The following is a 115,343-nucleotide window of genomic DNA, read 5'->3' on the forward strand; positions in this document are numbered from 1 at the left end:
GGGGGNGNCGGNGTCTGCCGCCGACTTCTTCACCTTTTACTGTCAGATGCTCGCGATCGCGGCGCCCCGCTCCGTACCGGCCAGGGTCTTCGGAGCGGTCGACGCGATTGATCGTTTCTGTTCGTTCGCGGAGGGTTACCGAAGGCGAGGTGTGGACGATTCCGCGGCCGAGACGCCACCCCTCCCCACCCACCCGGTCCCGGCGGTCTCGACGACCTCGGTGCGGCCAGCGGGCTCGGCGGCCCCGGCGGCCCCGGCCGTTCCGGTGAACTCGGCGACGTCGCGGCGGGGACCGGGCCTGATCCGCGGNGTAGGTGCCCGTCTGGTGGCCGGAGTCGATCCCCGCGCCCGGGTGGACCTCGGTCCGCTCACCGTGCGCGCCCTGACCCGCGACGCGGGCCTCTCCATCGAGAAGATCCGGGCCCGGACGGGATGGTCGCCGGTCGTGCGGCTGCCCGAGGGCATGAACCGCACCGAGTCCTGGCTCCGGGAACGGGGTCTGCTCGGGGTCCGGGAGCCGTCCCGTCGTGGGTGAGGGCCCTACACTCACCACCTCCCGACTACTCGCACTCCCGCTCACCATTTGGAACGCGGGATACGTCGCCGAGGAGCTCGCGCCCTCGCTGGCGTTCACGGTCATCCCCCCGCGATCAGGCACGCGTGGCGCCTCCGGTGACGGATCCGGCCCCTTCGGCGGAATCGTCGGGACCGATCCTGCCGCGGGGGCGCCCGATCCCGACGATCCGGCGGGGGCGCTGCGGCGCGAACTACGCCGTCGGGCGAGCGCCGGCCACATGGTCCTGACCTGGGTGCTGCGTCGCCAGCCGGGTCGCCAGCCGGGTCGCCAGCCAGGATCGGCGGCGGTGGGCCTGCTCGCGGCGGAGACCCACGGCCGGCNGGNGGTGGTCGGGGTGTCGATCGCGCTCGGCTGCCGGCGCAGCGGCTACGCCACCGAGGCGATCCGCGCGGTCGCGGGATGGTTCGAATACCGCGGCGCTCTGGTGGAGACGCGGATCCGGCGCGGGGACAGCGTGGGGAAGCGTCTCGCGCAGGCGACCTCGTTCGTGCCAACGAGTGTGTTGGTCGCCGATTGGTGGCGGATCTGGCTGCGTCCGCCGCCAAGTTGACCATTGAGGTTTGTCACGCAACGTTATCGGGCGTCGGGCTTCGCCTGGGCCTGACGTCGCGAGTCACCGCCGACCGTTCCGGTACCGTCCGGATTCGGCCGTCATCCGGCCCGAACGGGCAAAACCCATGTCCAGCCGCCTTTCGCGGTGTGGCGGAAGGTCATTGTGACGGTACCGTTACCATGCTGTGTTGTCGGCTGGGTGACAGCTCCCGGCTCATTTTTTCGCCGTCACGAGGAGAGTGGTGAACACGCCGCGCAGACAGCCCCCTGTTCAGACTGTGATGCCCTGGGGCACCATGTAAGGCGATGTCGCGACCAATGGCCGACGGGCCGAAGCTGGGCGGGGCGTCCGTGGGGGTCCGTGGGAGGGCCGTCGCGTGCCCGGGGAGGGGAGCCCGAGCGGTCCGGCGCCACCTGCGCCTGGGAGGTCAGCACCATGAGTGTGGATACCCCTCGGGGAACACCGGCCGGAGTCCGGCCGAGCGAGGTCACGTACGATCATCTGATCATTCCGCCGGACTGGCGTCGGCCGAAGGAGTCGGCGCCGGGGACGCTCAACGCTCTGTTCCCCTCCGAGGGAGGCCCCCGCGCCGAGCCTGCCGCGGCCGGCTCGACGTCGCCGATCAACCCGACAACCGGTCCGTTGACGGGTCCGTTGACGGGCCCGCTGCTGGTCGGCACCACGGCGCGTGCCTTCGCGAAACTCGACGACCTGATCCGTCTCGGTGCCGAGGACCGTGCCGTCGTCGCGGCTCGCCGCGACGAGGCGGAGCGGGCGCTGCGCGCGATCTTCCCGCCTCGTTGCGCGCTGCCGCTGGTCGGGGTCGCCACGATCGGCTCGGCGGGNCGGGNCACCATGATCCGTCCGCTCGACGAGGTGGACATCTTCGCGGTCTTCTCGGCGGCCAACAGCGCCTGGAAGCGTTTCCGCTGGGACTCCCGCGACCTGCTGCTCTGCGTGCGCAACGCCATCGGCGGAGATCGAATCCAGACGATCGGTAGCCGCGGCCAGGCGCTGCGCATCGTCTACGACGCCCCTCCGGACGTCCATCTGGTGCCGGCCTTCGATCATCCGCGTGCCGGGTACGTCATACCCGATCGGGTCGGTGGCTGGCTGCCGACCCGGCCGGAGCGGCACACGAGCTGGACGGCGGACCTCGGCCCCCGGGTGATCTCGGCGGTCCGCCTGCTCAAGGCGTGGAACCGGGTGCGCGGCAGCCACCTGCGCTCCTTCCACATCGAGGCGCTCGCCGGGCAGGTCCTCGCCGGCCGCGGGCTCAACACCCGGCAGGGGCTCGCCGAGGTCTTCCGGCATCTGGACGATGTCGGCCTCACCGTGGCCGACCCGGCCGACGTCGGCGGGGACCTGTCGTCGTATCTACGCGCCGAGGACATCGAGGCGTTGGCCGAGAGTGTCCGGCTCGCCCGGATCTACTCGGCGAAGGCGGTGGACGCGGAACAGGCCGGCGATCACGAGGAGGCCGTGAATCTGTGGGGTTCCCTCTTCGGGCCGGAGTTCCCCACGTTCGGCTGAGGGCGGGGGCTCCGTTTACCCGGCGCCCCGGCTCATCCAGCGGTCCGTACGGCGTGGCGCCGACCGATCCGGGATCGTTCGGCCTGTGCGGCGGCGAGCGAGACCGCCTCGTCGGCGTCGCGCAGGCCGGCCCGCACCGTCACCGGGCCGCCGGTGGTATCGAGGTGCATGTCGGCCAACCGTAGCAGTCTGGCCAGCGGATTCTGCACGATCCGGATGCTCTGCACCTTACCGTGGGGGATGAGATCGGTGTGCCGCCGGACGATTCCCCGGCGTACGACGAAGACCGTGTCGTCCGCTCCGCAGGACAGCCGCCGCCAGTGGAGCGGGGCGAGCCAGGCGGCCCGGCGTGGCGGCCGGGTCATCGCCACCGCCGCGACATCCACTCCGGGCAGTAGCCGGCCGATCAGGGCCAGCGCATCCGCCCGGCGAGCCACCGGTAGCAGCACGGAGGGCCCGCCGCCGGCCACGTTCATCCGGAGCGTCACCCAGCCCGACCAGCGCCACAGCGCCGGTTCGCCGATGCTGATCGCCTGGACCCGTCCCGGCGGGACCGTGGCGTGGGTGCGGTTGAGCAGACCGCTGTTGATGCGCAGCCCGTCGGGTGACTCGGAGACGGTGTAGGGGTAGCCGGCCGCGAACCGGCGAAACGTCGTGTGCCAGAGGCTGCCGAGCATCGGAACGGCGCCGAGGGCGCCGGTGAGGGTACCGGTCAGCAGGGCGGGCGTGGCGATCGCGGCCACGCCGAACAACGCCACCCACGGCGCGGGGGACAGCGCGATCGCGGCCACCAACCGCCGTGGCGGCACCTCGGCGAGTGGGCGCTGCGGTGCCTCGCCCACGTCCGGCGCGAGTCCCGCGGCGGTGGCCAGCAGCTCGNCCCGCAGCCGCTGGGCGTGACCCACCGACAGGTACCGCAGGTCGGACCCGGAGTCGGTGTCCAGTTCGGAGCGTTCCCTACCGGCGAGATCGATCCGGAGGATGGCGAGCCCCGTGACCCGGGCGAGAAGTGGTTGAGCGATGTCCACCGACTGTAACCGATCCAGCCGGACATGGCGGGTCCGTCGGACCAANAGCCCGGNATCGAGCCGAAGATTGTCGCGTTCGACCCGGTAGCGGGTGAATCGCCAGGCGCAGTATCCGTAGGTGCCGGCGGCGGGAATCAGGAAGATCAGGGTGAGCCCGATGATGCGGGGGGTGACGTCGTCGGCGAGGTTTCTGCCGACCGTCGCCATGAACGCCACGACGATTACCCAGCCGCGCAGGAACGGGGTGAGCGGATGCAGCCGGTGAAACCCGTCCTGGCCGGGGCGTGTCGCCCGAGCCGGCGCTTCGCCGGTGGTGGACCCCCGCTCGATCGTCACAGCCCGGCCGACCGGGCTTCACCGCGTTCGGTGAGCGCGTCACGCAGCCGCGCGGCCTCGTCCGGGGCCAGGCCGGGGANGATGGCATCGCTGTCCGCGGCCGCGGTGTGCAGCTGCACCTTGGCGATGCCGAAGCGGCGCGCCAGTGGTCCGGCGGTGACGTCGACGAGCTGCATCCGGCCATACGGCACCACGATCAGGCGACGCGTCAGCACCCCGCGGCTGATCAGGAGATCGTCCTCCCGCTCGGCATAGCGCCAGGCCTGCCAGCGGAGGCCGATCGAGCGCCAGAGCCAGCCCGTCACGAGGATTGGCGCCACCGTGATCAGTATCCAGGGCCAGCCGCCGAACGCCGCCGTGATCAGCAGGGTGAGCGCCACCACCGGGACGGCTCCCACGATCAGGAGCGCCCGTCGAAGCCGCCGTAGGCCCGGTGGCAGGNCCCGCCACTGCGCGGGATCCGGCAGAAGAGCGTCGTGCATTCCGCAACGATAAGTCGCACATCCGCTACGTCCGGCCCGAATCGGTCGAGGAACCGACGGCGTGCCGTCCCCACGATGGTCCTCGCCCGGTCTGCGGCGATTCGCCGGGAGGCCCGTCAGAGGGACTTGACGGTGGCGGCCTTGACCGTCAGACCCGAGCGGTCCGGCGCGGTGTTGACGAGCACCTCGTCGCCGTCCCGGATCTGCCCGCCGAGCAGTTCCTTGGCGAGCTGGTCGCCGATCGCCGTCTGGACCAGCCGCCGCAGCGGACGGGCCCCGAACACCGGGTCGTAGCCGACGTCGGAGAGCCATCCCTTGGCGGCGTCGGTGACGTTGAGGGTGATCCTCCGGTCGAGCAGCCGGGCCCGCAGCCGATCGAGCTGGAGATCGACGATGCGGGTCAGCTCGTCCCGGCCCAGCTGGTCGAAGACGAGGACGTCGTCGAGGCGGTTGAGGAACTCCGGCTTGAAGGCGTCGCGCACGGCGACCATCACCGACTCGCGGCGCACCTGCGGGCTGAGCGTGGGGTCCGCGATGAACTGCGACCCGAGGTTCGAGGTCAGGATGAGGATCGTGTTGCGGAAGTCCACCGTGCGGCCCTGGCCGTCGGTGAGCCGCCCGTCGTCGAGAACCTGCAGCAGGACGTCAAAGACGTCCGGATGGGCCTTCTCGACCTCGTCCAACAGGATGACACTGTATGGCCGGCGGCGGATCGCCTCGGTGAGCTGACCGCCGGACTCGAACCCGACGTACCCGGGTGGGGCGCCGATCAGACGGGCCACCGAGTGCTTCTCGGCATACTCGCTCATGTCGATGCGCACGATCGCCCGCTCGTCGTCGAAGAGGAAATCGGCGAGCGCCTTCGCGAGCTCGGTCTTCCCGACCCCGGTGGGCCCGAGGAAGAGGAAGGAGCCGGTCGGCCGGTCCGGGTCGGCGATCCCGGCCCTGGCCCGGCGGACCGCGTCGGAGACGGCCCGCACCGCGTCGTCCTGGCCGATGACCCGCGCGTGCAGCGCGGACTCCATACGCAGCAGCTTCGCCGTCTCGCCTTCGAGGAGGCGACCGGCCGGGATCCCGGTCCAGGCGGCGACGACCTCGGCGACGTCGTCCGGGCCGACCTCCTCGTTGAGCATCGCCCCACCGGGGGAGTCCGCGCCGGCCAGCGCGTCGGTTGCCGCCGACAGCCGCTTCTCCAACGTCGGGATGGTGCCGTACCGCAGCTCCCCGGCCTTGGCGAGGTCGAGGTCGCGCTCGGCGAGCTCCACGGCGCGCCGCGCGTTCTCCAGCTCCTCCTTGATCTTCTGAACCTCGGAGATCGAATCCTTCTCCCGGTGCCAGCGGGCCGTCAGGCTCGACAGCTCCTCACGCCGGTCGGCGAGCTCGCGCTGCAGGCGCCCCCGCCGCTCGCGGGAGGCCTCGTCGTTCTCCTTGGACAGCGCCATGTCCTCGATCTCCAGGCGGCGCACGGCGCGTTCGAGTTCGTCGATCGCCACCGGCCGGCTGTCGATCTCCATGCGGAGCCGGGACGCGGCCTCGTCGACCAGGTCGATCGCCTTGTCCGGCAGGAAGCGCGCGGTGACGTAGCGGTCGGACAGGGTGGCCGCGGCGACCAGCGCGGTGTCGGTGATGCGCACGCCGTGGTGCACCTCGTAGCGTTCCTTGAGCCCGCGCAGGATGCCGATGGTGTCCTCGACCGTCGGCTCGCCGACGAGGACCGGCTGGAAGCGACGCTCCAGCGCCGGGTCCTTCTCGATCCGGGTGCGGTACTCCTCCAGGGTGGTGGCGCCGATCATGCGCAGCTCGCCGCGGGCGAGCATCGGCTTGAGCATGTTGCCGGCGTCCATCGCTCCTTCCGCCGCACCGGCGCCGACGACGGTGTGCAGCTCGTCGATGAAGGTGATGATCTGACCCTCGGCCTCGCGGATCTCGTTGAGGACAGAGGTCAGCCGCTCCTCGAACTCGCCGCGCAGCTTGGAGCCGNCAACCATCGAACCGAGGTCGAGCGAGACGATGCGCCGGCCGCGCAGCGACTCGGGCACGTCACCCGCGACGACCCGCAGCGCGAGCCCTTCGACGATGGCCGTCTTGCCGACCCCGGGCTCGCCGATGAGGACCGGGTTGTTCTTCGTCCGCCGCGACAGCACCTGGATGACGCGGCGGATCTCGGCGTCGCGGCCGATCACCGGGTCCAGCTTGCCCTGCTGCGCACGCTCGGTGAGGTCGATGGAGTACTTCTCCAACGCGCGGTAGGAGCCCTCCGGGTCCCGGCTGGTCACCCGCCGGGCGCCGCCGCGCACCTTCTCGAAGGCGCCGCGCAGCGCGTCGGGCGTGGCGCCGGCGGAGGTGAGGATCCGCCCGNCCTCGCCCCCCTCCTCGGCGAGTGCCACGACCAGATGCTCGACCGAAGTGTATTCGTCACCCAGCTGACCGGCCTGCCGCTCGGCGTTGTTCAGCACCGCGATGAGCTGGCGGGACAGCTGCGGCGGGGNCACGCTCAGGCCCGTCGCGCGGGGCAGCCGCGTCACCGCGGCCTCGGCTCGGGAGCGCACCGTGTCGACCGAGGTGCCCGCGGACGCCAGCAGTGCCGCGCCGACCCCGTCGGACGCTTCGAGCAGGGCGTTGAGCAGGTGGAGGGGGTCGACGAGGGGTGACCCGTCGGCGGTGGCTCGACTGATCGCTGCGGAGAGTGCCTCCTGCGACCGGGCGGTGAGGCGTTCAGCGTTCATGGCGGATCCCAGATGGTCGGATGGCGTGCACCGTCGCTTTTTCAACGCTCAGCATACCTGAGTCGTTCCCACTCAACCCTGCGGGCGCGCCGCGATGAACCTCCCGCATCCGTTCGCCGGCTCCGCCCCGGCCGGTCAGCGGCGGGGCAGCGGCCGCCAGACCACGAGCGCGCCGCGATCCACCGGGACGAGGTCACGCCGGTGACTGGCATGCGCCTCGGCCACCGCGCGGTCCGCGTCGGCGCGGGACCGGGCGAGCTCCTCGGTGAGCTGACGCACCTGCGCCTGCAGCGCCATCACCTGGGCGCTCAACCGGAGGATCTGCTTGACCCCCTCCAGGTTGACGCCTTCCTCCTGGGACAGTCGCTGCACCTCGCGCAGCAACGCCACATCCCGGGCGGAGTAACGACGCCCCCGCCCGGCCGTGCGCCCAGGCGTGACCAGCCCGAGCCGGTCGTAGGACCGCAGGGTCTGGGGATGCATCCCGGCGAGCTGCGCGGCGATCGAGATGACGTAGACCGGTGCGTCCTCGTCGTGGGCCGGACCCGGCAGCGGGCCGGCGGGGTAGTAGCCCTCCGGTCGAACCTCGGTGTCCGGCCGAACCTCGGTGTCCGGCCGAACCTCGGTGGGGGACGCCGCCGGCCCCCGCTGGAGCTGCCGTTCCCCTGTTCGCCCTGCCCCCATTGTTCGCCCTGTTCCCGTCGCTCGCCCACGCCGGGCGGGCGGCGGGTCGGATGTGCGGTTCGGCCGCCCGGTCATCCGCCTGCCTCCATCCGTTCCATCAACGGCGCCCGTGGGTCCTCGGGATGGGCCTGGGCGAACTCCAGCAACGCCGTACGTGCCCGTGGCGAGAGATCACTCGGCTTCGGTACCGTCNCCTCGAGGGTGACGATGAGGNCCCCGTNCCCGCCTCCGGCTGTGGGGACACCCCGCCCGCGGGCCCGCAGGCGTCGACCGCTGGAGGTCCCCGCCGGCACCTTCATCGTGAGCGGAGCACCGTCCAGGGTCGGCACCCGTATCGATGCGCCGAGCGCGGCCTCGGTGATCGTCACGGGGAGAGTAATCGCCAGGTTGCTCCCCTCCCGCTCGAACACCGGATGGCGCAGCACGTGCACCGTCACCTCGAGGTCGCCGGCCGGTCCGCCCCGTTCGCCGGGTATACCACGCCCCCGGACCCGCAGCCGCTGTCCGTCGCTCACCCCGGCTGGGATGCGGATGCGCTGCTCACGCTCACGCCGGCCGGTGCCCCGGCAGTCCGGGCAGGGATGGTCGATCAGGGTGCCCTTGCCCAGGCAGTCGCGGCAGGGCTCGGAGAGCGCGAAGCCACCCTGGGAGCGGGAGACCACACCTAGCCCACGGCAGGTCGGGCAGGTGCGCGGCGTCGTGCCGGGACGCGCCCCGCTGCCGGTGCAGGTGGTACAGGTCGCGGCCCCGGGAAGCCGGACCGACGCCTCCAGGCCGGTCAGCGACTTCTCGAAGGGGATCGTGACCTCGGCCTCGATGTCGGCACCCCGACGCGGACCGCGTCCGGGTGACGACCGCTGGAACAGGTTGTCGAAGATGCCGCCGAGGCCGCCGTTCGCCCCCCCGAGAAGGTCGTCGAGGTTGAGGTTCGGCCCGCTGCCGTAGCCCGTGCCGGGCGCGCCGAACCCGCCGTAACCCCCGGCTCGGCCAGGCCCGCCGAAGCCGCCGCCGGGACGACCGCCGGCCGCGAACAGCGCGCGGGCCTCGTCGTACTCCCGTCGACGGCCCTCGTCCGAGAGAACGTCGTAGGCCTCGGAGACCTCCTTGAAGCGCGCCTCGGCCTTGGCGTCCCCCGGGTTCTTGTCGGGGTGCAGCTCACGGGCCAGCCCGCGGTACGCCTTCTTGATGTCGGTCGCCGAGGCGTCCTTTGGAACGCCGAGAGCGGCGTAATAGTCCTTCTCGACCATGTCGCGAACACTCACGGCGCCCCTCCTTCCCTCATGATGTCGTCCGCGCGAGGCGGTGGCCCGCCGTGTCCGTCAGACCCCGGCTCGCGGACGGCCGGACGGNCCTGGCNCCCCTTTTCAGCCGGCGCTGACAGNGGGCCCGCCGTTGTCCGGGCCGGGCACACTGCCCGTGTCATCGGGGACCGATGTCGGCCGATCCGGCGGTCCGCCTGCCTGGCCCGGGCCGCTCCCCGGCACCTCGCCGGCCCCGGCGACGACCTCCGCCTCGACCGGCTGATCGACGATCTCGTCCACCTCGCCCGACGGTTCCGCGACCGACACCTGCGCGGGCCGCAACACCTTGCCCGCGTGCAGGTAACCCGCCCGGAAGACGTCCACGCAGGTCGGCCCGCTCACGTCCGACCGGTAGGAGTGCATCAGGGCCTCGTGGACCGACGGGTCGAACTCGTCGCCCTTCGCCCCGTAGCGCTCCAGCCCGGTCGCCTCCAGGGCCGCCTCCAGGGCCTCCGCGATCGCCTTGAACGGGCCTTCCAGATCGCCGTGGTCACGAGCCCGGCCGATGTCGTCGAGGGTCGACAGCAGACTCGCCAGCAGTTTCGCCGTCGCCTGCTCGCCGATCTGCTGACGGTCTCGCTCGACCCGCCGACGGTAGTTGTCGAACTCGGCCTTCAGGCGCTGCAGGTCCGCGGTCCGCTCGGTGACCTGCTGGCGCAGCGACGCCACGAGCTCACCGTCACCCTCACCCGCCGGGACTCCGGCGGGTGGAACCTCCGTGGCCGTCGGGCCGGGAGGCGCGGCCGCCTCCGGCCGGACCTCGCCGCTCTCCGGATCGATCCGGCGCCGGTCCCGCACCACCACCGGGGGCTCTTCGGCCTCGTCCCGGCCGTCGGGCCGAGACGAACCCCACCAGTCCGCGGCCTGGCCTGAGGTCACTTCTTGTCCTCCTCATCCACGATCTCCGCGTCGACCACGTCGTCGTCGGCTGCTCCGGCGCCGCCGGAGGCACCCGCGCCCTCCTGGGCGGCCTGCGCGTACATGGCCTGGCCCATCGCCTGGCTCGCCGCGGCCAGCGCGTCGGCCGCCTCGCGGATCGCCGCCGTGTCGGTGCCGGCGACGGCGCCCCGCAGCGTGCCGAGCTTCTCCTCCACGTCGCTCTTCACCGCGGCGTCGATCTTTTCGCCGTTCTCGGCGAGGAACCGCTCGGTCGAGTAGACGAGCGTCTCGGCCTTGTTGCGGGTCTCGGCCTCCTCCCGGCGCCTGCGGTCCTCCTCGGCGTACTGCTCGGCGTCGCGGACCATGCGGTCGATGTCGTCCTTCGGCAGCGCCGAGCCGCCGGTGATGGTCATCGACTGCTCCTTGCCGGTGCCCAGGTCCTTCGCGGACACGTGCACGATGCCGTTCGCGTCGATGTCGAAGGTGACCTCGATCTGGGGCATGCCCCGCGGGGCGGGCGGCAGGCCGGTCAGCTCGAACATGCCGAGCTTCTTGTTGTAGGCGGCCATCTCGCGCTCGCCCTGGAAGACCTGGATCTGCACGGAGGGCTGGCTGTCCTCGGCGGTGGTGAAGATCTCCGAGCGCTTGGTGGGGATCGTGGTGTTGCGCTCGATGAGCTTGGTCATGATCCCCCCCTTCGTCTCGATGCCGAGCGAGAGCGGGGTGACGTCGAGGAGCAGGACGTCCTTGACTTCGCCCTTGAGCACGCCGGCCTGCAGCGAGGCGCCGACGGCGACGACCTCGTCCGGGTTGACGCCCTTGTTCGGCTCCTTGCCCCCGGTCAGCTCGCGGACCAGCTCGACGACGGCGGGCATCCGGGTGGAACCACCGACGAGGACGACGTGGTCAATGTCGCTGACCTTGATCCCCGCGTCCTTCACCGCCTGCTGGAAGGGGTGCCTGCAGCGGTCGATGAGGTCGGAGGTCATCCGCTGGAACTCGGCGCGCGACAGCGAGACGTCGAGGTGCAGGGGACCCTCGGCCGACGCGGTGATGTAGGGCAGGTTGATCGCGGTCTGGGTGGACTGCGAAAGCTCGATCTTCGCCTTCTCGGCGGCCTCCCGCAGCCGCTGCAGGGCCATCTTGTCCTTGCCGAGGTCGACCCCGTGCTGGCCGTTGAAGGTCTTGATCAGGTGGTCGGTGATGCGCTGATCCCAGTCGTCACCACCGAGGTGGGTGTCACCGGAGGTGGACTTCACCTCGACGACACCGTCGCCGATCTCCAGCAGGGAGACGTCGAAGGTGCCGCCACCGAGGTCGAAGACCAGGATGGTCTGCTCCTTCTCGCCCTTGTCCAACCCGTAGGCGAGGGCCGCGGCGGTCGGCTCGTTGACAATCCGCAGGACGTTGAGCCCGGCGATCGTGCCCGCCTCGGTGGTGGCCTGACGCTGGGCGTCGTCGAAGTACGCCGGGACGGTGATGACCGCGTCCGTAACCGTCTCACCGAGGTAGGACTCGGCGTCCCGCTTCAGCTTCTGCAGGATGAACGCGCTGATCTCCTGGGGCGTGAGATCCTTCGCGTCGACCTTCATCTTCCAGTCGGTGCCCATGTGGCGTTTGACCGACCGGATGGTGCGCTCGACGTTCGTCACCGCCTGACGCTTGGCGACCTCGCCGACCAGGACCTCGCCGTTCTTCGCGAAAGCCACGACCGACGGGGTCGTCCGGGAGCCCTCGGCGTTGGCGATCACCGTGGGTTCGCCGCCCTCGAGCACGCTCACGACGGAGTTCGTGGTGCCGAGGTCGATACCGACCGCTCGTGCCATGTCTGTGTGCCTTTCGATCATGTCGGTGGCGCCGATCAGACGGGCGCACCGACCTCGTGGGGATGGAACCTGTCGGTGAACCGAGGCTTGAGGATCACTCCGGGACGCCTCGGTTCCGCCAACGTTAAGTCAGGTCGGTGTATTGAGTCGCTCTGACTCATGATGACGGCTCCCATCATAGCCCGACAGAGGTGAGCCTGACACGCTCAACTTTATGTGTGGCCGGGAAATTCCCGCCAGCGTCGCCGGGCGGGACCGGAAGGGGAGCCGGCGGGAGGAGCCGGCAGGGCGTGGAATGGGAGGTGGAACGGGAGAGCGTCAGCTTCCGGCGGGTGGCTGCGGGGCCGAGCCACCCGCGGCATCGTCGCCACCCGCGGCACCGTCGCCGGGCGCCTGGCCGGCGTCGGGGTCCGTCGTCTCCCGGGGCGGTCGGACGGCGGCCAGGATGCGCCCGCGGCGGGCCCCCGGGCGTGGCCGTCCGCCCGCGCGTGATCCGAGCCGGGGAACCGGCCCCATGCCGGCAGCCGACGGACCGTCCGGCCCGCCGCTCGTGGCCTCGCCGGCGCCCGCCCGGCCGGGAACCGCGAGTGGCATTCCGGTCCGGTTGATGAGGTCGGCCTGCCGGCCCAGGTCGGACTCGATCTGGGCGAGCCGGTCGAGCATCTCGGAAGCGTCCCCGTCGCGCTCACGGATCGTGCGCAGCGCATCCATCAGGGTCAGCCACTGGTCCCGACCGACGGTGATCTGTTCGGCGAGGCGGTTGGCCGAGTAGGCCGGAAACAGCCGTTCCGTGGCGGCGACGATCTGCTGGACCTCACCGGGGTTGAGTCGGCCGGGCTTGCGCCGGATGTAGTTGACGACGTCCTTGATGCTGATGATCGTCACTCCGTCGAGGGCGCCGTCGCTCCACAGGACGTTGGCCTCGACCATCACCAGGATCGGACTTATCGGGATCTTAAGCATCGGCAGTGCCGCGCGGATCTGGTTGCGGACCTCGCCACCCAACCAGGCGGTGCGGTCGATCGGGGGTTTGAGTGACTCTCCGTCACAGGTCGCCCCACCCTTCTTGTACCGCACGGTGCCCTTGTTGTTGTCGCTGCTGAGCACCATCACCCCGCCGGGCCCGACCAGGAGGTGACCGATGGTCGCCTCGGAGTAGGGGACGGCCCGGTCGTGCAGGATGACGTACCCTTGGCGGCGCAGCCGGGCGATGGCGCGCGCGGTCCTGCGCTCCGCCTCGGCCCCCTCGCGCAGCGACTCGACGTCGGGGGCGGTCCCGAACGAGGCGATCACGATCCCGGCCGGCCAGGCGATGAAGACCAGCAGGAACACGACGACCGCGACCGTGGGCAGCCCTAGGCCGAAGCCGATGACGAGGGCGAGAGCGAGTCCTACCAGGGCCGAGCGCACCGCGGTGCGGGGTACCTCGCGGCTCAGCTTGTCCCGCCGCACGAGTGCCTGGTTTTCCCTGGCCCGGAGGTACTCCGTCTGCAGGGAGTGTCCAGGGCGGCCGACTCGGGTCATCGTCGGCCGGGTGATCGTCGCCATCGTGCCCACCATGTTCGCAGGGTCGTCGTTCGCGGAGTTGTCGTTCGCGGAGTTGTCGTTCGCGGGGTCGTCAACGTCGGTAGGGCCCGTCCGCCGGAGCACGCCGGGCGTCGTCGCGGCAGCGCTGGCACCGGGCCCAGGCACAACGTGAAGGTGGCGAGCACCGCGGGACACACGATCGCCCGGTCACCGTGGGCGAAGGCTGTCCTTATGGTGCGTCGAAGCACCTGCCGGCACAAGGGTTGACCTCGTCGGCCCGGGAGGCTCCCGGCGGGGGAGCGACGTTCCGGGATGGCGGGATCCGGGGCGCCGTGGTAGTCGTGACGGTGCGAGGCGTTGCGTGTCGGTTGGGCATCTGCCGCTGAACGTAGCAGTCCCGTGCACCTCGCGCGGACGATCGGGCCTTCGGACCCCCTATATCGGGCCGCTCGGACCACGTCGTGGCAGGGTCGACGGTGAGCGGGTTCGCTGTCGGCCTCATAGTGCCCCTACGTCCGGGGTGGGGACCCGGACAGACGGGTTGGCCGGGAGGTTGGGACCGGACCCGCCCATACGGTGGCGCGGGCCACTTGTCCGGGTGGCGTGAGCCACTCGTCCCATACGTTGCTGGTCGGTACGAGCAGGCTCGCCCGCGATAGTGGGTGCCAGATGGAGGATGCTGTGAGAATTGCGATCGGTGGAGCGATCACGCTGATTGCTCTCGCGGTTGCCGGGCGTCGGGTTTTCTGGCTGTTCCGGCTGATCGGGTCCGGCCAGCCGGCCGAGGGCCGGCTCGACGACCTGCCGACCCGCGTCTGGACGGAGATCAGCGAGGTCGGGGGGCAGCGCAAGCTGCTGAAGTGGTCGGTGCCCGGGGCGGCCCACTTCTTCACCTTCTGGGGCTTCACGATCCTGCTGCTGACCGTCATCGAGGCCTACGGCGGCCTGTTCGACGACGACTTCCACATCCCGGGATTCGGGCACTGGGCGGCCATCGGCTTCCTCGAGGACTTCTTCGCCGTGGCGGTCCTCGCCGGCCTGGTCGCCTTCACGATCATCCGGTTGAAGAACGCCCCGGCGCGGCTGGAGCGCAAGTCGCGATTCTACGGCTCGCACACCGGGCCGGCCTGGGTCANCCTCGGCCTGATCACCGCCGTTATCGTGACGCTGCTGCTCTACCGTGGTGCCCAGTACAACACCGGCAACCTCCCGCAGGGCCAGACGAAGTGGGCCTTCGCGTCCTACGCTGTGAGCCGCATCTTCTCCGGTCTCTCCCACGATGTGAACGAGGGCATCGAGACGGCCTTCCTGCTGCTCAACATCGCGGTGATCATGGGCTTCTCGGTGCTGGTGGTCTACTCGAAGCACCTGCACATCGGCCTGGCCCCGATCAACGTCGTGCTCAAGCGCCAGCCGGTGGCCCTCGGCCCGCTGGCCACCACTCCCGACATCGAGAAGCTGATGGAGGAGGACGAGCCGGTCGTCGGCGTCGGCAAGGTCGAGGACTTCTCCTGGAAGGCCATGCTCGACTTCGCCACCTGCACCGAGTGCGGGCGGTGCCAGAGCCAGTGCCCGGCGTGGAACACAGGCAAGCCGCTGTCGCCGAAGTTGTTGATCATGGATCTGCGTGACCACCTCTTCGCCAAGGCGCCCTACCTGCTGTCCACCGAAGGCGCGGCGGAGGGTGAGGAGGCGCCGAAGGCGGTCACCGGGATCGCCGAGGACGCCTCCGCCTCCCACACCGTGCACCACGTGCCCGAGTCCGGCTTCGGCCGGGTGCCGCAGCCCGGTCAGCCGCAGGTCGACCGGCCGCTGGTCGGCACCGAGGAGGAGGGCGGGGTCATCGATCCCGACGTCCTGTGGTCGTGCACCAACTGCGGCGCGTGCGTCGAACAGTGTCCGGTGGACATCGAGCATGTCGACCACATCGTCGACATGCGTCGCTACCAGGTGATGATCGAGTCGGCGTTCCCGTCCGAGGCCGGCGTCATGCTGCGCAACCTTGAGAACAACGGCAACCCGTGGGGCGTCTCGCCGCGGACCCGCACCGAGTGGACCGAGGGCCTGCCCTTCGAGGTGCGTGTCCTCGGCGACGGTGAGCAGATCCCCGACGACGTCGAGTACCTGTACTGGGTCGGCTGCGCCGGGGCGATCGAGGACCGCGCCAAAAAGGTCGCGCGGGCCTTCGCGGAGCTCCTGCACACTGCCGGGGTCGAGTTCGCGATCCTCGGTACGAACGAGTCCTGCACCGGGGACCCGGCGCGCCGGCTCGGCAACGAGTACCTGTACCAGGAGATGGCCAAGGCGAACATCGAGCTGCTGAACGCCACGGGCGTCAAGAAGATCGTTGCCACCTGCCCGCACTGCTTCAACAGCCTCGCCCGGGAATACTCGGCCCTCGGCGGTCAGTACGAGGTCGTCCACCACACCCAGCTGCTCGGCAAACTGGTCGAGGAGCGCAAGCTGGTACCGGTGACCCGGGTGGAGTCGTCGGTCACCTACCACGACCCCTGCTTCCTCGGGCGGCACAACAAGGTCTACACCCCGCCGCGGGAGATCCTGGCGGCGATTCCGGGCATCCGGGGCCAGGAGATGCACCGCTGCAAGGACCGCGGCTTCTGCTGCGGTGCCGGCGGCGCGCGGATGTGGATGGAGGAGAAGATCGGTAAGCGGGTCAACGTGGACCGGATGGAGGAGGCCCTCGGCCTCGACCCGGACGTCGTGTCCACCGCCTGCCCGTTCTGCATCGTGATGCTCACCGATGCCGTCACCGAGAAGAAGCTGAGCGGCGAGGCGAAGGACGGTGTCGAGGTACTCGACGTCTCCCAGCTCCTGGCCCGTTCGCTGGCGCCGTCGGCGCCAGCGGCTCCGACCGAGGCGTCCGCCGAGCCTGTCGGCTAAATTGCGTCCCTGCCTTTCCAGAGGGATAAATCGGACATAAAACCCTCTGGAAAGGCGAGGAAGCTGAAAGACAAGGAAGTCAGCCTGGGGGGATCTCCCCGTTCGGGACCGGTGCGCGGGTGAAGTCCCGGTAGGCCCTCGACGGGGTCGGGCCGCGCTGACCCTGGTAGCGCGAACCGTAGATGGTCGAGCCGTACGAGTGCTCGGCCGGCGAGGACAGCCGGAACAGGCAGAGCTGGCCGATCTTCATGCCGGGCCAGAGTTTGATCGGCAGCGTCGCCACGTTCGACAGTTCCAGCGTGACGTGCCCGGAGAAGCCGGGGTCGATGAAGCCCGCCGTCGAGTGCGTGAGCAGCCCGAGCCGGCCGAGACTCGACTTCCCTTCCAGCCGGCCGGCGAGATCGTCGGGCAGGGTGACGATCTCCAGCGTCGAGCCGAGGACGAACTCGCCCGGATGCAGGACGAACGGCTCGTCGCCCTCCGGGGCGATGAGCTCGGTGAGATCCTCCTGCTCAAGAGAGGGATCAATGTGGCTGTACCGGTGGTTGGCGAAGACCCGGAACCAGCGGTCCAGCCGTAGATCGATGCTGGACGGCTGGATGAGGCCAGGGTCGTGGGGGTCGAGACGGATCCGGCCCGTGGCGATCTCGGTCCGGATGTCCCGGTCGGACAACAGCACGTCCCGGACGTTAGAGCATGAGCGGTCGATCTTCACCGTCCACCCGGAGGAGGATGGGGCCGCGTGGAAGAGTGAGACGGAGCGTGACCCGGGTAGGAGGCACGTGGCCGGTCGATGAATACCCGGTCGGACGGGTGCCCCCGGGGAAGGCTGGGGCGGAAGGGACAGGCGGGACGGATGCTCGGGCTACCCGATCACATCGAGGCATGTCTGTTCGACCTGGATGGCGTGCTGACGAACACCGCGACGATCCACGCGGCCGCGTGGAAAGAGACGTTCGACGATTTCCTGGAGAACTGGGCCAAGCGGTCGGGAGAGCCGTTCGTCCCCTTCGACCTCGAGCATGACTATGTCGAGTACGTTGACGGCCGGCCCAGGANCGACGGTGTGCGAGCCTTTCTCGACGCCCGTCACATCAGGCTTCCCGACGGAACACCGGACGACCCGCCGTCCGCGCTCACCGTGCATGGGCTGTCCAACCGGAAGAACTTCCTCCTGCTGGAACGGATTCGGAGGGACAGCGTGGACATCTATCCCGGCTCGGTGACGTATCTGCNGGAACTGGCCACGCGGGGGATCCCCCGCGTGGTCGTCTCCTCCAGCGCCAACTGCGCCGAGGTGTTGAAGGCGACTGGGCTTGACGCCCTCGTTGACGGAGCGGTGGACGGCCTCGTTGCCGCCCGTGACCACCTCGCCGGAAAGCCCGCGCCCGACACCTTCCTCGCCGGCGCCCGGCTGCTCGGGGTGCCGCCGCGGCGGGCGGCGGTGTTCGAGGACGCCCTGGCCGGCGTCGAGGCGGGGCGGGCCGGCGGGTTCGGCTGGGTCGTGGGGATCGACCGGGTGGGGCACGCCGCCGCGTTGCGCGCCCACGGGGCCGACATCGTGGTGAACGACCTGGCGGACCTGCTCGGCCACGGCTCCGGGCCCGGCCCCGAATGATCGACAAAGCGTCCTATCTGATCGAGTCGTGGTCCATCCAGGAGTCCGGTCTCGACATCTCCGATCTGGGCCGCTCCGAGTCATTGTTCGCCCTGTCCAACGGCCATATCGGGCTCCGGGGAAACCTCGACGAGGGCGATCCGCACGGCCTGCCGGGCACCTACCTGAACTCGGTCCACGAGCTGCGGCCCCTGCCCTATGCCGAGGCCGGCTACGGATATCCAGAGTCCGGCCAGACGGTCATCAACGTCACCAACGGCAAGGTGATCCGTCTACTTGTCGACGACGAGCCGTTTGACATCCGCTATGGCGATCTGCGGTCGCATCAGCGGGCGATCGACTTCCGGGAGGGCGTGCTCCGGCGGGACGTGGAATGGGTCTCGCCGGCGGGGCAGACTATCCGGGTGCACTCCGAGCGGCTGGTGTCGTTCTCGCAGCGTTCCATCGCGGCCGTGTACTACGAGATCGAGCCGGTGGGCGACCCGGCGCGGGTCGTCATCCAGTCGGAGCTGGTGGCCAACGAGCAGCTGCCGGCCTGGCACGGTGACCCGCGGGCCGCGTCCGCGCTGGAGTCGCCGCTGCGATCCGAGCGCCATCGGGCGAGCGGCACGATGGTTGAGCTCGTCCACATCACCCACCGCAGCGAGATCCGTGTCGCCGCGGCCATGGACCACGAGTTTGCCGGGCCGGACTCGCTGGGTGTCTCCTCGGAGAGCGAGCCGGACGCCGGCCGGGTGACGGCCACGGCGGTACTCGCCCCGGGCGAGAAGCTGCGGATGGTCAAGTTCATCGCCTACGGCTGGTCGGAGCAACGGTCCCTGCCGGCCCTCAGAGACCAAGCGGCCGCGGCGCTGGTCGCAGCGCGGCAGACCGGGTGGCCCGGTCTCGTCGCCGAGCAGCGGCAGTACCTGGATGCCTTCTGGAAGCGGGCCGACGTCGAGGTCGACGGCGATCCGGAGGTGCAGCAGGCCGTTCGCTTCGCGCTGTTCCACGTCCTGCAGGCCGGATCGCGGGCCGAGCGGCGGGCGATCCCGGCCAAGGGCCTGACCGGCCCCGGCTACGACGGGCACGCCTTCTGGGACTCCGAGTCGTACGTGCTCCCCGTCCTGACGTACACCGCGCCCGACGCGGCCGCCGACGCGCTGCGCTGGCGGTACGCGACTCTGCCGCTGGCCAGGGAACGAGCCGATCTGCTCAATCTGAAGGGCGCCGTCTTCCCCTGGCGCACCATCCACGGAGAGGAGTGCTCCGGATACTGGCCAGCCGGGACGGCCGCCTTCCACGTCAACGCCGACATCGCCGACGCGGTCGCCCGCTACGTCACCATCACCGGGGACGAGCGGTTCGAGCGCACGGTGGGGCTGGAGATCCTGATCGAGACCGCCCGGCTGTGGCGGTCGCTGGGACATCACGACCTCGACGGCCGCTTCCGGATCGACGGTGTCACGGGCCCGGACGAGTACTCGGCCATCGCCGACAACAACGTCTACACGAACCTGATGGCGCAGCGGAACCTCGTGGCCGCGGCGGACGCCGCCCGCCGCCATCCCGACCGGGCCGCCGAGCTGGGCGTGGACGCCGAGGTCACGGCGTCCTGGCGGGACGCGGCCGAGAACATGTTCATCCCCTACGACCCCCATCTCGGCGTCCATCCGCAGTCCGAGGGATTCACCGAACACCAGGTCTGGGACTTCGCGAACACCGCGCCCGAGCAGTACCCTCTGCTGCTGCACTTCCCGTACTTCGACCTCTACCGCAAGCAGGTCATCAAGCAGGCGGACCTGGTCCTGGCGATGCAGCGCCGGGGTGACGCCTTCACGATGGACGAGAAGATCCGCAACTTCGCCTACTACGAAGCTCTGACGGTTCGGGACTCGTCACTGTCGGCATGCTCCCAGGCGGTGCTGGCCGCTGAGTGTGGGCACCTGTCGCTCGCCCATGACTACCTGCGCGAAGCCGCCCTGATGGATCTGCATGACATCGAGCACAACACCGGAGATGGGCTGCACATGGCCTCCCTCGCGGGAAGCTGGATCGCCCTCGTCGAGGGCTTCGGTGGGCTGCGTGACGGCGGTGAGGTGATCTCGTTCGCGCCGCGGTTGCCCGAGGGACTGACCAGGCTGGCCTTCGGGCTCTGTGTCCGCGGGCGGCACCTGCGGGTGGAGGTCTCCGACTCGACGGCCGTCTACACCGTCCCCGCGGGGCCGGCGATGACGTTGCTGCACCACGGCAAGACCGTCCGGGTGGTTCCCGGCCAGCCGGTCAGCATGGAGGTCCCGCCGACGCCCGTCCTGGAACGGCCGAAGCAGCCCTCGGGCCGGGAGCCGCTGCGCTTCCTGCGCCTGCCCGGGACCGGCGGCCGTATCGGTCCTACCGGCCCTAGCGGTTCCGTCAACAGCATCGACGGCTGACTCCGGACGCGCCGGACGCGCCGGACAGCCCGGGGCCCCACCCGACCCGGTCCGTCCGGTACGATGCGAATGCGCTACGCGGGCGTAGTTCAGAGGCAGAACACGAGCTTCCCAAGCTTGCAACGCGGGTTCGATTCCCGTCGCCCGCTCCACTCTGGGAGACGTGTGTCAGACGGGGTCTGACCAGGTCTTTTCGCCATGTCTGCTGGGGCCGAACCCGGCGAAGAACTGCCCTGCGCCCATCGGCGTCTCGTGAACGAACATGGCGAGGACCTGCGGGAACACCACCCGAGGGCGGAATGTCGGTGGCGGTCGCTACAGTGAGCGCGGCCACGGCGTCGATCTCGGATCGCGTCCGCTGGCCGGTGTTCGCCGCCATACGGGAGGTCGACGGGATGAACGTGGCGAAGGTGGTCCGGCGGGTGATCCCGGGTGATCCGGAGACGGTGCGCGACCGGGTGATGGTGCCGGCGCGGTCGCTGTGGCGCCGGGCCTGGACCCGGCGAGGCATCGACATCACCTCGTCCATGACGACGAGGTCGTGTCTCGTCGTCGCACCACACCCCGACGACGAGACNCTGGGCTGCGCGGTGGCCATCATGCGTAAGCGGGCCGCCGGCACCCCGGTCACGGTGGTGATTGTCAGCGACGGCTCCCGCGCGGAGCCGGTGACGCTCCCGCCAGCGGAGTTGATCGAGGTGCGCAAGGCGGAGACTCGCCGGGCCTGCACCCTGCTGGACGTTGACGAGTCCGACGTGCGCTTTCTTGGTTTCCCCGACGCCGAGCTCTCCGACCGGATCGACGCCATCGCCGCGCGGCTCACCGAGCTCATCGAGACCCTCGCGCCCGAGCAGATCTTGGCGCCGACCTCGTGCGAGGGGCACCCGGACCACGACGCGACCAACGAGGCGGTGCGCCGAGCGGTCGCCACCACCGGNTATCGCGGCCAGGTGCTCGAATACACCGTCTGGTTCTGGACGCACTGGCCCTGGACCTTGGGTTACGGGACGGCGGGCTGGTCGGCTGAGCGTCTGTTCGTCCAGCCGGTCCGCCGGTTGCGGGAACGCCGCCCGCTGCTCGTGGACGCCCGCGGTTTCCGGGCGCGGCAGCGCAGGGCCCTCGCGGAGCACGCCACCCAGGTGGGGGAGGACGACGCGGCGTCCGACGCCGCCACCCCGGTGACCGGCTCCCTGCTCGCGACCCTGGGGAGTCCGTACGAGGTCTACGTCGCCGCGGGGGCGCTGCGGCACCTCGACTTCGAGCGGCCGTGGCGGGCCGGTCACCAGGTACGGGGCAGCCGGTAGTCAGCCTGCGAGCGCCACCTCAGGGCCGGGTGCCACCTCAGGGCCGGGCTGCGGGCCAGTGCCGGTGGCGGCGCCGTTCCCGGGACAGGTCGGGGTATAAATCGGCGGCCGCGTGGCTCGGCCGGGGGTGTTGCTGCCGGTTGCGGGTGTCGAAGTGGGCGATGCCGCGCTGGTACGCCTCGACCTTGCGGCGAGCGATGGCCGAGGGCTCGATCTCGACCACGCCGAGGCGACCCCGTGCCCCGAACGCGCTCGCCCGCGCGGGGTCAAGCAGGAACGGCGCCAGCGCATCCGCCAGCGCCACCGGATCGCCGGCCGGTACCGAGGATCCGGCCTCCCACCGCTCGACGAAGGGCGCGACTCCGGCCCGGGTCGTGGTCACCACCGGCCGGCCGGCCGCCATCGCCTCGACGGCCGCGATCGAGAAGCTCTCGAAGCGGCTCGGCACGGCGACGACACGGGCCCGCCGGTAGACGTCGCGGATCTGAGAACCGGACAGGTGCCCGGTGAACTCGACGTCCAGCTCAAGCTGGCGGGCCCGGCGGGCCAGCCACTCGCCCGAGGGCACCCCGTTGATCTCNCCCGCCGAGCGTCCCGCGAGCACCAGCCGGTGCGCCACCCCCGCGCCACGAAGGCGGGCCGACGCGTCGAGCAGCACGTCCACGCCCTTGTAGGCCTCGAGTCGACCCACGACGGCGACTGTCGGCGTGGTGTCGGCGACGTCGGGTATGTCGAGCCACGGCTCGGCGTCGAACGGATTGGGAATCACCTCCACCTCACGGTCACCCAACCAGCCTTGCTCCCGCAGCGTGTCGACGAGCAGCTGCGACGGTGAGGTGACCACGGCGGCCAGGCTCGCCGATGTCCGGTCCAGCCGGTCGGCGACCAGGCCCTTCAACCCGACCGGCTGGCCGGAAAGCCTGACCGTGAGCATGGTCGGGCAGTGGAGGTGGATGGCGAGCGGCGTGGAGCGACGTATGGCCTGGATCAGGCCGCGGGTTTCCCCGTCCTGGGTCTCGATCACGTCTGGTCTGAGTCCGAGTTGACGCATCCACAAGCTATAGGACAGCGGGAGGCTGGCCCGCAGCGCCAGCGAGTCACGCGGGTACAGGGGTCCCCGGAGTTGGGCGCCGAGCTTTCCCAGCCCGCGGCTGACCGGCACCCGTAGTAACGGGCGCCGGTGGACGTGCACCCCGTCCTCCACCGAGTCGACGACATGACGCCCTTGGGCGCACAGGACGTGGACGTCGTGGCCGAGCTTCGCGAGTGCCGTGGCCAGCGCCGCGGTGTAGGTGCCCGCGCCGTCCCAGACGACGGGCGGGTACTGCTCGCAGAAGAAGAGAATGCACAGCGCCTGGAAAGATCCCAATGACTCCGCCACGTGTCCCCGATTCTGCCGTGCCGTAACGGGNGAGTAAGACTAATAGCGTAAATACGTTACTCCAGGGAGGGGGAGTGACGTCTTCATGGTCCCGCGGTTCCGGGGGGATCGAGGGAAACTTAAGGTAACGAATTGGTACGGGCATCCCGGTCGGTGCCCGGGGCGGCGGTCGTACGGGTGGCCGGACACGGTTGCGGTTGTCGCCCGAGCAGGATCCGACGGTCAGGTAAGGGTTGATCATCGTGCGGTCTGACAGCCCTTCTGATCACGTGATGTGATGCAAATTTACGGAAAAAACGGGATGCAATGGTCGCTTCGATCCGGATGTGTCACCGTTAGTGGTCCCAGGCGGTTGTCGGGTGACGACTCGGAAGGTTGATCACGGCGGGGCCGGCGGGGCGCGGGGAACACCGCCTTGCCCGTCGGCACCATGCAGCGTCCCGGCGGGCACCCGGCCAGTGCCCGGACGGGGTCCGGGTGCCGTGCGACCTCTGCTCGGCAGCCCTCACGGCAGCCCTCACGGCGGGACCGATGCGCCAGCAGGCCCTTGACGGGTTGACGAAAGCGGATTCGCGTGCAGATTCGTCGGCATGTCGCGGGCGCCGGGGCGGGGGNAACGTTGCCCCTTTCGCTTCGGGGAATCGACCCGGCCACCGCTCGGTGGACCCGCGTCTGGGACGCGGGAACCAGTAGCGTCCTGGCCGGCACAGTACCGGAGCCGTTGAGATCGGCGAGGGAGGGCGTAGATGTGTCATCTGTTCGCGATGAGCAGCGGGCCGACGAGGGTGCAGGCGACTTTCTGGCTGTTGGATGCGCCGGACAGTCCCCGGGCGGCGACGTTGCGGACCCCGGAGGGGGCTGGTCTCGGCGGATTCGACGCCGATGGCACCGCGTGGGTGGTCAAACAGGCCATTCGGAACCGGGCCGACACGGCATTCGCCCAGGAGCCGCAGCACGTCACCTCCTCGACGTTCGTCGCGCATGTCCGGCACGCCTCCACCGGCCGGGCCTGCGAGGACAACACCCATCCGTTCGTTCGAAACGGGCGGATCTTCGCGCACAACGGCGTGATCGAGGGGCTGGACAAGCTGGACGCCGAGCTCGGCACGGGCGGTCTCCCGGTCCTCGGTGACACCGACTCGGAACGCTTCTTCGCCCTCGTCACCCGCGAGATCGACGCCTGTGACGGGGACGTCGGCGAGGGAATCGCATCCGCCGCTCGTNGGGCCGCCGAGAACCTGCCGCTGTACTCCATCAACATGATTCTCATCACGGAGCGGGACCTCTGGGCTCTGCGGTATCCGGACACCAATGGCCTGTACGTCCTTCGGCGTGGCCCGGGTGGGCGCAACGAACGCCACCTTGATCACGCGAGTCCGTTCAGCGAGATCCGGGTCCGCTCTCTCGACCTGCTCACCAAGCCCGCGGTCGTGGTCGAGAGCGAGCGGATGGACGAGGACCCTCGGTGGCGGTTGATGGAGAGCGGGGAGCTGCTGCATGTGGCCGCCGATCTCACCGTGACCTCTCGGATCGTGTTGGACGGGCCGCCGGTTCACCAGCTGTCCCTCGACGAGCTGCGGCCGCAGGCCGCCGTGTCGCAGACCACCGCGGTGCCCGACCTCCCTCTGTCCGCGTGATCATTCCGGTTCCTGAATCCCCTGTATCCCCTGATCCGCCCATCCACTGAACTACCGATCCACAGATTCAACGAACCGGCCGACATGCCGGGCGTGCGTACGGGGTAGCAGACGTGATGGGGTAATGGCACGGACAGTGGCAGTTCCCTGCGCGGAAGGGGCTCGTCGTGGTAGCAGAGGTCGGCAGGATCGGGTTGTGGGCAACCGAGCGGCAGTGGCCGAAGGATGTCCCGGCCCGGGCGGAGATCGCGGCCGAGGTGGAGGCCCTTGGCGTCCCGACGGTATGGATCGGCGCGGCCAGTGGCGATCTTGAGCTCGCGGCCGCGATCCTGGACAACACGGATCGGTTGGTGGTCGGTACCAGCATCCTCAACATCTGGACCGAACCGGCGGACGTCGTCGCCGATCATTACGCCATGCTGGCGAAGGCGCACCCCGACCGGATCCTGCTCGGGCTCGGTGCCGGCCACAAGGAGCTGGTGGAGAAGAGGATCGACCGTCGCTACGAGCGTCCCGTTGACGTCCTCGTCGACTATCTCGACACCCTCGACGAGCTGGGCGTCCCGCGGGCCGGCCGGGCGCTGGCCGCTCTCGGTCCCCGCGTGCTGGGGATCGCCGCGCAGCGCACCGCGGGTGCCCTGCCCTACCTCACCACCCCCGAGCACACCCGGCGCGCCCGGGAGCTGCTTGGCCCGGACGCACTACTCGCGCCCGAGCAGATGGTCATCCTCGACACCGATCCGGCTCAGGCCCGGGCGGTCGCGCACGACACCCTCGCGTTCTACCTGAAGCTGCCGAACTACGTGAACAACCTGCGCCGTCTCGGCTTCACCGAGGACGATCTGACGGGTGCCGGCTCGCAGCGCCTCGTCGATGCCGTGGTGGCCTGGGGCGATGTGGACTCCGTGCTAGCCAGGGTCGCCGAGCACCATGAGGCCGGTGCCGATCACGTGGCCATCCAGGTGCTGACCTCCACTCCCACCCGGCTCCCGCGCGAGCAGTGGGCCCGGCTGGCGCCGGTCATCGTCGGCTGATCCGGCTGATCCGGCTGATCCGGCTGATCCGCCGGCGAGCCGAGCGGGTGCCACCTCGGCTGGTAGCCGGTCCATCGCCGACGGTCCGCCCTGGGCGATCGGTTAGCATACTGAACGTCGCCTCGGGCAAGCCGCGGGCCTGGACCGACGGTGAGCGTGACGTCACCGTGCATTTCGGCGCGGTGCTGGAAAATCTGCTGCGGGTTCACGGCCTGTTTCCTGTCGGCAGGATGACACTCCGCTGGCCGATAGCGGCTGGCTCGATGGTGGGTGCTCCGCGACGATGATGCCAACCGGGGGAGGCGCGGCCGGTCGGTGCAACTACCTACCTACCTACCTACCTACCTGCCGTCGGCGGGTCCTGCCGTCGGCGGGTCCTACCGAGCGGGCAGCAGCCCGGGTCCGGTCCGTCATCCCGACATAGTGATGTTCCACGGAAAGGAGGGGAATGATCGAGGCGCAAGGGCTCACCAAGCGGTACGGACGTACGGTCGCCGTCAACGACCTGTCCTTCACGGTGCAGCCAGGCAAGGTGACCGGTTTCCTGGGGCCGAATGGTGCGGGAAAGTCCACTACAATGCGGATGATCCTGGGGCTCGACAATCCGAGCGCAGGCCAGGTCCGTATCGACGGTAAGCGATATGCCGAGCTGAAGGAACCACTCCGCCAGGTCGGAGCGCTGCTGGAAGCGAAATGGGTGCATCCCAACCGCTCCGCCCGCTCGCACCTGCGGTGGATGGCCGCGGCGAACCGAATTCCCGGGAAGCGGGTCGACGAGGTCCTGGAGATCGTCGGGCTCACCTCGGTCGCCGGCAAGCGGGCGGGTGGCTTCTCGCTCGGGATGGCACAGCGTCTCGGGATCGCGACGGCCCTGCTGGGTGACCCGCAGGTCCTTCTCTTCGACGAGCCCGTGAATGGGCTGGACCCGGAAGGAATCCTCTGGATTCGTCAGTTCATGCATCGACTTGCGGACGAGGGGCGGACGATCTTCGTCTCTAGTCATCTGCTGTCCGAGATGGCGCTGACCGCCCAGGAGCTCGTCGTCATCGGTCGCGGGCGGCTGATCGCCCAGACCAGTACCCATGCGTTCATCGACATGGCGTCCGAGTCGGCGGTCCGGGTCCGCGGGCCGGAGATGGAGCGGCTGCGTGGCGTGCTGACCGGTCAGGGCCTCGCGGTTCGAGACGTCGCCGCCGGCGACGGTGGTCCGGCGGCGTTCCTCGTGTCGAACAGCAGCACCGAGCAGGTCGGCGAGCTGGCCGGTCGGATCGGGCTCGTCCTGCACGAGCTGGCGGCGCAGCGCGGCTCGTTGGAGCAGGCGTTCATCCAACTGACCGGCGGCGAGGTGGAGTACCACGCCGGGACGCCGGGGCCTGGCGACAGCCGGTCGGCGACAGGTGCTCCGCCGGGGCCCGTGCCGGCGGGAACTGCCGCCGGTCCACTGGCCGGGACACCCCGCCAGTCGGTTGACGGTGGCGTGGATGCCGGTGGCGTGGGTGTCGGGGGCGGTTCGTCGGCCTCGGCCGAGGCGGCACGAGGAGGGACTGGACGATGACACTGCTCACCGTCGAGCGGATCAAGCTGTTCTCGACCCGCTCACCGTGGTGGTGCATGATCCTGGCGACCGCGCTCACCGTGGGGCTGACCTCGATCTTCGCGGCGGCGACCAGCGATAACGACCTCGCCGACCTCACCCCGAACGTCACCCAGTTCGCCTACAACTTCGGCCTCGTGGTGATGATGGTGATGGCCGCGCTGGCGGTCACCACCGAGTACCGCTTCAGCACGATCCGGTCCACGTTCCTCGCGGTGCCCACCCGGACGCCGGCACTGCTCGCGAAGGCCGTCGTCGTCGCCCTGCTCGCGGGGACCGTCGGCGAGCTCACCGCCTTCGCTTCCTGGGGCGTCGCCAAGCTGATCAGGCCGGATGCCCCCCTGGCCCTGGACACGGCGCAGGAGTACCGCAACGTCTTCGGTGTCGGTCTGGTCTACCTGTTCGCGGCGATCTTTGCCTTGGCTCTGGGTCTGATCATCCGGCAGTCGGCGGGCGCGATCGTGATCATGCTCGTCTACCTGTTCCTGGCGGAGAGCCTGTTGCCGGCGATCCCCCGGGTCGGTCGCCACATCCAGCACTGGCTGCCGTTTGTCAACGGCGACAACTTCATCGTCGCCGGGCAGGTGGAGCATTCCGACGGGCCGCCCGTGGTGAAGGGGATGCCCTTCGGCCCCTGGGGCTCCCTGGTGTACTTCGCCGCGATCTGCCTCGGCCTGTTCGCCATCGGGCTCGTCCTGGCCAAGCGTCGGGACGCCTGAGCCCGCCGGCGGTGCGATCTCCGTCGGCGTGAGCTCTGAAGCCGTGATCATCTGACTATCTGTGATCATCGGAATGCCTGAACTCACCGGCAGGTTGCCTTCAGGCCCGGAGCCGCGGTCCACCGGTCGTCCTGATGTGGACGCTCGGTGGACCGTAGGTCAGGCGCCCGGGCCCCACAGGTCCCGACCGGCGCGGGCCCGCTCCTGAGCCTTCATGCGAGCCTCGTGGACGTGGCGCCTCCCACCGGTGAGCCGCAGCCGGACCTGTTCGTCCACGGCAACGAAGGGGCGGTAGTAGATGTCGTCGTACTCCTCGATGATCTGGAAGGTCCACCGCCCGTCGAGGACGTTGCGTCCGTGCAGCTCCCGGCGCACATAGGCGGCCAGCTGGGGGTGGCCGGCGTCTTCCAGACCGCTAATCGCCTCCGCGAGGATCAGATCGGCCCGTCCGGAGAGTTGATGGAATTCGTAGAGCGCCCCGCGGGCCCGTTCAACCCACTCCAGCGCCTCGCTGAGCTTGCCAACCGCGTCAGCGGTCGTGTCGTCGAGGTCGGGCTGCGTGCGGTCGTCCTCTCGGCGGCCCCCGGCCGGACGATTCCCGCTCATCCGGTCAGTTCGACTGCCGTCAGCCCGACTGCCGTCAGCCCGACTGCTGTCGGTTTGACTGCTGTCGGTTCGACCCCGGCGGGTGTGTCTGCTCACCCTGACGGGATGCCCCGGCGGTGTCGGGTCACACCGACCTGCCGCCTCGCGCCGGGAACGACCACGACAGGCGTGCGCGCGCACGCCGGGAACGACCACGAGAACCACCGGGCCGCCTCCGTGACTCTGACGGGCAGGTATCCATTCAGGGGTGCTGGAACCTGTACCCTGAATGGATACATCCAGAGATCGAGCTGGTACAGGATCCACGAATTACCGGAGCTTCAAAAGCTCGACAATGTGAGTCTGATAAGCTCTTCAGAAATGTACGAAAAATCCACCAGTGTGGGCCGTCAGGGACTCGAACCCTGAACTCGCCGGTTAAAAGCCGGCTGCTCTGCCAATTGAGCTAACGGCCCTGCGAGAGTCATGATACCGAACTGTGTGTCCTCGGGGTGGTGGTCGGGGTGTCGGTGCGGTTTGTGGGGGTGTGGATGGAGCGTCGGCTGGTGGGGTGGGCGGGTTGTGGTGGCTCGTGGCTGCCCCTCCGCCCCGATGGGGCGGAGGGGCGGTGCCGGGTTAGTCGATCGTGGTGGTGTGTCGGGGGTACTCCTGGGGGCTGCGGGTGCGGGGGATGAGGCGGGCGGNGTTGCGGGCGATCTCGGCGGCGAGGTCGGGGAGGATGTGGGTGTAGGTGTCGGCGGTGATCATGATCGTGGAGTGGCCGAGGAGTTCTTGGACTGCTTTGAGGTCGGCGCCGGCGGCGAGGGCGAGGGTGGCGGCGAGGGCGAGGGTGGCGGCGCCGTGGCGGAGGCCGCGGATGGTGATGGGGGTAGGTCGGCTTCCTGGATGAGGGTGTGGAAGCGGTTGGTGAGGTGTTCGGGGTGGATGGGAGTGCCGTCGGGGTGGGTGAACGCGAGGCCGTTGTTCGGCCGGGTGGTTCCGGCGGCGAGCCGGTTGGCGTTTTGGCGGGTGCGGCAGGCTTTCAGGACGGCGAGGGNGTCGGGGTCGAGGGAGATGACACGGTCCCCGGCGTCGGATTTCGGCTTGGCGAGTTGGGTGGCGTAGCCGATCTGGACGAACTGCCAGCGGAGGGTGAGAGTTGCGTTGGTGAAGTCGATGTCGTCCAGGTGGACGGCGACGGATGCACCGCGTCGGAGCCCCTGGTAGGTCGCGCCGCTTCACTTGCGGACATGCGTCAGTCCGTCCCCCCGGGCTTCACGAGCCCGGCGTTCACAAGCTTCGCGAGATTGCCAGGCGGACGGGCCGCGCCCGGCTCTTTGGCCACCGCTGGAGCGGAGAGCCCCAAGACGCGACGCAGGACATCATTCGGGGTGTCGACGAAGGGCGCAGTCTGATCCTGCAGGCACTTGAAGACCTCGTCGTCGATCTCGATCCGCGGGACCATGCCTGACTCCAGGGGCCATGCCTGGCTCCAGCCTTCAAATACGGTACCACTTGAAGTCTGTGATATCTGGAGTGAGAAATTCAAGGGACGACTGCTCAGGCCGACCTTGCCGGCGACGAGGGTTCATCCTGGATGGTCACCAGGTCTGGTGAGCAAGCCGGTCGCCCGGCCACGCGACCCTGGCCACATCGAAGGGCGCGAGCTGGCTTCAGCGGTTGGCCGCGCGAACGACGTTCGGCGCATATTGTAGGTACGTACCTACCAGGGGGGTGGTCGTGGTGACCATGGTCTCATCGCGAGAGTTCAACCGTGACGTGAGCGCGGTCAAGCGGGCCGCCGCCAGCGGTCCGGTGATCATCACGGATCACGGTCGGCCGTCACACGTCCTGCTGTCGTTCGCCGACTACCAGCGGCTCACCGGAACCGCGGGCAGCCTGGGAGACGCGTTCGTTCTGGAGGAGGAGATCGACTTCGAGCCCCTACGGCCGCGGGACTCGCTGCGCGAGGTCGACCTGTGAGCTTCCTACTCGACACCAACGTCATCTCCGAGCTCCGTAAGCCCGCGAAACGCCGCGATGACCGCTTCAACGGCTGGGCCGCGAGCCTGTCAGCATCGGATACCTTCCTCTCCGTCATCACCCTGCTAGAGCTGCGGGCTGGCATTGAGAACAAGCGATGGCGCGATGCCCGCCAGGCGGCCGTCCTGGACTCATGGCTCGATCAGAACGTGCTCCCGGCATACGCAGGCCGGCTGCTCGACGTCGATCAGATCGTCGCCGGCTCGGCGGCGCGACTTCACGTGCCCGACCGGCGCCCAGCCCACGATGCGCTCATCGCCGCCACGGCCCAGGTGCACAGCCTCACGCTCGTCACCCGCAACGAGGCCGACTTCGCCGCCATGGACGTCCCACTCGTCAACCCTTGGACCTCCCAGCTGTAAGCAGGTCCCGAAGCTGGGCGGCACAGAACCTCTGGCGGTAGGATCGGGCACACTCATGTCTTCGGCAGCGTGATCGGTCGCAACGGCACCACCTGAGGACCCTCCAACGGACCACGACCGAGGTGCCCTCCATAACGGCCCGAATCCGCGACATGATACTTCGCACTTCTGGGATCATCGTGGTACCTGGATCTGATAGGACGTGGTTCCCCTGACCTGGAGGCGCAGAAGTGTCCGAAACTGCCAGATGCTCGCGATCCATGATCACCATCTTTGCCAGGAGACAGGCCGAGACGCGATGAATGGCGAGCAGATCCTCACAGTGCACGAAGCTGCGCGCTCCTGGCAGCCGAACGAGAACGCTGCCGAAGCCCTGGCGCACACCGTCGAATGGCTCACCCGCTTCCAGGTCTGCACGCCCCGGGCCGAGAGGTACGCCACGCTTTCGGCCTGGGTGTACCCTCTGGCCCCGCTGCCGGAGCTGGAACTCGCTTACGACATCCACGCCTTCTTCCGGATCTACGACGACTTCACCGACGACCTTGCGGCGGACATCAGCCGCATCAACGTCATCAGCGCGGAGCTCACCGGGATTCTCTACGGGAGACCCGCGAAGTCCCTCATGGGGATGATCTTCCATGACCTGTGGGCGCGGCAGATCGTCAGCTCGCCGGACCAGTGGGTGGCTCGGGTCAGCGAGCACTGGGAATGGTACTTCAACACGCAGGCCACTTACGCGGCGATGCGGGACCGGCGGATGGACACGACGGTCGAAGAGTACTTGGAACTACGCCTGGGAAACGGCGCGGTGCCGCTGTGCCTGGTGTTCGGCGAGAAGATGAATTTCACCTATCTGGCGCCGCNCATCCACCACTGTACCCAGCTGCGACTGCTGCGCAGGTTAGCCAGCGACATCATCGTGTACTGCAACGACGTCTACTCCTCGGTCCGCGACGCGAAGCGCGACGACCCGCGCAATCTGATCTCGATCATCCGAGACCAGGACGGCTGCGATTGGCAGGAGGCAAGAGCCCGTTGCGAGCAGGAGATGCGGACGCTCGACCAGTCGATACACACCACAAAGCAGCGCCTTGACACGGCCTTCGACGTGCTGCATTTCACCGACACAGAACGCGCCCAGGCCCGGATGGGTGCGAGGATCGTCGACGACTGGAACTGGGGTTACCAGGCGTGGGCGGCGGTCAACGAACTGTTGATGGACACGGATCCGCCGCGCGAGGAGATCTCTCGCATGCTGACCTCGCCGCAGGCGGTCTGACGGCGTGTCGGAAACAAAAGAGCGGCGCCCGGGAGCGATTCCCGGGCGCCACTCGGCGGTACGTCAGCCGACCGTGAACCCTTAGCGTCGACCGCGGAACATGCCGCCCAGCGAAGCCCAGAAGCCGCGGCGGGTGTCCGCTCTGGCCTGTGCGTCGGCCTCGGCCACCGCCGCCAGCGCGTCCTTCGCGGCGCTCGGCTCGACCACCGGGGCGGAGAACGCCGGGGCGGCTGGCGCAGACTGCGGGACGGGGCGGCACTGCGGGGCGAACTTGACCGGGAGCGCGTCAAGGTGCCGGGACCAGGTCGAGGCGGTCCAGGTCAGCTGCTCCTCCGGCACCGTGAGGTGCAGGTCGGGTAGCCGGTTGAGCAGCACGTCGACGCCGGTGTCGGTGATGGCGCGGGCGATCTCCTGTCCCGAGCACTCGTGCGGGCCCCGGCTGAACGCCAGGTGCGAGCGGTTGCCGTGCATCGGCGCGCCGAGATCCGGACGGATCTCCGGATCCGCGTTGCCTGCCGCGATGCCGAGCAGCAGCATGTCGCCCTCGCGGATCTCCTTGTCGGCGAAATGCATGTCGTGCGTGGCGAACCGCGCCGGGCAGACCAGTAGCGGCGGATCGTCCCACAGCATCTGCTCGACCGCGTCCGGCAGCGTCATGAGCCCGCCAGCGAGCGACGCGCGGAAGCGGGGGTCGGTCAGCACCATCCGCAGCGTGTTCGAGACCAGGTTCGCCGTGGCCTCGTAGCCCAGCACGATCACGAGGCGCAGGTGGTTGAGTACCTCCTCGTCGTTCAGCCCCGAGGGGTGCTGAACGAACCAGGACGCCAGGTCGTGCGCAGGGGCCCTGCGCCGCTCCTCGGTCAGCGACCGCAGGGTGCCGATGATGTACTGGTTGTGCGCGTATGCATCCTCGCCGCCGCTGACCATGCCGACGATGGCCTCGACCAGTTTCCGGCCGTACCCCTCGCTCAGGCCGACCAGCCGGCTCAGCACGAGCATCGGAAGGTAAACGGCGAACTGGGTCACCAGGTCCGCGCGGCCGTCCTCGACAAAGCCGTCGATCAGCTGGTTCGCGTAGCGCTGGACGTGCCGCCGGGTGCCGTGCCGGTCGAACCTGGTCAGGCACTCGTTGACCGCGGCGCGCAGCCGCGCATGTTCCTCGCCATCGTAGGACACGACGTCGGGACGCCATCCGATGAGCGGGAGCAGCGGGTCGTCCGCGGCGATCCTGCCCTCGTTCCAGTCCCGCCAGAGCCGGGCGTCCCGGGTGAACCGGCTCGGGGTGCGAGCGACCTCCATGTTCTCCCGGTAGCCGAGCACCAGCCAGGCCGGGACGCCACCCTCGAGTTCCACCGGGGCGATCCCGCCGTGTTCCGCGCGGAGCTTCTCGTAGACCGCGCCGGGATCGTGCTGCGCTTCCGGGCCGTAGAGCGCGGTCCGTACGGCATCCTGCGCGAAGGCCGCGTGCGCCGGACACCCCGGAGGCGGGATCGCAGCGCCTGATTCCGCGCCTGCTTCGGGAATGGGTGTTGACACACTTACTCCGTGGCGGCCGAGGCGGCCACCGGGGCCGCGGGTTGGGTGGACAGCCAGTACAGGTAGCGCATGAGGGCCAGCAGGGTGTCCCGGCTCGAGGCCCGGCTGCGCGCGTCGCACGCGACGATCGGCACGGCGGCCGGCAGATCCAACGCGGCACGGACCTCGTCCAGCGGGTGGTTCGGGGCGTCCGGGAAGACGTTGACGGCCACGATGAACGGCACGCCGCCGTCCTCGAGCCGCCCGATGACGTCGAAGCTGGCCTCGAGCCGCCGGGTGTCGACCAGCACGACCGCGCCAAGGGCTCCCTCGAACAGGCCTGTCCACAGAAACCAGAAGCGCTGCTGTCCGGGCGTGCCGAACAGGTAGAGCACCAGTTGCTCGTTGATGGTGATCCGGCCGAAGTCCATGGCCACGGTGGTCGCATCCTTCTGCTCGACCCCGCGGACGTCGTCTACCCCGATGCTGACCTCGGTCATCGTCTCCTCGGTCGTCAGCGGTCTGATCTCGCTGACGGAGCCGACCAGGGTCGTCTTGCCGACGCCGAACCCGCCGACCACGACAATCTTGACCGCGGTGGCGGCCGAGGCGGGCAGCGCGTCCTCGCGCGCCGGTCCGACGGCCAACTCAGAGCCTCTGGAGTCCATTCATCACCGCCTTGAGCAGTTCAGGATCGCCGATTCCTTCCATGCGCACCGAGGCGCGCACCTCGACGAGCGAGTCCCTGAGCAGGTCGGAGACCAGGATGGCGACCACGCTGAACGGCAGCTTGAGGTAGGCCGAGATCTCCGCCATGGACAGGGGCCAGTAACACATGCGCAGGATGGACGCGTGTTCCGGCTGCATCTCGGGCCGGCCCGCGGCCCGCGCCACCACGAGGGTGACCAGGTCGATGTCGGCCCGGCGGCCCGAGGCGCCGCGCCCGCCGGTGAGGACGTACAGGCGCTCGGGACCGCCCTGCTCCCAGGCGCAGGACGCGTCGTTGATCGGGGACGGGGTCACCCGGCCGTCCTCTCCTCCATCCGCGGCGGACTGGTGAGATGCTCACCGATACGTGCGACCAGGTTGCGCATCTGCTGTCCCATCAACCCCGCGTCCACCCCTTCGTCGGCCAGCACCGCGAGGTATGCGCGCGCGCCGGCCGCCATGAGGTAGAAGAATCCCCCGCCCACCTCGATCACCACGAGCCGCATCCGCTTGTCCCCCTGCGGGAACTCGGCGCCGACGGCGGCGGACAGGCTCTGCAGTCCGGCGCACGCGGCCGCGAGGCGGTCGGCGGTGTCCACATCCGTGTTGTACTGGGCCATGCGCAGGCCGTCCGCGGTCAGGACGATGATATGCCGGGTGCCTGGCACGCTCTCCGCAAGGTCCTTGAGCATCCAGTCCATGCTGGGCCGCAGGTGGTCCATCGGCTACTCGCTTTCCTTACTCGACGCATCGTCAGTCAAAGCGTGCTGGGTGCTCGTGCTTTCGCCGGAGACCGCGTTCTGGAACGCGGCAAGCCACAGCCCGGGCGGCGGGGGCGGGGCGGCGGGAGCGGATGCGTTACTCGACACGGGCGGGGGCGGGGCGGCGGGAGCGGATGCGTTACTCGACACAGGCGGGGGCGGGGCGGCGGACTGCGGCCCGCGCGGCGCGGTCAGGCTCCGCTGGCTGCCGCTCCCGTTGAGCGGGGCGGTGACGCCGCGCCTGCGCTGCGGCAGGCCGTTGTTGTTGATCTTTATGCGCTGCGGCTCCTCCGACTCCAGGGCGATGGCGGGCATCGGCGTGTTCGGGTTCGGCCGGACCGCGGCGCCCGGGCTGGCCGCGGACAGCGGCACGGCGGNGGCCAGGTCACGTGGGATGATCAGCACGGCGCGCACGCCGCCGTACGCCGAGGGCCGCAGCGAGACCTGAAAGCGGTGGGTCTGCGCGAGCCGACCGACCACGGACAGGCCGAGGCGCGGGTTCCCGCCGAGGTCAGCGAGGTCGAGGCCCGACTTGACCTCGGCGAGCACCCGCTCGGCGCGCAGCCGGGCCTCCTCGCCGAGGCCGACGCCGCCGTCTTCGATCTCGACCGCGATCCCGGACTGCACCTCGACCGCGGTCATGTGCACGCGGGTCTGCGGCGGCGAGTACCGGGTGGCGTTGTCCAGCAGCTCGGCGAGCGCGTGGATGAGCGGTTCGACGGTGGGTCCTGAGATGGCGACCTCGACCACCGAGTGCAGTTCGACGCGTTGGTAGCCGATGATCCGGGACATCGCGCCGCGCAGCACGTTGAACAGCGGCACCGGATGCTGCCACTGCCGGCCGGGGCGGGATCCGCCGAGCACGGCGAGCGAGTCGGCGAGCCGGCCGATCAGCGCGGTGCCGTGGTCGAGGCGGAGCAGGTCGTCGAAGACATCGGGGTTCCCGCCGTGCCGCTCCTCCATCTCGCGCAGATCCTGGAACTGCTGGTGCACGATGGCCTGGACGCGACGGGCGACGTTGACGAACGCGCGCTGCGAGGAGTCGCGCAGGTCCTCTTCCGCCTTGACCGCTTCGAGGACCGAGCGGACCACGTCGTCGTGCGCCTTGATGAACGCGGCGCCGAGGGCGGGCGACTGGCTCGAGCCGGACAGCGCCTCCTCGACCGAGTCGCCGCGGTGCAGCCGACTGATCGCGGCGGGCAGCACCTCGACGGCGAGGCGGCTGGTCTCGGCCTCCTGTATCTCCAGGCGGTGCATGAGTTCCTGCTCGGTGGCGGCCTGCCGACGGCGCAGATGGACGATCTCGTGCCCGCGGCGGCGGATCTCGGCGCAGGCCAGGCCGACCGTGACCGCCGCGACGAGGCCGCACACGGCAACAGCGCGCCGGGCGTGCGGGGCGACGAGAAGGATGGCGGCCACTGTACAGAGTGCGGTCAGGGCTGCCGCTACCAGAGCACTGTAGACGACGGAGAAGTCGCCTTCCGAGCCACGAGGTGACGGTCGCTTGCGCTTCATTCGCAGAACCTTGGTCTGATTGTGGGCGTGTGTCGGTGACCGACGGGGACGGGGAGAACAGTNACGGGCGCGGCCCGCGGAGAGACTCGCGCGCCGACGAGGGCCCGACGGCGATGTTCTGACTGGGCACGCGGCTACCTTGCTCAGTGTTCGCGGTTCTGATGTCTCTCCGGATAGGTCTGACGTTATATCCAGGGCTTCGGCGAGATCGCACCGCGCCGCTATCAGTGACCTTGAGTAGCCGGCCACCCTGTCTGACAGCATGAGGTAAGACAGTTCCCTGTGTCACAGCTGCATCTCGGGCTGGCTGATGGACGGGGTCAGCGTGCAGCAGGCTGCGGAGCGGGCGGGTAACAGCCCTGCCGTGATCTGGCGGACGTATGCGCGGTTGCTCGACGGAGGGGAGCAGGATGCGGTGCAGTCGGCTCGCTGCCGCACGGCGGGCGGACGGCTAGAATGGGAGGCGTGAGGGCGCCTACCGGGCGTCCTTCGGCGTTTCTGTACCGTGCCTGTATCGAGCCGGAGGAAAAATGTTACGATAAGGTTAAAGTCGCAGGCTGGGAGGGCTCGCCTAGTGGCCGATGGCGGCGGTCTTGAAAACCGCTACGGGGAGTGATCCTCGTCGTGGGTTCGAATCCCACGCCCTCCGCTTTGCCAGGCTTTTTGTCGCCGGAGACAGCTGGCGACGATCAGCCTGGAACACCTGAAGATCCTTGTGGGCACGAAATGGGCACGCTGGGACGTGACCGGGGATCACAGCCACCGTCCCCGCTGCCTTCTGCCTCGCTGAGCGCAGCAGGTGGACATATAGCGTCCCTGTAATGGCTGTCGAGCGGGCCCGGCGGATGCGGGCCCGGCGGGAAATGTGGAGGGNGAGCGACGGTGTGGAGACCGTGAACCGTGACTGACCCTCCACGCTTCAGCCGCCTCACGAAGCGCACTTTGTGGGTGGGCGTGTAGGAGCGGGAATCTCTCTCCAGGAGAAGCTCGTCGCGCGGGGGCCGCAGTCGCCCGCAGGCCGAACCCTTCTGAGCGGGACTGGGCCTGCTTCGCGGGACTGGGCCTGGTCGACTCCGATCCGATGTACGGATCCTGCACCATCGGCCTCGGCGACAGGCAGGAACTGCTCATCCGGTTCCGCACCGACGGGCACGTGGCCCGCGCAGCACCATCGGGCGACTCGGAATGGAGCGGCCGGTCTCGATGAAACTGATGCGTCAGGCGGAACTGTCGGCTCGCAACGCCAGTCCGAGCTGACTGATCCGGCGTCGCTCCCGCCACCCTCGCAGCAGTGCGCCGGCACTCACGCCCGGGATCCCCTCACCGCCGGCCCTGGCGATGGCGTCCGTCCTGCGTTCGACCATAGCCAGTCTAGTGATATTACTGTGTGTCAGTAGTTATTTTTTGCCTGTCCGGCGATGTTCCAGGTGTCGCTCGGCCCGGCACGGTTGTTTCCGGCGCGGGTTCCTGCCGGCGGTCGGCCTTCGCCGATGACGACCCGTCCGGGCGGAACGCTCTGGTTCGCGAGCTCCGGAAGCGTTGCCGCAGGACAATCACCCTGAACACTCGACAGCCGGTTGCGTGACGCTTGTGCAGGTCTGCGACAGGATGGCCGGGTGCCTCCCCGTCGGTCGACATCCCCTCGCGCGATCCCGGCCGCCATCACCCCACCTCGGCGTCCACGCGCGGTTTCCGTCACACTCCGTTCCCCAGATGAACAAGCCATCCAGCAGGCGTTGCCGATCCAGGTCTCTCGTCGCCGGCAGCCCGACAAGACAGCGCATATCCCGGTCACGGCCAGTTGTGCCGGCTGCGAAGAGCGGTGGACCGATCCGGCCACGACCCATTGCGGGTCCTGCCACCAGTCCTGGCCGACGGTGCAGGGCTTCGATGAGCATCTGGTTGATTGCCCGGCTCATCCGGTGATCGCGACTCGTCGGGTCAAGCGGGAGCGTGAGCCGTCGGGCGCCAACGTGGCCTAAGTCCGTCCTCCCCCGTGACCGCGGTCTTCCTCCGCATGCGGCCGGTTTCCGCCGGACGTCTTGGTCACGGGCGATCGGCGGCCGGTAGGCGGCCGAGGTGTTTTCGAGCCGCCGTCCCGGCCGAGCCCGGATCATGACGGTGAGGCCCGGCACCGAAGGTCGGAACCACTCGGCGATTCCGTGCAACGGACCGGTGAGGCGGGCGAGAAACTGCTACGTTCCAGCGCTGGAGTACCCGTGAACGCCGCCGCACCGTGTCGATCATCCGGCCGGGAGTCCGTCCGTGCCGTGCGTCATCGGATCGCGGATCGCGGATCGCGGATCGCGGATCGCGGGCTGAGGACGGAGGAACGGATGACGGTCTGCGGATTGGTCCGGCTGGACGGGGCGGAGGTCCGGCGGGCGTCCCTGACCGCCATGCTGGCCTCATCGTCGTTTGGGCTGCCCGCCGCACGCGGTGTCCACCTCGACAGAGCATTCGGGGCGGTGACCGCCGCGGACCTGCGGGCGGACCCGACTCCGCCGATCGCGGTCGACGACGCGGGGCTCGTGGTGATCGCGGATCGTCCACCTCGCCGTCCCGAGGGAAACGAGACGGCCCGGATGCTGGCGGCCGCCTACCGCAGCGGCGGCAAGTGGGCGTTGCTCCGGTCCACCACGCGGACGGTGACGATCGTCTGGGACCCGCGGCGCGCCCAGCTGGTCCTCGTGCGACCCGCCAGTACGGCCGACGAACTGATCACCTGGTCGGACGGGCGCCTGTTTGCCTTCGGTACCGAGGCTGACCAGGTGCTGTCCGCGGAGATACTCGCTCCGCCCTCCCGGTTGGCCCGGCTCCGGCGGCTCACCGCCGGTGAGGTCCTGACGATCGCCGTGCCCGCCCGTCTCCGCCGACCCGCACCGGCGGCGCTCCGCCTGGCCGGAGTCGACTCGGACGTGTCCTGAGGCGACGTCTCCCGGCGCTCTGCGCGTGCTGCGTGGACTGCGCGTGCTACGCGGGCTTCGCGGACTTCGTGGGCCCGGTGGCCGGGCCGACNGGAGCCGNGGNGGCGGACAGCTGGCTCNCCCGCANAAGGAACGTGACCCGCCGCTCGGCGAAGAACGACAGGAACGGGATGGTGCCGGCAAGCATGATCAGGATTGTCCGGGTCGAGGACAGCCGGCAACGGTTCGCCAGATCGAAGGAAGCGGCAAGGTACACCATGTACAGCACACCGTGGATCGGGCCGACGGCCGCGACGATCGTGTCGCTGCCGCCGATGTACTTCACCGGCATACCGATGCACACCAGCACGATTAGCCCTACGCCGACGATGTAGGCGATGGCCCGGTACCGCAGCAGGGACGCGCGAATCGCTGTCGCGGAGGCACGTCCTGTGGTGGCCGTACGGGTGGGGTCGGGCAATGCNGTCATCAGCGGGCTCCGTTGATGTGCTTGAGGGCGTCCCGAAGGGCGTCACGCTCGTACAGTGAGGCGAGATAGCGGTTGTAGGCGTCGAGTTCGTCGTCCTCGGCGGACTGCTCGGCGCCGCCGGTCGTCAGCATTTTGGGGCCCCTGTCGAGATCCGGTCGCCAGGGCGCCTCGGGGGCGATCCGGCCGTGGGCACCCCACCGCGGCCCGGTGGTGTCCTTGGGTGCCAGATCCTCCTTCATCATCTTCACCCACCAGTACACGACGAAGGCGGCGAAGACAGGCCACTCGACCCCGTAGAAGAGGTTTTGCAGCGATCCCTGCGGGGATTCGCCCTTCGTCAGCTGCCAGATGCCCATGCGGATGAAGAATGCGATCAAGAGGAGCGCGAGGAGATGACGCGCGATCCACGAGGGTGACAACAGCAGCCGACGCACGAGGTTGACGCTACCTCTCCCCGGCCGGTCGGCGTAGGGCGCGTGGCACCTTCCCGCGACCGGACTCACACTCGGACCGGACTCACACTCGGACCGGGGCGCCGGGTGGCGTGGGAGAGGTCGCGAGGGGCTGGCCGACCTTGGCCGGGCCGGCCAGCCCGCGTGCCGCCGTCGACGGCCGCTTGGCGACCCGTCCGCCGGGCTGGGGGGGTTAGCCGGGGAGCGAACGGGCCGAAACACCGCCGGACCTCCTGGCGCGGGGGGCCGGTATGGCGTTCATCTGTCAGTCGTCCGACGGAGGTTGATTGGTTGCCGTCGTTGTGAAGATTTTTCTTCCGCATGGTTGCCTGTGGTTCCGCATGGTCAAGTGCAGACCCCCGTAACCGGCGCAGACCCGCGCCGTCAGCGCAGGACTGCGGCCGCCAGCGTCCAACCCGATGTGCCCCCGCTGGAGATGGTGACCGACGTCGTGCCGATTCCGGCAGGCAGCCCGATGCTCACCACTCCATCGGCCGAGCCGTCGGCGATCGGTGAAGGCAGGGTCTGGGTGAAGGTCTGCGTGCCGCCGATGGAGGTGACGATGATCTGCACCCGCCCGGAACCGGATCCGAGGAGGACGTCCAGGGTGAGCGGAGACTGCGAGACGAAGACCGTCAGCCGGGCCGAGCCCTGCAGGGACAGCCGGTCGGTGTCATCCACACCGGTCGCGACCGGTGTGCCCTCCGTCCAGTCGAATCCCGAGGATGACGGCACGGACGTGCCCAGCAGGGTGCCGGTGTCGATCAGCGGCATCACGATGGCGGCCCGGTTCTGCACACCGTCCCACGAGCCCCCGAACAGCACCCAGTCGAGAGTGCCGGGGCCCGGAAGCCGTACCCGTGATCCACTGGGGAAGGGGGCGACGGTGCTGGTGTAGATCCCGCCGCCGAGGCCCGCGAACGTTCCGCCGGGCAGGGAGGATCTGCTGTCACCATGGTTCGCGGACGGTCCTGTGGACGGTCCCGCGGACGGTGACGGTGCGCCGCCGCCACCGCTCGCGGACCCCGGGTCCGCCGGGTCCGGGCCGGCGGACCTCCGTGCGGCGCTCGCATCGCTCGTCGCGTCCGGGACGGCGGCGCTGACCCCGGATGTTCCGGCGGGGCTCGACCTGGCCGGTTCCGGTGGAACCGCCGCAGTGGCCTGGGGCGACGTGACCGGCGTCCGTACGACCGGAGACGTCGTGACCAGCGTGGCGGACGGCCGCGGCTTTGCCGTGACGGTCGTTGTGGGCGGAGCCGGGGAGTTCGATCCCGACGGCCCCAGCAGGGCCAGGGCCGTCAGGGCCGTGATGCTCATGATGGCGAGTAGTGCCCCCGTGATCGTGCCGCGTCGGGCGACCGAGCGCCGCCGGGAACGGGGCCAGTGGTGGGACCGGGGGAGCCGGTCGGGGCTGGTGGACCGGCTGGATCGGCGCCGTCGGCTCGATGNGGTCTTCGCGACGGTACGGCCCAGGCGGTGCTGCCGGGTGATGATCCGCCCATCCCCGGTCCGGGTGCCGGAGCCGATCGAACCAAGCGGTCTGAGTGGTCCGTTAGCGCTGAGTGGACCGCTCGGGCCGACAGGTCCGATCGGGCCGAGGGGGCGGATGATCGTGCTGCTCAGGGGAGCATCGACCGCCGCCGCGACACGTCCGCGGATGCGATCGGAGTCGGGGTGGTGCCGGCCCATCTCGGCGCTCAGCATGCCGCGGAGTCGGTCGGGGAACGGAAGCTCCCCCAGGCCGCCGCCATGACCGTCGCCGCCGCGGAACTCGCCGACGCGATCGGCTGACCCTCGACCATCCGCGCTCGGGCTGCTGGTTTCGCGGTCGCCTGTTCCGTGGTCGCTGATCACGCGGTCACCCGTCTCCGGAGTGGAGGGACGGCAATCGGCCGGAGGCTCGCCGCGCCGCGCTGCCGCGCCACCCTGCGCATCATGATCGAGCTCCTGGAACCCCGGGCGCCTTCTGCGTCATCTATGCCTCGCCGACTCGCTGCTGCCACCAGGGCCATAGCTTGACGCGGCCGAGGCGGGCGAACGCCGACGGGCTCGGACCCGCCGGNTTGCCGGACTGACCACTGCCCCGCCGCCGTCCCAGGCGACCCGAGCCCGACCGGGAGCCATTCATCCGGGAACTGCCCGATCGGGATGTGGCGCCGCGTGATGTGCCCGGCCGACCGGACGATACCTGTGGCCTCGCCACCTCCGCGGCACCGGCCGGCGGCAGCTCGGTGTTCTGGAGAATCCGCTCCAGTTCGGCGACTCCCTTGGCGGTCTGGCTCTTCACCGTGCCGACAGAGATACCCAGCGTGCGAGCCGTCTCGATCTCCGACAGGTCGAAGGCGTAGCGGAGCACGACACAGGCACGTTTGCCTGGCGGCAGTGTCATCAGCGCGGAGCGCAGATCCATGACCGCGGGGAGATCGGGTATCCGCGCCGACTGGTCGGCTCGCTGACCAAGGAAGAGCAGCCCGCGTCGCTCGCGGACGACCTTCCGGACCCGGTCGGCCGCCAGGTTGGCGACGATCCGCCGGACATACGCCAGTGGAAGGTCCGCGGAGCGGACCCGGTCCCAGGCGGANCAGGCGGCCGTCAGGGCGTCCGCGGTGATGTCGTCCGCGACGTCGTGATCGCCGGTCAGGAGATACGCAAACCGGCTCAGCTCGCGGTGATGTCTCTCGAAGAAGGCATGAAACTCCGCCTGGGTATGGGGATGTTCGGGCTCGTCGTCGGCCGCGACCGCTTCCACTGGCACGCTCCCCGGGCCCGTCGAGGCCGGCGCGTCCGCGGCGCCGGCCGGACAGCCGATGCTGTGGTCGTCTGTCACTGGTTGCAGAGAACCATGAGTTCAGGGCGATATGCATATGACGGTAGCGACTCGATCGGGTATGCGTCGTGGTACCTGGATGCCGAGTGGGGCGGTCACTGTTAATACGCTCGAAGCAGTGGCTTTACCCTCGGTCCGATGATGTCGGGCTGGCCACACATGGTGATGGTCCTGGCGCGCGTTGACATCGGCCACGGGGGCAAACCCGTCTCGGACCGGCCGAGGCAGCCACATTATAGGACATAGGGGCATAGGACTTGACGGCATAGGATCGGAGATGCGAGCCGATGAACCGAGATCCGGACGGGACAGCCGCGATGACGGGGCGGCGCACGGATGCGCGACGCCGGTCCAGCGGGGTGACCGGCGACCAGGCCGCGGCGAGGGACGAGCCGCCGACATGGGATGCTAGGACGATGTTTCCGCCGCGACGCCCGCCGGGTACGGCGAAATCTATGTCTGCCCTGTCTGGTCCGGCTGCCCTGTCCGCCCGGTCTGGTCTGTTTACCCGGTCTGGTCTGGTTGCCCCGTCTGTCGTGATGCCCGAGGCCGTCCGTCCCCATCGCCCGAGTCCCCCGCCCCCGCTCGATCCGGACACCCCGATCCCGGATGATCCCGGCCCGCTCCTGCCCGACGCTCCTGACCTGCCGCCGGCTCCGCACGAGCCCTCCCCGTACACCGAGCCGGTTCCCGGCGCACCCCAACCGGAGCCCGAGCCGGTCTGAGGCCCGAGCCGGCGTCCGTCCACCCCACCGGAACATCCGTACGGCCGCGGCATGAACATGCCCGCACGCCGGATGATGCCGCGGCATCGCGTGCCGAGGAGCCGTAGCGTGTGACGGATGCATGCTGTGACGGTGAAAGCGCCCGGTGGGCCCGAGGTCATGACGTGGTCGACGGTGGCGGACCCTCCTGCCCCGGGGCCGGGCGAGGTTACCCTGGAGGTGGTCGCGACGGCGGTGAACCGCGCGGACCTGCTCCAGCGGCAAGGTTTCTACCCGCCGCCGCCCGGTGCCTCTGAGATCATCGGGATGGAGTGCTCCGGGCGGGTGGCGGTTCTCGGCGCCGGCGTGGACCGGGTTGAGGTCGGGGCCGAGGTGTGCGCGCTGCTCAGTGGGGGCGGCTACGCGAGTCGGGTGAACGTGCCGGTCGGCCAGGTGCTGCCGGTCCCGGCCGGGGTCGACCTCATCACGGCGGCCGCTCTGCCCGAGGTCGCCTGCACGGTGTACTCCACGGTGTTCGGCATCGCCGGTCTGCGTGACCGCGAGGTCTTCCTCGTGCACGGCGGGGCGTCCGGCATCGGGACCTTCGCGCTCCAGGCGGTCCGCGCGCTGCGTCCGAACGCGCTGGTCGCGACCACCGCCGGCACCGCGGCCAAACTGGCCAGGGTGCGGGAGCTCGGCGCCCACATCGCGGTCTCCTACCGTGACGACGACTTCGTCGCCAGGATCCGCGAGGCCACCGACGGCCATGGGGCGGACGTCATCCTCGACAACATGGGTGCGGCGTATCTCGCCCGCAACGTCGCCGTGCTGGCCGTGGGAGGCCGTCTGGTCGTCATCGGCCTGCAGGGCGGGGTGAAAGGGGAGCTCAACCTCGGCGCCCTGCTCACCAAGCGGGCGGCGGTCCACGCCGCGTCGCTGCGCGGGCGGCCGGTCGAGGAGAAGGCCGACATCGTGACCGGTGTCCGCGGCGACTTCTGGCCGGCGATCGAGGCGGGGGCGATCCGGCCGGNCATCGATCGGGNGCTGTCGATCACCGAGGTCGCGCGGGCGCACCAGCATGTGGCTGATTTCGGACATGTCGGAAAGGTGGTACTCACGATCCCGGAATGACCCTCGATGGGTGACACCCGGCGTGACCGTGGAGGCGAAGCCAGTGCCGTGGGAGGCGGATCACGGGGCAGGATAGGGGGCATGACGGATCAACCGGAACCCCGCGTCGTGGTCGTCGGGCCTGACGGCGCGCTGCACGAGACCGCGGACTCGGGGGTACCCGACCGGCCGGTGCGGCCGCTGGCCCCGGACGGTGGCCAGGCGCCGCAGGCCGCGGAGGAGCTGGACGGCGGCAACCCCATCGCCGCGCTGGTCTCCCAGCCCGACAAGGTGATGCGCATCGGTACCATGATCAAACAGCTGCTCGAGGAGGTCCGGGCCGCCCCGCTGGACGACGCGAGCCGAGTCCGGCTGCGCGAGATCCACCGCAGTTCCATCCAGGAGCTCTCCGACGGGCTTGCCCCGGACCTGCGCTCGGAACTCGATCGGCTGTCGCTGCCGTTCGACGAGGAGCGCACGCCGTCGGACGCCGAGCTGCGAATCGCCCAGGCACAACTGGTCGGCTGGCTCGAGGGTCTGTTCCACGGCCTGCAGACCGCGCTGTTCGCCCAACAGATGGCCGCCAAGGCTCAACTCGAGGAGATGCGCCGACGGGCCCTGCCGAGCGGGCAGCAGCCCGGCAGCGAGACGTTCGGCCGCGGGGCCTACCTCTGACTGACCCGTTTTTCATTGACCCGTCCCCGAATCGACCCGTCCCCGAATCGACCCGCGATGGTGAACCGGGAGCCATGGCTGCTCGCGGTTCACCATCGATGGTTCGATGCCCCCGGCCCGGCCGGCGGTCAGTTCGCCGGGCTGACCGAGGACATGTTGAAGTCGGGGATCCGTACCGCGGGCATGCGGGTGAGCGTGAACCAGTCCGCCCATTCCCGCGCCATGGTGCGGGTGGTGGCGCCGATCTCGGCCAGGCGGCCGAGCAGGTCGACCGGTGACTCGTTGAAGCGGAAGTTGTTGACGGCCCCGGTGACCTCACCGTTCTCCACCAGGTAGACCCCGTCCCGGGTGAGGCCGGTGAGCAGGAGCACCTCGGGATCGACTTCGCGGATATACCACAGGCTGGTGAGCAGGAGCCCGCGTTTCGTCGAGGCGATCATCTCCTGCAACGACGCGGAGCCTCCGCCGTCCAGGATCAGATTGTCGATCATCGGGGTGGTCGGGACCCCGGTGGCACGGGCGGACGCACGGGTCTCCACGAGGGCGGCGAGGGTGCCATCCGAGATCCAGTCGGTGGGCCTCAGCGCCAGTCCGTTGTCGAAGACGCTGGACATCGACGAGGAGGACTGCGCGGTCACGAAGGTGGTCGTCGCGAGTTCCGGGTCGTGCGGATCGCTGGCCAGCCGCAGTCCCGCCGGTCCGATCGCCTCGCCGAGACGCGTGCCGCCGCCGGCCCGGCTGAAGACCGTCCGGCCCTCGGCCGCGTCCCGACCGGCAGCCGTCCAGTACATGTAGATCATCAAATCCGCCACCGCGGAGGGCGGCAGCAGCGTCTCGTACCGGCCGGCCGGCAGTTCCAGCGACCGTTCGCACCAGGCCAGCCGGTCGCGCAGCGCCGCGTCGGTACCCGCGACGTCGACGTCGGTGAAGTCACGGGTCGACTGGCCGTGCCAGACCGAGCCGCCGGGAACGCCGCTCTTGGCGTTCCACTCCACGCTGCCGGTCGGCTGGCTGTACCGCAGCCGCAGCCCCGTCGACGTCCCGAGCCACGTGGTGGTCAGATTGTGCTCGGCGAAGCCGAACAACCGCCGCCCGCCCGCCCGCGCCGCGGCGAACGCCTCCGCGAGGTCCCGGGCGAAGGAGGCGAACACCGTGGTGCTGGTCCGGGCGGCCGGATCGGTGAAGGCCTCGGCCGCGTCACCCGCCGACCCCGCACCCGCCGACCCCGCACCCGCGCCGACGTCCGTCGTGTCCAGCCCGAGCAGGTCCGTGTAGTCCTCGGCATCCTCGGCGTCCCGGGCCGCGTCCTCGGCGGCGCGGACGAGTTCCGCGAGGCCGTCGGCATCGGTGGGATGCGGCAGGTCGGTGGGACGCGCGGTGGGGTGGCCGCCGGAACCGGGGGAGTCGATGGTGGAGGCCGTCCGCACCCCGAACGAGCGGCCGATGACGCTGATGACGGTGATCGACCGATCCCGGCTGGCGCCGTTGGTCGTCAACGTGTTGTTGGCCCAGCGCAGGTTCACCGCGCTGGACTCGGTGGCGATCACTACGCAGCCGTCCGCCTTCGACAGGCCCAGGGCGCGTTCGACGATCTCATGGGCGGTCTCGCGCACCGTGCTTCCTCCGTCGGCTGAGGCTGGTTGCGGTCCGGCCGGCCGGCTCATCGACCGGCCTCTCGGCGAGCATTGAGAATGTTGGTGGCGCGGAACAGAGCCGACGGGCAGCCGTGGCTGACGGCCGCGACCTGGCCGGGTTGGCCCTTGCCGCAGTTGAACGCACCGCCCAGCACGTAGGTCTCGGGGCCTCCCACGGCCTCCAGGGATCCCCAGAAGTCGGTCGTCGTCGCCTGGTAGGCGACGTCGCGGAGCTGGCCGACGATGCGACCAGCGCGGATCTCGTAAAACCGCTGGCCGGTGAACTGGAAGTTGTACCGCTGCATGTCGATCGACCAGCTCTTGTCCCCGACGACGTAGATGCCGCGGTCGACCCGGCTGATCAGCTCCTCGGTCGACGGGCCGCCGGGCGCCGGGAGCAGGGAGACGTTCGCCATCCGCTGGATCGGCACATGGGCGGGGGAGTCGGCGAACGCGCAGCCATTGGAGCGGTCGCCCCCGAGCACGGCGGCATTGCGGGCCGCCATCGCCCGGTCGAGCTGATAGCCGACGAACTGGCCGTCGCGGACGATGTCGAACCGGCGGGTCTGCACGCCCTCGTCGTCGTAGCCGATGGTCGCGAGCCCGTGCAGGGCGGTGCGGTCCCCGGTGACGGTCATCGCCGGGGAGCCGTACCGCAGCGTGCCCAGCTGGTCGAGGGTGACGAAGGAGGTACCGGCGTAGGCGGCCTCGTAGCCGAGCGCCCGGTCGAGCTCGGTGGCGTGCCCGATCGACTCGTGGATCGTCAGCCACAGGTTCGACGGGTCGATGACCAGGTCGTACGGCCCTGGTTCGACTGAGGAGGCCCTGGACTTCTCGGCGAGCAGACCCGGGATCAGATCGATCTCGCTCTCCCAGTCCCAGCAGCCGGCCGCGGGGCCCGCCACCAGCCACTCCCAGCCTCGACCGACGGGCGGGGCGATCGTGCGCATCGACTCGAAGCCGCCCGCGGGATCGACCCGGGTCGCCTCGATCTGGCAGATCACCCGCACCCGTTGCTGTGTCGTCGTGGTCCCGGTCAGGTCGGCGTAGTACTTGTTCTCCATCACCGCGCTGAACCGGCCGTCGACATGGTCGACATCGTGCGCCGCGAACAGCGTCCGACACAGGCCGCCGACCCGTTCGACCCGGTCCCGGGCGTCGACCGCGAACGGATCGGTCGCGTAGGCCGAGACCCAGACCGCGTCGGTGTGGGTCGGTTCCGCGGCGAGTTCGACTGGTTCGGAGTTGAGCGGGGCGGCGACTCGGGCCATCTCGACGGCTTCGCGGGCCAGCCGCGCCGCCTCGTCCGTCGTCAGGTCGACGCCGGCGGCGAAACCCCAGGTGCCGCCGTGCACCACCCGGACAGCCAAGCCCAGCGTCGCGCCTTCATGGCGACTTTCCAGCGAGGCGTCGCGGAACGACAGCGAGGAGTCCTTGAGCCGTTCGACGCGGATGTCGGCGTGCGTCGCGCCGAGATCACGTGCGGTCTGCAGAGCCGCGTCGGCGAGTGCGGTGCGCGGCAGCGCGAGGAACTCGCCGTCGATCTCGTGAGCCGGCAGCCCGGATGAGGCCGAGTCCTGGACGAGGGGTGCCATGTCCCTATCCTGGCCCGTCTGTGCGACGGGTGTCGGGGCGGCATGCCCGGGTGTCGGGGCGGCATGCGGACGCTGTGCATGCGGACGCTGTGCATGCGGACGCGCTGGGAGCGCGAGACCGGGAGGCGATGCGTGTCCGGATCCGGCCGGGCAGGTATCAACGCGGCGGTCCACCGGGAATCCCCGTCGTCGACCGGGAACCGTCCGGAGGGTATTCGTGGAGAGTATCCGGCCCGGTATGCGGCCCGATCGTGATCGGGACGGACCGGAATGCCCAGGAAGATCATCGTGGTTATGGGAAAAGCCGCTCCAGGACGATCGCGACCCCGTCCTCATCATTCGACACGGTGATCTCGTCGGCGGCGGCCAGTACTTCGGGATGGGCATTCGCGACGGCGACCGCGTATCCGGCCCAGGCGAACATCGGTAGATCGTTCGGCATATCTCCGAACGCGATGACGTCGGCGGCGACCACCCCCCGCCCGGCGGCGAGTTCAGCCAGTGCCACCGCCTTCGACACCCCCGGCCCCGCGATCTCGAGAAGGTCCGCGCTGGAGGTTGTGACGACGGCGTCCACCCCGGCGAGTTCGACGATGGCGTCGTACACTTCCGTGAACGGAGCGCCCCCCCGCCGGACAAGCAGTTTCGTCGCCGGCAGGACGCCCAGCAGCTCCGAGAACTCCGCGACAATCTCCTTGGGATCCGGCCACATCGCCTCGAAGGCGGGTTCCCGGCCGAAGCGCACGCCGCTCTCGACCGCGAACACCGCGTCGGGAACCGCGGCGCGGATCGCCGCCGCCAGCCGCAGGGCCGTGGCCGATTCCAGACAGCGCTGGCTGACCGGCTCGCCGGAGTCGAGATCGAAGACCAGCGCGCCGTTCGCGCAGATCGCGAGCCCGGAGACCTCGGTCTGGGCGACGACGCCGGCCATCACCCGACTGGGTCGTCCCGTCACGAACACCACGGTCGCCCCGGCGCGTTCCACCCGGCGCAACGCCCCGCGGGTGCGTTCGGACACCGNGCCGTCGCTGCGGATCAGCGTCCCGTCCAGGTCGGTGGCGACGATCGCGGGCGGAAGCACAGTCATCAAGTCAACCAGCAACATGGCGGCCGGTGCAGGGACTCCGGTGCAGGGACTCCGTCGCATCGGCTTGCCGGCTGGCCGCGGAGCGCGTGTCTGTGGTCGTCGTGTGCCGCTCCGCACCGCGGGCCCGCGGCGCGGAGGTTGTCCGCCCGGTGACGGGTAGCATGCCGAGCATGCTCCCTGCCGATCGGTCCGCCGTGCCATCCGTCGGCGCATCCGATTCGTCGAATGTATCCAACCTGAAAACATTCGACGAACTCTTCGTCGAGCTTGCCGAGAAATGGCGGCGTCGGACACCCGGCTCGGGAACTGTCGCCGCGCTCGATCAGGGCGTCCACCATCTGGGCAAGAAACTGGTCGAGGAGGCCGCTGAAGCGTGGATGGCGGCCGAGCACGAAGGCCGGGGAAGGGCCGCCGAGGAGATCTCCCAGTTGCTCTACTGGAGTCAGCTGCTGATGATTTCTCTAGGCCTTTCGCTGGACGACGTATACTCCCATCTGTGATCGATGTCCTGCCCTTTCTCGTAGACGCTGAGTAGTGATGATGCTTCGTATCGCGGTTCCGAACAAGGGGGCGTTGTCGGCCGCCTCCGGTCAGTTGCTCTCCGATGCCGGCTACCTCGCGCGGCGCGAGGGGAGCGAGCTGGTGATCGCCGACGTCGAGAACGACATCGAGTTCTTCTTCCTGCGCCCTCGGGATATCGCTGTCTACGTCGGGTCGGGTCGTCTCGATCTTGGCATCACCGGGCGTGATCTCCTCCTCGATAGCAGTGCCGCCGCCGAGGAGCTCGTTCCGCTTGGATACGGGTTCGCCACGTTTCGTTACGCCTCTCCGGAGGGGACGCTCGCGGACATCACGGAGCTCGCCGGCAAGCGGATCGCGACGTCGTTCCCCGCGCTGGTCCGAGCCGACCTTGCCGGCCGGGGGGTCACCCCGGGTGACATCGTGACTCTGGATGGTGCGGTCGAGACGGCGGTGCGGCTCGGTGTCGCGGACGCGGTCGCCGACGTGGTCGAGACCGGCCGTACGCTCAAGGCCGCGGGTCTGGAGCTGCTCGGCGAGCCGGTCCTGCGCTCGGAGGCCATCGTGATCGCCAAGAGAGGCGCGGACCTGTCCCCTTCGCATGAGCGTCTGCTGCGCCGGATCCAGGGGGTTCTGGTCGCCCGGCGGTACGTGATGATGGACTACGACGTTCCGACGGCCGTGCTCGACAAGGCATGCGAGATCACGCCGGGCTACGAGTCCCCGACGATCTCTCCGTTGCAGCGCGAGGACTGGGTCGCGGTGCGGGCGATGGTGCTGCGCGCCGAGGTCAACCGCATGATGGACGACCTCTGGGAGCTGGGTGCCCGGGGCATCCTCGTCTCCGGGATTCAGGCCTGCCGCCTGTAATCCCTGCCACCCGGAGCTACCTGTGCAGGATGAGCGACATGCCCTCGTTGCGGGTAGCGGTGCTGAGGAACTGGCCACGCACCGCGGATGTCACCGTGGTGGCCCCGGGCTTGCGCACACCGCGCATCGACATGCACAGGTGCTCCGCCTCGATGACGACCATCACTCCGCGCGGGTCGAGCACCTCGACGAGGGCGTCCGCGATCTGCGAGGTCAGCCGTTCCTGGACCTGCGGACGACGGGAGTAGAGGTCGACCAGCCGGGCAAGCTTCGACAGGCCCGTGATCTGGCCCTTGCTGTTGGGGATGTAGGCGACGTGCGCCTTGCCGGAGAACACGACCAGATGATGTTCGCACAGCGATGAGAAATCGATGTCGCGGACCAGCACCATCTCGTCGTGACCCTCATCGAAGACGGTGGTCAGGACCTCGGAGGGATCCCGGCCAAGACCCTCGACGGCTTCCCGGTACGCCCGCGCGACCCGGTCCGGGGTCTTGCGAAGACCCTCGCGGTCCGGGTCCTCGCCGATCCCGATCAGTAGCTCACGAACCGCGCGTGCGACTCGGTCGTGGTCGAAGGGACGGACCTGCCGCGGCCTGCCATTGCCCGGCGCCAGGGTTGACGCAGCCGGTCCGTCGCCGTCGGGGTCCGGGATGCCGAAACCGTCCATTCCTGGGGCCTCCGCCGCGGGAGATGATTCACTTCGTCGTTCGCCCGCGGCAGTGGACGCCTCGTCGGAATAAGACGTCAACGGCGTCTCCTCTCGTCGTCGCTCGGCCAGCTTGGCGGGGCCCACGGGTTGGCGATCCTCGGCCCGTCATGGGCCGGACCCTCGCCTCCGGGGGGCGCCGGCGTGCCCTGGCCCTGGGGATAACCGTGCCCCCCGGGGCTGCCATTCCCACCCGGACCACCGACATCCGTGCCGTGCGGTACGCCCCCGCCCGGACCGGACGGGTCGACCCCGGGGCCCGAGCCCGCTGGTGCCCCCGGCACGCCGGCGGGCTGACCGTGACCGCCGGCCCTGTTGCCCCCGGTTCCGTTGCCGCCCGGTCCGCGTCCGGCGGCACCATTACCGTGGCCCGGGTCGTTCACCAGGTCGGCGACATCCGCCGTCAGCAGGCCGAGCTCGGCCGGGGTCTGCACCGGTGGCCGGTCGGAGGGGACGCGACGCCCCACCCCGGTGTAGATGCCACGCACGGGGCGTTTCTGGACCGTCGCGAAGACCTCGGCGACCTCGTCCTTGCTCAGCGTCTCGGTGTCCATCAGCCGCAACACGAGGTTGTCCAGTACGTCCCGGTAGGTCACCAGGATCTCCCAGGCCTCGTCGTGTGCGGCCTCGATCAGCCGGCGCACCTCGATGTCGATCTCACTGGCGACCTCTTCGGAGTAGTCGCGTTGGTGGCCGACCTCCTTGCCGAGGAAGACCTCGCTGTTCTCGGTGCCGAACTTGATCGCGCCGAGCTTGTCGCTCATCCCGTACTGGGTGATCATTGCTCGCGAGATCTGGGTGGCCTTCTCGATGTCGTCGCTCGCCCCCGTGGTCGGGTCGTGGAACACCAGCTCCTCGGCGGTGCGCCCGCCGAGCAGGACGGCGAGGCGGTCGAGCATCTCCGAGCGGGTCGAGAGGTACTTGTCCTCCAGGGGAAGCTGCATCGTGTACCCGAGCGCGCGCCCCCGGGGCAGGATGGTCACCTTGTGCACCGGGTCGGAGTTGGGCAGCGCGTGCGCCACGAGGGCGTGGCCGCCCTCGTGGTAAGCGATGCGCTTCTTCTCCTTGTCGCTCATCGCGCGGGTCTTGCGCTCCGGTCCCGCCATCACGCGGTCGATGGACTCCTCGAGCAGCGCCGACGAGATGAATTTCAGGTTGGAGCGGGCGGCCAGCAGGGCTGCCTCGTTCAGTACGTTGGCCAGATCGGCACCGGTGAACCCGGGGGTCCGCCGGGCGATGACCATCATGTCGGCGTCCGGGCCGATCGGCTTGCCCTTGGCGTGCACCCGCAGGATGGCCTCGCGGCCGAGCAGGTCCGGCCGATCCACGACGATCTGCCGGTCGAAGCGGCCGGGCCGCAGCAGGGCCGGGTCGAGGATGTCGGGCCGGTTCGTCGCGGCGATGAGGATGACCCCGCCCTTGACGTCGAACCCGTCCATCTCGACCAGGAGCTGGTTGAGCGTCTGCTCCCGCTCGTCGTGGCCACCGCCGAGTCCCGCTCCGCGGTGGCGGCCCACGGCGTCGATCTCGTCAACGAAGATGATGGCGGGCGCGTTGGCCTTGGCCTGTTCGAACAGGTCGCGAACCCGGCTGGCGCCGACACCGACGAACATCTCGACGAAGTCGGAACCCGAGATGGAGTAGAAGGGCACCCCGGCCTCACCCGCGACGGCCCGGGCCAGCAGCGTCTTGCCGGTTCCCGGCGGGCCGTAGAGCAGGACCCCCTTGGGAATCTTGGCTCCGATCGCCTGGAACTTGCCCGGGTTTTCGAGGAACTCCTTGATCTCCTCGAGCTCCTCGATGGCCTCGTCCGCACCGGCCACGTCGGCGAACGTCGTCTTCGGCGTGTCCTTGCTCACCAGCTTCGCCTTGGACTTGCCGAAGTTCATGACCCGGTTACCGCCGCCCTGCATCTGGTTCATGAAAAAGAACAGCAGAAGGACGACCAGCAGTACGGGCAGCAGGTTCAGCAGGAGCGAGACCAGGATGTTTCCACGGTCGACCGAGACGTCGTAGGCGACCCGCTTGTTGCGGAGCTCGTTCGCCAGGACGACACCCTGTTCGGTGACATAGGACGACTCGAACTTCTGGCCGTCCTTCGTCTGGATCTGGATGAGCTGCTTCGAATCCTGGATCTTGGCCTTCGCCACCTGGCCTTCGTCGATCTGCTGCTGGACGAAGTTCAGGTCTCGCTTGCCGTACTCACTGGGACCCGAGAGGACGCCCGTCGTGAGAATGATCACGAACAGGACCAGGAGCAGCAGTGGCACCCAGCCGCGGAAGATTCTTCTTGGAGTCATCTGTCTGGAGCACCGGACACGAGCGCTCCACCCTCCTGACGTGTGTGCTGCCCTCGATCGGGATTCCCTTGTGCCGAGGGTACCGCCGGTGCGCGCATCTCACCGCGCGTACATCCGACCAACGGATCGGCGGCCCGCGCTGTTCCGATCGTGGCGGTCTGATGGTGTTCGGTGTTTCGCTCGTGGCGGATGCGGNGACCGAGGGCGNATCCGAGCGGGCGGAAGGCCAGCGGGCTCAGGCCGGGGCGCCCCTCTCGATCGCCGCGGGCGTGAGGGTCCCGACAAACGGCAGGGTTCGATAGTACTCCGAGTAGTCAAGGCCGTACCCGACGACGAACGCGCCGGGAAGATCGAAGCCGACATATCGGACATCCACATCCACGGTGACAGCCTCGGGCTTACGGAAGAGCNCCAGGACCTCAAGCGAGGCGGGGCCGCGTGAGCGCAGGTTCTTCAGCAGCCAGGACAGGGTCAGCCCGGAGTCGATGATGTCCTCGACCACCAGGACGTCCCGGCCCTCGATCGACCGGTCCAGATCCTTGAGGATGCGCACCACCCCAGACGAGGAGGTTGACGACCCGTACGAGGAGACCGCCATGAACTCCATGGTCAGCGGGACCGTCAGCGCGCGGGACAGGTCCGCCATGACCATGACGGCGCCCTTGAGCACGCCCACGAGCAGGATCTCCCGGCCGGCGTAGTCGGCGTCCACCCTGGCCGCGAGCTCAACGATCTTCGCGGCGATCTCGTCCGAGCTGACCAGGACCTCGGCGATGTCGGGATGCGGGCTGTGCCGGGGGCCGTCATGGGCGCCTCCGGTGTCGGGGGTCGTCGTCGCGGTCTGACTCACCTGGTCGTCCTCCTTGATGTGTGGCGCGGTGACGGCATCCGACCGTCGGGCGGCATCCGACCGTCGGGCGGCGGGGCCGGCTGGCGGCGGTGGAGGAACCACCGGCCCGGTCAGCGTGACCCTGTTCTCCCATCGCCGGGCAAGCACGCCGGTGGGAAGCGGTACCGGCTTCTGCCCGCGCCACCGCGTCACCAGCTCCTCCACCGCCCAGATGTGCTCCGCGCGCAGCGCGGAGGCCGACGCTCCGACGTCGATGGCCGCCCGGCGCAGCAGCCGACCGCGGACCGCCGCGGTGAGCCCGGCCAGCGCGGCGACGTCGAAGGCGACCTCGCCGGTGCACGGCCGGCCACGAGCCCTGACGACCTTGCCGTAGACCTCGGCGGCCATGGCGTCCAAGGCGTCCGCGTCGGCCCGCAGCAGATCGGCACTGCGCGCCAGCGACTCGGCGATGCCCGGGCCGAGCTCCGTCTCCATCACTGGCAGGACCGTGTGACGCACCCGGGACCGGGTGAACGCTGGGTCCCGGTTCGTCGGGTCATCCCACACCTCGAGCCCCTCGGCGAGGCAAGCGGCCCTGGTGTCCGCGCGGCGGATCCCGAGCAGTGGCCGGCTAAGCAGGCCGTCGTCAGCCGACATCCCCCCGAGGGAGCGGGCGCCCGCGCCCCGCGCGAGCCTCAGCAGCACCGTCTCGGCCTGGTCGTCCAGCGTGTGGCCGAGAAGCACCGCCNGGGCGCCGAGCCGGTCGGCGGCCGCCGCGATCGCGGCCCGCCGTGCCTGTCGGGCGATCCCCTCGGAGCGAGCGGTGTGCTCGGTCAGGACCTCCACCGGATCCAGGCCGAGGGCCCGACCCTGGCGGGCGACGCGCTCCGCCCGTTCGGTCGAGCCGGTGTCCCAGCCATGATCGACCGTGACCATGCCGGCCCGCAGGGCGCGGCGGGGGGCGACGAACGCGAGGGCCGCGGCGAGCGCCAGGGAGTCCGGGCCGCCGGAGCAGGCGACCAGCACTAGTCCGCCGGGTGGCAGGTCGGTGACCGCGCGGCGAACCGCCAGCCTGACTGCCGCGACCGCGGGAGTGGGAGATCTCGACGAGAGAACCGTGCGCGGAGCCGGATCGCCCGGTCGGACGTCGCCGGCATGGCCGGTGTGGTCCTCACCGGCGATCGGTGGGGTCACAGCGTCGGCCGGAAGGCGGATGTGGAACAGCCCGGGGAGTCGGCGGCCCCGACGACCCCCGCGGCCCCGACGACCATGGTGCTCACGCCGAGATCGGCGGGCGGCTGCCCAGGACCCGTTGCATCCAGGCGGTGGGATCGACCAGCTCGGCGCGGGTCGGCAGCGCCGCCGGTGACTCCCAGACGGTGTTGAAACCCGTCACCCCGGCCTGCGCGACCACCGCACGCACGAACGCCCCGCCCTGGCGGTACTGCTGCAGCTTGAGATCGAGACCGAGGAGCCGGCGGACGAACCGGTCGATCGGCGATCCCCCGCCGCGGCGACCCTCGAACTTCGTCCGGATGTCGGCGACGGTGGGTACGATCTTCGGCCCCACCGCGTCCATCACCTGGTCGGCGTGGCCCTCCAACAACGTCATGATGGCCTGGAGGCGGTCGAGAACCGCTCGCTGGGCCGGGGTCTGCAGCGCCTCCACGACGCTCGGGCTGTCGGCCTCCCGGTCGAACACCGCCCCGCGCAGCGCGCTCATCGCCGAGCGGACGCGGTCCGCGAGGACGTCCGGATCGAGGTCCGTGGCCTCAATGAACGCGGTGATCTCGGACTCCAGGTGGGTCCGCAGCCACGGCACGGCGGTGAACTGACTGCGATGGGTCTGCTCGTGCAGGCATACCCACATCCGGAAGTCTCGCGGCACGACCCCCATGGCCGCCTCGGCGTGCGCGATGTTCGGCGCGACCAGGCTGAGGCGCCCGACCGACCCCGGCACGTCGGGCGGACCCGGATCGTCCCTCCCGGCCTGGTACTCCTCCGGCGGGAGGAAGACCTCGTACTGGCCCAGCACCTTGCCGGCCAGATAGGCCAAGGCTGTGCCGATCTGGACCCCGGTGACCCGCCGACCGACCGCCGCGGCGAGGTTGCCGCGCTGCTGTTCGGACAGTTTGCCCAGCAACGGGGAGGTCAGCACCCGCAGACCGGCGACGTTGGAGCGGACCCACTCCAGCCGGTCCACCACGGTGATGGGGGTGGCCGGCCCGGCGGGAGTGAGCCGGGTGTAGTCCTCGACGTGCCGCTCGGCCTCGACGGCCAGTCGCCGCAGCTCCGAGACGACCTCGCCGGCCTGCTCCCGCGAGATCTGCGGGCCGGGGCGAACCAGTTTCCTCGCCGTCGTCACGGCGAGTTCCCAGTCGACCAGCTCGGCGTCCACGAATCCGAGCGTACCGGGCTCGCCCGTCGTCTGGGTCCGATCATGAACCGTGCCGAGAACGGGATGGGACGCGCCGGGGCGCCGACGGTCCTGCTCAGGTCGGTGGGCGCGATGCTGCCGGTGGGCGCGATGCTGCCGGTGGGATCGCCACGGTCGTCGACCGGGCCGGGGTGCATCCGCAGCCGGTGAGCGCCGCGGCTGCCCGGTCGAGGGCGGCCTTGGTGCTGCCCGCCTCCTCGGCGGGCGAGAGGAACGCGAAGAGGAGCAGCCTGCCGTCCGCGTCGACGAGCTGGCCCGCGAGGCTGCTGACGTTGTGCAGAGTGCCGGTCTTCGCCCGGACGTCACCCGCTCCGATGGCGGTGTCGCCAGTGGTGTAGCGGTCACCTAGCGTACCGGAGAACCCGGCTACCGGCAGCCCCGTGAGAATGGTGCGCAGCGCCGGCCGACCGGGGAGGACGGCGGCGCGCAGGATGGCNACAAGGGTCATGGGCATGATCAGGTTTGCGATGGACAGGCCGCTCACGTCGGCCAGTGCCATCCCTGCGACGGGGAGGCCCGCCTCGGCGAGGACGTCCCTCACCGCGCGGGTGGCGCCGGTGAACGAGGCGGGCAGGCCCCTCCGATGGGCGACGAGCCGTCCCAGGCTCTCGGCGAGATCGTTGTCTGACTGGGTGAGCATGCGTTCGACCAAGACCCGCACCGGCGGGCTGTAGACCGCCGCGACCCGTTGTGCGGCCGGGTCCGCCGGGCCGGTGGCCACCGATCCGACGGATACTCCGGCGGTCATGAGCGCCGCGGCGAAGGCCGTGGTCGCGGCGGCGGCCGGGGTGGGGCTGCGCGGTCCGACGGCTTCCGGTGCCGACCGTCCGGCGTCGACCTCCAGCGCCGAGACCGGGGCGACGTCCCCGTCGGTCACGTAGTTGTCGCGCCATCCCGGTGCCCGGTCCGGACCGACGAACAGCCCTCCATCGCCGATCACCCGAGCCGCCGAGGTGATACCCGCGGCCCGGACCTGAGCGGCGAGATCGCTCAGCCGGGCCAGAGCCGGATAGCCGCCGGGCGCGGTGGAGGCGGTCAGGGTCGGATCTCCGCCGCCGACGAGCCACAGTGTTCCGCCTGATGTGCGGGCGTTCCCGCCCGCGGGCGGGCTGTAGACCACGGTGGTCCGCAGCCGGTCGTCGGGGAAGGTGGTCAACGCGGCCGTGGCGACCGCGGTTTTCAACGTGGAGGCCGGTGCCACGGGGATGCGGGACCGGACGTCGAGGAGCACCCGACCCGACTGTGCGTCTATGACGAAGGCCGCGGGCCGCGCCAGAACGGGATCACCCAGCGGGCCGGCGAGGCGGGCCGCCACCGCCGCGGGCTGCGGGATCGGCGCGGCCGAATCGAGACCGCCGAGCACCGCAGCGCCCGCGCGGTCGGACCCGCTGCCGGCGAGTTCCGCGGCTGATCCGGTGGTGGGACCGACGGACAGGGACCCGGCGAGCAGCGCGCCGGCCAGGGCGGTGAGCCCCCCTACCCGGGCGACCGGTGCGGCTGACGTCACTCACCGACACTACGCAACCAGCGGGCGGTCGGCGACGGCGCGGCGGGTGAACCCGGATCCGTCGCCGCCGGCCTGCCCGGCGGTGTCCCGCCGCGACGGGACACCGGGGGTGCGACGGGACACCGGAGGTGTCGTGTCGGCGGGCGGCACTGGTACGAAGAAGGCCCCACCGGGCGTGTCGCCGGTGCCCAGCATGGTTTCGGTGCCCGGGAGATCCGGCGGTGGAAACGTGGTGGTGCCGGTGCGGTTCGGGTGGGAGTGGTTCGGGTGGGAGGCGGCGTCCGCGACACTAGGTGCGCCGTCGTGGGTGTGACGCCTCGTTGTGGTCACTGGGGTGGGTGGCCCGCGCCCCGGGCGGAGCACGTCCACCGCCTGGCAGAGCACGACGTACGGCACGAGCACGACGTACTGCGCCACGAGCACGACGTACGGCACGAGCACGACGTACTGCGCCACGAGCACGGTACGGCTCGAACGAGCACCATGTGACAAACGGCGATCGCTCCGGTGCGGACCGGGCGAAGACGAAGGAGACAGGGAGCGGAGTGGACCTTGAGTTCGATGTGACCATCGAGATCCCCAAGGGGCAGCGCAACAAGTACGAGATGGATCACCACACCGGCCGTATCCGGCTTGACCGGATGCTGTTCACCTCCACCCACTACCCGTCGGACTACGGGTTCATCGAGGGAACCCTCGGGCGCGACGGTGATCCGCTGGACGCCCTCGTCCTGCTGGAGGAGCCGACGTTCCCGGGCTGCCTGGTGCGGNGCCGGACGATCGGCATGTTCGAGATGACCGACGAGAAGGGGCCGGACGACAAGGTTCTCTGCGTGCCGGTGGCCGACGTCCGGCAGGAGCACCTGCGGGATCTGCGGCACCTGCCGGAGTTCGACCGGTTGGAGATCCAGCACTTCTTCGAGGTCTACAAGGACCTCGAGCCCGGTAAGTCGGTGGAGGGCGCATCCTGGGTGGACCGCAAGGAGGCTGAGCGGGAGATCCTGGCGTCCATCAAGCGGCTGCGCGAGGCGGAGGCCGCGGAGGCGGACGGGCACGACCAGGAGGCCGAACCCAGGTCGGCCTGATCCCTCCGTCCGGCTTGTGGTATCCGTGACGACCTGTCCCACGTCCCAAGCGGGGTGGGACAGGTTCAGGAACCCACGGGATGGGCCCGGGGCGGGAGCCGGCCCGCCGCCGGGCCGGACGTGCCGGCTATGACGGTTACCTGGCGCGTAATGATCGTGCGAGCGGAATCGGGGAGTGAGCCGGAGGCGGGGATTGAACCCGCGACCTATCGCTTACGAGGCGATTGCTCTGCCACTGAGCTACTCCGGCGAACGGCCAGGACCGCACTGGCCCGGGTCGAGTATGCCAGATGCGTGGGCGGGCTCGACCCGGCGGTGGTTCGGTGGCTGTTCGCGGGCCGAGATGCCCGCCGTCGCCCCGGATCCCAGCCGTCCACGGTGATGCCACCAGTGGCGGGCACGGTCTGGAATGCCTCCGTCTCAGGCTGTCATGGCGAGGGATGTGCTATGTCGTCAAAATGGCCCTGAGTCGGCAAATTATCTTCTTTATGTCACATTTAGTTAGTTTTGGGTGCTGCAACACCGTAAATCGCCACCCCCGGTCGCAGTGGTTCCGATGAGGATGCGTAGGGTTTCGCACCATGACCGGGGCCGGAGACGCTGCACCAGCAGCGACGACGCGAGGAGCCTCGCTCCTCGTCGCTGAGGACGATGAGGCATCTCGCATAGCACTTGCGCGCAGCCTGGAGAGATTCGGTTATCGGGTGCTGGAGGCCGCGGACNGCGAGGCCGCTCTTCGGCTCTTCCAGACCACCGAGATCGATCTGGTGGTGCTGGATGTCGCGATGCCCAGGATGGACGGCTTCGCCGTCCTGAGCCGCCTCCGCCAGACCAGCGAGGTTCCNGTGATCATGCTCACCGGGCGGGCCGAGGAGGTCGACCGGGTGGTCGGCCTCNAGTTGGGCGCGGACGACTACGTCGTGAAGCCCTACTCGCTGCGAGAACTGGTGGCCAGGGTGCGCGCCCGGCTTCGCCGACGGCCGGCGGAACCGCCGCCGCAGCGCACCGGGGACGGCAGCGACCCGCTCGTCTACGGAGACGTCTCCATCGACCTGCGGGCCCGCGAGGTCGCCGTCGCCGGGGAGCGCATCGATCTGACCGCGCGCGAGTACGAGCTGCTGGCCTTCCTCGCCCGGCATCCTCGGCGGGTCTTCAGCCGGGAGGAACTCCTCGAGCAGGTGTGGGGCACGCGGTTCCAGGACCCCGCCACCGTCACCGAGCACGTCCGGCGGGTACGAACCAAGGTCGAGGGTCGTCCACCGCAGCGCCGGCTGGTCACGACCCTGCGCGGGATGGGCTACCGCTTCGACCCGTGACGTCCTTCCCGCAGGGCCGTCGTTTCCCCTCCTGTCGTCGTTTCCCCTCCTGTCGTCGTTTCCCCGCCGGCTGTAGAGGTGCTGCCCGGGGGGGAGCATCCCGCCAAGCCACCGGGGTGGGCGGTGTCGTGGACCCGCCGGGAGGCGCAGACATCCGCGCGGTCGCACGAGGTCCGGCCCCCGCCGTCGAGAACCACGACCACCTGCTGACGCGGAACATCGTGCCGCACGACCCGGCCCGCACCGTGTGGGGTCGTCGCCCGGTCTCCGACCGCGGGCACGGCTTCGGCGAACTCCTCGTAGAGGGGATGTTCGTAACGCAGGCAGNACATCAGCCGGCCGCATGCCCCGCTGATGCGCATCGGATTGAGGGCGAGGTTCTGCTCCTTGGCCATCCGCAGGCTCACCGGCTCAAAGTCGTTGAGAAAAGTGGCGCAGCACAGGTCGCGGCCGCAGGAACCGATCCCGCCCTGGACCCGGGCGCTGTCGCGGGCGGACAGTTGCCGCAGCTGGACCCGCGCCACCAGCGTCCGGTTGAGATCCCGCACCAGTTCACGGAAGTCGACGCGGCCTTCCGCGCTGAAGTAGACCGTGTAGCCGCCGGTGGCCATCACGTGGTCAACACCGACGATCTTCATCGGCAGGTCATGCTCACGGGCCAGGCGGCGGGCCGCGACACGCGCCCGGGCGCGTCGGCGCCGGGAGACCTGCTCGCGCTGGATGTCGGACGCGTCGGCCATCCCGACGAGCACCGGCAGGTCGCCGATGTCGTCGCTGACCCACTGGGGCGCCCACATGCAGGTGGCGACCTCGGGGCCCTCCTCGGTGGGGACGAGCACCCGGTCGCCGACCCGGGGGCTGCAGGAACCAGGATCGGCATAGTAGAGCTTGCCCCGTGGGGAGAACGCCACCGCGCACATCATCGGCATCCGACCGGTCACCTCCCTGCGCCCGCCGGGTCCCGCCCGGGCGGACCTGGTCGAAGGGCATGTCCGCGTCGCGATCAGGATATGCCCGGCCTTCCGCCCAGACAGGCCATTACGCCGGTTCGTCCCCACCGCCGGTCGCCGGTCGCCGGTTGTCAGGTGTCGCGCAGCGCGAGGGTGAGCGACTCCACCGCGAGCAGTGGGACGAGGCCGGGATTTCTGGCCAGTGACGCCCGGGTCGCGAGGACAGCCTCCAGCCGGCGCAGTGTCTGTTCCGGAGTGCAGGCCGCGGCGTATCCGGCGGCCTCGACGCAGTGATCAGGATGAATCGCGTCGACACCGGCGCCGAGCTGTTGGACCAGGACATCCCGGTACAGCCCCGCGAGGTCCACCAGGGCCCGATCCAGCGCATCGAGGACGGTGCGGCGACCTCGGCTCTTCTGGGTCCGCTCCAGCTCCTTGAGCGCCCCCGCGGCACCCCGCACCACCATCGTCCGGCCCTTGGCCCCCGCCTTCGGGGCCCGCGCGGACCTGGACTTCCCGCCGACCGCCGTGGCACCGACGCCGAGCGCGGTTTTCAGCGCCTCGGTCTCCACCTCGTCGCGTTCCGCATTCGCGGCCTCCGCGTCGGCGTTCGCCGCGCTCACCAGATCGGCCGCCGCGGCCAGGCAGTCACCGACCCGGCCGAGCCGGGCCGGGATACGCAACACCGCCGCCCGGTTGGCCCGGACCCGCTCATCCGAGGCGAGCCGGCGCGCCAGGGCCAGATGACCCTGGGAAGCCCGCGCCGCCGTCTCGGCGACCTGCTCGTTGACTCCCTCGCGAACCAGCGCGTCGCGGACGTCCGTGGCCGAGGGCAGCCGTAGCGCGACCGTCCGGCAGCGGGAACGGATGGTGGGCAGCACGTCCTCCACGGAGGGGGCGCAGAGCAGGAACACCGCCCGATCCGCCGGCTCCTCGAGGGCCTTCAGCAGGGCGTTCGCCGCGGCCTCGGTGAGCCGGTCCGCATCGGTGATCAGCAGGATGCGCCAGCGGCCGGCCGTCGGGGCGCTGGCGGCGTCGCGTACCAGCGCGCGCACGTCCTTCACACCGAGCGAGAGCCCCTCCGGTTGCACGGTTCGCAGATCGGTGGCCGTGTCGGTGAGCACGGTGTGGCAGCCGGTGCACTCGCCGCAGCCCGGCGGCTCGTTCTCGCAGGTGAGGCTTGCGGCGAAGGCGCGCGCCGCGTCCTGGTGACCTGCCCCGGCGGGTCCGGTGAACAGCCACGAGTGCGTCATCCCGGCACGGGCGGCAGCCGGCGCGCCGCCTCCACTCGCGAGCCCGGCACTCGCGGCGGACGCCGCGGCGCTCAGCGCCGCGACCACCGCGTCCTGCCCGACAAGCGTCTCCCAGACCGTCACCGGGCCATCATCCCCGAGCCACGCCGGTCCGGAGCGCGTCGGTCAGAGCACACCGAGCAGGACGGCTGGCCGATCGATGCGGCTGGCCATGAACGAGCGGATCTCGGCGTGGATCTCCTCCGGTGACCGCGTCGCGTCTAGCGGAAGGTAACGATCGGGCTCCTTCTGCGCCAGCCGACGGAACGTGTCGCGTACCCGGCCCTGGAAGGTCAACTTCCCGGCGTCGTCCGCCTCGGCCGGGCCGTCCGGCGGCCCCGGCGGCCCCGGCGGCCCCGGCGGCGGATCAGGATACGCGGTCATCCGCGCGCGGCGCAGGACGATCTCGGCCGGCAGATCCAACAGGACCGTGACGTCGGGAAGCAGCGCGTGCGTCGCCCACTGGGTGAGGACGGACAGCTCGTCGGTGCTGAGGGCCTGGCTCACGCTCTGGAAGGCGATGAACGAGTCGACGTAACGATCGGTGATGACGATCGCTCCCCGGGCCAGCGCGGGTTCGATCACCTGCGCGACGTGTTCGGCGCGGTCCGCCGCGGTCAGCAGCGCCTCGGTCCGGGGGTGCAGCCGTACCGTCGGGTCGAGGAGCAGTTCTCGCAGGCCCGTTCCCAGTGCGGTGCCGCCGGATTCGGAGGTCACCACCACCTCCCGGCCGGAGGAGGCGAGCCACGTTCGTAGCAGCTCCACCTGTGTGCTCTTGCCGGCGCCATCGATGCCCTCGATCGCGATGAACAGGCCGGTGCGGCGGGGACGTGTGGCCGCCGGCCGCCGGCCGCGCAGCGCGTTCCACAGCTCGGGCCAGACCGCGGCTCCGGTCGGGTCGTCCATCTGCCGATAGGAGAACAGGCCGACCGCGACGGCGAGCAGACCGCCGGCGAGCAGGACCGCGGTGACGCCGTCCGCGCGGACGTTGATGTCGCCCCACAGATGGATCCTGTGCGAGCCGATGAGGCCAACCAGGCCGGGCGCGGCGGCGAGCACGAGCAGCAGGTCGATGCGGACCAGCGACTGCACCAGGGCGAAGGTGCGCCCCCGCAGCTCGTCGGAGACCTCGGCCTGGAGCAGGGTGTATCCGGTCACCCAGGCCACGCCGGCGAACGCCCCCACCGCGACCACGAGGATGCAGGCGATGACCAGGTTCGGGATGATCGCGACGATCACCAGGGTGATACCCGCCCCGGTCACGCAGACGCCGAACAGGCGGGTCCGACTGTAGTCGCCGAGCAGCTTGGGACCGGCGGCCATGCCGGCGGCGAGGCCGACGAACACCGCGCCGAAGAGCACCCCGTACGCGGAGTCGCCGCCGCCCAGGATCTCGACGTAGAGCCGGCCGAGGGCGATGACGCAGCCGGCGCCGGCGAACCCGCCCAGGATGCCCACGACGAGTCCGCGGACCAGTTTGTCCTGGCCGACGTAGCGCCATCCCTCGGTGATGGAGGCCAAGAACCCGGGCTCGGGGCCGGTCTCCGGCCGCGCGGCCCGTCCGATGCCCTTCAGTCCCCAGATCACGATTGCCGAGCCGAGGAACGTCGCCGCGTTGAAGTACAACGCGAGGTCGACCGAGGAGTCATGGAAGAACGACACGCTGGAGCCGAGCGTCCGTGAGATCGTCGCAAGCATCGTGAAGATCGTCGCGGCGATCGGGGCCGTGCCGTAGGTCATGATCAGACTGAGGGTGTTGGCGGCCGCGAGCCGCTCCTTGGGCACCAGGTGCGGGACGCTCGCGTCCTTCGCCGGCGCCCACACCAGGGTGACCGCCTCCACCAGGAACGATGCGATGAGCAGCCACTTGAGCGTCCCGATGATCGGGATCGACATGAACAGCCCGAACCGCATGACGTCCGTCACGACCATGGTCAGCCGGCGGTCCAGCCTGTCGGCGAGGGCACCGGCGAGTGGGCCCAGGATCAGGGCCGGCATCAACCGGACGATCAGCAGCGAGCCGATGGCGTACGCCTGCCCGGAGAAGCTCTCCTGGAGCTGGGTCACCAGTGCGGTGGTTGCCAGCAGACCCATCCAGTCACCCAGGCTGGACAGGCTGAGCTGAATCCACATCCGGCGGAACGCGGGGATCCGCAGGACGGCCCGGATGTCGCTGTCGCCTCCGGCGGCGATGGTGGACGGCATTGGCGGCGAGGGAACCGTCGTCACCGGATGCCTGCTCGGCGAGCGGCGGACCCGCGGTCGCCGGACGGGCCAGGGTGGGCGCCGCCCGGCGTCCCGAGATCCGGCTGCATGGTCGGTGGCCACAGGGTCTCCTCCGGACGTCTCGACCGGGGTGGTGGACCTGCCGGTCACATTGGACGACTCTGCGTTACCAGATGTGGTCTCCGTGTCGCCGATGGTGAACGCCGTAACCTCGGAAACCACCCGGGGCGCGTCCGCTTCTCCAGGTTCTCCAGGGCTCCTACCGATCGGCAGCGCCATCAGTCCGTCCGGCGGGTGCCACTGGACGACGAGCTACCGGAGTCATCGGAGCCATCGGAGCCGCCGCCGTCGTCCGTCACCGTCCGGGCGGTCTTGGACCTGGTGGTGCCGGTCTTCGCGGTGCCGGTCTTCGCGGTGCCGGTCTTCGCGGTGCCGGACTTCGCGGTGCCGGACTTCGCGGTGCCGGACTTCGCGGTGCCGGACTTCGCCGTACCCGGCTTGGCCTTGGTGGTTTTCGGGCCGGTCTTGGCGGTGCCGGCTTTCGCGGTGCCCCGGGCAGGACGCTTCGCGGTGGCCGGTCCGCGGGCCCGACGGTCTGCCAGCAGCTCCGCGGCACGCTCATCGGTGATCGTTTCGACCGTGTCGCCCTTGCGCAGACTGGCGTTGGTCTCACCGTCGGTGACGTAGGGGCCGAACCGGCCCTCCCGCACCACCATCGGTTTGCCGCTGGCCGGGTCGGTCCCGAGCTCGCGCAGCGGCGGGCTCTGCGCGGCCTGGCGCCGACCGCGGGCCTTGGGCTGGGAGAGCAGCGCCAAGGCCTCGTCCAGGGTCACGGTGAACAACTGATCCTCAGATTCCAACGACCGACTTTCGGCACCCTTCTTCACGTATGGGCCATAGCGGCCATTCTGGGCGGTGACCTCCTCCCCGTCATCCCCCGCACCCAGAATGCGCGGAAGGGTGAGCAACCGCACGGCGTCGTCGAGGGTCAGCGTCTCCAACGACATGCCACGCAGCAGACTGGACGTGCGCGGCGGGTCAGTGTCGGTGGTGACGTAGGGGCCGAAGCGACCCGCCTTCGCCGTGATGGTCGCCCCCGACGCCGGGTCGATTCCCAGCATCCGGTCGCCACTGGGCGCGGCCAGCAGCCCCAGCGCTTTGTCGACGGTGAGTTCGTCCGGTGCGAGATCGTCCGGCACGCTGGCACGGCGCTCCCCGTGCTGGACGTAGGGGCCGTAGCGGCCCACCCGGACGACCAGCAGGGTGCCGTCGTCGGTCTCGCCGAGGGGGATCGAGTTCACCTCGCGGGCGTCGATCTCTCCGAGCCGCTCATTGACCAGGTGCTTCAGTCCGTCGGCGGCCGGGTCGGTGCCGTCGCCGGTTCCGAAGTAGAAGCGGGTCAGCCAGTCGGTCGAGGCGGCCGTGCCGGCGGCGATGTCGTCGAGGTCGTCCTCCATCGTCGCGGTGAACCGGTAGTCGACCAGCCGGGTGAAGTGGTCCTCCAACAGGCCGACGACGGCGAACGCGACGAAGCTCGGCACCAGGGCCGAGCCCTTCTTCCACACGTAGCCGCGGTCCTGGATGGTGCCGATGATCGAGGCGTAGGTGGACGGCCGACCGATCCCGAGCTCCTCGAGCGTCTTGACCAGGCTGGCCTCGGTGAAGCGCGCCGGCGGACTGGTGGTGTGCCCGCGGGGGGTCAGCGAGCGGGTGGTCAGTGGGTCGCCCTGCCGTACGTCCGGCAGCCGCCGCTCCCGGTCCTCCAGTTCCGCGTCTGGATCGTCGGCGCCCTCGACGTAGGCGCGCAGGAAACCGGGAAAGGTGATGACCTTCCCCGATGCCGAGAACTCGGCGTCCTCCCCAGCGGACGAGGTCGCGCCGAGCCGGATCGTGGCGCTCGTGCCGCGGGCGTCCGCCATCTGGCTGGCCACCGTCCGCTGCCAGATCAGCTCGTAGAGCCGGTAGGAGTCGACGTCGAGCTCGCCACGAACCTCACCCGGGGTCCGGAAGTGGTCCCCGGCGGGTCGGATGGCCTCGTGGGCCTCCTGCGCGTTCTTGACCTTCTTGGCGTACGTGCGGGGGCGTGCCGGCACGTACTCCGGCCCGTACAGGCTCGCCGCCTGCGCGCGGGCCGCGGTCAGGGCGGTCTTGGACAGGTTCGTCGAGTCCGTCCGCATGTAGGTGATGTAGCCGTTCTCGTACAGCCGCTGCGCCACCTGCATCGTGCGCTGGCTGGAGAAGCGCAGTTTGCGGCCGGCCTCCTGCTGCAACGTCGAGGTCATGAACGGTGGGTACGGCGAACGGCGGTAGGGCTTGGTCTCCACCGAGCGCACCGTGAATGCGGCGTCGGCGAGCCGCTCGGCCAGCGACCGGGCGGTGGCCTCGTCCAGCCGCGTCACCCCGGAGGAGACGAGCTGCCCCGTCGGGGAGAAGTCACGACCCGTCGCGATCCGGTTGCCGTTCAGGGCGATCAGGGTTGCCGGGAGCGGGGTCTTCTCGACCCCGTCGCCGCGGATGGACCCGGCGCCGGGTCCATCCGGCCCGGATCCCGGTGTGCCGTCCGCGCCCGACCACGCCTGGCGGGCGACGGTCGCCCCGAACAGGCCCTCGATGTTCCAGTACTCCGCCGAGTGGAACCGCATCCGGGCACGTTCCCGCTCCACCAGGATGCGGGTCGCCACGCTCTGGACCCGGCCCGCCGACAGCCTCGGCATGACCTTCTTCCACAGCACGGGAGAGACCTCGTAGCCGTAGAGACGGTCCAGGATGCGACGCGTTTCCTGAGCGTTGACCAGGTTCTTGTCGATATCGCGCGGATTGTCGACGGCCCGCTGGATCGCCTGGGGGGTGATCTCGTGGAACACCATCCGCTTGACCGGCACCGTCGGCTTCAGTGTCTGGAGCAGATGCCAGGCGATGGCCTCGCCCTCGCGGTCCTCGTCCGTCGCGAGGTAGAGCTCGCTGGCGTCTTTCACGAGCGCCTTGAGCTTGCTGACCTGCGGTTTCTTGTCCGGCGTCACGATGTAGAGCGGTTCGAAGTCGTTGTCGACGTCGACGCCGAGCCGAGCCCACGGCTTGCCCTTGTGCGCGGCCGGGACATCGGCGGCACTGCGCGGGAGGTCACGGATGTGCCCGATACTGGATTCGACCTGCCACCCCGGACCGAGATAGCCGGCGATCGTCTTCGCCTTCGCCGGCGATTCCACGATCACCAGGCGGTTGCCCGGGCCGGAGCCGGTGGCGCGGCTGCCGTGGGCGCCGGTGGCTCCGCCTGAGCCGTTCGCCGAATGGCCAGCCTCCGTTCGCCCGTTCGCCGTCCGGCTGGTGGCGCCGGCGGGTACGTCGGCCGATGCCTCGCTCGAGCCGGTCTCCGGCGGGAGCCCGGCCTCGGTGGGCTCGGCGACCGGTGCGGATGACCGCGCGGTCGCCCGTGTCGTCGTCTTCGTGCGCGCTGGCACTTCTCTCCTCGGTGCGACGTGCTCGTTTTAGTGCTCTGTGGGGCGAAAGCGTAGGTTGCTTCTACGGAGCGTAGGTCTCGAACATGGCGGATGTTGCGGAGGCGGAGCGCGTTACTGGATCTGGCGGGGGCGGCGCGGGTGTCCGGCGGNCGGTGGTCGTGCGGGCGGCGGCCGTCGGAGTGAGAGCGGTGCCTCGCAGCACCGTACGCCGCCATTCCGTCTCGCGGATCCTCCCGTCCGGGTATGGCGACCGTAGCCCGACGCTCACCCACTGCTTCCCCGATCCGACGTGGGTGGCACGGATGGTCCGCTGGCGCATCACCCGGCCCACGGGCGGTACCCGATCCCGATTCCGAGGTTCCATCGGTTCTCGAGGTTCCATCGGTGTGAAACAGCGCCGCCGACCCGCGTGGCCTCGTGCGAGCCGCGGGGGTCGGCGGTGGCGGAGCGATGTGGGTCAGGCGTTGATCTTCTCGCTGGGAGCCGGTGTCGGTTGTGTCATATCGGGCACATCGTTGATCATTGAGCTCCGTCGTCTGGAGATGATGATCACGGCTGCGATGGCGGCGAGGGCGGCGAGGGCGACACCGATGCGCAGCCCCGTGTTCTCGTCCGCGCCCACCGAGTACTTTACGACCGTCGGAGCGATCAGCAGGCTGACCAGATTCATCACCTTGAGCAGCGGGTTGATCGAAGGGCCGGCGGTGTCCTTGAATGGATCTCCCACGGTATCGCCGATCACCGTGGCCGCGTGGACCTCCGAGCCTTTTCCGCCGTGGTGGCCGTCCTCGACCATCTTCTTCGCGTTATCCCAGGCCCCGCCGGAGTTCGCGAGGAACACGGCCATCAGCACGCCGCCGGCGATGGCGCCGCCGAGGAACGCACCGAGTGGCGGGTATCCCAGGCCGAAACCGACCGCGATTGGGGCGAGAACCGCCAGCGTTCCCGGTGTAATCAGTTCGCGGAGCGAATCGCGGGTGCAGATGTCGACGACCGCACTGTAATCCGGCTTCTCGTCGCCGGTCATGATTCCAGGCCTGGACCGGAACTGGTTGCGTACCTCCAGGACGACCCGCCCGGCCGCGCGGCCCACCGCATTGATCGCGAGCCCGGAGAACAGGAAGACCACGGACGCACCTATGGTGAGCCCGACCAGCGCGTCGGGGTAGGCGATGTTCAGGCCGCCAACGATGCCCCGACCCGCCTCGGGCAGCGCTCCGGCGTCGCGGAGAGCCGTCGTGACGGTGTCGGTGAACGAGCCGAACAGCGCCGAGGCGGCGAGCACCGCGGTGGCGATCGCGATGCCCTTCGTGATCGCCTTGGTGGTGTTGCCGACGGCGTCGAGCGAGGTGAGGATGGCCGCACCCGCCTCGTCCATGTCGCCGGACATCTCGGCGATGCCCTGTGCGTTATCGCTCACCGGCCCGAAGGTGTCCATCGAGACGATGACACCCACCGTCGTCAGCAGACCGGTCCCCGCCAGCGCCACCGCGAACAGCGCGATCGTGACGCTGCCGGAGCCGAGCAGGTAGGCGCCAAAGATCGCGGCACCGATGAGCAGCGAAGAATAGACCGCCGACTCCAGACCCACCCCGATTCCGGCGAGGATGTTGGTGGCTGGTCCGGTGAGCGACGCCTTTGCGATGTCCCGCACCGGCCGGCGGCCGGTCTCGGTGAAATACCCGGTTAGCAGCTGAATGGCGGCGGCGAGCACGATCCCGATCAGGACCGCGCCGATCGCGATCACTCGTGGATTACCGGACTGGGTGCTTCCCTGCATCCCGGGGAAATCGGCGAAGCTCGTCGGGAGGTAGAGCAGTGAGACGGCGACGACGCCGATCGCGGACACCACCGCGGAGATGAAGAAACCCCGGTTGATGGCGGACATTCCGGTGCGGTCACCGGCCCGCGGCGACACCGCGAAGATTCCGATGACCGCGGTCACAACCCCGACCGCCGGGATGAGCAGGGGGAACACCAGGCCGCGTTCGCCGAACGCCTCGACCCCGAGAATCAGCGCCGCGACGAGCGTCACCGCATAGGATTCGAACAGGTCGGCGGCCATGCCGGCGCAGTCGCCGACGTTGTCGCCGACGTTGTCGGCGATCGTCGCGGCGTTGCGGGGATCATCCTCGGGAATCCCCTGTTCCACCTTGCCGACCAGGTCCGCCCCGACATCGGCGGCCTTGGTGAAGATCCCTCCGCCTACTCGCATGAACATCGCGAGCAGAGCGGCGCCGAATCCGAATCCCTCCAGGACCTGGGGGGCGGTGTCCCGGAAGACGAGGACCACGGCCGCCGCCCCCAGGAGTCCGAGACCGACGGTGAACATCCCCACCACCCCCCCGGTGCGGAAGGCGATGCGGACGGCGGCTCGTTCCCCTCGGGTCATGGCGGCGGCGGCAGTGCGGGTGTTGGCCCGGGTCGCCAGCGACATCCCGACGAATCCGACCAACGCGGAGAAGATCGCACCGACCACGAAGAAGATCGACCGACCGATCTTCGCTCCAGTGTTCTCGGCTGGCAGGAGCAGCAGTACGAAGGGGATGACGACGACGAATCCCGCGAGTGTGGTGAACTGCCGTCTGAGATAGGCGGCGGCGCCCTCCTGGACCGCCCGGCCGACCTCCACCATCCTCGGGGTGCCTGGACTCGCCGCCAATACCTCACGAACCAGATAACCGGCAACAAGCAATGCGAGGGCTGCGACTATCGCCACACCGGCGACCAGGCCGAGGGCTCTGCCGCTAAGGTCAATTCCAGAGCCCTCGGCCTGTAGGGCTTGGATCGAGGACATGGCTCCTCCCGGTCTGCTCTGTGCGCCCTCCGTGAGGGTGCCGGTGCTCTCGGGCGCCCTTTCGGCGGTCGCCACGGCATCGAGACGGTCACGGCCACGCGCCGCATCCGGCGGCGCTTTGGGCGAGATCGGTCGGTTCTTCCCATTTCCAAGCATCTGACCGGTCTCACGGGGAGCACCAAGGGAATCACGGATGGTTGGATCAGCCGTCCATGAGATGCGGCGGAGTCTATCCACACGTCTGTGACGTGCGCTCGTTTTTCAGCAGCGGCGGCCCGGGTCGCGTGCTCTCGGGTACCTCTCACCGCCCCGGCGATAATCCGGAAACGGATCGATTCAGGAATATTCGGCATAAAAAGATCGCTCGTGCTGTTACTGACATGGCAGACTGGCGCCGTGGCTCCACCTCCATGTCAGGTTCCATGTGCCCCACCTTCGGAACCTGGCGCGGGGCACATGGCGGCACGGTCGGAGGCTGGAACAGTCGCCGGGCCCAGGCAGGGAGACCGGAGAGGTCCTACACCGCGGATTCGCAGGGGTCCGATGTGGCGCCGGTGTGCCAGGTCATCGCGACAACCGTACCCACGCCGTCGGGGCCACGCCTGATCTCGATCTCGTCGACGAGTCCCTCGATGAGGGCGAGTCCGAGCCCCGGTGGGAAACCAGAGTTGTCCGCCGAGGGATCGTCGTCCGCCGGTTCCGCCCAACCCGGCGGCTGAGTCGACTCGGATCCGAGTTCGAGCAGGGTGGTCGCGGTGACGAGGCCACCGTCCGGACCGGGGGCGACCTCGTCTCCGGTCCGGCCGCAGTCGGCCACCGTGATGGTGAAGGAATCGGCGCCATCGGTGAGCGCGACATGCACCGGGGCCTGCGGCGCATGCCTGCGGTTGACGCGCACCGCTCGGGTGCATGCCTCCGTCACCGCAAGTTTGATCTCGTCGGCCGCGCTGACCGGAACTCCCGCGCGCCGGCTGACCGCCGTCGCGATCATCCTGGCGGTACGAACGTGCCCGTTCAGTGCAGCGAACCGCAGCTCAACGGTGGGCATACGGCGGGCCTGCCTTTCGCGAAAGAGTGATGTCCGGCTCAGTCGCTGGCGGCAAGGGCTTCCTCGATGGAGGAGTGGATGGGGAAGACCTTGGTCAGGCCGGTGATCCGGAAAATCTTCAGGATGCGCTCCTGAGTGCAGACCAGACGCAGCGAACCCTCGTGCGCACGCACCCGCTTGAGCCCGCCGACGAGGACCCCGAGGCCCGTCGAATCGAGGAACTCGACGCCTTCCATGTCGACGACGAGGTGGTATGACCCCCCGGACACGAGATCGATGAGCTGCTCGCGAAGCTTCGGCGCGGTGTAGACGTCGATCTCGCCGCCCACCACCACGACCGTGTGGTTGCCTTCCTGGCGTGTCGTGAGGGACAGGTCCACGGATCCTCCTTGTGTGCCTCCGGCCGTCCCGTGCTTCGGGCGACCGACATCACGGCGCCATTACCCTCCCACGAGGAGGATCAATCCGGTGTGCCGCGACACAGATCGCGGGTCCGGTGTTGCGGCATCGCCGGCTGATGACGTCTGATGAAATGTATCCCCGATCTTGGCGCTCGTGTGGGGGTCGACCGACTGCATCGGCGGTTTNNGCGCNGCTGGNCCCNCGGGGNCACTCCGTGGTCCGCCTGTCGTCTTGTCATCGGCCTCGCTGTCCGTAGCCACGCCGAGATGATCCCCGGCCCGGGGGCCCGGGGGCCCGAGAGGGCGATGTTCGGGGGGTTCGTCCGGCTGAGGGGCGCCGTGACCGCGTCGAGACGCATATCCTCGATCGTCGTGGGCTCGCCGGTGGATGTCGACGGCGCGGACACGGTCCTTGCCGGGCTGCGCCGCGACGTGCGACGAGCGCGGTGCATGACGCACATCGAGCGTGTCCCGGCTCGGGACGGCTGCCCGGCGCCATGGCCGGACTGGATCGATCCGGTCCTGCGGGGACGGTGGACGGCCGCCGGGATCGCGAGCCCCTGGAGCCACCAGGCGGCTGCCGCCGAGGCCGCATACGCCGGGCGCAGCGTGGTGCTGGCGACCGGCACGGCCTCGGGTAAGTCGCTTGGCTATCTGATGCCGGTGCTGTCNCGGCTGCTCGCCGAGCCCGGTGCCCGGGCACTCTACCTGGCGCCCACGAAGGCGCTGGCCCACGACCAGCTCAGAGCCGTGCGGTCGCTGCGGCTCACCGGTATCCGGGCCGCCGCGTTCGACGGGGACACGCCGGCGGCCGAACGGGACTGGGTCCGGGCGCATGCCGGCCTGGTCCTGACCAACCCCGACATGCTCCACCGTGGCATCCTGCCCTTCCACCGGCGGTGGACCCAGTTCCTGCGCGGCCTGCGTTACGTCGTCGTCGACGAGTGCCACGGCTACCGAGGGGTGTTCGGCGCACACGTGGCCGCGGTGATCCGCCGGCTGCGGCGGATCTGCGCGCGCTACGGGACCGATCCGGTGTTCCTGCTCGCGTCCGCGACCGTCGCCGATCCCGGGGTCTCGGCCGCACGGCTCACCGGCGTGGAGGTCGAGGTGGTCGACGTTGACGGATCTCCGCGGGGGCCACTGGACTTCGTGCTCTACGAACCTCCGCTGCTCACGACCGGGCAGAGCTCGCCGGACCGGGAGGACCCGACCTCCGCGCCCGGCCCGGGCGAGAACGGCGCCCCCGTCCGCCGGTCGGTGACCGCCGAGTCCGCGGACCTGCTGACGGACCTCGTCGCGGACGGTGTGCGCACCCTGGTCTTTGTCCGCTCGCGACGGGCCGCCGAGGTGGTGGCGGTGACCGCCCGCCGCGAACTCGGTCGGATCGCCGCAGACCTCGCCGACCGGGTGGCGGCGTATCGGGCCGGCTACCTGCCGGAGGAGCGACGGGCCCTGGAGGAGGATCTCCGCTCGGGCGCCCTGCTCGGGGCGGCCGCGACGTCGGCACTCGAGCTCGGGGTGGACATCAGCGGGCTGGACGCCACCGTCACCGCCGGTTTTCCCGGCACGCTCGCCTCGCTCTGGCAGCAGGCCGGACGCGCCGGGCGGGATGGCCGGCGATCGCTGGCCGTGCTGGTCGCCCGGGACGATCCGCTTGACACCTACCTGGTGCATCATCCCGAAGCCGTCTTCGGACGGCCGGTGGAGGCCAGCGTCTTCGACCCCGACAATCCCTACGTGCTCGCTCCGCACCTGGAGTGCGCCGCGGCCGAGCTGGCGCTGACCGAGGCGGATCTGGCGTTGTTCGGACCGACCGCTGCGTTCGCCGTCAACGACCTGGTCCGCCGAGGCCGGCTGCGCCGCCGGCCCACGGGCTGGTTCTGGACGCAACGGGCCCGGCCGGATGTGGACATCCGAGGGGCGGGAGGACCACCGGTTCGCATCGTCGAAGCGCGGACCGGTCGGCTTCTGGGCACCGTGGACGCCGCGACCTCGCACACGACGGTGCACGCTGGCGCGGTCTATCTCCACCAGGGATCGAGCTTCGTGGTCGAGGACCTCGACCTCGAGGAATCCGTCGCGTTCGTATGCGAGTCGGCGCCGGAATGGACGACCACCGCGCGTGACCACACCGACATCAGGGTGGTGGAGTCGTCGCGATCCCGGGTGCTGCCCGACGTGGAGGTGCACCTCGGCGTGGTCGAGGTCACCAGCCAGGTCGTCGGATACCAGCGGCGGCTGATCGCGACGGGCGAGGTACTCGGGCAGGAGCCTCTCGATCTGCCGCCGCGTCAGCTGCGGACCCGGGCCGTCTGGTACACGCTGTCCGACGACCTGCTTGCCCGAGCCGCGATCGAGCCTGCGGATGTCCCCGGTGCCGTCCACGCCGCCGAACACGCGGCGATCGGTCTGCTCCCGCTGTTCGCGACCTGTGACCGTTGGGATATCGGCGGTGTCTCGACCGCGCTCCATCCGGACACCGAACGCACCAGCGTCTTCGTCTACGACGGACACGCCGGCGGGGCGGGNTTNGCTGAACGGGGNTTCCTCCGAATCGGTGCCTGGCTGGCTGCGACCCGGGACGCGATCGAAGCGTGTGAGTGCCCGGCGGGGTGCCCGTCGTGCGTCCAGTCGCCCAAATGCGGAAATGGCAATGAGCCGCTCGACAAGGCGGCTGCCTGGCGGCTCCTCGCCGCGGTGACCGCCATGATCGGCTAGCCCCGTGACCACTTCGCCGCGGCGTGGTTCCCCCGCGACCGGACCCGGGTATGTCGACCAGATCGGCTTTTCTCCGTCGTTTATACCAACGTCCATGGTTCTGGAGGTCTCGGTGGTAACCGTCGGTGTCGTGCTGTTGCTGGTGGCTGGAGTTCTCACCGCGGATCTCGTGTTGGAGAACAGCGGTCACACCGAAGTCCTGATCATGGGACAGATACTCTCGTTCGACACCTGGGGCCTGTTCGTCCTCGGCCTGGCCACGGGAGTGCTGGTAGCGGCCGGCGTGCAGCTCTTCCTGCAGGGCCTCGCGCGGGATCGCCGCCGCCACCGGATGGAACGCCAGCGCGCCCGGGAGATGGAGGCGCTGGTGCGTTCCGCGCCGGCCGCGCCGGCCGCGCCGGCCGCTCCGCCCGCGCCCGCCACCGGCGGCCCCCGGTCCGTCGAAGCCGCCACCGGCGGGGCGCGAACCCGGACGGCCCCGCCCGAGGCGCGCCCGGCGGCCGCTCCGATGCCCGCGGCCGTCCCCACCGCGGCGTCCTCGGGCCAGATCATCACCCATCCCCACCGGGGCGACCGGATCGTCGCCCGCGTCGCTGATCTGCGGCGCCGTGACAGTGGCGGTGATGCGGCGAGCGGCGCCGCCCAACCTCGCGAGGGCGTCCGTTCCGGAACCGGGTCGTCCACGCCGACCGGGAAGTAGACACCCTCCGCTCCTCCCCACGGCCCGGCACGGGCGCGGGCGGACAGCTCCGGGAGCGGGCCGAGTACCGCCGGTAGGCGCGCGAGGACCGTCACCTCGACGGCGTTGCCGTCGACCCGGCAGGCTGCCAGCCGCGCCCCGTTGGCTGCGCTGACCTCGTCGGCCCGCGCGCACACCGTCCGCTGGTCGGCGGGCGGCATCGCAGCGGCCGCGAGGGCGGCGAGATCCGCCGCTCCAGCGGCCCGCTGCCGGACCGCGCTGATCACCGTCACGGTGAACGCGACGCTCACCAGCGAGAGCAGCGCGAACAGGACGGCCAGCAGCCATACCGTCGCGGACCCCGCATCGGGGGCCGCGACGGACGGCGCTACCCCCGGCTTGACGGTCGGCAGCGTCCTCAGCCGGCGCGCCCCGCTCACGGCACCATCCGGGCCGGGCATCCGGTGGGGGCATCGGACGGAAGATCGACCGTCGCCTCGACGGGGGTGACGGCCCGCGCCGCCACCTCGATGCCGGGAACCAGCCGGCTGACGCCGATGCCACCGACGTGCACCGACACCTGTACCTCGAGCCGACCCGCGCCGCGGTGCAGCGTCACGGTGGAGCCGACGGGTGCCGCCTGGATCACCATGGTGTGCACGGCCGAATCCGGCTCCCCCCTGGCGGCCAGGCGGGCGCCGATGCGTGCCGCGTCGGCGCATCGGGTCTGGGCCGCGACGGCACCGAGCATCCAGGCAGCCAGGAAGAAGACGACGAACAGTGAGGGCAGGCCAATCGCGAGCTCGGCGGTGGCCTGGCCGCGGTCCGACCCGCGGACGGATCTCCCACGTCGGTGGGTCACCGGCCGCGGCGGCCGCTGGGAGGAGCGCACAGGCATCACGGCCGCGCTCAGAACGCCACGGTCAGCGCGCGCTGCACCACCGAGGAGACCAGCGACCGGGTCGCGGAGCTCGATACCACCGCGTAGAGGACGCCGGCGAACGCCACGGCCGCAAGCGTGCCGACCGCGTACTCGGCGGTGGACATGCCGTGGTCGCGGGCCTGGACGGCCGGGCGCCACACGCTGAGAAGNCGCCGGGACACCGGCCATCGCGACAGGCGTCGGCACGAGGAGCGGGCTGCCAGGAACATGAGAACTACCTCCGGGACGGGGGAGGATCGGGATCGAGCGATGGGTCAGACCTGGGCGCTTGGCGCCGCGGTGGCAGCTGGATGATCGGGACTTCAGGCCGGCAACAGCGCGGGGACGGATCCGAGGACCATGGGGACCACTCCGAGCAGGAGAAAGGCGGGAAGGAAGCACAGGCCCAGGGGCGCGACCGCCAGGACACCTGCCCGACGAGCCGCGGCGATGCTCTCCGCGTGGGCTTCGTCCCTGGCACGATCGGCCAGTCGGGTGAGAGTGGCGGCGAGCTTCGCCCCGGACATCTCCGCGCGATCGAGCGCCATGATCGCTGCCCGCACCATCCTGGCCCGCCGGGACGGCGGCGTCACGCGGCCGCGGCGAGCCCATCCGGGCAACCGGTCGGTGAGTCGGGGAGCATGACTCGCGGCCACCAGTCGCTCGCATGCGGCGCCCACCGTGGCGCCCGCCGCGAGTGCATCGCCCACGGAGCACAGTTCCGCGCCCAACACGCCACCGGTGGCGGCGCCGACGGCCCGCGCCGCCGACATAATGGTTTCCCCGCTGCGTAGACACGCCGCGATCAGGTCCAGGGCCAGGGGAAAGTCGGCGAGGAACCGGTTGTGCCCCGCCACGGCGGAGGTCGGGGGCGCGAGGCCCGTTGCATCCACGGCCACCGGCTCTCCCCGTCGCTCCACGCCGTCCGCCAAGCGGCGAAGCCAGCGGACTCCGACCAGGTCGGCGAGCCCGCCCACGAGCAGGCATCCGATCCCCGCCGGCGTGCCCAGCAGCACCGCAATCGGCGCTGCTCCCGCGAGCGACCCCAGGACGATTCCGGCCAGCGGAAGCGAGGCCACCAGCCGTCCGGATGACCGGGGCCCGGCCAGTGCCGAGGTCAGCTCGCCCGCCCGCACCGCGTCGGCGCGGGCGACCGCCGCGAGCATCGTCGCGACGGGCGCCAGCCTTGCGCCGACGGCCGCGCAGACCTGGTAGGCGACTCCGAGCTGCCGCAGTGATGACGCCTCACTGCGGCACAACAACGCACCGGGCTCCTCCGTCCGGTCGAGCGCGGCACCGAGCTGGTCGATGGGCAGCCACGCCGATCGTCCCGCCGGTGCCGCAACGAGTTCGTCGATGCCGCCCGCCGCCCGGCGTAGGGCCTCGAGCTGGGGTGCGCNGGCGTCGAGCTCGGCCGCGAACGCGGCGAGGAGGTCTTCCGCGGACTGGCGGACCGCCACCTGCCTGCGCCGCTCCAGTGACCGCCGTCGCGCCCGGGCGAGACAGCAGAGCAGCACGGCCATGACGCCCGCAGCCACCGGTCCGGAGGTCAGCGTGAGCAGGACGGCACCGAGGACCAGGCCGATTCCTGAACCGATCATGGTTCCGGTCCTCGGCCGGGTGACTGCGATGGTTGCCGGGACGGTCCCCACGCGCTCGAGTACGGTCATGCTCGCCTCCGCACCTGCGACCCGGCGTCAACCAGGGCTGGAAGCGAGACACCGCGCACGTCCAGCAGGTCACGCAGGATCGGCAGGCCCTCCGCCNGCGTCGGGNCGCAGGCGCGCAGGGCTGGCCCGTTCCGGGAAGGNGCGGCAGGNACGACCAGGGCCGGCACGACCTGAACCAGTCCGCTGTCCGTCTGGCGGAACACCCCGATCGCGCAGACCCGACGGCGGCCGTCGGCCTCCCGGCAAANATGAACGGCGGTGTGGAGCGCTGCCGCGATATGGCTGTGGACCGCGGGGCGGGACAGCCCGGCAAGGGCGGCGAGAGCCTCCAGGCGGGTGGGCAGCGCACTGGTGTCGTTGGCGTGCACGGTGCTCAGCCCGCCCTCGTGACCGGTGTTGAGGGCGACGAGGAGATCGAGCACCTCGGGGCCGCGGACCTCGCCGAGCACCAGCCGATCCGGGCGCATGCGCAGCGCCTGGCGGACCAGATCGCGCTGGGTCACCTCGCCAGCGCCCTCGATGTTCGGCGGGCGGGCCTCGAGCCGCACCATCCCCGGACGGTCCATGACGAGCTCGGCGGTGTCCTCCACCAGCACGATCCGTTCGTCGGGGCGCACCGCTCCCAGTAGTGCGGCAAGCAGTGTGCTCTTGCCCGAGCCGGTGCCCCCGGTCACCACGATCGCAAGTCGGGCGCTCAGGACCGCGTGCAGCACGCCCGCCACCGCCGGGCTCATTGTTCCGGCGAGCACGAGTTCGTCGAAGGTGAAGGGGCGACGCCGGGTCCGTCGCAGCGACAGGCACGTACCCTGCACCGCGATCGGTGCCAGAACCGCGTGCAACCGGGTTCCGTCGCGCAGTTGCACGTCAGCGAAGGGCATCGCGGCGTCCAGGCGCCGCCCGGCCGTCGCGGCGAGACGAACGGCCAGGCGCCGCACCGCTTCCTCGTCCGCGAACGCGACCGAGGTACGGATGAGCCGGCCCCGGCGTTCCACCCAGACCTCACCGGGCCCGTTGACCAGGACATCGGTGACGTGCGGATCAGCGAGGAGGGGATCCAGCGGGCCGGCTCCGGGCGGCTCCGCGGGTGCGGTCACCGGTTCTGACGGTTCGAGCGGTTCTGACGGTTCGAGCGGTTCCGATGGAATTGCGGACGGCGGTGAAGATCGTGTGGAGACCGCGGGCCTCGCGGCCGCTCGGGCAGCCGGTGAGGCCGTGTGACCTGTGGCGGGGNATGGGGNCCTGCGTCGCTCGCCGAGCCCGGTCATGACCAGGCCTCCGGATCGGGCCACACCCGTGGCCCGAGAACGCAGAGGCGGGTCAGCAGCTCCTCGCTGAGGCGATCGATGGTGTTCCTGTCGGCTGAGCCGCCGTAGCGGTCGCGAGTGGGAACCGAACGGTGCCGTCGGCTGCTGATCACCCCGGCCAGTGGCACGCCGAGCATCGTGGCGATTGCCTCCGGGGTGAGGCGGTCGGACGGGTGCAGCCGGACGACGGCGCGCACATCGGCGGACCGGCGGATGGCGGCCGAGCAGACACGTTCGGCCGCCACGATCGACGGCAGGTCCGCGGGCGTGACGATCAGCACCGTCTGGCAGGTCCGCAGGGCCACGGTGGTGCCCGCGTCGACTGCGGTGGCCGCCGGATTCCCTCGGCCGGGGAGATCCAGGATCACCAGGTCGGACGTGCAACGAGCGGTCGCGAGCAGGGTGGCCATCGTCGCCGGGGGAACGGCTGGGCTGACGGCGGGATCCCAGGACACCACGGAGAGGTCACCCCGGCGGGGCAGCCGGTCGGACCAGGCGATCGGTCCGACCGGGCCGCTCCCGTCCATCTGGTCATGCTGGTCGTGGCGCGTGGGAAACAGCGGCGCCAGACTGGAGGTCTCCCCGCCAGGGAAGGCACCGGACATGGACGGCACGAGGCGGGTGAAGGCGGGGGCGAGCCCGCCACCGTGCGGATCCGCGTCGATCAGCATCGTGCGCAGGTCGTGCCTCAGCCCGGCCAGGGCCAGCGAGACGGCCAAGGTGGAGGCTCCCGTCCCGCCGCGGCCGCCGATGATGCCCAGCGTCACCGAACGATGCCGATCGAGGCCGTCGAGATCGCTGAGGAGGTCGACCAGCCAGGGCTCGGCTTCGGGAAGGAAGACCACGTGATCGGCGCCGATGCGCACGGAGGCGTCCCACACCCGGCCGTCGTCGACGTGTCCCCCGACCAGGACTACATGCCGTCGATCGGGCAGCGTGGCCGCGATGCACGGCTCGACCTCGTCCATTCCGACGATGACCAGGGGAGCCGACGTCCAGTTGCGGCGCACCGCGCTCATCTCGGCGGCGACCGTCATCGACNCNCCGGCGNCCGCCGCAAGCCGCAACAGATCGTCGAGCAGGTCGGGAATGGCGGTGACGATGAGCGGGCGTACGACCGGACCGTGGTTCTCCGCGGCGGTCAGCAGGGGCGGAGCAGGGGACATGGCGGCCTCGTTCCCATCGGGGTCGGGGAAGACGTGGTCTCACCATGCGCCGGGACAGGCCCTGTGGATGACCGCCCTCCACAGGGCCTGAAGATGTTCTGATGGAGGTTTCGACCTGCCGAGACCTGCCGAGGCCGCAGGCCGGGAACGCGTGGCTGCCGCCCACGTGGCAGGAGGGGGCGGCAGCCCACGCAGGGGTCCGCACCGAGTGGTTCATACGGGCAGGTTCGTTGTGGTCCATCCCTGCAGCGGATCCGTCAGGTGCGTCAATCGCTCCGTAAGTGTGGATCAGGTTCGGGCGAGCGCCTCGCAGACGGCGAGGGACTCCCGCGCGGCGAGTTCCAGGGCCTTCGCGCAGTGCCGTACCCAGATGGCCACGCCGTCGGCGCCGCCACCGACATAGGCCGCGGCGGCCTCGCGGTACCCGGCGTAGGCGTCCCCGGCGTAGGCCTCTCCGGCGTAGGCCTCTCCGGCGTGGGCGTCCCCCGCGCGGTCCACCCGCAGGATGCTCGCCGGGTTCTGTCCCATCTCGAGATGTCCGACGTCGGTCGCCGTGAGTGCCTTGGGATCGAGGCCCCGGCCGATCAGGACCAGACGGGCGGCGGCCCGGGCGATGACCCCGTCGAGGGCGCCGAACGGTCGTAGGGCCAGCAGCTCCCCGTGCACCACGGCGGCCACCACGATCGCCGGCGCGCTCGTGGGCGCGACGAGGAGTCCGGTCAGGCCATCCAGCCGAACCGAGGTCTCCACCGAGTGGGGAGGCGGGCCCAACCGCAACGGGTCGAGGATCGCCCGGGTGCCGGCATCGGCCCGCGGACGACCGAGCTCGTCGTCCGGGACGAAACCCCGGCCCAGCAGCACGTGCATGCGGGCCAGGGCCTGTCGCGGTGCCCGCTCCCAGGCCGGAACCAGGATGCCCAGTTCGGCGTAGAGCCGAACCGTGCCGAGGACGACAGGTAACGGATGGCCGGATCCGGTCATGGCGGCGTCGTTCCGTGTACCGCGGTCGGTGACCGCTCCGGCCTTCGACGCGTCCGTTTCCTCCGGGCCGGGGAGCACGCCTTCGGGCCCGGACCGGGCCAGGTGCGCCCGCAACTCGTCCAGGCTGATCTCGTATCCCTCGAGGGCGGCGCAGGCGCGGGCGGCCCGCAACGATGCCTCCGCGGTCACCTCGGCGCTCTGGCGGCGCAGAACGCGGTGGCGCAGAAGCGTGTCCACCGCGGATCGGGCGCTGTCCGCGGCTTCACGCACCCCGGGCAGAGCGGCAACACGGGCGAGTGGATCGGCGGCGAGGATTGTTCCAGACGGGCGGAGACTCACAGCTCGCACGCTACCCGTCCGCGCCATGCGGGCTGGGCCATGCGGGCTGGGCCGTGCGGGGTCGGACCGTCCAGGCCAGGCGGGCCGGGCCAAGCGGGAAGACGGTGAGACCCGTAGGAGGAGTCACAGGTCTGAGCCGCGTCGTTGGGCCCCCAGGCGGCTCCGCGCGGGGGAGACTGCGTAGCGGGACCGGGGCGGCGGACCGCGTCATGATGGGGGGACGGTCGGCCGGGAGGGTATTGACGGTATGGACCGGAGGGGGCCGGGGCGGATGGCCTCCGGTGGGGCCTCCCGGTCCGCCGCCGGTTCGGACCCTGTCGGATCAGGGTGCATGTCGGATCAGGGTGCATGTCGGATCAGGGCGGTAGCGCGAACTGTCCCGCCGTCCAGCACGGGCGGGTCGCCGCCAGAGGGAGGACCAGAAGTGTCGATCGCAGCCGGGAAGGCTCGGGACGGCCGTGAGCCGACGCTGGGTGAGCTGGTGGCTCTGGCCACTCGCGATGTCTCGTTGTTGGTTCGTCAGGAGATCAACCTGGCCAAGGCCGAGCTTGCCCAGCAGGCGGTGTCGGCTGCGCTCGGAATCGGTTTTCTGGCGGTGGCGGCCGGCCTCGGGTTCTGCGCTCTGATCGCCGTCACGATCTTTCTGGGAGAGCTGTTCACCTGGGCCGGCATCGAGCGTTTCTGGTCCTATCTGCTGACGGCCGGTCTCTACCTCGTCGTCGCGGGGCTGCTGGCCCTGTTCGCGATGGCGCGGTTGCGCAAGCTCTCCCCGCCCGAGCGGACCATCCAGACCGTGCGCGACGACATCACCTGGCTACGTAATCCGACGACCGCCCCAGCCAGGTCAGCGGGTCCGGTCGGACCGGGAGACGCGGTCGAGTCGGCGGGTGCGGCCGCCCACCCGGGCCAGCGCGGGCACTGACGTCCTGTTCGGTGTTCGCCGGTACCCAAGCTGCAGGCGCGGTCGGCACAGGGTCTGGCGAGGGAGCCGGCGGCGGACGTTCGAGGGCCGGCGGCGGACCCCACGACCGGCTCGTCACGAGCACCGCCGGTCCGGGGCCGGGGGCTGGTCTGCCATCCTGGCAGGCGATGGAGGACACCGTTCCCGAGCCCGCCACCGTCCTGGTCGACGGGCCGTGGCGGCACCGTGACGTGTCTGCCAACGGTACCCGGCTGCACGTGGCGGAGTTGGGGAGCGGCCCGCTCGTCCTGCTGCTGCATGGCTTCCCGCAGTTCTGGTGGGCCTGGCGTCACCAACTCACCGCGCTGGCGGCGGCGGGCTACCGCGTCGTCGCGCCGGACCTGCGCGGCTACGGAGCGAGTGACAAGCCGCCTCGGGGCTATGACGCCTTCACCCTCTCCGATGACGTGGCCGGTCTGGTCAGAGCATTAGGGGAACCGGACGCCGCGGTCGTGGGCCACGACTGGGGTGGGCTGCTTGGCTGGACCACTGCGGTCCGTCATCCGATGGTGGTGCGTCGACTCGCGATCCTGGCCATGCCCCATCCGTTGCGGCTGCGGCACCAGATCGCGGCGGATCCTCGTGGTCAGGGTGTCGCCAGCCGGTACATGCTCGGTTTTCAGCTGCCGTGGCGGCCCGAACGGGTCCTGGTGGCCGAGGACGCCGCCCACGTCGCAACGCTGCTACGCGGCTGGGGAGGACCTGGGTATCCGGATGCCGAGGCCGAGCGGCGATATCGATCGGCGATGCGCGTTCCCGGGGTGGCGCACAGCTCCCTGGAGTACCACCGGTGGATCTTCCGGTCGTTATTCCGGCCCGATGGGGCGCGTTTCGGTAGTGTCCTCCGTCGGTCGCTGCGGATGGAGACCCTGCAGATACACGGGGAAATGGACCGTTGTTTCCTGCCGTCCACCGCCCAGGGCTCCGGGCGTTACGTCAGCGGCCCCTACACCTGGCGTCTGCTCGGTGAGATCGGGCACTTCCCGCATGAGGAGGCCCCCGACCTCGTCAACGCCGAACTGCTCGGCTGGCTTCGTCCCTGAGCGTCGCCCGGCCACCGGTGCGGGAGTACGGGAGGTCAGTCGCACCCCTGAGTGCTCACCTCCGCCGTGGCGATCACCCCGGCGGCGGCAGGCCTGGCCACTTCGGCGGCGCTCAGGGCGTAACCGGTGTCGCTGTCGTTGACGGCCGCNGCGAACACGACGCCCAGGACGTCTCCGCTTTCGGACAACAGGGGTCCACCGGAGTTTCCCGGCAACACCCGTCCACGGACCGCGTAGATGTCGCGCAGGACGAGGCCGTGCGAGTAGATGTCCGGGGCCTGGGCGGTCTGATGGTTGCGGACGCGCGCCGCCACAGTGGTGTATGGCCCGTCCTGGGGATAACCGGCGATCACTGCGGCGTCTTCGGCCGCGGCCGGTGGGTTTGTCCGGAACCGCAGCGGCGGCCGTTGCAGGTCCGGCACGCGGAGCACGGCGACGTCCCGGTCGGGGTCGAACAGGACGACCTCGGCAGGCAGGGTGCGCGAGGCCAGCACGACCACCGGACGGTGCACTCCGGCTACGACGTGCGCGTTGGTCATCACGCGCTGCGGGGCGATGACGAACCCGGATCCCTCGACCCGTTTGTCGCAGGAGCTGGCGACGCCACGGATCTTCACGATGCTCGCCGCCGCGTTGCGGACCCCGGCAGTCCGGGTGGAAGCGGGATCGGGCGGATCGGCAGCGACGATGCGCCCGCCGCCGAGCCCGGCGAAGACCTCGGGGAAGCCGTTGTCGTCAGCCAGTTGGCGCAGGTCGGCGAATGCACTGCGGACCTCGTTGGGCATCCCGGCGTCCACGGTGGCGAGGATCCGCGATTCCCGGACCGAGTGGGCGAGGGACTCGAAGGGCGATCGATCGACGGCCGTCGCCAGCAGCCAGGCGACAAGAAGCACCGATAAGCCGGAGAGCACCGCACCCGCGGCGGCATCGACGGCCCTGCCGGGGCGCCAGGTCACCCGGTCCCGGCTGGCGACCCCGATCGCGGTGCCCGCGACCTGCCCGACCAGGGCGAGACCGAGCACGGCCAGGAGACCGACCATGGCGCCGTGGCTCTCCTGGCCGATCAGTTCGGCGAAGGGCTTCGCAACCTTGGCACCGAGCACACCACCGCCGAGGAAGCCGACGAACGACAGCGCGCCCACCAGGAAGCCCTGCCGGTACCCGGAGATCGCGAAGAGTACGACGAGCAGGAGAAGAACGATGTCCAGGACGTTGAGCACGGCGGGCGTCGGTTCGACTCAGAGGATCTTCAGTGTGGCTGTCATGTTGGGATGCAGAGTGCAGACCACCGGGTAGCTACCCGGTTCCGTCACGGAGAAGGTGATGCTCTGTGACTCTCCCGCGGAGACGATGCGCGTGTGTGCCTCGGGAATCCGCGGAATGACGAAGTTGTGCGGCGGGGACTGCGGCGCGACCGAGAAGTCGACGCGGATCCGCCCCGGCCTGGCCACCAGTTCCATCGCGGAGAAGTGCAGGTTCGGCAGGCCCGTGACGGCGAAGATCTGCAGGCCGCCCGCTCCCTCGGTGGGAGTGAGGGAGGGCCCCGTCGACGTGCCGTCCTTGCCCGAGCCTCCGCAACCCGCGGCGCCCAGGAACAGACCGAGTGCCAGCCCGAGGGCTACCGTGAGCCGGCCCAGCCGGGTTGTCCGCCTGGTCCAGCCCGTCCGGTCCATCCAGGCCACCCGAGCGGGCGGGTGCTGGATACCATCCGGCCGTCGTGACCGCCCCTGCCGGGAGGAGTGGATGGACGGTCGCGGTCCCGCATGGTCACGGTCCGCGGTGCTGGTCATCAGCNGTGCCTCTCGTCGCAGGGCGATGCCGGTGCCGCCGGCGGGCTGGACTTGTCCAGTGGACCGGACTGTAGCGGTGGGTGGGACGGTGCCGGTGGGTGGGACGGTGCCGGTGGGTGGGACGGTGCCGGTGGGCTGGTCGTCTGTGCGGGCACGACCGGGGTCCCGCTGGTCGTGGCCCGCGCGACCGGGTAGTCGATGAGCTCGGTGTCGTTCCACGGCCGTTCCCACTCGCCGAGACGGAGAAGAACATCGAGGATGCCCGCGGTGAAGCCCCACACCAGCATGCCGCGGACCCGGAAGGCGGGTCCGGCGAGGCCGGTGCGGTGGCGCAGCATGACCCGGTTGGCCGGGTCGGCCAGCTCCGCGAGTGGCACCCGGGCGACCGACGACGTCTCGGCGGGATCGACGGGTACGACCGCGCACGGAGTATGCCACCAGCCGATCACCGGGGTCACGAGATAACGACTGGCGTGCAGGTAGAGCGGGGATGCGACGGCGAGCACCTCGACCCCCGCGGGGTCGAGCCCTACCTCCTCCTCGGCTTCGCGTAGCGCCGTGTGCACCCGCGACTCGTCTGTCGCGTCGGTGGCGCCACCGGGGAACGCGGGCTGGCTGGCATGGCTGCGCAGCTCGGCCGCCCGTTCGAGCAGGAGGATGTCCGGCCCCTCCGGGCCATCATCGCCGAACAGGATGAGTACGGCGGCCGGTCGAGCATCCGCGCCTGCATGACCCGGATGGGTCCGGCTGGTCACGAGGGCCTGCCCGGCCTTCTCCGCCAGAGCGCGCAGCCAGGCCGGGGGCGGGGGGACGGTAGTCCCGTCGGTGTCGAAGGCGCCGTCGGCGTTGGCTGGCAGCTCGGTCATCGCAGGGTTTCGACGTCGCTGCGTGTTCCCCGGACCAGCCGGGCCGCCTCGGCAGGCTCGGTGGGGCCGAGCCCGAAGGACGGGCACAGCCGGGCCAGCCCGCAGGCGCCGCAGGCCGGGCGGCGCGAGTGACAGATCCGTCGCCCATGAAAGATCATGCGATCGGAGGCGATGGTCCAGTCCCGCTGTTCGATGAGCGCCGCCAGGTCCGACTCGACCTTGACGGGGTCGGTCTGAGTGGTCAGCCCAAAGCGGCGGGACAGCCGCCCGACGTGGGTGTCGACGGTGATTCCGGGCATGTCGAACGCATGCCCGAGCACGACGTTCGCCGTCTTGCGACCGACGCCCGGCAAGGTCACCAGGGCCGCCAGCGACCGTGGAACCTCACCGTCGAAGCGTTCGGTCAGGGCCGCGCCGATGCCGATCAGCGAGTTCGCCTTGGCACGGAAGAACCCGGTCGGCCGCAGCATGTCCTCGAGTTCGGCGCGGTCCGCGCCCGCATAGCCAGCTGCGGTCCGATAACGGGCGAACACTCCGGGAGTGACCTCGTTGACCTTCTTGTCGGTGCACTGGGCCGACAAGACGGTGGCAACCAGCAGTTCGAGAGCGTTGTCGAAGTGCAACGCGATGCNGGCGTCGGGATGGATATCGCCCAGCAGACGCACTATCCGGCGAGCCCGCCGGGTCTTCGCGAGCGGGGTCTCGGCCGCGGCGTCGACGGTTGCGGGCATGTCTGGCAGCGTATCTGCCGGTCGATCCGCCCGTCCGGCGCCGCGGCCGGGTGGTCCGAACGGGCCCCGGCCAGGTGGCCAATGCGCGACACACCCACCCCCGGTCGCATGCGATGGTCGCCGGTCGGCCACCATGGAGAGGTCATGTTTGTCATTGCCGCGGTCACCTTTCCCCTGCTGCTTCTCGGCCTTCTGCTGGCGATGGAACGGGTGGAACGTCCGTTGAATGCCGCCGACACCGGTAAGGGCCTCGAGGGCTTCCTCGACAACGCCCGGCCGGACGAGGTCAGCACCTTCGTCAATCAGGGCCTCCCCGCCGCGTTGGAGCGCTACCGGCGGCGCCTGCGCCGACCGCCGCCGGGCAAGCATCGAGCCGCCTGACCGCGCGGGGCTAGGCCGTGTCGATCGGCCCGTCGGGTCCGGGTCGGGCCGTGTCGATCGGCCCGTCGGAGCCCTGTCGATCGGCCTGTCGGGGCCATCTGGGGGTCCCTGGCCGTGCTCTCTGCCGATAGTCCTGGCATGCTCAGGACCGTGGAGGATCTGCTTGCCCGTGTACCACTGTTCGTAGGGCTGTCCGAGCAGGACCGAATGGCCCTCTCCGACCATCTTGATCGGCAGGATGTCACCCGTGGGGACGTGCTGTTCCGTGAAGGAGATGTCGGGGACCGGGTCTTCATCGTCCTGTCCGGAAAGGTGAAGATAGGACGTCAGTCGGCCGACGGCCGGGAGAACCTGCTGTCCGTGATGGGTCCCGGAGACTTGTTCGGGGAGCTGTCGTTGTTCGACCCCGGCCCACGCACGGCTACCGCTACGGCAGTCACGGATGCATCGTTGCTGTTGCTGGAACATACCGCGTTGCGTCCCTGGCTGCGATCACGCCCGGAGGCGGGCGCGATGCTCCTGCGGGAGCTGGCCCGCCGGTTGCGGCGTACCAACGACAACGTTGCCGACATGGTGTTCACGGATGTGCCGGGGCGAGTGGCGAAAGCCCTCCTCGACTTGGCGGAACGCTTCGGCGAGCCGGCACAGCCCGGCAACGAGGCCGCCGGTGTCCGTGTCGAGCACGGACTCACGCAGGAGGAACTGGCCCAGCTGGTGGGCGCGTCCCGGGAGACGGTGAACAAGGCGCTCGCCGACTTCGCCACCCGGGGCTGGCTGCGCCTGGACTCCCGCGCGGTCGTGCTGCTCGATCGCGAACGCCTCTCCCGCCGCGCACGCTGAGACCGGCGACCGGCGACCGGCGACCGGCTCGAGGTCCCGCCGGGGCCTCGAGCGCCGGTTGACGCGCGCAAGGCCCGGCCACGGGAGGTGACCGCTCCAGCGGTTCATCCGGCCGTCCCGGCCAGGCCCGCGGGAGTGATGGTCGCGCCGTCGGCGGCCCCGCTGACCGGCAGTCTCGCCAGCAGCCTGCGGGTCTGCGGCGCCTCGCTGACAGCCCCCGTGGCGGTCGCGGCCGCCAGCGCCCGCAGATAGGCGGCACGACCGCCTTCCAGATCGCCGTTGGCCACCAGCGCGGTGCCGAGCGCGCGGTAACCGAGCACCTGGGCGCGTACGTCCTCGGCATCCACGTTGACCGCGCGCCGGGCCACGGTGAGAGCCTGGGTGGGCTGCCCGGCATCCAACAGGATGCCGGCGAGATGGGCGTACGCCTGCCGGCGGGGGAACATCAGGGTTGCCGGTTCGCTTGCCGACAACGCCTCCCGCAACAGCTCGGTCGCCTCATCGAGCCGCCCGCGGGCCCGGGCGATCTGCGCGACCAGTACCTTTGCCCCGAGCTGGGCATGCGGGCGCAGCTCCAGCTGCGCGAGGTCCGCCTGCGCGATCTCGGCGGCCTGCCCAGCCTTGTCCACTTCGCCGGCGTCGAGCCAGGTCAGCCCGAGCAGCACCCGGGCCAGCGCGCCGACGACGACGTGCCCGCGGGCGGCCGCCTCGGCACACGCCTGTTCCAGGTACTCCGCCCCGCGGGCCGATTCGCCGGTGCCACGGGCCGCCAGCCCACGGGCGACCAGGGTCAGCATTGTTCCCCACGCGTCGCCGATGCTGGTGAACAGCTCAGCGGCCCGCTCCGCGTGGGTCTCGGCGGTGGCGATGTCGCCCAGCTCGGCGGCCGCTATCGCGTCGATGGTGAGGCAGACGGCCATCCCCCACTGCTCGCCCACGGAACTGGCTAGCTCGATCAGTTCGCGGGNGAGTTTGCGGGCCCGGGTGAGCTGCCCGGACAGCAGCAGCACCAGCGCCTCCGTGCCCCGGCACCAGCCGAGGCCGCCGGTGTCCTCGAGCCGGTCGAACACCGCGGACGCCTCGCGCAGCGTCCGCTCGGCGCGGGGATAGTCCCCCCGGGTGGTGGCGCTCCAGGCCAGGTGCTGCAACGCCCAACCGACCCCGCGGGGATCGTCGACCTGGCGGGCGATCGCGAGGGCCTCGCGGTAGCGCTCCTCCGCCGCGTCGATACGGCCAGCGTTGTATTCGAGCATGCCCAGCCGGCGCAACGCGGCGGCCTCCGCACGGTCGTCACCGGCCTGTTGGGCCGATTCCAGGGCGGTGAGCAGGCACTGCGCCGCCTCCTCGGCGCGTCCCTGCTTCTGGCGCAGCTCGCCGAGCACGGAGAAGGCGGCGGCCCGCCGGACGGGTGCGTCGGCGCGTAGCGCGGGGCGTAGCGTGCGTTCGGCCTCATCGAGCTGGCGCAGCGCGACCAGGGCCTCGGCGTGCAGCACCCGCACGACGTTGTCCTCGTTCGTGTCGATGATGCCGCGGCCCAGACGGCGCGCGTTGGCCAGCAGGTCGGCGGCAGCTCGATGATCGTCTCGGGCTAGCGCCTCGCGCGCCAGCCGGACATGTGCGTGGAACCCGGACATCCGGGATGACCAGGCTGGATCGGTGATGGGAAGGTTCATCGATGCGGCCAGGTCATAGGCCCGCAGGGCGTGGTTCGCAACGAAGGTGGAGACGGCCCGCGAGCTGCCGACCATCGCTGTCACCCCCCAGCGCGCCGCCGTGGCATGCCGACGGGCCCGCTCGACCTTGGGTAGCCCGGCGTAGGCGGCGTCGCGGGCCATGGGATGGACGAACCGCCACCTCGTCTCCGTCGCCCGGGGCGGCCGGACGAGCTGGCGCTCGGTCAGTACCCGCAGCGCGCGGGTGACCTCCTCGGCGGGCCGTTCGTCGACCACCGGCAGCGCCTCGGCGGGAAACCGCGGGCCGAGCACCGCCGCCGCGCGCAGTACCGCCTTGGCCACCGGGTCGAGATCGTCGATGCGGGCGGCCAACACCGACTGCACCCCGGCGGGAAGAGTCGCCTCCGTCAGGGAGCCCTCGAGGACCCAGCCCGGCCACTCCCCATTGGTCGTCTCGGCCGACTGGTGCAGCATTCCGCGGTCGATCAGCAGGTTGAGCAGCTCCACCAGGAAGAAGGGGTTGCCATGCACCCGGGAGAGCAGATCGGCCCGGCCGCGGGGCTCCAGCTGCACCCCGCCGAGATGATCCTGCAACAGGCGGCTGGAGGCCTCGAGGCTCAGCGGTCGCAGGGCGATGCGATGGATGTGGGGCAGTCCGGCGAGCCGTGGACCCGTCCGGTCCAGCAGCACAAGCAGAATCGGCCCGGACAACGCCGAGGCCAGCCGGCTCATCGCGTCGCTGAGCTGGCTGGTCGCCCATTCCAGATCGTCGATCATGACCAGGATGGGCCCGGAGGACGCGAGCGCGCCGAGGAGCAGGGCGACCGCGTCCACCGTCGCGTCGACGGACCGCTGTTCGGCCTCCGCGATGTGCGAGGCCCGGGCTGCCGGATCCCCCGGAGCCGCCGCGGTGGCGACGGCGGGCCGCCGGTCGAGCGGAACGCCGAGCAGCAGCAGCAGCCGGTCGGCGATGCCGGGTGGCAGCCGGGCACCGCTGTGNGGATGCGCCAGCCCCGCCACAGTTCGCCGGACGCGGTTGGCCACCCGGTCGAGAGAGTCACCGTCGGTCACCCCGCACGCGTTGCGAACGACGTCGACCAGGGGCGCCAGCCCGCGGCCGTCACCGTGCCGGACCGTCCGTCCCCAGAGCACCGTCGTGCCGGGGGTCCGCTCCGCCCGACAGGCGAGCTCGATGGCCAAGCGGGTCTTGCCGATCCCGGCCTCCCCGGTGATCAGTGCCACCTCGGGTGACTGGTTGGCGACGACCAGGTCGAACAGATCGGTCAGCGAGGCGAGCTCGGCGTCCCGGCCGAGGAACATGGCGTCGTCGGCGAGTCCGGGGCGGGCGACGTTCGACGGGCGCAGGCTCACCAGCTCATAGGCTGGGACGGGCTCCCGCTTGCCCTTGAGGACCAGGTCGGGCAGCTCTCGCCAGGTGGCCACGGACCGGGTGGCGAGCGCGGTCTCCCGACCGGCGTAGACGGTGCCGATCGTGGCCGCGGCCGACAATCGGGCGGCGGTGTTCACGGTATCGCCGATCACGGTGTAGGAGAGCGCGGCCTGCACCCCCGCGAGGACCTCGCCGGTGTTGACGCCCACCCGCAGGCCGAGCCGGCCGTCATCGTCACCCCCCGTGGAGGTGAGCACCAGCCGACGAACGGTCTCCTGCATCGCGGCGGCGGCCCGAACGGCACGTTCAGGGTCGTCCTCATGGGCGGTGGGAGCCCCGAAGACNGCCATGATGCCGTCACCGGTAAGGTTGTCGACGCGGCCGCCGACCTCGTCGATCTCGTGGGCGAGGGCGGCGAGGACCCGATCGGTCATCTCCCCGACGCGTTCCGGATCGCGATCCTCCGCCCAGGCGGTGAAGTCGGACAGATCACCGAACAGAACGGTGACGACCCGGCGCTCGGAAGCATCCACCGCGGGACTCTCGACCGAGGTGAACTCCAAGCCGCAGTGGTAGCAGAATCGTCCGCCCGGAACGGCCGCCGAGCTGCACCGGGGGCACCGTAGCGGGCCCGTGTGCGGAGCTGTGATCACCATGGCTGGGGCCTCCCGTCCGGGTGGCCGGTGGGTAGGGGGCCGGACCGGTCGCCCGGTTTTCGGCTGGTCGAANTCGTCATCCTGCGCACGGGCGGTTCCCTCCGTGCCAGAGTTTAGTGGCCTGGGTCTCCTTCCTCGAATCCCGTCTTGTCGGATGACCGACCGCAGCCGCGTCGATGCTGCTGCGATACCGCTGCGTGATATCGGCCCGGTATCTCTTAGTGGCCTCCCGGAACCTCTCGGTGGCGTGAGGCGGCCGTCCGGCTACCGCTGCCACGGACGTGCCGCTCGCCATCGGCTGGTCGACTGGGCTGATCAGGCGCCGTCGGGATGCTCCCGCAGATAGGTCAGCTGGGCGCGGACCGACAGTTCCGCCGCGAACCACAGGGCGCGGTCGACGTCCGCGTAGACCCGGCGGACCACGTCGGCCGCGTCCGCCTCCGCGGCGTCGACCCCGGCGTCCACCAGAGCACGCCGCACCTGGTCGAGCCGGTTGTGGCGGTGAGCCAGATAGCGCTCGGCCGCGCGGCCAGCCGCGGGCAGTTCGGGGCCGTGGCCGGGCAGCACGGTGGTCTCGCCGAGTTCCCGCAGCAGCCGCAGGCTGTCCAGGTAGTCACCGAGACGGCCGTCCGGGTGAGCGACCACGGTACTGCCACGCCCGAGAATCGTGTCTCCGGTCAGCACCGCCGGACCGGGCGGGAGGTCGCCGGAGGTCGGGCCCGACTCCGCCCGGTCCCGGCAATCCGCGGAGTGCTTGTCTTCCCCGAGCGGCTTGTCTTCCCCGAGTAGAAGGAACGACAACGAGTCGGCGGTGTGCCCCGGGGTGGGGAGGACCCGGAGCTCGACGCCGGCCGTGGCGATCACATCGCCGGCCGTGAGCCCCTCCGATCCCAGCCGGAAGACGGGGTCGAGCGCCCGGACCGGGGCGCCGGTGAGATCGTGCAACGTGGCCGCGCCGGCACTGTGGTCGACATGGCCGTGGGTCAGCAGAATCAGATCGACGCGGCCGGCCGCCGCGACCGTCGCCAGATGTCCGGCGTGGTCCGGGCCGGGGTCCACGACCACACACCCCTCCTCGCCGGCGGCGCGCAGGATCCAGGTGTTGGTGCCGTCGAGCGTCATCGGGCCCGGATTCGGAGCGAGAAGCACGGCGGCCAGGGGAGTGATCTGTCGGGGCACGGCCATGGCTATTGCCACGCCGGGTCGGCGGGGCCCGCATCCCGCAGGTCGTCATGGTTTCCCGGGTCGTCGTACGCCTCGTCATGCGGCAGCAGGAGGCGTGCTTCGCCGCCGCTGACCAGAATCCTCGGCATGATCGGCGACAGGTCGCGGGCGTGGGCGGCGGCCAGCACCGCCGCGACGTCGGCGTATTCGGATAGTTCGGCGAGGGTGAACGCGGTGGGTGGCAGCATGTCCATGGTCCCGGCCCTATGGCGTTCGAGGGCGTCCGCAGGGCGTATCCACTGCATCCGGTCCGCCTCGCTGGAGGGTTGGCCGGGATGCTGGCCGGTGGGAAGTGCCGCGACGAAGAACCTGGTGTCGTACCGTTGCGGCTCGATCTCGGGCGTCACCCATCTGGCCCAGGGCGCGAGGAGATCGGCCCGCAGCACGAGGGAGTATTTGCGGAGCAGGGCGCTCAGGCCGAGCTCGTGCCGTTCCAGTGCGAGGCGCTCGGCGGCCCGGACCTGATCGCTGAGCGCCTCCGGGCCGCCGCCGAGCCTGCCGTCCTCGCCCGCCACCGCGCCGGCCAGCAGGATCCCGCACTCCTCGAAGGTCTCCCGTACGGCCGCACAGACGAGCGCGCGGGCGAGTGCGGGATCGGCGTCGAGCGCGTGCATGACCTCGGCGACCGATGGGCCCGCCCAGGGCACGTCTGGCCCCATATCGGCCGGATCTACTCGTCCACCTGGGAATGCGTACATCCCACCGGCGAATGCCATGGTCGCCGCCCGGCGCAGCAGGTAGGCCTCGATCCCCTGGTTACCCGGCGCGTCGCGCAGCAGCACGACCGTCGAGGCGTCGCGCACCGCTGCGGGCGGCGCGGACGGATGGCGCGCCGTCACCCCGTCGCGGCGGCCTCCGTCGGCCGGGGACCAGCGCAGCCGAGCGATCAGGGCAGCCTTGTGGTCGACCATTGCCCAGATGCTAGAGCCGTTGGTGGCGAGGCGGGGTTTGTTTGTCCTGTTGGCCGCGGCGCGCCGCCGCAACCCCGAGGCCGGCACCGGCGGGACTGGCCTACCCCCCNAGCACCAGTTCGATCTCGACCGGTGCGCCCAGCGGCAGCGCCGAGACGCCGACGGCCGAGCGGGCATGCTGACCGGCCTCGCCGAAGACCGCTGCGAGCAGCTCACTCGCCCCGTTGACGACCGTTGGCTGGCCAGTGAAGCCGGGGGCGCTCGCGACGAATCCAACCACCTTGATGATCCGGGTGATCCCGTCGAGTCCGCCGGCCACCGACGACGCCGCCGCCAGCGCGTTGAGCGCGGCCGTCCGGGCGAGCTCCGCGGCCTGCTCGACGGTTACCTCGGCGCCCGCGCCCACCAGGCCGGTTCGGGCCAGCCGGCCGTCCACCAGCGGAAGCTGACCGGCCGTCCAGATCAGGCTGCCCGCCCGGACCGCGGGGAGGTAGGCGCCGGCCGGGGTCGGGACCGGCGGCAGCGTCAGGCCCAGCGCCGCCAGGCGTTCGCTCGGTGCGGCCATGTCAGGACTGACTCCTGGGACGCTTGAAGTAGGCGACGAGGCTCTCGGGGTTGGGACCGGGAACGATCTGGACCAGCTCCCAGCCGTCCTCACCCCAGTTGTCGAGAATCTGCTTGGTGGCGTGGATCAGTACCGGCGCCGTCACGTACTCCCACTTCGTCTGCATGACACCGGACCTTAGAGCATCGCGCCGACGGTTCCGGACACCCGTGTCACCGGGCCCGAGCCTTCGCCGCCGCATCGTTCCGGTCACCTCTCCCCACATCCCCTACCTTGGCTCGCCCCGCGGTGCGCCGCGGGTTTTCTCCCGGCTCACCACCGTGGTGGGGACCGTGCACGCGGGTACGGTCAAGCTTGTGAACGGCGAGAACACCGTGACCGACAGCGAGAACGCTGTGATCGACAGCGAGAACACCGTGATCAAGGAAGCGAGCGGCGAGGTGGCCGGTCCGTGGGACCGGCGGTTGCACATCGTCACCGGCAAGGGCGGGACCGGCAAGACGACCGTGGCCGGCGCGCTGGCCGTGGCGCTTGCGAGCGGTGGTCGTCGAGTCCTGCTCACCGAGGTCGAGGGTCGGCAGCAGATCGCGCAGCTGTTCGACACCCCTCCGTTGCCCTACCGGGAGCGCAAGGTGGCCAGCGCCCCCGGCGGCGGGGAGGTGTTCGCGTTGGCGATCGACGCGGATGAGGCCCTGCTGGAGTATCTGGAGATGTTCTACAACCTGCGGCGGGCCGGGAGGGCCCTGGACAGGATCGGCGCGGTGGACTTCGCCACGACCATCGCTCCCGGGGTTCGCGACGTGCTGCTCACCGGCAAGGTCAAGGAGGCGGTCAACCGGCCCGACGCCACCCGCCCGGGAGGGCTGGCCTACGACGCGGTGGTGCTCGACGCGCCGCCCACCGGCCGGATCACCCGGTTTCTCAATGTCACCGCGGAGGTGGCGGGGCTGGCCAAGGTCGGGCCGATCCGGGCCCAGGCCGACAGCGTGATGGCCGTGCTGGCGCCCGATCGGGCCGCCGTGCATCTGGTCACCCTCCTCGAGGAGATGCCGGTGCAGGAGACGGTGGACGGCGTGGCCGAGCTGACCCGCGCCGGCCTGCCGCTCGGCGGTGTGGTGGTCAACATGACCCGCCCACCCCTGCTGCGCGCGAAGGAGTCCCGTCTGGCCCGGCGCGGGGAGCTGGACCGGGAGGAGATTGCCGCCGGGATCAAGGAGGCTGGGATGGAGCCCACCCCTGAGCTGGTCGAGGCGCTGGCCTGGGAGGCGGCCCAGCACGCCGATCGCGTCGCGCTGGAGGCGGCTGAGCGTGCGGAGATTGCCGGGCTGGGTCGTCCCGTGTATGAGGTGCCGCTGGTCGCGGATGGCGTCGACCTCGGCACCGTCTACCGGTTCGCGGAGATGCTGCGGGCGCAGCAGATGGTGGCATGAGCCCCGCGCGCCCGTCACCCGGTGCACCACGGCGGGAACCCGGGGCACCGTCCGCCGGGCGGCGAAGGCCGGCAGCGGGGAGCGTCCGGCAGTCGGCGGCGCGTCGCGGCGGGCCGGGAGCGCGCCGGACGCGTCCGCATCCGGCCGGCGTGCCACTGCTCGACGTCGACGCGATGCTCGACACGGAACGGATCGTGGTCTGCTGTGGCTCGGGTGGGGTCGGCAAGACGACCATGGCCGCGGCGCTCGCGCTGCGGGCGGCCGAGCGCGGGCGCAACGTCGTCGTCCTGACGATCGACCCGGCGCGGCGACTCGCCCAGGCCCTGGGCCTGACCGCGCTCGACAACACCCCACGCGAGGTGGCCGGGGTCGACGGTGCCGCCGGTGGTCGTCTCGACGCGATGATGCTGGACATGAAGCGGACGTTCGACGAGATCGTCCTGGCGCACAGCACCTCCGAGCGGGCCGAGGCCCTCCTTGCCAACCCCTTCTACCAGTCGCTGTCGTCCTCCTTCGCCGGCACCCAGGAGTACATGGCGATGGAGAAGCTCGGCCAGCTCGACGCCACCGGCACGTGGGATCTGATCGTGGTCGATACGCCCCCGACCCGGTCGGCGCTGGACTTCCTCGATGCTCCGACGAGGCTCGGGGCCTTCCTCGATGGAAGGCTGCTACGACTGTTGCTCGCGCCGGCGAAGGCCGGCGGGCGGGCGTACGTGAAGGTGCTCGGCGCCGGCCTCGGCGTGTTCACCCGAGTCCTCACCAAGGTGCTCGGCGCCCAGCTGCTGACCGACGTCAGCCAGTTCGTGGCGGCGCTGGAGACGATGTTCGGTGGCTTCCGGGCGCGGGCGGAGGAGACCTACCGCCTGCTCGGCGATCCCGGCACCTCGTTCATCGTGGTCGCCGCACCCGAGGCCGCGGCGCTACGGGAGGCGTCCTACTTCGTCGATCGGCTCGATGCGGAGGGGATGCCCCTCGCCGGACTGGTCGTGAACCGGATGCACCACAGCGATGCCGAGGCGCTCAACATCGAGCGCAGCCTTGCCGCCGCCGAGAACCTCGAGGAGCACGGGGAGCATCCGCTTGCCGCCGCGGTGCTGCGCATCCACGCCGATCGGGTCCGGTTGGCGAGCCGGGAGGCGCGGCTGCGGGAGCGGTTCACCAGCGCCCACCCCGACACCCCGATAGTGGAGGTGGAGGCGTTGTCGGAAGACGTGCACGATCTCGTCGGACTGCGGGAGATCGGCGATGCGCTCGCGCGTGACGAACGGCTGGATCGGACCGCTTGATCAGCTTGATCGGCGAGCCCGGTTCATCCGGGTGAGAGAACGCGGTCGACAGCGGATGTGCGTGATCCCGGACCGGGACGACGTTGTCCTCGGGCGGGGGATAGCCGGCGAAGGATCCGATCGGCCTTGGGGACNGGTCGGACCACCGCTGAATCAGCCGGCGGAGGCCGATCTGTGGTCGGCCTGGGCGTCCGTGAGCAGCTTCCGCCAGGACGTGACGTCTGGGCGGCGACGTAGCAGCGCGCGACGTTCCCGTTCGGTCATGCCCCCCCAGACGCCGAACTCGACGTGGTTGTCGAGAGCGTCCGCGAGGCACTCGGTGCGGACAGCGCAGCCGAAGCACCGGGTCTTCACCCGGTTCTGGGCGGCGCCCTGGACGAACAGCTCATCCGGGTCGAGGTCGCGACAGGCGGCGTGAGCCGTCCAGTCGCCGTCGACGGCGGAACCCACGAGATGGGTCGTGTTGGCACGGCGTGGCGTGCTGACGGTGGAGGTCAGGCTTCTGGTCATGCCACCTGCCTTTCTTCTCGAGTCCGGGTCAGGGGGCCCGTGCGGGTGGTGACGTGGCGTTGACCCGAAACCGTACGGAGTGGCGTGGCCACGGCACAGACCCCACACGGGTGGTTGTCCAAATGACTAGTCCGGGCCATTGATCCGGATCGCCATGGTAGTGCGGTCTGTGACCTCCGTATGTCTGTTGCGTGACAATGAGGTATCGACTCAGAGATAATGTAGGTTTTTCATCGCTTCGTTTCCGTTTTGACGAGATTGCCCTAATGTGGGGCCGGAATTGAGATGACGCCCGAAAGTGGAGGTATGGAGCGTGGGCGGCGGGGCAGCGGGTGTGGAGGTTGTCACGGTCGTCNGGGGCGCGCCCGGGACCGGCAGGGTCGCCGGCCGGGGCTGGAACTGCGGCGTCCCAGCTCACGGCATTATCGGCTGCGATGGGCCGCCGCCTTGTGGCGTTCGTGGAAATCGGGGCGGCGGGGGTGGCGCTTGTTGATCAAATGTTGGCCCGTATGCTCCGACGGGTGTCCCAGCCTGGCTGGACGGAGGTCCCTGGATGACCACGCCCCCTGGGCACCCCACGCCCGGTCGTGGGCGGTTCGAGGATTCCGCCCGCGACCGTGTACCGGGGCGCCCGTACGGGCCTGACGAACTCCGCTTCGGCGACGTCGACCGGCCTGAGCCTCGTCCCATCGCATCATCGGCCCGCCGGCTGGGGTTCGTGGCCACGCGGCTGCTCGGCGCCGGCGTGATCAGCGTGGTGGCGGGGGTGCTCGTCGGCATGCTGGCCCTGCCGGTGGTGGGAGCGGCCGGACTGACCGTCAAGGGCGGCGCGGACGACTTCCTCGACCTGCCGGCCAACCTGACGGTCCCCCCGCTGGCCCAGGCGTCGCGCGTCCTCGACGCGCGGGGGAACGTCCTCGCCGTGCTGCGCGGGGAGCAGGACCGTGAGGTCGTGTCCTTGGGCCGGGTTCCGCCGGTGATGCGTCAGGCGATCATCGACATCGAGGATTCCCGGTTCTACGAGCACGACGGGCTGGATTACAAGGGTCTCGTCCGGGCGTATCTCACCAACCGGGAGAACGGCGAGGTCACCCAGGGCGGCTCGACCCTGACCCAGCAGTACGTCAAGAACGTTCTTCTGATGTCCGCGACGACGGCTGAGGCGAAGAAGGCCGCGACCGAGCAGACCGTCCAGCGCAAGCTTCGGGAGGCGCGTTATGCGCTGTACCTCGAAGCCCATCTGAGCAAGGACGAGATTCTCGAGCGTTATCTCAACATCGCCTACTTCGGCGATGGTGCGTACGGGGTCCAGGTAGCCGCGCGGCACTACTTCAACGTCGACGTCGACAAGCTCACCCTGCCGCAGGCCGCGCTGCTGGCCGGCCTGGTGAAAAACCCGAACGCCTTCAACCCGGCGATACATCCGCAGGCGGCACGGGAACGGCGCAACGTAGTCCTCGACCGCATGTTCGAACTTCATCACATCGACGCGGCGGCCTTTCATCAGGCGCACGATGGCGAGGTGGTGCTCAACCGGCAGCCCCACTCGGCCGATCCCTGCGCCGACTCGACCGCGCCGTTCTTCTGCGCCCTCGTGCGCCAGCGGCTGCTGAACGACAGATCCTTCGCCCCGACGGAGGAGGACGCGCGCAGACTACTGTTCGAGGGCGGCCTCACGATCAGAACGACGCTGGACCCGGTGGCGCAACAGGCGGCGCAGTCGGCCGCGACCGAGGTCATCCCGATCGGGAACCGGGTGGCGGCGAGCGTCGCGATGGTGCAGCCGAACACCGGCCAGGTGCTCGCCCTGGCGATCAACCGGGTCTACGGACCGACGGCGGACGGACAGCCCGCCGCCCTGTCCACGGACTTCGTCCACACCAAGGAGATTTATCCCGTCGACGAGGACTCGTTCTCCCCGGGATCGACCTACAAGGTGTTCACTCTGATCTCCGCGCTCGAATCGGGACTACCGCTTTCCACGACGCTGCACGCCCCCCTCTGCTACCACTCGAACGTCTTCCCGAACCCGGATCCCCAGGGCAAGAACTGCTACGGAAACGCCGATCCCAGCGAGGACGGTTTCTACTCGTTGACGACCGCAACCTGGTCATCGGTCAACACCTACTACATCCAGCTCGCCGAGAAGCTGGGCGTGCTGAAGACGGCCGAGGTGGCCCGCCGTATGGGCGTCACCTCGTGCCGGATCCGGCAGCACAACAACAACGATCCCGAATGCAGGGGGGTGGACGGGATCACCCGGGTCGACGGCTCCTCCATCCTCGGATCCAACGAGATCAGCACCCTCGATCTGGCGACCGCCTACGCGACGTTGGCCGCGCGGGGCAGGAAGTGCGACGCGCGGGCCGTGCTCGCGATCACCCAGCGGGTGGGCGGGACGGACCGGCCGCTTCCCTTCGACACCGGCGCTCCCTGCCAGCAGGCGCTCGACCCGAAGATTGCGGACAAGGTCAGCGCCGTGCTGCAGGGGGTTATCAACCACGGGACGGCCAGCGGGAACGGGCAGATCGGCCGGCCGGCCGCCGGCAAGACCGGCACCGCGGAGGGGTTCAGCACCGCCTCCTTCGCGGGTTACATCCCCCAGCTCGCCGCGGCGGTGACCCTCGCGGACCCGCGCGGACCGACGTCGCATCCCCTGATTAATGTGAAGGGTCGCAACGTCTTCGGTGGCGGATATCCCGCCCAGGTGTGGTCCCGCACGATGATCCGGACGATCGCCGGTCTCGGACTACCGGTCGAACCGCTGCCGACCCCGGACGACACCCAACCCGAGGTGCCGACGAAGGCACTGCCGGACGTGGTCGGGCAGCCGCAGCAGGTCGCCGAGCAGACGCTCGTCCAGCTGGGCTTCCATGTCAGGTCGCAGCCGGTCCCGCATCCGGCGCCCCCCGGCACCGTCGTGGCGATGTCGCCCGCCCCGGGCAGCGAGGTCTCGCTCAACACCGAGGTCACCCTGCAGATCTCCGGGGGGCTGACCGGCACGGCCGTCCTGCCGGGTGGATCGACGCTACCCGGCTTCGGAGCGCTCGCCCAGCCGAATGACGGCCAACCGGCCGGGGGCGGCCAGCCGGGCACGGATCTGCGTCGGCAGCTGAACGCTTCAGGCGGCTCGGGGCCGTTGGACGGGACGGATGGCCGGGGCCAGGGCGGGCGCCGGCGGCGCTGACCGGCCCACGCGGGCCACGCGGCTCGTTCAGCCGCCCGCCAACCGGGCCTTCACGAGTGCGGCGACCCGGCCGCCGTCGGCCCGGCCGCCGACCGCGGCCTGCACGGACTTCATGGCGGGACCGATCGCTCGTGGACCGCTGACATCCAGACCCGCGAGTACCTGGTCGATGATCGTGGCCAGTTCGTCGTCGCCGAGCTGCTTCGGCAGGTACTCCTCGAGCACCTCGCCCTCGGCCCGCTCTCGGTCCGCCTGGTCGCCGCGACCGGCCGCGGCGTAGGCGTCGGCCGCTTCCCGGCGCTTCTTCACCTCGCGGGTCAGGACCTTCGAGACCTCCGGGTCGTCGAGGACCCGCGCGGAGCTGCCGGCCACCTCCGCATCCTTCACCGCGGCCAGGGCCAGCCGCAGAGTGGACGTCCGCAGCTCGTCACGGGACTTCATCGCGACGGTCAAATCGGCGCGCAGACGTTCCTTGAGGGTGCTCATAACCACCGGAGCCTATGGTCTGCGGGCAGGGTGGTCACGCCGGTTCCGTCGGCGGGGCGCCCGGTGGTGCGCGGCGCCCGGTGGTGCGCGGCGCGGCGCGCGGAACCGGGCCGGGTGGCGGCAGGTCCCCGCCCGCGGTGGGTGAGACTGGGACGATGAACGCACGTCACACAGCGGCGAGGACTCTCGTGGGTGTCGCGGCGGTGGGGGCGCTCGTGTCGGCCTACGGCGGGTTGTACGAGCGCACGGCGTACACCCTGCGGNGGGTGNNNNTCCCGGTGCTGTTGGCCGGCGCGCGCCCCCTGCGCGTGCTGCACATCTCCGACCTGCACGTCACCCCCCGTCAGTACGGCAAGCTCGCCTGGTTGGGGGACCTGGCCCGGCTCGTCCCCGACCTGGTCGCCCTGACCGGTGACGTGCTGTCTGCGGCCGATGCCCGGGATCCCCTGCTCGCCGCGCTGGAGCCGCTCTACTCGTTTCCCGGGGTCTTCGTACCGGGGAACAACGACTACTTCGTCCCGACCCTGAAGAGCCCGCACCGCTACCTCCGGCGGGGCGACGAGGCCCATCCCAGGGGCGCTCCGCTGGACTGGGCGGCTTTCGCCGGTGGTCTCGCCGCCGCCAGCGGGTGGACCGAGCTGACCAACGTGCNGGCGGTCATCGAGGTCGGCGGTCGCCGGATCGACCTNCGTGGCGTGGACGACGCCCGGCTGCGCCGCGACCAGCTCGCGGTCGTGACCGGCCCCCCGGAGCCCGGCGTTGAGCTCGCGTTGGGACTGTCGCACACCCCGGAACCGCGGGTCCTCGACGCGTTCACAGCGGACGGGGTGGGGCTCACCCTTTCGGGGCACACGCACGGGGGTCAGATCCGGCTGCCCCGGGTCGGGGCGCTCGTGACCAACTGCGGGCTGGACCGGGCCCGGGTTCGCGGGCTGTCCCGTCACGAGGTCGACGGGCGGTCGTCCTGGCTGCACGTGTCGTCCGGGCTGGGCACGTCCCCGTTCGCGCCGCTGCGCCTCGGCTGCCGGCCGGAGGCGACCCTGCTCACCCTGGTGCCGGCCGGCGACCCCACCCCGTCGGACCACTGAGCCGTCGGGTATGCTTCATCTCGGTCGCGGGGTGTGGCGCAGCTTGGTAGCGCGCTTCGTTCGGGACGAAGAGGTCGTGGGTTCGAATCCCGCCACCCCGACCAGATGACGCGTTGCAGCCCCGTCTCCCCAGCAGGGAGGCGGGGTTTTTGCCGCCCAGGGGGTCGGCCGTTCCTGAACGTCCTACCCGGTTGCCCGTCCACCCCACGGCCGCTCTCCCTTACCCGCGTATCTTCCTCGGCCGCGGGCACCGAGCCGGCAGCCGGGCGCTGGCAGGGCACCGATCGGCCTGCCGTCTTCGGTCGATCGCCGCCCTGCCGCGTTGCGCGGCTAGGATTCGGCGGTCTGATCGAGGCGAAGGCCGAAAGGCTCCCCACGGAAGGCGCATTGTTCAGTTGATCAAATTACCGCAACGGGCCGTGGACTGCAGCGGTACGAAATGACTGCCGTCGCCGCTGATGCGCATGAAATAATAGCAGTTGCCGAGTTGGCCGCGGTTTTTCGCGAGATCAACCGGCTTGGGGAGCAGGCCAGTGCCGTCGTAGTCGTGCACGGAGTGCAGACCCTGTAGGAACGACTGGTGGGTCGGGCAGGCGCCGGCGGCTTGCAGGCCGTGCAGGAACAGATCGGCGGACAACCAACCGAAGACCGCGCTTTCCTGCTCCGGCGGCTGGGTCTGCGGAGAGTAGCGGGTCATCGCGGCGAGCAGCCGCTGATGCGCGGGGGTGTTCAGCTCGAACGGGACGAAGCTGATGTAGATGTTGGTGCCGGCCAGGGCCGGGCCGAGATCGGTCAGCAGGGCCCGATCGTAGCCGAGCGAGAGGAGCACCGTCTTGAGGTTCACGCCGGCGGCACGGGCCGCGGGGAGGATCTGAGTGAGGACGTCCGGGGTGATGACGCCGGTAAGGGTGTCGATGTTAGCCGCCTTCATTTGCCTGGCCAACGCCTCGAAGCTGGTCGTCTCCGCGGTCACCTCGAAGTTTATGTCCACGCTGACACCGGCCGCTTGCAGGCTGTCAACGAGCTGCCGATGATAGTCGTGCACGGCAGCGTTCAACGCTACGTCGACCATGGCGCTCCGGGTTCCCCCCTCACCGCGAATGAAATCCCCCCAGACGGTGGACGACCCGGCCGGGACTGTATAGTGATGCCACGAGACCATGTTCTCGTGCGCGGCCCAGACGGGTTCGGCTCCCAGTCCGACGATCGGCACGTTCAGATCCGCGAGGTACTGGGCTGAGCCGGAGACCGCACCCAGTCCTNCTATGATGCCGAAGACCTCTTCCTTCTGGACGAGCTCGCGGGCCGCGGCGAGGTTCAACTGGGGGTCGGAGACATCATCCCGCCAGCTGTAGACAATCTTCCGCCCGTTGACGCCGCCTGCGGCGTTGGCTTCGCCGAAACGTGCATCGATTCCGGCCCGGAACGCGCGCATACTGTGCGCGAACGGCCCGGTGTCAGGGAAAAGAACGCCGGCCTTGATCTCGGTCTCAGTTATGCCCGGTGTGGCGCAGGCAGCTGTTCCGGTGCGTCCGGTGGAATCCTCCGAAGCGGTGCACGCAACCAGTCCGATCAGGCTAATCAGGATAGAGATCAGTGCAGTCGACCGTAATAACGACGGCCTTCCGGGTAAGAACATCGCAACAGTGCTCCTCTGCGGTATCGGATCCGTCGCGCCACTCACCGTCGACGGCCTCGGCTCGAGCATATCCAGTATTCTCCTGCCGGGCTCCGGCAAAGTTGTCTGTCGGTAATCCAGATTCGTGATCGCGTGGAGCGGTCGTTCGGGTCGGCGGGAGTGGCGGCGTAGTCCTTGGGCGATGTTGATGGTGCCGGCCGGGCGCGGGATGCTGATCCATCGCCGCCGCCTCGTCCCCGCCGCCTGGTCCCCGCCGCCGGCGTCCACGCACCGCCGGGCCCGACCTCCGGCTGCCCGGAGTCGGATAACGGTGGATCGCGACGGCGGTCGTCGGTGCCCGGCCGGCGAAAGGTGCTGCGGGTACGGTCCGCCGTCGGCGGAATCTCTCGGGCGCGCCCGTCGTGCGACGTGCCCGGGAGCCGGGTGCTCTACCGTGTACCCGAGGGGTCATGGGCTCATGATCGATCATTGCCCGCCTACGTTAAGATCGCACCATGGAAAAGGGGAAGCGGGAGACAGTGACGAGATACCGCCGAGTGGTCGTCAAACTGAGCGGTCGCGCGATCGCCGGTTCCGCCGAATTCGGCTTCGATTCCAACGCGCTGGAGCACCTCGCCCGAGAAATCATCGCGGTCCGCCAGTCCGGCGTGGAGGTGGCGATCGTCGTCGGCGGCGGGAACCTCTTCCGTGGTAACCAGTCGGACCGGTGGGGTATTGACCGGGTCGAAGCCGACAATATCGGCATGCTGAGTACGGTCATCAACAGTCTGCTGCTCCGGGGGAAGCTCACCGCGCTGGGTGAGGACAATCTGCGGGTGATGACGGCGGTGCCCGTTCCAGCGGTGGCCGAGCCCTACATCCGGCTGCGGGCGGTGCACCTGCTGGAGAAGGGGGCGACGGTCATCCTCGCCTGCGGCAATGGCCAGCCCTTCCTCACCACCGACTACCCGGCGGTGCAGCGGGCGCTGGAGCTCAATGCCGACGCGGTGCTGGCCGCCAAGGACGGCGTGGACGGCGTCTACGACAGCGATCCGAAGATCAATCCAGGGGCCAGGCTCTTCTCGCACCTCAGTTATGACGAGGTGATCAGCCGCGGGCTCCGGGTGATGGATCAGTCGGCCTTCATCCTGGCCCGTGACTTCGGTATGCCGCTGCATATCTTCGATATCGAACAGCGGGGCGCGATGACGGCGATCTGCCGTGGTGAGCACCGGGGGACGGTTATCTCCTCCTCGCCGGAGAAGTCCGAAGAGTTCGGGAACGAGGTGCTGGCCAGCCCCGCCGAATCGACGGCCTGATCCCGAGGCGCCGGCCATACAATCGATCTCGACGTCGGTCCCGATCTGCCTCTGAGGGGCACGTCGAGGGAGATCGAACCCGCTTCTCGAAGGACGGGCGCGGTTTGTCCGCGCGGCGGCGGACTCACCGCGGTACGCATTACGCCACGTTTCGTGGACGAAGACGACGACCCCTAACCCGGTCCCATCATTCAAGCTTCGTGAAGATACGTTCGTGAAGATACGACCGACCTGGGTTTCCACGGTCGCCGCCGACCGGTCCCCGTCTGCGCGGCTGATCGTCTCTGCCCCGGACGGCTACCACGCCAGGGATCTTGGACGTCAGTAGGAGCGGGCGATCAGGCAGACGAGGTCGTCGGCGTCGCTGCCGGCCTCGGGGATCCCGCCGTCCGGTGTCTGGATGCACCGCACGGTGAGCGCCTCCTCGGCGAGCTCGGCCTCGCCCTCCTCGCCGACAAGGCGCCAGGGGATCCGGGCGAAGCCGGCCTGGGCGGCCCGGGCGGCCTCGGCAACGGTGGCGACGTCCGTCGTCCGGCTCTCGCGTAGGGCCAGCGCCTCGGCGTACAGGTCGGCCTGCACCTCGCCCAGCAGCACCGGCACCCGCGTGGCGACCTCGGCCAGCGGCACCGGCACCTTCTCGGAGGTGTCCCGGCGCACCAGGGTGACGTTGCCCGCGGCCAGGTCCCGCGGACCCACCTCAACCCGTACCGGGATGCCCTTGATCTCCGCGTCGGTGACCCGCCGGCCGAAGGACAACCCGGGACGGGCGTCGACCTGCACCCGAAGACCGGCGTCGGTCAGGGCGGCGGCGATCTGGCGGGCCTTCGCGACGACGGTCTCCTCGTCGCGCACCGGCAGGACCACGACCTGCGTCGGCGCCAACCGGGGCGGGACACGCAGGCCGTTGTCGTCGCCATGTGCCATGATCAGCCCGCCGACCATCCGGGTCGAGCAGCCCCACGACGTCGTCCACGCCAGATGCCGGGCTCCGTCGGCGCCGAGGAAGTCGATGTCGAAGGCACGGGCGAAGTTCTGGCCGAGCTCGTGACTGGTCGCCATCTGCAGAGCCTTGCCGTCGCCCATCATGCCCTCGCAGGTCATGGTGTTGGTCGCGCCGGCGAACCGTTCCCGGCGCGTCTTCACTCCGACGAACACCGGGACCGCCAGCACCTGCGTCATAAAGTCGCGGTAGACCTCGAGCGCGATCCGACGGGCGTAGGCCGCGGCATCGGCCTCGTCGGCGTGCGCGGTGTGGCCCTCCTGCCAGAGGAACTCGCTGCTGCGCAGGAACAGCCGGGGACGCAGCTCCCACCGGACCACGTTCGCCCACTGGTTGAGCAGCAGGGGCAGGTCACGGTAGCTCTGGGTCCACTTCGCCAGGTATTCGCCGATCACGGTCTCGCTGGTGGGCCGGACGACTACGGGCTCCTCCAGCTCCTTGCCGCCACCGATGGTGACCACCGCCAGCTCCGGGCTGAAGCCCTCGACGTGCTCGGCCTCCCGGCGCAGGTAGCTTTCGGGGATGAACAGGGGGAAGTAGGCATTGACGGCCCCGGCGGCCTTGATTCGGGAGTCCACCTCGGCCTGCATGCGTTCCCAGATCGCGTAGCCGTACGGTCGGATGACCATCGTCCCGCGGACGGGGCCGTTGTCGGCCAGCTCGGCCTTGGCGAGCACGTCCTGATACCAGCGCGGAAAGTCGGTCGAGCGGGAGGTGAGTACAGCCNCCCCGCCACGATATTGCCTCGACCACGGCTCGTGGCCCCGGGGACCGGCACCTGTTGGGTCCGCCGCCCCGGCGGGCGCCTCGCGCCGGTCGCGGTCGTCTCGGCTGACGGCCCGTCGCCAGAGTGGACGGTCGCTGAGGGGACGGTCGCCAGAGTGGACGGTTCAGGTCCGGCCCGGATCGCCGCCGCGTCCGACTGGCTGCCCGTCGACCCCGCGCCGAGCATCCCGCGAAACCTCCTGGAATACCAGTGAGACGTCCACGTCGCCGTGATGGCTGACCAGCGCGGCCGTGGGGGGGACGAGGATCATCGCGGTGGTCAGGTCGGCAGCGGTGGCTCCCGGGGCGAGGAGCAGCTCGTGTTGGACGAGTAAGCCATCGTTGACGGTGACCACCTCGGCCAGTGACCGTGGCCGTCCCCCGATGACCGGACGGGGTTCTGGTAGAAGATCGTCGTTATCGACGGTGTTCATGTTCTGGTCGTCCTCCGTTGTCGTGTCGCATGTCGTGCCGCGTCTGGTTGGTGCCGCCGGCACGGGGTGCGCAGCGCCGGCCCCGGGTCGTCCGGCCAACCGGACGCGGCGGTACCCGCGGGCCCCGCGCCATGCGGTCTGCGGCTTGCCGGACCCCGCCGATCCGCCGCGTGACGGGACATCGTCGTCCCGCNACGCGGCGGTGGCTGGCCGTGGCGCGCTTCATCGCCGGGCGGGACGGCTCCCGGTGGGCGGGCGCAGGCGGATGCGCTGGTCGGGTGGACTGGTCGGGTGGAACGGACGGGTCGTGGTGCTCTTCGGCTACGCCGTTGCTTCGGCTACGCCGTTGCTTCGGCTACGCCGTTGATGCTGTCAGCCACATCGATGTTGCTTTACAGCAAAGCACGAGAACGCGGGGTTGGCTACCGGCGATCTGTGCTCAGAGTGGACGTCTGGTAACAGAGGACGAAGGTCCTGATCAGCTGCGTAGCGCGGCGCGCGGGTTGGCCGCTTCGCCGGCTCCGTCCCACTGCGTCGCAGGGCGCGGCCCCCCGGGCCGGACATGACGCGCGTCGGTGAACTTTCGATGCTTGCTGCGTCGGAAGGTTGACAGCGACGATGCCGCTCGATGACCGTGAATGATCAAGTTCCGGGCGGCTCGGCGTTCTTCCTGTCGGACTCTCGCCTGTTCCTGTCCGTTCTCATTAGGCTCCCGTCCGTTCTTGTCCGCTTCCATCCGTTCTCGTAACGCTCCCGTCCGTGACCGAGGGTCACTTGTCCACGGTGTTCCGGGCGTGGCGTGATGTTCGGGACGATGGGCGAGAGTGACTATCTGCCGATCATTTGATGCGCACAGTCATGATCGGATTGGCCATTGGCTGGCTAACCAACCGCGAAGCCGGTGATATGGATGTGTTCCGGTTGGTGATGGGTCCGCGTTCGCGGACGTTCACCTTGCGTTCATTCGAGGTGGCTTCGATTCTCGTCGGCGCCCCAGTCCAGGGGGCGGACGATTCGGCGCCGTAGCGCGCGAGAACGAAGGGCTGCTCGTGAACCGAGGCAAGCGTCAGGCCGCCATCGGGGCTGCAATGGTGGCACTGCTCACTGTGGCGGCGTGTGGCACCGACGACAACAGTGACTCCGGCGGCACCGCGGCGAAGCCGTCGAACGGGGCGAGCGCGATCGCCTGCGAGAAGGGCTCCATTACCGGATCGGGTTCCTCCGCGCAGAAGAACGCGATGGACGAATGGGTCAAGGCGTACCAGAACGCCTGCGACGGAGCAAAGATCAACTATCAGTCGACGGGGTCCTCGACCGGTCGGCAGCAGTTCGTCGCCAAGCAGGTTTCCTTCGCCGGTTCCGACTCGGCGCTGAAGGACCAGCAGAAGACCGACGCGGACAAGCGCTGTACCCCCGGTACGGCTGTCGACCTGCCGATGGTGGTCGGCCCGGTGGCGCTTATATACCACCTCTCGGGTGTCGACAAGCTCCAGCTGTCTGCCCCGACGATAGCGAAGATCTTCTCCGGCGCCATCACCAAGTGGAACGACCCGGCGATCACCGCGGAGAACAGCGGGGTTACTCTGCCTGACGCGCCGATTGCCTCGGTGCACCGGTCCGACGGTTCCGGCACCACCGACAACTTCACCAAGTTCCTGAAGGGCGCGGCCGGCGCCGCTTGGACCTTCGACTCCGGCTCGGACTGGAAGGCCCCGGGCGGCCAGGGTGCCAAGGGCAGCGACGGGGTGACTGCGACCGTGAAGTCCACCGAGAACTCGATCGGTTATACGGAGCTCTCCTACGCGGAGAACGCCGGGCTGTCCACGGTCGCGGTCAAGAACGGTGCCGGAGAGTACGTCAAGGCGAGCACGGATGGTGCCTCCCTCGGCCTGAGCACCGCGAAGGTTGCCAGCGGTGACGATCTGAAGCTCACCTTCGACTACACCGCGGCGACCAAGGGGGCCTACCCGATCTACTTGGTCACCTACGAGATCGCCTGCACCACGGGTCTCCCGGCCGACCAGGCCAAGCTGGTCAAGTCCTTCCTGACTTACACCGCGTCGGACGCGGGCCAGTCCTCGATCGCCGACCTTGGTTACGCGCCGCTGCCGGACTCGGTAGCGACTCGGGTCCGCGCGGTGGTTGACAAGCTGTCCTGACGTCGATCTGACGCAGCTCCGATCGGACTAGCCGGTGCCCGCGGTGGGGTGAACAGCCCCATCGCGGGCCCGTCGTTCGTTGACGACGACGGTGAGAGCAGCCGGGAACGGCCAGCGCATTCAGACCAGACCAGCAGCACCAGACCAGCAGCACCAGACCAGCCAAGACGGTGACGGCCAGGGCATTTCACGAGCGGGAAGTCGAGTTCGGAGCACCAGGGGAAGAGGACCCATGACGACGGAGCCGGACAGCTCGGCGGACGCCGAGTCTCGGGGTGCCGCTTCGGCGACGGCCCCATCGGGAGGTGATCGGCCGGCCGGCGGGCTGGCGGACACCTCGACAGGCAAGGCCAAGGTCGGCGTCGCTGACCTGATCTTCAAGAATGCCACCCGCACGGCCGGGGTCGGGCTGCTGGTACTGATCGCCGCGATCGCGGCCTTCCTGGTATTGCGCGCCACCGATGCCCTCGGCGCCAATACCGGGAACTTCTTCACCACGGAGGAGTGGTTCCCCAACGCCACGCCGCCGGTTTTCGGCATCGCCGCACTGCTGTTCGGCACGATGATCACCGCTGCCATCGCAATGATTATCGCTGTTCCGGTCGCGGTGGGTATCGCTCTGTTCATCACGGTGNACGCGCCGCGCCGGATGGCCTCCGCCCTCGGCTACATCGTCGATCTGCTGGCGGCCGTGCCGAGCGTCGTCTACGGCCTGTGGGGACTGCTCGTGCTCGCGCCGCACATGAAGGGCATCCAGAGCTGGCTGACCGACTACTTCGGGTGGATTCCGCTGTTCGAGACCGATCGCGGGGTCGGTCGGTCGATCTTCGTTGCCAGTGTCGTCCTCGCGATCATGATTCTGCCGATCGTCGCCGCGCTGTCCCGCGAGGTGTTCCTGCAGGTGCCCAGTGCGCATCGGGAGGCGGCGATGGCGCTGGGCGCGACCCGCTGGGAGATGATCAGAACCGCCGTCCTGCCCTACGGCAAGCCGGGCGTCATCAGCGCCTCGATGCTGGGCCTCGGGCGGGCGATGGGCGAGACCATCGCGGTTGCCCTGGTCCTGCCGGCGTCGTTCAACATCTCCTGGCAGATCCTCGCGCCGGCCGGTAACACCATCGCCGCGAACGTGGCGAACGGATGGGGCGAGGCCAACGACATCGGCCGCGGTGCGCTTATCGCGTCCGGTCTCGTGCTCTTCATCGTCACCATGCTGGTCAACATCATCGCTCGCGCCATCATCGCGCGGCGGCGTGAGTTCTTGGGGAGTGCCGCATGAAAACCGCGACCGTTCCCGGCAGCGCCGTCGCGGGCGGTGAGGACCGGCTGCAGCTGCGGGGCCGGGTCCTGCCCCGCTGGGTACCGCTCGCCGCCGCTGCCGGTGCCGTCGTCCTGACGGTCCTGATCTATCTGGTGACCTCGATCTCCAGCAGGATCCAGTTCCTCCTGCTGGTCGCCGTCTTCTTCATCCTCGCGATGACCGTGCCCTCGACGCTGGTCGNGGGCGCCCGCCGGGCCCGGGACCGGTTCGCGACGAACCTGGTCTACGCCGCCTTCCTGCTAGCGGTCATCCCCCTGCTCGCGGTGCTCGTGAATGTGATCGAGAAGGGTGCGAGGCGGCTGCGCCCCGGATTCTTCACTCACTCGATGAACGGCATCGGTGCCCGTGACGTCGGCGGTGGCATCTACCACGCGATCATCGGCACAGTGGAGCAGGTCGCGTTGGCGAGCCTGCTGGCCGTGCCGTTCGGTCTGCTGGTGGCCATCTACCTGGTGGAATATGGCCGCGGCCGGGTCAGCCGGGTGATCAGTTTCTTTGTCGACGTGCTCACCGGTCTTCCCTCGATCATCGCGGGTCTGTTCATCCTGGCGTTCTGGATCCTCGCCCTTCACCAGGGCTTCTCCGGATTCGCGGGTGCCCTGGCCCTCACGGTGCTCATGATTCCGATCGTGGTGCGCTCCGCCGAGGAAATGCTGAAGCTCGTTCCGGACGAGCTGCGGGAGGCCAGCTACGCCCTCGGGGTGGCGCGTTGGCGGACCATCCTCAAGGTGGTCGTCCCCACCGCGTTGCCCGGGATCGTGACCGGCGTCATGCTCGCGGTCGCCCGCGTTGCCGGCGAGACCGCGCCGCTGCTGCTGACCGTCTTCGGCACGAACCTCATCAACGCCAACCCGTTCTCCGGGGAGCAGTCCGCACTGCCGCTGTACATCTACTCGCAGGCCGGCCAGCCGCAGCAGGCGGCGGTGGACCGGGCCTGGGCCGCCGCCCTGGTACTCATCGTCATCATCATGCTGCTCAACTTCATCGCTCGTCTGATCGCCGGACGCTCGCGGCTGTGATGACCCTGGCTCGGGACGGCGGCATGGCACAGATCACGCCCTATTCCATTCTCACGTCCTATCCCATCCCATCCCATCTGATCCGATCATCTGAAACAGCATCCAGGAAGATCGTGAGTCGAGGTAGCCATGGCCACCCGCATCGACGTTTCCGGGCTGACGGCGTACTATGGGAAGTTCAAAGCCGTAGCCGACGTGAACCTGACCATCGAGCCGANGAACGTCACCGCATTCATCGGGCCGTCCGGATGCGGAAAGTCGACGGTGCTGCGCACGCTCAACCGGATGCACGAGGTGCTTCCGGGGGCCCGGGTCGAGGGGCAGGTACTCCTCGACGGTGAGGATCTGTACGGGCCCGGGATGGACCCGGTGGCCGTCCGCCGCACCGTCGGGATGGTCTTCCAGCGACCGAACCCGTTCCCGACCATGTCCATCTACGAGAACGTCATCGCCGGGCTCAAGCTGAACGGGGTCCGCAAGAAGGCGCTCCTCGACGAGCGGGTCGAGGAGTCACTGCGGGGCGCGAACCTCTGGGAGGAGGTCAAGGACCGGCTGGGCCGGCCGGGCGCGGGCCTGTCCGGCGGGCAGCAGCAGCGGCTCTGCATTGCCCGGGCGATCGCGGTGGAGCCGCAGGTCCTGCTGATGGACGAGCCGTGCTCCGCGCTCGACCCGATCTCCACTCTTGCGATCGAGGATCTGATCGCGAAGTTGAAGTCGAGCTTCACCATCGTCATCGTCACCCACAACATGCAGCAGGCGTCGCGGGTCAGCGACTCGACCGCCTTCTTCTCGTTGGAGAAGACCGGCGACCCCGGCCGCCTCGTCGAGTACGACAAGACCTCGCAGATCTTCAGCAACCCCAAGG

General features: G+C 70.0%; 93 protein-coding genes, 5 tRNA genes and 2 pseudogenes (2 of these 100 cut by a window edge). 39 read left to right on the forward strand and 61 right to left on the reverse strand.

Features of this window, described 5'->3' with window-relative positions; genetic code table 11:
• From ALLO2_RS01590 to ALLO2_RS01600, 3 genes are all read left to right on the forward strand, one after another.
• Positions 1-535 carry the end of an NAD(P)-dependent oxidoreductase gene (locus ALLO2_RS01590; protein ID WP_035729150.1) on the forward strand. Its footprint begins 761 nt before the window's first position, so 535 of the gene's 1,296 nt are visible here — the last part of the coding sequence; its start codon lies off the left edge, out of view; the stop codon is at positions 533-535.
• Positions 528-1,127, forward strand: coding sequence for a hypothetical protein (locus ALLO2_RS01595; protein ID WP_035729151.1), 600 nt, complete (start codon positions 528-530; stop codon positions 1,125-1,127). The genes ALLO2_RS01590 and ALLO2_RS01595 overlap by 8 nt, the downstream gene beginning before the upstream one ends.
• 438 nt (positions 1,128-1,565) lie before the next feature.
• On the forward strand, positions 1,566-2,663 hold the full coding sequence (locus ALLO2_RS01600; protein WP_035729153.1) for a nucleotidyltransferase: 1,098 nt from the start codon (positions 1,566-1,568) through the stop codon (positions 2,661-2,663).
• A gap of 32 nt (positions 2,664-2,695) precedes the next feature.
• Here the strand turns inward: ALLO2_RS01600 and ALLO2_RS01605 are convergent, their stop codons facing one another.
• The 8 genes from ALLO2_RS01605 to ALLO2_RS01640 form a co-directional block, all read right to left on the reverse strand.
• Positions 2,696-4,027, reverse strand: a complete 1,332-nt coding sequence (locus tag ALLO2_RS01605; RefSeq protein ID WP_157493240.1) for a PH domain-containing protein — start codon at positions 4,025-4,027, stop codon at positions 2,696-2,698.
• Positions 4,024-4,509 (reverse strand): PH domain-containing protein, encoded by a 486-nt coding sequence (locus ALLO2_RS01610; protein ID WP_035729154.1) that lies wholly within the window; start codon positions 4,507-4,509, stop codon positions 4,024-4,026. The genes ALLO2_RS01605 and ALLO2_RS01610 overlap by 4 nt, the downstream gene beginning before the upstream one ends.
• A 116-nt stretch (positions 4,510-4,625) precedes the next feature.
• Positions 4,626-7,235 carry an ATP-dependent chaperone ClpB gene (gene clpB, locus ALLO2_RS01615; RefSeq protein ID WP_035729155.1) on the reverse strand — a complete coding sequence of 870 codons (2,610 nt, stop codon included), beginning with the start codon at positions 7,233-7,235 and terminating at the stop codon, positions 4,626-4,628.
• A 135-nt stretch (positions 7,236-7,370) separates the two neighbouring features.
• Entirely contained in the window at positions 7,371-7,994 is a 624-nt protein-coding gene (locus ALLO2_RS01620; RefSeq protein WP_023840675.1) for a heat shock protein transcriptional repressor HspR, read from the reverse strand.
• A complete protein-coding gene (locus ALLO2_RS01625) occupies positions 7,991-9,181 on the reverse strand; it encodes a DnaJ C-terminal domain-containing protein (protein ID WP_035729157.1) in 1,191 nt (396 codons plus the stop codon). The genes ALLO2_RS01620 and ALLO2_RS01625 overlap by 4 nt, the downstream gene beginning before the upstream one ends.
• A 102-nt stretch (positions 9,182-9,283) precedes the next feature.
• Positions 9,284-10,099, reverse strand: coding sequence for a nucleotide exchange factor GrpE (gene grpE / locus ALLO2_RS01630; RefSeq protein WP_035729159.1), 816 nt, complete (start codon positions 10,097-10,099; stop codon positions 9,284-9,286).
• Positions 10,096-11,925 carry a molecular chaperone DnaK gene (dnaK, locus tag ALLO2_RS01635; protein WP_023840676.1) on the reverse strand — a complete coding sequence of 610 codons (1,830 nt, stop codon included), beginning with the start codon at positions 11,923-11,925 and terminating at the stop codon, positions 10,096-10,098. Before dnaK ends, grpE begins: the two co-directional genes overlap by 4 nt.
• 318 nt (positions 11,926-12,243) lie before the next feature.
• Positions 12,244-13,473 (reverse strand): nuclease-related domain-containing protein, encoded by a 1,230-nt coding sequence (locus ALLO2_RS01640; protein WP_035729369.1) that lies wholly within the window; start codon positions 13,471-13,473, stop codon positions 12,244-12,246.
• A 660-nt stretch (positions 13,474-14,133) separates the two neighbouring features.
• On the opposite strand from ALLO2_RS01640, the gene ALLO2_RS01645 reads away from it, so the two are divergent.
• Complete coding sequence (locus ALLO2_RS01645; protein WP_035729161.1) at positions 14,134-16,353, forward strand: (Fe-S)-binding protein; 2,220 nt, start codon at positions 14,134-14,136, stop codon at positions 16,351-16,353.
• Positions 16,354-16,432: 79 nt separating this feature from the next.
• Here ALLO2_RS01645 and dcd read toward each other — a convergent pair whose 3' ends face one another.
• Positions 16,433-17,032 carry a dCTP deaminase gene (gene dcd, locus ALLO2_RS01650; protein ID WP_011438703.1) on the reverse strand — a complete coding sequence of 200 codons (600 nt, stop codon included), beginning with the start codon at positions 17,030-17,032 and terminating at the stop codon, positions 16,433-16,435.
• Positions 17,033-17,209: 177 nt separating this feature from the next.
• On the opposite strand from dcd, the gene ALLO2_RS01655 reads away from it, so the two are divergent.
• The 4 genes from ALLO2_RS01655 (at position 17,210) to ALLO2_RS01670 (ending at position 21,686) form a co-directional block, all read left to right on the forward strand.
• Positions 17,210-17,971 (forward strand): beta-phosphoglucomutase family hydrolase, encoded by a 762-nt coding sequence (locus ALLO2_RS01655; protein ID WP_035729163.1) that lies wholly within the window; start codon positions 17,210-17,212, stop codon positions 17,969-17,971.
• A complete protein-coding gene (locus ALLO2_RS01660) occupies positions 17,968-20,382 on the forward strand; it encodes a glycoside hydrolase family 65 protein (RefSeq protein WP_011438701.1) in 2,415 nt (804 codons plus the stop codon). The genes ALLO2_RS01655 and ALLO2_RS01660 overlap by 4 nt, the downstream gene beginning before the upstream one ends.
• Before the next feature lie 78 nt (positions 20,383-20,460).
• A tRNA-Gly gene (locus ALLO2_RS01665) sits at positions 20,461-20,534 on the forward strand.
• A gap of 153 nt (positions 20,535-20,687) precedes the next feature.
• Positions 20,688-21,686, forward strand: coding sequence for a PIG-L deacetylase family protein (locus tag ALLO2_RS01670; protein ID WP_232234820.1), 999 nt, complete (start codon positions 20,688-20,690; stop codon positions 21,684-21,686).
• Between the two features lie 37 nt (positions 21,687-21,723).
• On the opposite strand, the gene ALLO2_RS01675 is transcribed toward ALLO2_RS01670, so the two are convergent.
• Positions 21,724-23,067 (reverse strand): glycosyltransferase family 4 protein, encoded by a 1,344-nt coding sequence (locus tag ALLO2_RS01675; RefSeq protein WP_011438699.1) that lies wholly within the window; start codon positions 23,065-23,067, stop codon positions 21,724-21,726.
• A gap of 746 nt (positions 23,068-23,813) precedes the next feature.
• On the opposite strand from ALLO2_RS01675, the gene ALLO2_RS01680 reads away from it, so the two are divergent.
• The 4 genes from ALLO2_RS01680 (at position 23,814) to ALLO2_RS01700 (ending at position 28,051) form a co-directional block, all read left to right on the forward strand.
• The gene (locus tag ALLO2_RS01680; protein WP_035729165.1) at positions 23,814-24,704 is read left to right on the forward strand and encodes a class II glutamine amidotransferase; all 891 of its coding nucleotides are present in this window, start codon (positions 23,814-23,816) and stop codon (positions 24,702-24,704) included.
• A gap of 167 nt (positions 24,705-24,871) precedes the next feature.
• Positions 24,872-25,738, forward strand: a complete 867-nt coding sequence (locus tag ALLO2_RS01685) for an LLM class F420-dependent oxidoreductase (protein WP_011438697.1) — start codon at positions 24,872-24,874, stop codon at positions 25,736-25,738.
• A gap of 448 nt (positions 25,739-26,186) precedes the next feature.
• Complete coding sequence (locus tag ALLO2_RS01695) at positions 26,187-27,293, forward strand: ABC transporter ATP-binding protein (RefSeq protein WP_011438695.1); 1,107 nt, start codon at positions 26,187-26,189, stop codon at positions 27,291-27,293.
• The gene (locus ALLO2_RS01700; RefSeq protein WP_011438694.1) at positions 27,290-28,051 is read left to right on the forward strand and encodes an ABC transporter permease; all 762 of its coding nucleotides are present in this window, start codon (positions 27,290-27,292) and stop codon (positions 28,049-28,051) included. The genes ALLO2_RS01695 and ALLO2_RS01700 overlap by 4 nt, the downstream gene beginning before the upstream one ends.
• A gap of 159 nt (positions 28,052-28,210) precedes the next feature.
• Here ALLO2_RS01700 and ALLO2_RS01705 read toward each other — a convergent pair whose 3' ends face one another.
• The 3 genes from ALLO2_RS01705 to ALLO2_RS01720 all read right to left on the reverse strand — a co-directional run bounded on the left by ALLO2_RS01705 (position 28,211) and on the right by ALLO2_RS01720 (position 30,101).
• Entirely contained in the window at positions 28,211-28,657 is a 447-nt protein-coding gene (locus ALLO2_RS01705; protein WP_023840681.1) for a hypothetical protein, read from the reverse strand.
• Between the two features lie 382 nt (positions 28,658-29,039).
• Positions 29,040-29,112 (reverse strand) — tRNA-Lys (locus tag ALLO2_RS01710).
• Between the two features lie 779 nt (positions 29,113-29,891).
• Positions 29,892-30,101 (reverse strand): negative regulator of replication initiation SeqA, encoded by a 210-nt coding sequence (locus tag ALLO2_RS01720; RefSeq protein WP_023840683.1) that lies wholly within the window; start codon positions 30,099-30,101, stop codon positions 29,892-29,894.
• Positions 30,102-30,385: 284 nt separating this feature from the next.
• Between ALLO2_RS01720 and ALLO2_RS01725 the strand changes: the two genes are divergently transcribed.
• From ALLO2_RS01725 to ALLO2_RS01735, 3 genes are all read left to right on the forward strand, one after another.
• Complete coding sequence (locus ALLO2_RS01725; RefSeq protein WP_011438691.1) at positions 30,386-30,619, forward strand: type II toxin-antitoxin system Phd/YefM family antitoxin; 234 nt, start codon at positions 30,386-30,388, stop codon at positions 30,617-30,619.
• The gene (locus tag ALLO2_RS01730) at positions 30,616-31,041 is read left to right on the forward strand and encodes a type II toxin-antitoxin system VapC family toxin (protein WP_023840685.1); all 426 of its coding nucleotides are present in this window, start codon (positions 30,616-30,618) and stop codon (positions 31,039-31,041) included. Before ALLO2_RS01725 ends, ALLO2_RS01730 begins: the two co-directional genes overlap by 4 nt.
• A 298-nt stretch (positions 31,042-31,339) precedes the next feature.
• Entirely contained in the window at positions 31,340-32,320 is a 981-nt protein-coding gene (locus ALLO2_RS01735) for a terpene synthase family protein (RefSeq protein ID WP_232234821.1), read from the forward strand.
• An 81-nt stretch (positions 32,321-32,401) separates the two neighbouring features.
• On the opposite strand, the gene ALLO2_RS01740 is transcribed toward ALLO2_RS01735, so the two are convergent.
• From ALLO2_RS01740 to ALLO2_RS01760, 5 genes are read right to left on the reverse strand one after another with little or no spacing between them, the layout of a single operon-like run.
• Positions 32,402-33,856: a cytochrome P450 gene (locus ALLO2_RS01740; RefSeq protein ID WP_011438688.1), complete on the reverse strand. Its 1,455-nt coding sequence runs from the start codon at positions 33,854-33,856 to the stop codon at positions 32,402-32,404.
• 2 nt (positions 33,857-33,858) lie between these two features.
• Complete coding sequence (locus tag ALLO2_RS01745; RefSeq protein WP_011438687.1) at positions 33,859-34,503, reverse strand: ATP/GTP-binding protein; 645 nt, start codon at positions 34,501-34,503, stop codon at positions 33,859-33,861.
• Positions 34,484-34,858: a DUF742 domain-containing protein gene (locus ALLO2_RS01750; RefSeq protein WP_011438686.1), complete on the reverse strand. Its 375-nt coding sequence runs from the start codon at positions 34,856-34,858 to the stop codon at positions 34,484-34,486. Before ALLO2_RS01750 ends, ALLO2_RS01745 begins: the two co-directional genes overlap by 20 nt.
• Positions 34,855-35,265: a roadblock/LC7 domain-containing protein gene (locus ALLO2_RS01755; RefSeq protein WP_023840687.1), complete on the reverse strand. Its 411-nt coding sequence runs from the start codon at positions 35,263-35,265 to the stop codon at positions 34,855-34,857. The genes ALLO2_RS01750 and ALLO2_RS01755 overlap by 4 nt, the downstream gene beginning before the upstream one ends.
• A gap of 3 nt (positions 35,266-35,268) precedes the next feature.
• On the reverse strand, positions 35,269-36,819 hold the full coding sequence (locus ALLO2_RS01760; protein WP_035729174.1) for an ATP-binding protein: 1,551 nt from the start codon (positions 36,817-36,819) through the stop codon (positions 35,269-35,271).
• Between the two features lie 560 nt (positions 36,820-37,379).
• On the opposite strand from ALLO2_RS01760, the gene ALLO2_RS01765 reads away from it, so the two are divergent.
• Positions 37,380-37,468: transfer RNA gene (locus tag ALLO2_RS01765), tRNA-Ser, on the forward strand.
• Positions 37,469-38,036: 568 nt separating this feature from the next.
• Here the strand turns inward: ALLO2_RS01765 and ALLO2_RS25310 are convergent.
• Positions 38,037-38,183 (reverse strand): hypothetical protein, encoded by a 147-nt coding sequence (locus tag ALLO2_RS25310; RefSeq protein ID WP_198030930.1) that lies wholly within the window; start codon positions 38,181-38,183, stop codon positions 38,037-38,039.
• Between the two features lie 972 nt (positions 38,184-39,155).
• Between ALLO2_RS25310 and ALLO2_RS01770 the strand changes: the two genes are divergently transcribed.
• A complete protein-coding gene (locus tag ALLO2_RS01770; RefSeq protein WP_023840742.1) occupies positions 39,156-39,746 on the forward strand; it encodes a hypothetical protein in 591 nt (196 codons plus the stop codon).
• 46 nt (positions 39,747-39,792) lie between these two features.
• On the opposite strand, the gene ALLO2_RS01775 is transcribed toward ALLO2_RS01770, so the two are convergent.
• From ALLO2_RS01775 to ALLO2_RS01790, 4 genes are all read right to left on the reverse strand, one after another.
• A complete protein-coding gene (locus ALLO2_RS01775) occupies positions 39,793-40,215 on the reverse strand; it encodes a DUF3817 domain-containing protein (protein WP_084588324.1) in 423 nt (140 codons plus the stop codon).
• Entirely contained in the window at positions 40,215-40,718 is a 504-nt protein-coding gene (locus ALLO2_RS01780) for a hypothetical protein (protein WP_232234822.1), read from the reverse strand. Before ALLO2_RS01780 ends, ALLO2_RS01775 begins: the two co-directional genes overlap by 1 nt.
• A 333-nt stretch (positions 40,719-41,051) precedes the next feature.
• Positions 41,052-41,984: a hypothetical protein gene (locus tag ALLO2_RS25315; protein WP_023840741.1), complete on the reverse strand. Its 933-nt coding sequence runs from the start codon at positions 41,982-41,984 to the stop codon at positions 41,052-41,054.
• A gap of 658 nt (positions 41,985-42,642) precedes the next feature.
• Positions 42,643-43,416, reverse strand: a complete 774-nt coding sequence (locus tag ALLO2_RS01790; RefSeq protein WP_035729379.1) for a SigE family RNA polymerase sigma factor — start codon at positions 43,414-43,416, stop codon at positions 42,643-42,645.
• A 920-nt stretch (positions 43,417-44,336) separates the two neighbouring features.
• On the opposite strand from ALLO2_RS01790, the gene ALLO2_RS01800 reads away from it, so the two are divergent.
• Both ALLO2_RS01800 and ALLO2_RS01805 read left to right on the forward strand, forming a co-directional pair.
• Positions 44,337-45,329, forward strand: a complete 993-nt coding sequence (locus tag ALLO2_RS01800; protein ID WP_084588325.1) for an NAD(P)H-quinone oxidoreductase — start codon at positions 44,337-44,339, stop codon at positions 45,327-45,329.
• 81 nt (positions 45,330-45,410) lie between these two features.
• On the forward strand, positions 45,411-45,983 hold the full coding sequence (locus tag ALLO2_RS01805; protein WP_011438675.1) for a bacterial proteasome activator family protein: 573 nt from the start codon (positions 45,411-45,413) through the stop codon (positions 45,981-45,983).
• A 128-nt stretch (positions 45,984-46,111) separates the two neighbouring features.
• On the opposite strand, the gene ALLO2_RS01810 is transcribed toward ALLO2_RS01805, so the two are convergent.
• The 3 genes from ALLO2_RS01810 to ALLO2_RS01820 form a co-directional block, all read right to left on the reverse strand.
• Positions 46,112-47,647: a metallopeptidase TldD-related protein gene (locus ALLO2_RS01810; RefSeq protein ID WP_011438674.1), complete on the reverse strand. Its 1,536-nt coding sequence runs from the start codon at positions 47,645-47,647 to the stop codon at positions 46,112-46,114.
• Entirely contained in the window at positions 47,644-49,212 is a 1,569-nt protein-coding gene (locus ALLO2_RS01815; RefSeq protein ID WP_011438673.1) for a TldD/PmbA family protein, read from the reverse strand. Before ALLO2_RS01815 ends, ALLO2_RS01810 begins: the two co-directional genes overlap by 4 nt.
• Before the next feature lie 292 nt (positions 49,213-49,504).
• Entirely contained in the window at positions 49,505-50,299 is a 795-nt protein-coding gene (locus tag ALLO2_RS01820; protein ID WP_035729177.1) for a Cof-type HAD-IIB family hydrolase, read from the reverse strand.
• A 170-nt stretch (positions 50,300-50,469) separates the two neighbouring features.
• Between ALLO2_RS01820 and ALLO2_RS01825 the strand changes: the two genes are divergently transcribed.
• The gene (locus ALLO2_RS01825) at positions 50,470-50,799 is read left to right on the forward strand and encodes a phosphoribosyl-ATP diphosphatase (protein WP_241882770.1); all 330 of its coding nucleotides are present in this window, start codon (positions 50,470-50,472) and stop codon (positions 50,797-50,799) included.
• Between the two features lie 40 nt (positions 50,800-50,839).
• The gene (gene hisG / locus ALLO2_RS01830) at positions 50,840-51,688 is read left to right on the forward strand and encodes an ATP phosphoribosyltransferase (protein WP_035729385.1); all 849 of its coding nucleotides are present in this window, start codon (positions 50,840-50,842) and stop codon (positions 51,686-51,688) included.
• Positions 51,689-51,704: 16 nt separating this feature from the next.
• Here the strand turns inward: hisG and folE are convergent, their stop codons facing one another.
• From folE to ALLO2_RS25320, 6 genes are all read right to left on the reverse strand, one after another.
• Entirely contained in the window at positions 51,705-52,439 is a 735-nt protein-coding gene (folE, locus tag ALLO2_RS01835; protein WP_035729386.1) for a GTP cyclohydrolase I FolE, read from the reverse strand.
• A complete protein-coding gene (gene ftsH, locus ALLO2_RS01840) occupies positions 52,436-54,697 on the reverse strand; it encodes an ATP-dependent zinc metalloprotease FtsH (RefSeq protein ID WP_011438668.1) in 2,262 nt (753 codons plus the stop codon). Before ftsH ends, folE begins: the two co-directional genes overlap by 4 nt.
• A gap of 235 nt (positions 54,698-54,932) precedes the next feature.
• Positions 54,933-56,720: a hypoxanthine phosphoribosyltransferase gene (hpt, locus tag ALLO2_RS01845; RefSeq protein WP_035729178.1), complete on the reverse strand. Its 1,788-nt coding sequence runs from the start codon at positions 56,718-56,720 to the stop codon at positions 54,933-54,935.
• 82 nt (positions 56,721-56,802) lie between these two features.
• On the reverse strand, positions 56,803-57,924 hold the full coding sequence (locus ALLO2_RS01850) for a zinc-dependent metalloprotease (RefSeq protein WP_011438666.1): 1,122 nt from the start codon (positions 57,922-57,924) through the stop codon (positions 56,803-56,805).
• Between the two features lie 94 nt (positions 57,925-58,018).
• Positions 58,019-59,470 (reverse strand): D-alanyl-D-alanine carboxypeptidase/D-alanyl-D-alanine-endopeptidase, encoded by a 1,452-nt coding sequence (dacB, locus tag ALLO2_RS01855; protein WP_011438665.1) that lies wholly within the window; start codon positions 59,468-59,470, stop codon positions 58,019-58,021.
• A 9-nt stretch (positions 59,471-59,479) separates the two neighbouring features.
• On the reverse strand, positions 59,480-59,926 hold the full coding sequence (locus ALLO2_RS25320; protein ID WP_139139939.1) for a hypothetical protein: 447 nt from the start codon (positions 59,924-59,926) through the stop codon (positions 59,480-59,482).
• 89 nt (positions 59,927-60,015) lie between these two features.
• On the opposite strand from ALLO2_RS25320, the gene ALLO2_RS01865 reads away from it, so the two are divergent.
• A complete protein-coding gene (locus ALLO2_RS01865; protein ID WP_035729179.1) occupies positions 60,016-60,555 on the forward strand; it encodes an inorganic diphosphatase in 540 nt (179 codons plus the stop codon).
• 178 nt (positions 60,556-60,733) lie between these two features.
• Here ALLO2_RS01865 and ALLO2_RS01870 read toward each other — a convergent pair.
• Positions 60,734-60,805 (reverse strand) — tRNA-Thr (locus ALLO2_RS01870).
• Positions 60,806-61,136: 331 nt separating this feature from the next.
• Between ALLO2_RS01870 and ALLO2_RS01875 the strand changes: the two genes are divergently transcribed.
• Positions 61,137-61,871 (forward strand): response regulator transcription factor, encoded by a 735-nt coding sequence (locus tag ALLO2_RS01875; protein WP_035729180.1) that lies wholly within the window; start codon positions 61,137-61,139, stop codon positions 61,869-61,871.
• On the opposite strand, the gene ALLO2_RS01880 is transcribed toward ALLO2_RS01875, so the two are convergent.
• The 7 genes from ALLO2_RS01880 to ALLO2_RS01910 form a co-directional block, all read right to left on the reverse strand.
• Positions 61,853-62,800: a regulatory iron-sulfur-containing complex subunit RicT gene (locus ALLO2_RS01880; RefSeq protein WP_035729182.1), complete on the reverse strand. Its 948-nt coding sequence runs from the start codon at positions 62,798-62,800 to the stop codon at positions 61,853-61,855. The genes ALLO2_RS01875 and ALLO2_RS01880 overlap by 19 nt on opposite strands.
• Positions 62,801-62,952: 152 nt before the next feature.
• Positions 62,953-64,197, reverse strand: a complete 1,245-nt coding sequence (locus tag ALLO2_RS01885; RefSeq protein ID WP_011438661.1) for a DNA polymerase III subunit delta' — start codon at positions 64,195-64,197, stop codon at positions 62,953-62,955.
• Positions 64,198-64,239: 42 nt separating this feature from the next.
• Complete coding sequence (tmk, locus tag ALLO2_RS01890; protein ID WP_330218945.1) at positions 64,240-66,318, reverse strand: dTMP kinase; 2,079 nt, start codon at positions 66,316-66,318, stop codon at positions 64,240-64,242.
• Positions 66,319-66,617: 299 nt separating this feature from the next.
• Entirely contained in the window at positions 66,618-69,797 is a 3,180-nt protein-coding gene (gene topA, locus ALLO2_RS01895) for a type I DNA topoisomerase (protein ID WP_035729183.1), read from the reverse strand.
• Between the two features lie 457 nt (positions 69,798-70,254).
• Positions 70,255-72,594, reverse strand: coding sequence for a sodium-translocating pyrophosphatase (locus ALLO2_RS01900; protein ID WP_011438658.1), 2,340 nt, complete (start codon positions 72,592-72,594; stop codon positions 70,255-70,257).
• Between the two features lie 517 nt (positions 72,595-73,111).
• A complete protein-coding gene (locus ALLO2_RS01905) occupies positions 73,112-73,642 on the reverse strand; it encodes an ATP-binding protein (protein WP_011438657.1) in 531 nt (176 codons plus the stop codon).
• 38 nt (positions 73,643-73,680) lie between these two features.
• Positions 73,681-74,022 (reverse strand): STAS domain-containing protein, encoded by a 342-nt coding sequence (locus ALLO2_RS01910; protein WP_011438656.1) that lies wholly within the window; start codon positions 74,020-74,022, stop codon positions 73,681-73,683.
• 327 nt (positions 74,023-74,349) lie between these two features.
• On the opposite strand from ALLO2_RS01910, the gene ALLO2_RS01915 reads away from it, so the two are divergent.
• Positions 74,350-76,764: a DEAD/DEAH box helicase gene (locus tag ALLO2_RS01915; protein WP_051874787.1), complete on the forward strand. Its 2,415-nt coding sequence runs from the start codon at positions 74,350-74,352 to the stop codon at positions 76,762-76,764.
• A 94-nt stretch (positions 76,765-76,858) separates the two neighbouring features.
• Entirely contained in the window at positions 76,859-77,464 is a 606-nt protein-coding gene (locus ALLO2_RS26845; RefSeq protein WP_035729184.1) for a hypothetical protein, read from the forward strand.
• A 32-nt stretch (positions 77,465-77,496) separates the two neighbouring features.
• Here ALLO2_RS26845 and ALLO2_RS26850 read toward each other — a convergent pair.
• The 7 genes and pseudogenes from ALLO2_RS26850 to ALLO2_RS01950 all read right to left on the reverse strand — a co-directional run.
• Positions 77,497-77,904 (reverse strand): annotated as a pseudogene (locus ALLO2_RS26850) (Rv3654c family TadE-like protein); the annotation flags it as partial.
• Entirely contained in the window at positions 77,880-78,305 is a 426-nt protein-coding gene (locus ALLO2_RS01925) for a TadE family protein (RefSeq protein WP_035729185.1), read from the reverse strand. The pseudogene ALLO2_RS26850 and the gene ALLO2_RS01925, both read right to left, overlap by 25 nt.
• Positions 78,306-78,352: 47 nt before the next feature.
• On the reverse strand, positions 78,353-78,595 hold the full coding sequence (locus ALLO2_RS01930) for a DUF4244 domain-containing protein (protein WP_023840725.1): 243 nt from the start codon (positions 78,593-78,595) through the stop codon (positions 78,353-78,355).
• Between the two features lie 93 nt (positions 78,596-78,688).
• Positions 78,689-79,966, reverse strand: a complete 1,278-nt coding sequence (locus ALLO2_RS01935) for a type II secretion system F family protein (protein WP_232234824.1) — start codon at positions 79,964-79,966, stop codon at positions 78,689-78,691.
• Positions 79,967-80,031: 65 nt separating this feature from the next.
• The gene (locus ALLO2_RS01940; RefSeq protein WP_035729392.1) at positions 80,032-81,300 is read right to left on the reverse strand and encodes a TadA family conjugal transfer-associated ATPase; all 1,269 of its coding nucleotides are present in this window, start codon (positions 81,298-81,300) and stop codon (positions 80,032-80,034) included.
• Complete coding sequence (ssd, locus tag ALLO2_RS01945; RefSeq protein ID WP_051874789.1) at positions 81,297-82,505, reverse strand: septum site-determining protein Ssd; 1,209 nt, start codon at positions 82,503-82,505, stop codon at positions 81,297-81,299. The genes ALLO2_RS01940 and ssd overlap by 4 nt, the downstream gene beginning before the upstream one ends.
• A gap of 288 nt (positions 82,506-82,793) precedes the next feature.
• Positions 82,794-83,852, reverse strand: coding sequence for a hypothetical protein (locus ALLO2_RS01950; protein ID WP_035729189.1), 1,059 nt, complete (start codon positions 83,850-83,852; stop codon positions 82,794-82,796).
• A gap of 397 nt (positions 83,853-84,249) precedes the next feature.
• Here ALLO2_RS01950 and ALLO2_RS01955 point away from each other — a divergent pair, with 397 nt between their 5' ends.
• Both ALLO2_RS01955 and ALLO2_RS01960 read left to right on the forward strand, forming a co-directional pair.
• Positions 84,250-84,747 carry a phage holin family protein gene (locus ALLO2_RS01955; RefSeq protein WP_023840723.1) on the forward strand — a complete coding sequence of 166 codons (498 nt, stop codon included), beginning with the start codon at positions 84,250-84,252 and terminating at the stop codon, positions 84,745-84,747.
• A 167-nt stretch (positions 84,748-84,914) separates the two neighbouring features.
• The gene (locus ALLO2_RS01960; protein WP_011438647.1) at positions 84,915-85,829 is read left to right on the forward strand and encodes an alpha/beta fold hydrolase; all 915 of its coding nucleotides are present in this window, start codon (positions 84,915-84,917) and stop codon (positions 85,827-85,829) included.
• Positions 85,830-85,864: 35 nt separating this feature from the next.
• Here ALLO2_RS01960 and ALLO2_RS01965 read toward each other — a convergent pair whose 3' ends face one another.
• From ALLO2_RS01965 to nth, 4 genes are all read right to left on the reverse strand, one after another.
• Positions 85,865-87,049 carry a MarP family serine protease gene (locus ALLO2_RS01965; protein WP_011438646.1) on the reverse strand — a complete coding sequence of 395 codons (1,185 nt, stop codon included), beginning with the start codon at positions 87,047-87,049 and terminating at the stop codon, positions 85,865-85,867.
• A gap of 18 nt (positions 87,050-87,067) precedes the next feature.
• Positions 87,068-87,502, reverse strand: coding sequence for a hypothetical protein (locus ALLO2_RS01970; protein ID WP_011438645.1), 435 nt, complete (start codon positions 87,500-87,502; stop codon positions 87,068-87,070).
• Between the two features lie 116 nt (positions 87,503-87,618).
• On the reverse strand, positions 87,619-88,485 hold the full coding sequence (locus ALLO2_RS01975) for a CoA pyrophosphatase (protein WP_035729191.1): 867 nt from the start codon (positions 88,483-88,485) through the stop codon (positions 87,619-87,621).
• Entirely contained in the window at positions 88,482-89,216 is a 735-nt protein-coding gene (gene nth / locus ALLO2_RS01980; RefSeq protein WP_035729194.1) for an endonuclease III, read from the reverse strand. Before nth ends, ALLO2_RS01975 begins: the two co-directional genes overlap by 4 nt.
• Positions 89,217-89,360: 144 nt before the next feature.
• On the opposite strand from nth, the gene ALLO2_RS01985 reads away from it, so the two are divergent.
• Complete coding sequence (locus ALLO2_RS01985) at positions 89,361-89,597, forward strand: hypothetical protein (RefSeq protein ID WP_023840719.1); 237 nt, start codon at positions 89,361-89,363, stop codon at positions 89,595-89,597.
• Positions 89,598-89,747: 150 nt separating this feature from the next.
• On the forward strand, positions 89,748-90,437 hold the full coding sequence (locus tag ALLO2_RS01990) for a Crp/Fnr family transcriptional regulator (protein WP_035729396.1): 690 nt from the start codon (positions 89,748-89,750) through the stop codon (positions 90,435-90,437).
• Between the two features lie 104 nt (positions 90,438-90,541).
• On the opposite strand, the gene ALLO2_RS01995 is transcribed toward ALLO2_RS01990, so the two are convergent.
• The 5 genes from ALLO2_RS01995 to ALLO2_RS25330 form a co-directional block, all read right to left on the reverse strand.
• Complete coding sequence (locus ALLO2_RS01995) at positions 90,542-94,063, reverse strand: tetratricopeptide repeat protein (RefSeq protein ID WP_369808113.1); 3,522 nt, start codon at positions 94,061-94,063, stop codon at positions 90,542-90,544.
• Positions 94,064-94,471: 408 nt separating this feature from the next.
• A complete protein-coding gene (locus tag ALLO2_RS02000; protein ID WP_011438638.1) occupies positions 94,472-95,341 on the reverse strand; it encodes an MBL fold metallo-hydrolase in 870 nt (289 codons plus the stop codon).
• 2 nt (positions 95,342-95,343) lie between these two features.
• The gene (locus ALLO2_RS02005) at positions 95,344-96,291 is read right to left on the reverse strand and encodes an NUDIX hydrolase (RefSeq protein WP_011438637.1); all 948 of its coding nucleotides are present in this window, start codon (positions 96,289-96,291) and stop codon (positions 95,344-95,346) included.
• Positions 96,292-96,391: 100 nt separating this feature from the next.
• A complete protein-coding gene (locus tag ALLO2_RS02010) occupies positions 96,392-96,856 on the reverse strand; it encodes a RidA family protein (RefSeq protein ID WP_011438636.1) in 465 nt (154 codons plus the stop codon).
• 1 nt (position 96,857) lies between these two features.
• Positions 96,858-97,022, reverse strand: coding sequence for a DUF4177 domain-containing protein (locus ALLO2_RS25330; protein WP_023840716.1), 165 nt, complete (start codon positions 97,020-97,022; stop codon positions 96,858-96,860).
• A 232-nt stretch (positions 97,023-97,254) separates the two neighbouring features.
• On the opposite strand from ALLO2_RS25330, the gene ALLO2_RS02015 reads away from it, so the two are divergent.
• Entirely contained in the window at positions 97,255-98,286 is a 1,032-nt protein-coding gene (locus ALLO2_RS02015) for an ArsA-related P-loop ATPase (protein ID WP_369807779.1), read from the forward strand.
• On the forward strand, positions 98,283-99,575 hold the full coding sequence (locus ALLO2_RS02020; RefSeq protein ID WP_011438633.1) for an ArsA family ATPase: 1,293 nt from the start codon (positions 98,283-98,285) through the stop codon (positions 99,573-99,575). Before ALLO2_RS02015 ends, ALLO2_RS02020 begins: the two co-directional genes overlap by 4 nt.
• Before the next feature lie 153 nt (positions 99,576-99,728).
• On the opposite strand, the gene ALLO2_RS02025 is transcribed toward ALLO2_RS02020, so the two are convergent.
• Positions 99,729-100,085, reverse strand: a complete 357-nt coding sequence (locus ALLO2_RS02025) for a WhiB family transcriptional regulator (RefSeq protein WP_011438632.1) — start codon at positions 100,083-100,085, stop codon at positions 99,729-99,731.
• Positions 100,086-100,638: 553 nt separating this feature from the next.
• Between ALLO2_RS02025 and ALLO2_RS02030 the strand changes: the two genes are divergently transcribed.
• Positions 100,639-103,272 (forward strand): penicillin-binding protein, encoded by a 2,634-nt coding sequence (locus ALLO2_RS02030; protein WP_011438631.1) that lies wholly within the window; start codon positions 100,639-100,641, stop codon positions 103,270-103,272.
• Positions 103,273-103,299: 27 nt separating this feature from the next.
• On the opposite strand, the gene ALLO2_RS02035 is transcribed toward ALLO2_RS02030, so the two are convergent.
• Positions 103,300-103,758 carry a GatB/YqeY domain-containing protein gene (locus ALLO2_RS02035; RefSeq protein WP_011438630.1) on the reverse strand — a complete coding sequence of 153 codons (459 nt, stop codon included), beginning with the start codon at positions 103,756-103,758 and terminating at the stop codon, positions 103,300-103,302.
• Positions 103,759-103,913: 155 nt separating this feature from the next.
• Here ALLO2_RS02035 and ALLO2_RS02040 point away from each other — a divergent pair, with 155 nt between their 5' ends.
• Complete coding sequence (locus ALLO2_RS02040) at positions 103,914-104,846, forward strand: metallophosphoesterase (protein WP_035729405.1); 933 nt, start codon at positions 103,914-103,916, stop codon at positions 104,844-104,846.
• A gap of 27 nt (positions 104,847-104,873) precedes the next feature.
• Positions 104,874-104,950: transfer RNA gene (locus ALLO2_RS02045), tRNA-Pro, on the forward strand.
• Between the two features lie 287 nt (positions 104,951-105,237).
• Here the strand turns inward: ALLO2_RS02045 and ALLO2_RS02050 are convergent.
• Complete coding sequence (locus ALLO2_RS02050; RefSeq protein ID WP_232234825.1) at positions 105,238-106,752, reverse strand: ABC transporter substrate-binding protein; 1,515 nt, start codon at positions 106,750-106,752, stop codon at positions 105,238-105,240.
• Between the two features lie 227 nt (positions 106,753-106,979).
• Between ALLO2_RS02050 and pyrH the strand changes: the two genes are divergently transcribed.
• Positions 106,980-107,783: a UMP kinase gene (pyrH, locus tag ALLO2_RS02055; RefSeq protein ID WP_023840711.1), complete on the forward strand. Its 804-nt coding sequence runs from the start codon at positions 106,980-106,982 to the stop codon at positions 107,781-107,783.
• Positions 107,784-108,104: 321 nt separating this feature from the next.
• On the opposite strand, the pseudogene proS reads toward pyrH, so the two are convergent.
• Positions 108,105-109,508, reverse strand: a pseudogene (proS, locus tag ALLO2_RS02060) (proline--tRNA ligase); the annotation flags it as partial.
• A gap of 165 nt (positions 109,509-109,673) precedes the next feature.
• Positions 109,674-109,982, reverse strand: a complete 309-nt coding sequence (locus ALLO2_RS02065) for a hypothetical protein (RefSeq protein WP_023840709.1) — start codon at positions 109,980-109,982, stop codon at positions 109,674-109,676.
• A gap of 1,049 nt (positions 109,983-111,031) precedes the next feature.
• Here ALLO2_RS02065 and pstS point away from each other — a divergent pair.
• The 4 genes from pstS to pstB all read left to right on the forward strand — a co-directional run.
• Positions 111,032-112,141, forward strand: a complete 1,110-nt coding sequence (pstS, locus tag ALLO2_RS02070) for a phosphate ABC transporter substrate-binding protein PstS (protein WP_011438619.1) — start codon at positions 111,032-111,034, stop codon at positions 112,139-112,141.
• Positions 112,142-112,373: 232 nt separating this feature from the next.
• The gene (gene pstC / locus ALLO2_RS02075; RefSeq protein ID WP_035729200.1) at positions 112,374-113,417 is read left to right on the forward strand and encodes a phosphate ABC transporter permease subunit PstC; all 1,044 of its coding nucleotides are present in this window, start codon (positions 112,374-112,376) and stop codon (positions 113,415-113,417) included.
• Positions 113,414-114,478, forward strand: a complete 1,065-nt coding sequence (pstA, locus tag ALLO2_RS02080) for a phosphate ABC transporter permease PstA (protein ID WP_035729201.1) — start codon at positions 113,414-113,416, stop codon at positions 114,476-114,478. Before pstC ends, pstA begins: the two co-directional genes overlap by 4 nt.
• Before the next feature lie 129 nt (positions 114,479-114,607).
• Positions 114,608-115,343, forward strand: partial view of a phosphate ABC transporter ATP-binding protein PstB gene (pstB, locus tag ALLO2_RS02085; RefSeq protein ID WP_035729202.1) — the 5' portion only. It continues 41 nt past the right edge of the window; 736 of the gene's 777 nt are visible here — the first part of the coding sequence; its start codon is at positions 114,608-114,610; the stop codon falls past the right edge of the window.

This window comes from Frankia sp. Allo2 (assembly GCF_000733325.1).
GTDB lineage: Bacteria > Actinomycetota > Actinomycetes > Frankiales > Frankiaceae > Frankia > Frankia casuarinae.

Excerpts from the sequence above, each read along its gene's own strand:
- ALLO2_RS02065 (WP_023840709.1), bottom strand. The coding sequence starts at position 109,982 with ATGAACACCGTCGATAACGACGATCTTCTACCAGAACCCCGTCCGGTC.
- ALLO2_RS26845 (WP_035729184.1), top strand. The coding sequence starts at position 76,859 with ATGGTTCTGGAGGTCTCGGTGGTAACCGTCGGTGTCGTGCTGTTGCTG.
- ALLO2_RS01700 (WP_011438694.1), top strand. The coding sequence starts at position 27,290 with ATGACACTGCTCACCGTCGAGCGGATCAAGCTGTTCTCGACCCGCTCA.
- ALLO2_RS01950 (WP_035729189.1), bottom strand. The coding sequence starts at position 83,852 with ATGGCGCGGACGGGTAGCGTGCGAGCTGTGAGTCTCCGCCCGTCTGGA.
- ALLO2_RS01725 (WP_011438691.1), top strand. The coding sequence starts at position 30,386 with ATGGTCTCATCGCGAGAGTTCAACCGTGACGTGAGCGCGGTCAAGCGG.
- ALLO2_RS02025 (WP_011438632.1), bottom strand. The coding sequence starts at position 100,085 with ATGACCAGAAGCCTGACCTCCACCGTCAGCACGCCACGCCGTGCCAAC.
- ALLO2_RS02035 (WP_011438630.1), bottom strand. The coding sequence starts at position 103,758 with ATGAGCACCCTCAAGGAACGTCTGCGCGCCGATTTGACCGTCGCGATG.
- ALLO2_RS02030 (WP_011438631.1), top strand. The coding sequence starts at position 100,639 with ATGACCACGCCCCCTGGGCACCCCACGCCCGGTCGTGGGCGGTTCGAG.
- ALLO2_RS01815 (WP_011438673.1), bottom strand. The coding sequence starts at position 49,212 with ATGGCACCCCTCGTCCAGGACTCGGCCTCATCCGGGCTGCCGGCTCAC.
- ALLO2_RS01695 (WP_011438695.1), top strand. The coding sequence starts at position 26,187 with ATGATCGAGGCGCAAGGGCTCACCAAGCGGTACGGACGTACGGTCGCC.
- ALLO2_RS01640 (WP_035729369.1), bottom strand. The coding sequence starts at position 13,473 with ATGGCGACGATCACCCGGCCGACGATGACCCGAGTCGGCCGCCCTGGA.
- dnaK (WP_023840676.1), bottom strand. The coding sequence starts at position 11,925 with ATGGCACGAGCGGTCGGTATCGACCTCGGCACCACGAACTCCGTCGTG.
- ftsH (WP_011438668.1), bottom strand. The coding sequence starts at position 54,697 with ATGACTCCAAGAAGAATCTTCCGCGGCTGGGTGCCACTGCTGCTCCTG.
- pyrH (WP_023840711.1), top strand. The coding sequence starts at position 106,980 with ATGGAAAAGGGGAAGCGGGAGACAGTGACGAGATACCGCCGAGTGGTC.
- ALLO2_RS02005 (WP_011438637.1), bottom strand. The coding sequence starts at position 96,291 with ATGGTCGACCACAAGGCTGCCCTGATCGCTCGGCTGCGCTGGTCCCCG.
- tmk (WP_330218945.1), bottom strand. The coding sequence starts at position 66,318 with ATGCCGTCCACCATCGCCGCCGGAGGCGACAGCGACATCCGGGCCGTC.
- ALLO2_RS25315 (WP_023840741.1), bottom strand. The coding sequence starts at position 41,984 with ATGAGCATCACGGCCCTGACGGCCCTGGCCCTGCTGGGGCCGTCGGGA.
- ALLO2_RS01660 (WP_011438701.1), top strand. The coding sequence starts at position 17,968 with ATGATCGACAAAGCGTCCTATCTGATCGAGTCGTGGTCCATCCAGGAG.
- ALLO2_RS01960 (WP_011438647.1), top strand. The coding sequence starts at position 84,915 with ATGGAGGACACCGTTCCCGAGCCCGCCACCGTCCTGGTCGACGGGCCG.
- ALLO2_RS01720 (WP_023840683.1), bottom strand. The coding sequence starts at position 30,101 with ATGGTCCCGCGGATCGAGATCGACGACGAGGTCTTCAAGTGCCTGCAG.
- ALLO2_RS01705 (WP_023840681.1), bottom strand. The coding sequence starts at position 28,657 with ATGAGCGGGAATCGTCCGGCCGGGGGCCGCCGAGAGGACGACCGCACG.
- hisG (WP_035729385.1), top strand. The coding sequence starts at position 50,840 with ATGCTTCGTATCGCGGTTCCGAACAAGGGGGCGTTGTCGGCCGCCTCC.
- ALLO2_RS25330 (WP_023840716.1), bottom strand. The coding sequence starts at position 97,022 with ATGCAGACGAAGTGGGAGTACGTGACGGCGCCGGTACTGATCCACGCC.
- ALLO2_RS01770 (WP_023840742.1), top strand. The coding sequence starts at position 39,156 with ATGACGGTCTGCGGATTGGTCCGGCTGGACGGGGCGGAGGTCCGGCGG.
- ALLO2_RS01745 (WP_011438687.1), bottom strand. The coding sequence starts at position 34,503 with ATGGACTCCAGAGGCTCTGAGTTGGCCGTCGGACCGGCGCGCGAGGAC.
- ALLO2_RS01755 (WP_023840687.1), bottom strand. The coding sequence starts at position 35,265 with ATGGACCACCTGCGGCCCAGCATGGACTGGATGCTCAAGGACCTTGCG.
- ALLO2_RS01825 (WP_241882770.1), top strand. The coding sequence starts at position 50,470 with ATGCTCCCTGCCGATCGGTCCGCCGTGCCATCCGTCGGCGCATCCGAT.
- ALLO2_RS01905 (WP_011438657.1), bottom strand. The coding sequence starts at position 73,642 with ATGCCCACCGTTGAGCTGCGGTTCGCTGCACTGAACGGGCACGTTCGT.
- ALLO2_RS01900 (WP_011438658.1), bottom strand. The coding sequence starts at position 72,594 with ATGTCCTCGATCCAAGCCCTACAGGCCGAGGGCTCTGGAATTGACCTT.
- ALLO2_RS02020 (WP_011438633.1), top strand. The coding sequence starts at position 98,283 with ATGAGCCCCGCGCGCCCGTCACCCGGTGCACCACGGCGGGAACCCGGG.
- ALLO2_RS02000 (WP_011438638.1), bottom strand. The coding sequence starts at position 95,341 with ATGGCCGTGCCCCGACAGATCACTCCCCTGGCCGCCGTGCTTCTCGCT.
- ALLO2_RS01970 (WP_011438645.1), bottom strand. The coding sequence starts at position 87,502 with ATGGACCGGACGGGCTGGACCAGGCGGACAACCCGGCTGGGCCGGCTC.
- ALLO2_RS01985 (WP_023840719.1), top strand. The coding sequence starts at position 89,361 with ATGTTTGTCATTGCCGCGGTCACCTTTCCCCTGCTGCTTCTCGGCCTT.
- ALLO2_RS01810 (WP_011438674.1), bottom strand. The coding sequence starts at position 47,647 with ATGAGCCGGCCGGCCGGACCGCAACCAGCCTCAGCCGACGGAGGAAGC.
- ALLO2_RS01805 (WP_011438675.1), top strand. The coding sequence starts at position 45,411 with ATGACGGATCAACCGGAACCCCGCGTCGTGGTCGTCGGGCCTGACGGC.
- ALLO2_RS25310 (WP_198030930.1), bottom strand. The coding sequence starts at position 38,183 with ATGGTCGAACGCAGGACGGACGCCATCGCCAGGGCCGGCGGTGAGGGG.
- ALLO2_RS01620 (WP_023840675.1), bottom strand. The coding sequence starts at position 7,994 with ATGACCGGGCGGCCGAACCGCACATCCGACCCGCCGCCCGCCCGGCGT.